The sequence below is a fragment of the Paenibacillus sp. 22594 genome, from assembly GCF_052044425.1.
Lineage (GTDB): Bacteria > Bacillota > Bacilli > Paenibacillales > Paenibacillaceae > Paenibacillus_AQ.
In genome coordinates, this window is the sequence record NZ_JBQENA010000002.1 from 115,343 (window position 1) to 230,685 (window position 115,343).

96 protein-coding genes and 3 tRNA genes (1 of these 99 cut by a window edge) are annotated in these 115,343 nt (G+C 47.6%); 78 read left to right on the plus strand and 21 right to left on the minus strand.

Translation table 11 applies throughout. The annotated features are described in order from the left end of the window. Window positions 1-216 precede the first annotated feature (216 nt). The 11 genes from pyrR (at window position 217) to ACTJKB_RS07385 (ending at window position 11,585) form a co-directional block, all read left to right on the plus strand. Window positions 217-798, plus strand: coding sequence for a bifunctional pyr operon transcriptional regulator/uracil phosphoribosyltransferase PyrR (pyrR, locus tag ACTJKB_RS07335; RefSeq protein WP_074112284.1), 582 nt, complete (start codon window positions 217-219; stop codon window positions 796-798). Window positions 799-800: 2 nt separating this feature from the next. Next, complete coding sequence (locus ACTJKB_RS07340; protein WP_440832900.1) at window positions 801-1,709, plus strand: aspartate carbamoyltransferase catalytic subunit; 909 nt, start codon at window positions 801-803, stop codon at window positions 1,707-1,709. 103 nt (window positions 1,710-1,812) lie between these two features. Further along, the gene (locus ACTJKB_RS07345; RefSeq protein ID WP_440833861.1) at window positions 1,813-3,093 is read left to right on the plus strand and encodes a dihydroorotase; all 1,281 of its coding nucleotides are present in this window, start codon (window positions 1,813-1,815) and stop codon (window positions 3,091-3,093) included. A 137-nt stretch (window positions 3,094-3,230) separates the two neighbouring features. Further along, on the plus strand, window positions 3,231-4,409 hold the full coding sequence (gene carA, locus ACTJKB_RS07350) for a glutamine-hydrolyzing carbamoyl-phosphate synthase small subunit (protein ID WP_440832902.1): 1,179 nt from the start codon (window positions 3,231-3,233) through the stop codon (window positions 4,407-4,409). A gap of 1 nt (window position 4,410) precedes the next feature. Beyond that, window positions 4,411-7,632, plus strand: coding sequence for a carbamoyl-phosphate synthase large subunit (gene carB / locus ACTJKB_RS07355; RefSeq protein WP_440832904.1), 3,222 nt, complete (start codon window positions 4,411-4,413; stop codon window positions 7,630-7,632). Between the two features lie 237 nt (window positions 7,633-7,869). Next, a complete protein-coding gene (gene pyrF / locus ACTJKB_RS07360) occupies window positions 7,870-8,586 on the plus strand; it encodes an orotidine-5'-phosphate decarboxylase (protein WP_440833862.1) in 717 nt (238 codons plus the stop codon). Then, window positions 8,583-9,224 (plus strand): orotate phosphoribosyltransferase, encoded by a 642-nt coding sequence (pyrE, locus tag ACTJKB_RS07365; RefSeq protein WP_074085628.1) that lies wholly within the window; start codon window positions 8,583-8,585, stop codon window positions 9,222-9,224. Before pyrF ends, pyrE begins: the two co-directional genes overlap by 4 nt. A gap of 298 nt (window positions 9,225-9,522) precedes the next feature. Further along, window positions 9,523-11,019, plus strand: a complete 1,497-nt coding sequence (locus ACTJKB_RS07370) for an extracellular solute-binding protein (RefSeq protein ID WP_440832906.1) — start codon at window positions 9,523-9,525, stop codon at window positions 11,017-11,019. 121 nt (window positions 11,020-11,140) lie between these two features. Continuing rightward, window positions 11,141-11,305, plus strand: a complete 165-nt coding sequence (locus ACTJKB_RS07375) for a hypothetical protein (RefSeq protein ID WP_019909365.1) — start codon at window positions 11,141-11,143, stop codon at window positions 11,303-11,305. Window positions 11,306-11,388: 83 nt separating this feature from the next. After that, a tRNA-Met gene (locus ACTJKB_RS07380) sits at window positions 11,389-11,465 on the plus strand. Window positions 11,466-11,511: 46 nt separating this feature from the next. Beyond that, window positions 11,512-11,585: transfer RNA gene (locus ACTJKB_RS07385), tRNA-Ile, on the plus strand. 324 nt (window positions 11,586-11,909) lie between these two features. Here ACTJKB_RS07385 and ACTJKB_RS07390 read toward each other — a convergent pair. Both ACTJKB_RS07390 and ACTJKB_RS07395 read right to left on the minus strand, forming a co-directional pair. Continuing rightward, complete coding sequence (locus ACTJKB_RS07390) at window positions 11,910-12,986, minus strand: type I restriction endonuclease (RefSeq protein ID WP_440832909.1); 1,077 nt, start codon at window positions 12,984-12,986, stop codon at window positions 11,910-11,912. A gap of 42 nt (window positions 12,987-13,028) precedes the next feature. Next, window positions 13,029-13,388, minus strand: a complete 360-nt coding sequence (locus ACTJKB_RS07395; protein WP_440832911.1) for a helix-turn-helix domain-containing protein — start codon at window positions 13,386-13,388, stop codon at window positions 13,029-13,031. A gap of 337 nt (window positions 13,389-13,725) precedes the next feature. Here ACTJKB_RS07395 and ACTJKB_RS07400 point away from each other — a divergent pair, with 337 nt between their 5' ends. Beyond that, window positions 13,726-14,004, plus strand: coding sequence for a hypothetical protein (locus tag ACTJKB_RS07400; protein ID WP_440832913.1), 279 nt, complete (start codon window positions 13,726-13,728; stop codon window positions 14,002-14,004). A 39-nt stretch (window positions 14,005-14,043) separates the two neighbouring features. After that, window positions 14,044-14,808, plus strand: a complete 765-nt coding sequence (locus ACTJKB_RS07405; protein ID WP_440832914.1) for a 2-phosphosulfolactate phosphatase — start codon at window positions 14,044-14,046, stop codon at window positions 14,806-14,808. A gap of 133 nt (window positions 14,809-14,941) precedes the next feature. On the opposite strand, the gene ACTJKB_RS07410 is transcribed toward ACTJKB_RS07405, so the two are convergent. Continuing rightward, entirely contained in the window at window positions 14,942-15,484 is a 543-nt protein-coding gene (locus ACTJKB_RS07410; RefSeq protein ID WP_074085625.1) for an ImmA/IrrE family metallo-endopeptidase, read from the minus strand. 111 nt (window positions 15,485-15,595) lie between these two features. Continuing rightward, complete coding sequence (locus ACTJKB_RS07415) at window positions 15,596-15,772, minus strand: YjfB family protein (protein WP_440832916.1); 177 nt, start codon at window positions 15,770-15,772, stop codon at window positions 15,596-15,598. Between the two features lie 623 nt (window positions 15,773-16,395). Between ACTJKB_RS07415 and ACTJKB_RS07420 the strand changes: the two genes are divergently transcribed. Further along, on the plus strand, window positions 16,396-16,608 hold the full coding sequence (locus tag ACTJKB_RS07420) for a hypothetical protein (protein WP_440832918.1): 213 nt from the start codon (window positions 16,396-16,398) through the stop codon (window positions 16,606-16,608). 62 nt (window positions 16,609-16,670) lie between these two features. Here the strand turns inward: ACTJKB_RS07420 and ACTJKB_RS07425 are convergent, their stop codons facing one another. Continuing rightward, window positions 16,671-17,111: a NucA/NucB deoxyribonuclease domain-containing protein gene (locus ACTJKB_RS07425; RefSeq protein ID WP_440832919.1), complete on the minus strand. Its 441-nt coding sequence runs from the start codon at window positions 17,109-17,111 to the stop codon at window positions 16,671-16,673. 184 nt (window positions 17,112-17,295) lie between these two features. Between ACTJKB_RS07425 and ACTJKB_RS07430 the strand changes: the two genes are divergently transcribed. Both ACTJKB_RS07430 and ACTJKB_RS07435 read left to right on the plus strand, forming a co-directional pair. Continuing rightward, window positions 17,296-17,712, plus strand: coding sequence for a cytidine deaminase (locus ACTJKB_RS07430; protein ID WP_440832921.1), 417 nt, complete (start codon window positions 17,296-17,298; stop codon window positions 17,710-17,712). A 142-nt stretch (window positions 17,713-17,854) separates the two neighbouring features. Then, a complete protein-coding gene (locus ACTJKB_RS07435) occupies window positions 17,855-19,330 on the plus strand; it encodes a glycosyl hydrolase (protein WP_440832923.1) in 1,476 nt (491 codons plus the stop codon). 15 nt (window positions 19,331-19,345) lie between these two features. Here the strand turns inward: ACTJKB_RS07435 and ACTJKB_RS07440 are convergent, their stop codons facing one another. Further along, entirely contained in the window at window positions 19,346-19,846 is a 501-nt protein-coding gene (locus tag ACTJKB_RS07440) for a PH domain-containing protein (RefSeq protein ID WP_440832925.1), read from the minus strand. 297 nt (window positions 19,847-20,143) lie between these two features. Here ACTJKB_RS07440 and ACTJKB_RS07445 point away from each other — a divergent pair, with 297 nt between their 5' ends. From ACTJKB_RS07445 to ACTJKB_RS07455, 3 genes are all read left to right on the plus strand, one after another. Continuing rightward, window positions 20,144-20,782 (plus strand): hypothetical protein, encoded by a 639-nt coding sequence (locus ACTJKB_RS07445; RefSeq protein ID WP_440832927.1) that lies wholly within the window; start codon window positions 20,144-20,146, stop codon window positions 20,780-20,782. A gap of 275 nt (window positions 20,783-21,057) precedes the next feature. Continuing rightward, window positions 21,058-21,258: a YolD-like family protein gene (locus ACTJKB_RS07450; protein ID WP_440832928.1), complete on the plus strand. Its 201-nt coding sequence runs from the start codon at window positions 21,058-21,060 to the stop codon at window positions 21,256-21,258. Continuing rightward, window positions 21,251-21,391 (plus strand): hypothetical protein, encoded by a 141-nt coding sequence (locus ACTJKB_RS07455; RefSeq protein ID WP_440832930.1) that lies wholly within the window; start codon window positions 21,251-21,253, stop codon window positions 21,389-21,391. The genes ACTJKB_RS07450 and ACTJKB_RS07455 overlap by 8 nt, the downstream gene beginning before the upstream one ends. Before the next feature lie 39 nt (window positions 21,392-21,430). On the opposite strand, the gene ACTJKB_RS07460 is transcribed toward ACTJKB_RS07455, so the two are convergent. Continuing rightward, window positions 21,431-21,598 (minus strand): hypothetical protein, encoded by a 168-nt coding sequence (locus ACTJKB_RS07460; RefSeq protein WP_440832931.1) that lies wholly within the window; start codon window positions 21,596-21,598, stop codon window positions 21,431-21,433. Between the two features lie 204 nt (window positions 21,599-21,802). Here ACTJKB_RS07460 and ACTJKB_RS07465 point away from each other — a divergent pair, with 204 nt between their 5' ends. The 3 genes from ACTJKB_RS07465 (at window position 21,803) to ACTJKB_RS07475 (ending at window position 23,235) form a co-directional block, all read left to right on the plus strand. Then, the gene (locus ACTJKB_RS07465; protein ID WP_440832933.1) at window positions 21,803-22,489 is read left to right on the plus strand and encodes a M15 family metallopeptidase; all 687 of its coding nucleotides are present in this window, start codon (window positions 21,803-21,805) and stop codon (window positions 22,487-22,489) included. A gap of 72 nt (window positions 22,490-22,561) precedes the next feature. After that, window positions 22,562-23,008 (plus strand): WGxxGxxG family protein, encoded by a 447-nt coding sequence (locus ACTJKB_RS07470; RefSeq protein WP_440832934.1) that lies wholly within the window; start codon window positions 22,562-22,564, stop codon window positions 23,006-23,008. Between the two features lie 141 nt (window positions 23,009-23,149). After that, window positions 23,150-23,235 (plus strand) — tRNA-Leu (locus ACTJKB_RS07475). A 162-nt stretch (window positions 23,236-23,397) separates the two neighbouring features. Here ACTJKB_RS07475 and ACTJKB_RS07480 read toward each other — a convergent pair. Together ACTJKB_RS07480 and ACTJKB_RS07485 are read right to left on the minus strand one after the other, a co-directional pair. Beyond that, the gene (locus tag ACTJKB_RS07480; protein WP_440832936.1) at window positions 23,398-23,592 is read right to left on the minus strand and encodes a hypothetical protein; all 195 of its coding nucleotides are present in this window, start codon (window positions 23,590-23,592) and stop codon (window positions 23,398-23,400) included. Further along, window positions 23,589-24,176, minus strand: a complete 588-nt coding sequence (locus tag ACTJKB_RS07485) for a site-specific integrase (protein ID WP_440832937.1) — start codon at window positions 24,174-24,176, stop codon at window positions 23,589-23,591. Before ACTJKB_RS07485 ends, ACTJKB_RS07480 begins: the two co-directional genes overlap by 4 nt. A 184-nt stretch (window positions 24,177-24,360) precedes the next feature. Here ACTJKB_RS07485 and ACTJKB_RS07490 point away from each other — a divergent pair, with 184 nt between their 5' ends. Then, window positions 24,361-24,588 carry a hypothetical protein gene (locus ACTJKB_RS07490; protein ID WP_440832939.1) on the plus strand — a complete coding sequence of 76 codons (228 nt, stop codon included), beginning with the start codon at window positions 24,361-24,363 and terminating at the stop codon, window positions 24,586-24,588. 37 nt (window positions 24,589-24,625) lie between these two features. Here ACTJKB_RS07490 and ACTJKB_RS07495 read toward each other — a convergent pair whose 3' ends face one another. The 6 genes from ACTJKB_RS07495 to radC all read right to left on the minus strand — a co-directional run bounded on the left by ACTJKB_RS07495 (window position 24,626) and on the right by radC (window position 27,220). Further along, on the minus strand, window positions 24,626-24,748 hold the full coding sequence (locus ACTJKB_RS07495) for a hypothetical protein (RefSeq protein WP_440832940.1): 123 nt from the start codon (window positions 24,746-24,748) through the stop codon (window positions 24,626-24,628). Window positions 24,749-24,777: 29 nt separating this feature from the next. Next, complete coding sequence (locus tag ACTJKB_RS07500) at window positions 24,778-24,957, minus strand: hypothetical protein (protein ID WP_440832941.1); 180 nt, start codon at window positions 24,955-24,957, stop codon at window positions 24,778-24,780. Between the two features lie 336 nt (window positions 24,958-25,293). After that, complete coding sequence (locus tag ACTJKB_RS07505) at window positions 25,294-25,872, minus strand: hypothetical protein (RefSeq protein WP_440832942.1); 579 nt, start codon at window positions 25,870-25,872, stop codon at window positions 25,294-25,296. Window positions 25,873-25,874: 2 nt separating this feature from the next. Next, window positions 25,875-26,237, minus strand: a complete 363-nt coding sequence (locus tag ACTJKB_RS07510) for a hypothetical protein (protein ID WP_440832944.1) — start codon at window positions 26,235-26,237, stop codon at window positions 25,875-25,877. 14 nt (window positions 26,238-26,251) lie between these two features. Then, window positions 26,252-26,611: a helix-turn-helix domain-containing protein gene (locus ACTJKB_RS07515; protein ID WP_440832945.1), complete on the minus strand. Its 360-nt coding sequence runs from the start codon at window positions 26,609-26,611 to the stop codon at window positions 26,252-26,254. Between the two features lie 189 nt (window positions 26,612-26,800). Further along, window positions 26,801-27,220 carry a RadC family protein gene (radC, locus tag ACTJKB_RS07520; protein WP_440832947.1) on the minus strand — a complete coding sequence of 140 codons (420 nt, stop codon included), beginning with the start codon at window positions 27,218-27,220 and terminating at the stop codon, window positions 26,801-26,803. Window positions 27,221-27,854: 634 nt separating this feature from the next. On the opposite strand from radC, the gene ACTJKB_RS07525 reads away from it, so the two are divergent. The 33 genes from ACTJKB_RS07525 (at window position 27,855) to ACTJKB_RS07685 (ending at window position 77,448) form a co-directional block, all read left to right on the plus strand. Next, entirely contained in the window at window positions 27,855-29,591 is a 1,737-nt protein-coding gene (locus ACTJKB_RS07525) for a cation diffusion facilitator family transporter (RefSeq protein ID WP_440832949.1), read from the plus strand. Continuing rightward, window positions 29,588-29,953, plus strand: a complete 366-nt coding sequence (locus tag ACTJKB_RS07530; RefSeq protein ID WP_440832951.1) for a hypothetical protein — start codon at window positions 29,588-29,590, stop codon at window positions 29,951-29,953. Before ACTJKB_RS07525 ends, ACTJKB_RS07530 begins: the two co-directional genes overlap by 4 nt. Window positions 29,954-29,955: 2 nt before the next feature. After that, the gene (locus tag ACTJKB_RS07535; RefSeq protein WP_440832953.1) at window positions 29,956-31,056 is read left to right on the plus strand and encodes a hypothetical protein; all 1,101 of its coding nucleotides are present in this window, start codon (window positions 29,956-29,958) and stop codon (window positions 31,054-31,056) included. Beyond that, entirely contained in the window at window positions 31,056-32,156 is a 1,101-nt protein-coding gene (locus tag ACTJKB_RS07540; protein WP_440832954.1) for an AAA family ATPase, read from the plus strand. The genes ACTJKB_RS07535 and ACTJKB_RS07540 overlap by 1 nt, the downstream gene beginning before the upstream one ends. Before the next feature lie 117 nt (window positions 32,157-32,273). Beyond that, a complete protein-coding gene (locus ACTJKB_RS07545) occupies window positions 32,274-33,182 on the plus strand; it encodes an HNH endonuclease (RefSeq protein ID WP_440832955.1) in 909 nt (302 codons plus the stop codon). Between the two features lie 359 nt (window positions 33,183-33,541). Further along, window positions 33,542-33,874 carry a family 1 glycosylhydrolase gene (locus ACTJKB_RS07550; RefSeq protein WP_440832956.1) on the plus strand — a complete coding sequence of 111 codons (333 nt, stop codon included), beginning with the start codon at window positions 33,542-33,544 and terminating at the stop codon, window positions 33,872-33,874. 129 nt (window positions 33,875-34,003) lie between these two features. Further along, on the plus strand, window positions 34,004-36,106 hold the full coding sequence (locus ACTJKB_RS07555; protein ID WP_440832957.1) for a serine hydrolase: 2,103 nt from the start codon (window positions 34,004-34,006) through the stop codon (window positions 36,104-36,106). 321 nt (window positions 36,107-36,427) lie between these two features. Continuing rightward, window positions 36,428-37,396, plus strand: a complete 969-nt coding sequence (locus tag ACTJKB_RS07560) for a LacI family DNA-binding transcriptional regulator (RefSeq protein ID WP_440832958.1) — start codon at window positions 36,428-36,430, stop codon at window positions 37,394-37,396. A gap of 124 nt (window positions 37,397-37,520) precedes the next feature. Beyond that, window positions 37,521-38,489, plus strand: coding sequence for an ABC transporter permease (locus ACTJKB_RS07565; protein WP_440832960.1), 969 nt, complete (start codon window positions 37,521-37,523; stop codon window positions 38,487-38,489). 13 nt (window positions 38,490-38,502) lie between these two features. Further along, window positions 38,503-39,399, plus strand: a complete 897-nt coding sequence (locus ACTJKB_RS07570) for a carbohydrate ABC transporter permease (RefSeq protein ID WP_440832961.1) — start codon at window positions 38,503-38,505, stop codon at window positions 39,397-39,399. Window positions 39,400-39,507: 108 nt separating this feature from the next. Next, entirely contained in the window at window positions 39,508-41,133 is a 1,626-nt protein-coding gene (locus ACTJKB_RS07575) for an ABC transporter substrate-binding protein (protein ID WP_440832963.1), read from the plus strand. Window positions 41,134-41,157: 24 nt separating this feature from the next. Then, a complete protein-coding gene (locus ACTJKB_RS07580; RefSeq protein ID WP_440832965.1) occupies window positions 41,158-43,605 on the plus strand; it encodes a PfkB family carbohydrate kinase in 2,448 nt (815 codons plus the stop codon). A 14-nt stretch (window positions 43,606-43,619) separates the two neighbouring features. After that, window positions 43,620-45,899, plus strand: coding sequence for a GH32 C-terminal domain-containing protein (locus tag ACTJKB_RS07585; protein ID WP_440832966.1), 2,280 nt, complete (start codon window positions 43,620-43,622; stop codon window positions 45,897-45,899). A gap of 171 nt (window positions 45,900-46,070) precedes the next feature. Further along, a complete protein-coding gene (locus ACTJKB_RS07590) occupies window positions 46,071-51,833 on the plus strand; it encodes an S-layer homology domain-containing protein (RefSeq protein ID WP_440832968.1) in 5,763 nt (1,920 codons plus the stop codon). Window positions 51,834-52,112: 279 nt separating this feature from the next. Then, window positions 52,113-53,582: a GH32 C-terminal domain-containing protein gene (locus ACTJKB_RS07595; RefSeq protein ID WP_440832969.1), complete on the plus strand. Its 1,470-nt coding sequence runs from the start codon at window positions 52,113-52,115 to the stop codon at window positions 53,580-53,582. Window positions 53,583-53,805: 223 nt separating this feature from the next. Continuing rightward, entirely contained in the window at window positions 53,806-54,795 is a 990-nt protein-coding gene (locus ACTJKB_RS07600) for a LacI family DNA-binding transcriptional regulator (protein WP_440832971.1), read from the plus strand. A gap of 61 nt (window positions 54,796-54,856) precedes the next feature. Continuing rightward, a complete protein-coding gene (locus ACTJKB_RS07605; protein ID WP_440832972.1) occupies window positions 54,857-55,792 on the plus strand; it encodes an alpha/beta hydrolase in 936 nt (311 codons plus the stop codon). 128 nt (window positions 55,793-55,920) lie between these two features. Continuing rightward, the gene (locus ACTJKB_RS07610; RefSeq protein ID WP_440832974.1) at window positions 55,921-56,877 is read left to right on the plus strand and encodes a carbohydrate kinase family protein; all 957 of its coding nucleotides are present in this window, start codon (window positions 55,921-55,923) and stop codon (window positions 56,875-56,877) included. Window positions 56,878-56,887: 10 nt separating this feature from the next. Continuing rightward, entirely contained in the window at window positions 56,888-58,357 is a 1,470-nt protein-coding gene (gene gtfA / locus ACTJKB_RS07615) for a sucrose phosphorylase (RefSeq protein ID WP_440832975.1), read from the plus strand. A 21-nt stretch (window positions 58,358-58,378) separates the two neighbouring features. Further along, window positions 58,379-59,194: an alpha/beta hydrolase gene (locus tag ACTJKB_RS07620; protein ID WP_440832977.1), complete on the plus strand. Its 816-nt coding sequence runs from the start codon at window positions 58,379-58,381 to the stop codon at window positions 59,192-59,194. A gap of 111 nt (window positions 59,195-59,305) precedes the next feature. Beyond that, window positions 59,306-61,009 (plus strand): sensor histidine kinase, encoded by a 1,704-nt coding sequence (locus tag ACTJKB_RS07625; RefSeq protein WP_440832978.1) that lies wholly within the window; start codon window positions 59,306-59,308, stop codon window positions 61,007-61,009. Between the two features lie 11 nt (window positions 61,010-61,020). After that, complete coding sequence (locus ACTJKB_RS07630) at window positions 61,021-62,616, plus strand: response regulator transcription factor (RefSeq protein WP_440832979.1); 1,596 nt, start codon at window positions 61,021-61,023, stop codon at window positions 62,614-62,616. 141 nt (window positions 62,617-62,757) lie between these two features. Continuing rightward, on the plus strand, window positions 62,758-64,299 hold the full coding sequence (locus tag ACTJKB_RS07635) for an ABC transporter substrate-binding protein (protein WP_440832981.1): 1,542 nt from the start codon (window positions 62,758-62,760) through the stop codon (window positions 64,297-64,299). Window positions 64,300-64,372: 73 nt separating this feature from the next. Then, on the plus strand, window positions 64,373-65,296 hold the full coding sequence (locus ACTJKB_RS07640; protein WP_440832982.1) for an ABC transporter permease: 924 nt from the start codon (window positions 64,373-64,375) through the stop codon (window positions 65,294-65,296). Between the two features lie 12 nt (window positions 65,297-65,308). Further along, window positions 65,309-66,202 (plus strand): carbohydrate ABC transporter permease, encoded by an 894-nt coding sequence (locus ACTJKB_RS07645; RefSeq protein ID WP_440832983.1) that lies wholly within the window; start codon window positions 65,309-65,311, stop codon window positions 66,200-66,202. A 28-nt stretch (window positions 66,203-66,230) separates the two neighbouring features. Further along, window positions 66,231-67,037, plus strand: a complete 807-nt coding sequence (locus ACTJKB_RS07650) for a Nif3-like dinuclear metal center hexameric protein (RefSeq protein WP_440832984.1) — start codon at window positions 66,231-66,233, stop codon at window positions 67,035-67,037. Between the two features lie 363 nt (window positions 67,038-67,400). After that, on the plus strand, window positions 67,401-68,726 hold the full coding sequence (locus ACTJKB_RS07655) for an ABC transporter substrate-binding protein (protein ID WP_440832986.1): 1,326 nt from the start codon (window positions 67,401-67,403) through the stop codon (window positions 68,724-68,726). A gap of 75 nt (window positions 68,727-68,801) precedes the next feature. After that, complete coding sequence (locus tag ACTJKB_RS07660) at window positions 68,802-70,874, plus strand: alpha-glucuronidase family glycosyl hydrolase (protein ID WP_440832987.1); 2,073 nt, start codon at window positions 68,802-68,804, stop codon at window positions 70,872-70,874. A 147-nt stretch (window positions 70,875-71,021) separates the two neighbouring features. Continuing rightward, on the plus strand, window positions 71,022-71,984 hold the full coding sequence (locus tag ACTJKB_RS07665) for a carbohydrate ABC transporter permease (RefSeq protein ID WP_440832988.1): 963 nt from the start codon (window positions 71,022-71,024) through the stop codon (window positions 71,982-71,984). After that, the gene (locus tag ACTJKB_RS07670) at window positions 71,981-72,826 is read left to right on the plus strand and encodes a carbohydrate ABC transporter permease (protein ID WP_440832989.1); all 846 of its coding nucleotides are present in this window, start codon (window positions 71,981-71,983) and stop codon (window positions 72,824-72,826) included. Before ACTJKB_RS07665 ends, ACTJKB_RS07670 begins: the two co-directional genes overlap by 4 nt. Window positions 72,827-72,928: 102 nt before the next feature. Next, a complete protein-coding gene (locus ACTJKB_RS07675; protein ID WP_440832991.1) occupies window positions 72,929-74,662 on the plus strand; it encodes a cache domain-containing sensor histidine kinase in 1,734 nt (577 codons plus the stop codon). Between the two features lie 49 nt (window positions 74,663-74,711). Continuing rightward, on the plus strand, window positions 74,712-76,328 hold the full coding sequence (locus ACTJKB_RS07680) for a response regulator transcription factor (protein ID WP_440832992.1): 1,617 nt from the start codon (window positions 74,712-74,714) through the stop codon (window positions 76,326-76,328). Between the two features lie 43 nt (window positions 76,329-76,371). After that, complete coding sequence (locus ACTJKB_RS07685; RefSeq protein WP_440832994.1) at window positions 76,372-77,448, plus strand: Gfo/Idh/MocA family protein; 1,077 nt, start codon at window positions 76,372-76,374, stop codon at window positions 77,446-77,448. Between the two features lie 249 nt (window positions 77,449-77,697). On the opposite strand, the gene ACTJKB_RS07690 is transcribed toward ACTJKB_RS07685, so the two are convergent. From ACTJKB_RS07690 to ACTJKB_RS07700, 3 genes are all read right to left on the minus strand, one after another. Further along, window positions 77,698-78,156 carry an N-acetyltransferase family protein gene (locus tag ACTJKB_RS07690; RefSeq protein ID WP_440833863.1) on the minus strand — a complete coding sequence of 153 codons (459 nt, stop codon included), beginning with the start codon at window positions 78,154-78,156 and terminating at the stop codon, window positions 77,698-77,700. A gap of 66 nt (window positions 78,157-78,222) precedes the next feature. Then, window positions 78,223-78,969: an amidohydrolase family protein gene (locus tag ACTJKB_RS07695; protein WP_440832995.1), complete on the minus strand. Its 747-nt coding sequence runs from the start codon at window positions 78,967-78,969 to the stop codon at window positions 78,223-78,225. A gap of 465 nt (window positions 78,970-79,434) precedes the next feature. Beyond that, the gene (locus tag ACTJKB_RS07700) at window positions 79,435-80,295 is read right to left on the minus strand and encodes a helix-turn-helix domain-containing protein (protein WP_440832997.1); all 861 of its coding nucleotides are present in this window, start codon (window positions 80,293-80,295) and stop codon (window positions 79,435-79,437) included. A gap of 148 nt (window positions 80,296-80,443) precedes the next feature. Between ACTJKB_RS07700 and ACTJKB_RS07705 the strand changes: the two genes are divergently transcribed. The 6 genes from ACTJKB_RS07705 (at window position 80,444) to ACTJKB_RS07730 (ending at window position 88,768) form a co-directional block, all read left to right on the plus strand. After that, window positions 80,444-82,420 carry a hypothetical protein gene (locus tag ACTJKB_RS07705; protein WP_440832998.1) on the plus strand — a complete coding sequence of 659 codons (1,977 nt, stop codon included), beginning with the start codon at window positions 80,444-80,446 and terminating at the stop codon, window positions 82,418-82,420. A gap of 198 nt (window positions 82,421-82,618) precedes the next feature. After that, complete coding sequence (locus tag ACTJKB_RS07710; RefSeq protein ID WP_440832999.1) at window positions 82,619-83,593, plus strand: ABC transporter permease; 975 nt, start codon at window positions 82,619-82,621, stop codon at window positions 83,591-83,593. Window positions 83,594-83,610: 17 nt separating this feature from the next. Further along, entirely contained in the window at window positions 83,611-84,492 is an 882-nt protein-coding gene (locus ACTJKB_RS07715; RefSeq protein WP_440833000.1) for a carbohydrate ABC transporter permease, read from the plus strand. Window positions 84,493-84,555: 63 nt separating this feature from the next. Beyond that, window positions 84,556-86,148: an extracellular solute-binding protein gene (locus tag ACTJKB_RS07720; protein ID WP_440833001.1), complete on the plus strand. Its 1,593-nt coding sequence runs from the start codon at window positions 84,556-84,558 to the stop codon at window positions 86,146-86,148. A gap of 104 nt (window positions 86,149-86,252) precedes the next feature. Beyond that, window positions 86,253-87,998: a sensor histidine kinase gene (locus tag ACTJKB_RS07725; protein WP_440833002.1), complete on the plus strand. Its 1,746-nt coding sequence runs from the start codon at window positions 86,253-86,255 to the stop codon at window positions 87,996-87,998. Then, window positions 87,995-88,768: a response regulator transcription factor gene (locus tag ACTJKB_RS07730; RefSeq protein WP_440833003.1), complete on the plus strand. Its 774-nt coding sequence runs from the start codon at window positions 87,995-87,997 to the stop codon at window positions 88,766-88,768. Before ACTJKB_RS07725 ends, ACTJKB_RS07730 begins: the two co-directional genes overlap by 4 nt. Window positions 88,769-89,265: 497 nt before the next feature. On the opposite strand, the gene ACTJKB_RS07735 is transcribed toward ACTJKB_RS07730, so the two are convergent. Then, entirely contained in the window at window positions 89,266-90,372 is a 1,107-nt protein-coding gene (locus ACTJKB_RS07735; protein ID WP_440833004.1) for a glycosyl hydrolase family 8, read from the minus strand. A gap of 258 nt (window positions 90,373-90,630) precedes the next feature. Between ACTJKB_RS07735 and ACTJKB_RS07740 the strand changes: the two genes are divergently transcribed. After that, window positions 90,631-92,430, plus strand: a complete 1,800-nt coding sequence (locus tag ACTJKB_RS07740) for a family 43 glycosylhydrolase (protein WP_440833006.1) — start codon at window positions 90,631-90,633, stop codon at window positions 92,428-92,430. A gap of 37 nt (window positions 92,431-92,467) precedes the next feature. Further along, window positions 92,468-93,895 carry a family 43 glycosylhydrolase gene (locus ACTJKB_RS07745; protein WP_440833007.1) on the plus strand — a complete coding sequence of 476 codons (1,428 nt, stop codon included), beginning with the start codon at window positions 92,468-92,470 and terminating at the stop codon, window positions 93,893-93,895. A 118-nt stretch (window positions 93,896-94,013) separates the two neighbouring features. Here the strand turns inward: ACTJKB_RS07745 and ACTJKB_RS07750 are convergent, their stop codons facing one another. Next, the gene (locus ACTJKB_RS07750) at window positions 94,014-94,907 is read right to left on the minus strand and encodes an AraC family transcriptional regulator (RefSeq protein ID WP_440833009.1); all 894 of its coding nucleotides are present in this window, start codon (window positions 94,905-94,907) and stop codon (window positions 94,014-94,016) included. Window positions 94,908-95,026: 119 nt separating this feature from the next. Between ACTJKB_RS07750 and ACTJKB_RS07755 the strand changes: the two genes are divergently transcribed. Beyond that, complete coding sequence (locus tag ACTJKB_RS07755) at window positions 95,027-97,453, plus strand: glycoside hydrolase family 31 protein (RefSeq protein WP_440833010.1); 2,427 nt, start codon at window positions 95,027-95,029, stop codon at window positions 97,451-97,453. Between the two features lie 19 nt (window positions 97,454-97,472). On the opposite strand, the gene ACTJKB_RS07760 is transcribed toward ACTJKB_RS07755, so the two are convergent. Next, a complete protein-coding gene (locus tag ACTJKB_RS07760; protein WP_440833012.1) occupies window positions 97,473-98,342 on the minus strand; it encodes a helix-turn-helix domain-containing protein in 870 nt (289 codons plus the stop codon). A gap of 129 nt (window positions 98,343-98,471) precedes the next feature. Between ACTJKB_RS07760 and ACTJKB_RS07765 the strand changes: the two genes are divergently transcribed. The 13 genes from ACTJKB_RS07765 to ACTJKB_RS07825 form a co-directional block, all read left to right on the plus strand. After that, entirely contained in the window at window positions 98,472-99,332 is an 861-nt protein-coding gene (locus tag ACTJKB_RS07765) for an amidohydrolase family protein (RefSeq protein WP_440833013.1), read from the plus strand. After that, complete coding sequence (locus tag ACTJKB_RS07770; RefSeq protein WP_440833015.1) at window positions 99,329-100,288, plus strand: aldo/keto reductase; 960 nt, start codon at window positions 99,329-99,331, stop codon at window positions 100,286-100,288. Before ACTJKB_RS07765 ends, ACTJKB_RS07770 begins: the two co-directional genes overlap by 4 nt. Then, window positions 100,288-101,307, plus strand: a complete 1,020-nt coding sequence (locus ACTJKB_RS07775) for a zinc-binding alcohol dehydrogenase family protein (RefSeq protein ID WP_440833016.1) — start codon at window positions 100,288-100,290, stop codon at window positions 101,305-101,307. Before ACTJKB_RS07770 ends, ACTJKB_RS07775 begins: the two co-directional genes overlap by 1 nt. A gap of 72 nt (window positions 101,308-101,379) precedes the next feature. Continuing rightward, window positions 101,380-103,626, plus strand: a complete 2,247-nt coding sequence (locus ACTJKB_RS07780; protein WP_440833017.1) for a glycoside hydrolase family 95 protein — start codon at window positions 101,380-101,382, stop codon at window positions 103,624-103,626. A 386-nt stretch (window positions 103,627-104,012) separates the two neighbouring features. Beyond that, window positions 104,013-105,704, plus strand: a complete 1,692-nt coding sequence (locus tag ACTJKB_RS07785) for a sugar ABC transporter substrate-binding protein (RefSeq protein ID WP_440833018.1) — start codon at window positions 104,013-104,015, stop codon at window positions 105,702-105,704. A gap of 99 nt (window positions 105,705-105,803) precedes the next feature. Then, window positions 105,804-106,790, plus strand: a complete 987-nt coding sequence (locus ACTJKB_RS07790) for an ABC transporter permease (protein ID WP_440833019.1) — start codon at window positions 105,804-105,806, stop codon at window positions 106,788-106,790. A gap of 14 nt (window positions 106,791-106,804) precedes the next feature. Then, a complete protein-coding gene (locus tag ACTJKB_RS07795) occupies window positions 106,805-107,716 on the plus strand; it encodes a carbohydrate ABC transporter permease (RefSeq protein ID WP_440833021.1) in 912 nt (303 codons plus the stop codon). 131 nt (window positions 107,717-107,847) lie between these two features. After that, a complete protein-coding gene (locus ACTJKB_RS07800) occupies window positions 107,848-109,374 on the plus strand; it encodes a response regulator transcription factor (RefSeq protein WP_440833022.1) in 1,527 nt (508 codons plus the stop codon). A gap of 21 nt (window positions 109,375-109,395) precedes the next feature. Further along, entirely contained in the window at window positions 109,396-111,204 is a 1,809-nt protein-coding gene (locus ACTJKB_RS07805; RefSeq protein ID WP_440833023.1) for a sensor histidine kinase, read from the plus strand. Then, the gene (locus tag ACTJKB_RS07810) at window positions 111,197-112,717 is read left to right on the plus strand and encodes a response regulator transcription factor (RefSeq protein ID WP_440833025.1); all 1,521 of its coding nucleotides are present in this window, start codon (window positions 111,197-111,199) and stop codon (window positions 112,715-112,717) included. Before ACTJKB_RS07805 ends, ACTJKB_RS07810 begins: the two co-directional genes overlap by 8 nt. Before the next feature lie 98 nt (window positions 112,718-112,815). Beyond that, on the plus strand, window positions 112,816-113,832 hold the full coding sequence (locus ACTJKB_RS07815) for an endo-1,4-beta-xylanase (RefSeq protein WP_440833026.1): 1,017 nt from the start codon (window positions 112,816-112,818) through the stop codon (window positions 113,830-113,832). 46 nt (window positions 113,833-113,878) lie between these two features. Next, window positions 113,879-115,312 carry a glycoside hydrolase family 43 protein gene (locus tag ACTJKB_RS07820; RefSeq protein WP_440833028.1) on the plus strand — a complete coding sequence of 478 codons (1,434 nt, stop codon included), beginning with the start codon at window positions 113,879-113,881 and terminating at the stop codon, window positions 115,310-115,312. Between the two features lie 27 nt (window positions 115,313-115,339). Further along, window positions 115,340-115,343 carry the start of a glycoside hydrolase family 43 protein gene (locus ACTJKB_RS07825; protein WP_440833029.1) on the plus strand. 1,508 nt of this gene lie beyond the right edge of the window, so 4 of the gene's 1,512 nt are visible here — the first part of the coding sequence; the start codon lies at window positions 115,340-115,342; its stop codon lies beyond the right edge, outside the window.

Consider the following 115,343-nt stretch of genomic DNA (forward strand, 5'->3'; position numbering starts at 1 on the left):
GCCTTTAATTCAGTCCCGTGAGGCTGGCAAGGTAACGTGAATCGAGGTTCGCGACATGTAGAGAGGAATCCGTATGTGTACGGAGGGTCTTTATATACGCGCGGACACGCCATCTTTTTGAATCTGCGGATTTCACTCCTTGCCTGCTTCGGGCAAGGAGTTTTTTGTTATCCGCGGAACTTGAACAGGCGATCAAGCAGGAGGATGGCAGGGATGATGGTTACTGAGAAAAATGTGATTATGGACGAAACGGCAATCCGCCGGGCGCTGTCACGCATTGCCCATGAGATTTTGGAGAAGAACAAGGGTATTGAAAATTGCCTGCTGGTGGGAATCCGTACCCGCGGAGTGTTTCTGGCGCAGCGGATTGCGGAACGTATTAAGGAGATTGAAGGGATCGAGATTCCTTACGGCGAGCTGGACATCACGCATTACCGCGATGACCGCGAGAGCGGCGGAGACAACCGCGAAGCCATGGACCGTACGGTGGTGAACAGCAATCTGACTTTCCCAGCCGGGTCAAGCAGCATCCATGACAAGAAAGTGATTTTGTTCGATGATGTCCTGTACACAGGCCGTACAATACGTGCTGCCATGGACGCACTGATGGATTGCGGACGGCCACGGATGATCCAACTGGCAGTGCTTGCAGACCGCGGACACCGTGAGCTTCCGATCCGGCCGGACTATATCGGCAAAAACGTACCTACCTCCAAACATGAGCAAATCGAAGTGGCGCTGACCGAGTTCGATGGCAAGGATGAAGTTTACATTATTTCCAACCGGGAGGAACGATAACAATGATGACCGCAACCAAGGTGAAGGAACGCAGTCTGCTGGGGATTAAAGAGCTGGACCGGACAGAGATTATGCAGCTTTTGAACAGAACAGCGTACTGGGACAATCAAGCCGAGAAGCTGACACCGGTGCTGAGGTCGCATTTTGTAGCCAACATGTTTTTTGAGAACAGCACGCGGACCCGGTTTTCCTTCGAAATGGCTGAGAAACGCCTGGGCGTTCAAGTTCTTAACTTTACGGCTGCGGCTTCCAGTGTAGAAAAAGGCGAATCAATCTACGACACCGTACGCACGCTGGAATCAATGGGTATAGACGCCGGAGTAGTGCGTTTGAAGCCCGCAGGGGTGCTGCAGCAGCTGGCAGAAAAGGTGTCGGTCCCGCTGATCAATGCGGGGGATGGCAATAACGAGCATCCGACACAGGCACTGCTGGATATGTACACCATGAGCAAGAATTTTGGAGAGTTAAAGGGCCTTAAAGTCTCGATTATCGGGGATATTATGCATAGCCGGGTGGCCCGCTCGAACCTCTGGGGATTGACGAAGATGGGCGCCAAGGTGCAGTTTTGTGCACCGGATAACATGAAGGCTCCCGAGCTTGCGGAGTTCGCGCCTTATGTAAGCATGGAAGAAGCACTGAAAGCAGATGTGGTCATGATGCTGCGTGTACAGCTGGAACGCCATGCTTCGGGTATCGTGCTATCGGCGGAAGAATACCGGAAACAGTTCGGACTTACGGAAGAGCGCGCTGCGAAGCTGGACAAGAGTACCATCATTATGCACCCTGCACCGGTGAACCGGAATGTCGAAATTGACGATGCCGTCGTGGAGAGCGACAAATCGCGGATTTTCCCTCAGATGGCGAATGGCGTGCCTGTGCGCATGGCAGTAATGGAAAGAGCAATCCTCTAAAAAACCTAACATAATCTCATTAATAAATATACACAAAGATGAATTTTTATTATATAATAACTACAGAGCTCGGGGCCGATCGCCTGCGGGTAGAAGGAGAATCATAACCGTGATCATCAAGAACGCCAGTGTACTGAATGAGGAAGGCGTGCTAGAGCGCAAACATATCGTAGTACAGGATGGAATCATCTCAGCGATCAAGAACGGCAACGAGGCCGTGGACGAAGCCGGGGAAATCATAGAAGCGGAAGGCAAGCTGCTGATTCCGGGGCTGATCGATATGCATGTGCATCTGCGGGAGCCGGGTTTTGAGCATAAGGAAACTATTGAGTCGGGGGCACGTTCGGCTGCCAAAGGCGGTTTTACCACCATTGCCTGTATGCCGAATACCCGTCCTGTAACGGATAGTGCTGAAGTTGTGAAATTCGTGAAGGATAAAGCGGATGAAGCCGGACTGGTGAAGGTGCTTCCTTATGCAGCGATTACGAAAAATGAGCTTGGGCGCGAACTGACTGATTTTGCCGCCTTGAAAGAGGCTGGGGCGATTGGGTTCACGGATGACGGTGTAGGCGTTCAGAACGCCCAGATGATGAAGGATGCGATGAAAATCGCGGCAGGGCTGGATATGCCGGTAATTGCCCACTGTGAGGATAATTCGCTGGTGGAAGGCTGCGCGGTAGCTGAAGGCACTTTTGCCGATAAGCACGGTTTGAAAGGAATTCCGAATGAGTCGGAGGCCATTCATGTCGGACGTGATATTCTGCTCGCTGAAGCAACAGGAGTACACTACCATGTCTGCCATGTCAGTACAGAACAATCTGTCCGGCTCATCCGCCAGGCCAAAGAAATTGGCATAAAGGTAACTGCAGAGGTATGTCCGCATCATCTGCTGCTCTCGGAAGAGGATATTCCGGGCATGGATGCCAATTGGAAAATGAACCCGCCGCTGCGCTCGCGCCGTGATGTGGAAGCCTGCATCGCCGGTCTGCTGGATGGCACGCTGGACATCATCGTCACCGACCATGCGCCGCACAGCGAAGAAGAAAAGGCTAAAGGCATGCAGCTTGCGCCTTTCGGCATCGTCGGGTTTGAGACAGCGTTCCCGCTGCTTTATACGGCTTTTGTAGCCACCGGCAAATGGGACCTGTCGCTTCTGGTACAGCGTATGACGGCTGATCCGGCCCGGGTATTCCGGCTGAATACAGGCAGTCTGACGGTGGGCTTGCCAGCGGATTTGACACTGATTGATCTAACGGAAGAAAAAGAAGTGAATCCCGCTTCATTTGCCAGCAAAGGGCGCAATACTCCTTTTGCCGGATGGAAGCTTAAAGGCTGGCCGGTTAAGACATGGGTAAACGGCACAGCCGTATGGACTGAAGAATAACGGACGGACTGGTAGAGCGAAGCGGCCGGCTGTATGGGGTTAGGCCTTAACATACGGCGGCATTTTCGCGCGCTTGCTCCGGAAATCCAGGCAAGATACAAGAACCAGACTATAGAAACAAGAAGGAGTGGAAGGAAATGCAGGCGAGATTGCTGCTTCAGGACGGAACGCTGTTCACAGGTACCGCATTTGGCGCGGAAGGTGAAAAGACGGGCGAGGTTGTTTTTAACACAGGGATTACAGGTTATCAGGAGGTGCTGTCAGACCCTTCCTACTGCGGCCAGATCGTGACCATGACTTATCCGCTGATCGGAAACTACGGCATTACCCGCGATGATTTTGAATCTGTGCGTCCATTCGTGCACGGCTTTGTCGTGCGCCGCCATGAGACGGTTCCCAGCAACTGGCGCGCCGAGTATAGCGTAGACGACTTGCTGAAGGAATATGGCATTCCCGGAATCAGCGAGATCGATACCCGGATGCTCACCCGCATAATCCGCCACCATGGCACCATGAAGGCTATCCTTACCACCTCCAATAAGCGTGTGGAAGAGCTAATGGAAATGATGGGCGACACCACTATTGAAGAACTGCGCAACCAGGTGGCACGCACTTCCACCACTAAGACCTACAGCAGCCCAGGCAACAAGGAGCGGATTGTGCTTGTTGACTACGGTGCGAAGACCGGTATTCTGCGCGAGCTGAACAGCCGCGGCTGTGATGTAGTTGTAGTGCCGCATGATGCAACCGCCGATGAGATTCGCAGACTGAACCCGGACGGTATTCAGCTGTCCAACGGCCCTGGGGATCCCAAGGATGTGCCTTACGCCGTAAAAACGATCTCTGAGCTGCTTGGCGAATATCCGATCTTCGGGATCTGCCTGGGACATCAATTATTCGCACTGGCCTGCGGCGCAGATACGGAGAAGCTTAAATTCGGCCACCGCGGAGGCAACCATCCCGTAAAAGAACTCGAAAGCGGACGCTGCTTCATCACCTCCCAGAACCATGGCTACACGGTGAACGAGGAGTCAGTGCTGAAAACCGAGCTTGAAGTGACTCACATCAACAATAATGATAAGACCGTCGAAGGACTGAGACATACCCGCTACCCCGCATTTTCGGTGCAGTATCATCCGGAAGCGGCGCCGGGACCGCATGACAGCAGCTATTTGTTCGACCGTTTCCTGCAGATGATTGCCGATCACAAGGCTAAGACACCGGCAGGCTCGCGCCAGGCGCAGCTTGCAGCCAATGCCAGAATCACGGCACCGAACATTACACCGCAGCTTGAAGCCGTGAAAGGAGCTCTATAACATGCCAAAGAACGATAAGCTTAAAAAGATTCTCGTGATCGGCTCCGGCCCGATCGTCATCGGCCAGGCCGCCGAGTTCGACTATGCCGGAACCCAGGCCTGTCAGGCCCTCAAAGAAGAAGGCGTAGAGGTTGTGCTGATCAACAGCAACCCGGCCACGATCATGACAGACACCAATATGGCTGACAAGGTATATATCGAGCCGATTACTCTTGAATTCGTTACCGCAATTATCCGCCAAGAGCGTCCGGACGGACTGCTGCCTACGCTTGGCGGACAGACCGGCCTGAATATGGCTGTAGAACTGGCACGCGCTGGCGTGCTGGAAACGGAGAACGTGAAGCTGCTGGGTACACAGCTCGAATCCATCGAGAAGGCGGAAGACCGCGACTTGTTCCGTGAACTGATGCGCGAGCTGGAGCAGCCGGTACCGGAAAGCTCCATTATTACCAGTGTGGACGAAGCCATGGACTTTGCAGCAGGCATCGGCTATCCGCTGATCGTTCGTCCAGCCTATACGCTGGGAGGAACTGGCGGCGGAATTTGTGACAACGAGGAAGAACTGCGCGAGACCGTAAAGGCAGGGATCCGCTATAGTCCGATCGGCCAATGCCTGGTGGAGAAGAGCATCGCCGGAATGAAGGAAGTAGAGTACGAGGTGATGCGCGACGCGAACGACAACTGCATCGTGGTGTGCAACATGGAGAACTTTGATCCGGTTGGCGTGCATACAGGCGACAGTATCGTCGTAGCGCCAAGCCAGACCTTGTCCGACCGTGAGTACCAGATGCTGCGCAGCGCTTCGCTAAAGATCATCCGTGCGCTGAACATCGAAGGCGGATGCAACGTGCAGTTCGCGCTCGATCCGCAGAGCTACCAGTATTACGTGATTGAAGTGAACCCGCGTGTCAGCCGTTCCTCGGCGCTGGCGTCCAAAGCGACTGGTTATCCGATCGCCAAAATGGCAGCCAAAATCGCCTTAGGCTACACGCTCGATGAAATTGTCAATCCGGTTACCGGCCAGACCTATGCCTGCTTCGAGCCAACACTCGACTACATCGTGAGCAAAATCCCACGCTGGCCGTTTGATAAGTTCATCTATGCCAACCGCAAACTGGGTACACAGATGAAGGCAACCGGTGAGGTGATGGCGATTGGCCGTACGTTTGAAGAGTCGATTCACAAGGCAATCCGTTCCCTGGAAATCGGTGTGCACCGTTTCCACCTGCCGGGTGCTGAGCTACTGGAGGACAGCGTGCTTCGCACAAGGCTCGCCAAACCGGATGATGAGCGTTTGTTCCTGATCGCTGAGGCCTTCCGCCGCGGTTATGGTTTGCAGGAGATTCAGGACATCACAAGTGTGGATTGGTGGTTCCTCTCCAAGATCGAGGGTCTCGTGAACTTTGAAGATGAGATCCGCAGCGAAGAAACGCTGTCACCGGAAACACTGTATCAAGCCAAGCGTAAAGGCTTCACGGACCGGGCCATTGCCGAGATCCGGGCGGAAGGACGTTCCGGTCTTGAACAGACCAAAGAGTCCGAAGTCCGCGTGATGCGTATTCAGCAAGGACTGGTTCCGGTATTCAAAATGGTTGATACCTGCGCTGCCGAATTTGAAGCCTCAACGCCATACTACTACTCGACTTACGAAACAGAAAATGAGGTTATTCATTCCGATAAGCAGAAGGTCATTGTGCTTGGTTCCGGTCCAATCCGGATCGGCCAGGGTATCGAATTCGATTACTCTACGGTGCATGCGGTATGGGCAATTCAAAAAGCCGGCTATGAAGCTGTAATTATCAATAACAATCCAGAAACAGTATCTACGGATTTCAATACCTCGGACCGGCTGTATTTTGAGCCATTATTCTTTGAGGATGTTATGAACGTTATTGCACAGGAAAATCCAATCGGCGTTATTGTCCAGTTCGGTGGACAGACCGCGATCAACCTGGCAGCACCGCTGGCTGCGGCGGGTGTGAATATTCTGGGTACCAGCCTGGAGAGCATCGATGAAGCCGAGAACCGCAAAAAATTTGAAGCGCTGCTGGCGCGTCTGGATATCGCCCAACCGAAGGGCAAGACCGTTATCAACATTGATGAGGCTGTCGAAACTGCTCAATCGCTCGGTTATCCGGTCCTGGTTCGTCCTTCCTATGTGCTGGGCGGCCGTGCAATGGAGATTGTCTACAACGATACAGAGCTGCTGAGCTATATGGTTGAAGCGGTGAAGGTCAACCCGGAGCATCCGGTGCTAATCGACCGTTACATGCTCGGCAAAGAGGTTGAGGTAGATGCCATCTGCGACGGTGACACGGTAGTAATTCCGGGCATTATGGAGCATGTAGAGCGCGCAGGCGTTCACTCCGGCGACTCCATCGCCGTCTATCCGCCGCAGTATCTGGATGAAGGCCTGAAGCAGAAGATTGCGGAGATTACCATTAAGATCGCCAAAGAGCTGAAGACCATCGGGCTGGTAAACATCCAGTTCGTTATCTATCAAAATGAAGTGTACGTCATCGAGGTTAACCCGCGCTCCTCGCGTACGGTTCCTTTCCTCAGCAAGGTGACCGGCATTCCGATGGCCCATCTGGCTACCAAAATCATCCTCGGCGGCAAGCTGAAAGAGGACGGTTATACAGAAGGCCTATGGCCGGAGAGCGACTATGTTTCGGTAAAAGTACCCGTGTTCTCTTTTGCCAAACTGCGCAGAGTAGAGCCTACGCTCGGTCCAGAAATGAAATCAACCGGAGAGGTTATGGGCCGCGACAAGCTGTACGCCAAAGCTCTTTATAAAGGGCTGATCGGAGCGGGCATGAAAATTCCGGCAACCGGAGCCATCATCGTTACGGTAGCGGACAAAGACAAGGCAGAAGCGGTTGAACTGATGAAGGGCTTCCACGCCATGGGCTACAAAATCATTGCCACAGGCGGCACAGCGCTTGCGCTTGAACAAGCGGGCCTGAACGTGATGAATGTCAACAAGCTGGATGAAGGAGAGCCGACCATCCTCGATTTGATCCGCGGCGGTCAAGCCAACTTCGTCTTCAATACCCTGACCAAGGGCAAAACGCCGGAGCGCGACGGCTTCCGCATCCGCCGTGAAGCGGTAGAGAATGGTGTTGTATGTATGACATCGCTTGATACGGTAACGGCGCTCCTGAGAATGCTCGAGACGATCAACTTCTCGTCGCAGTCGATGCCTGCTTTTGTCGGACAATAATCTATGAATGAACAAGGCAGCCTTTCGGGCGGGCCACAGGGACGGTTTGCGTTAGCGCAGACCGTTCCGCTGCGCCCGGGGATAAATCCTAGTAAAGTGGAGGCTGCTGCTGAGATTAATTAGCCCAAGGGCAAGGAGCGATAGACGATGACCAAAGGAGAGGATATGAAAGTGGATCAGACGGTTACACAGCAGCACAGGCATGAGAATATCGGACAAGTGGAGAAGCGGGAGGAAATGGCGGGCCGCCTCATGGTTGCCCTCGATTATCCGGATGTCGCGCAAGCGAAACTTTTGATCGAGAAGCTGGAAGGCATTCCATGCTATTTGAAGGTGGGCATGCAGCTGTTTTATGCGGCGGGTCCGGACTTCATCAGAGAGCTGAAGGCACGTGGCTATTCCGTATTCCTGGATGTCAAAATGCATGATATCCCGAATACGGTCCGTGGCGGAGCAGAGAGCTTAACCATGCTGGGGGTGGATATGTTCAACGTGCACGCAGCCGGGGGGACGGCAATGATGGCTGCTGCGCTGGAAGGCGCGGCCAAGGCGGCCAGCCTGCATCCATCGCTGCATATTCCACTTATTATCGCAGTAACACAGCTTACGAGCACCAGCCAGGAGATCATGAACACTGAGATTGGCATCTCAGGTGCGGTAACGGATACCGTTGTGCGCTATGCCAAGCTTGCAGCAGAAGCAGGCTTGCACGGCGTGGTGGCCTCACCGCAGGAAGCAGCGGTAATCGCCGCTGCCTGCGGACCAGAGTTCCGCACAGTAACGCCGGGAATTCGTCCTGCAGGGTCATCCATGGATGACCAGTCCCGTGTGATGACACCAGGACAAGCAATCCTTCAGGGAAGCCACTTCCTGGTAGTCGGACGCCCGATTACGGCTTCGGCAGACCCGCGTCAGGCCGCACTTAACATTATTGAGGAGATGAGCCAAGCATGAGCCCATTATTGAATAAAAGTGAACAAGTTGCCCGTTACCTGCTGAAGATCGGCGCGGTGGCGCTGCGTCCGCAGGACCCTTTTACCTGGACCTCCGGTATTAAATCACCCATCTATTGTGACAATCGTCTGACGCTGTCCTTCCCTGAAGTCAGGGGTTACATCGCCGATGCCTTTGTAGAAACGATTGCCAGCACTTATCCGGATGCCGAAGTGATTGCAGGTACGGCTACCGCTGGCATTCCACATGCTGCCTGGGTAGCAGACAAGCTTAACCTGCCGATGGCTTATATCCGTGACAAGGCCAAAGGGCACGGCAAGCAGAACCAGATCGAAGGGCTGATCACCCCGGGTCAAAAAGTCATCGTGATCGAGGACCTGATCTCCACCGGCGGCAGCTCCATCAAGGCGGCTCAGGCCGTTCAGGAAGCGGGAGGTATACCGCTGGTTGTACTGGCCATTTTTAGCTATGAGCTGGATCGTGCTACCGAAGCGTTCGCTGCAGCGGGTGTGCCACTGCAGACCCTGTCCAACTACACCACCCTGATTGATGTGGCTCTGGCCCAGGGAACCATTGCAGACACGGATGTGGAGCTGCTGCAATCGTGGCGCAAGGATCCGGCGTCGTTTGGCGTGTAAGATCTGAAATCATAAAGAGCTCTCTTCAAGTCCTCACCTGACGGTGAGGATTTTTTTGGAAATATAAGAATTTATATGTTTCACGCTGTAAATTATCCTTATATTTTTGGAGAAACGAATGCCGCCTCTTTCAGAGGACGGCGAAGCCGTTTCTTTTTACATCCTATGAAGAAATCGTAGTGCATCTTTAAACTGCCTGTAACTTTCCCGCCCGCGTAACTCTATATAATGCTAATTATAGGAAAGGTTCACTTCCGTTAAGGGAGAGAACGAATTTCGCCCAGGAGGGGATTTACACATGAATAGTAAGGGAATCAGTATGGCAGCCAAACGCTCGCTGTTACTTGGCATCTGTACGGCACTGGCGCTGCCGCTGATATCTGCAGGAGGGATTACCGCCGCCGAGGGTTCCAAGGTCTCTGAAGGGCAGCGGGTGCTGCGTATCGGAAACTTATGGAGCTGGGGGGATGACAATTATTTCCGCCAGCAGTTTACCGATCTCTATGAACTGACGCATCCTGAAGTGAAGCTGGAGATTGTCCCGGCCATTGATACAGAGAAGCTCCGCTTCAGCACCTCAAATCCTTTGACAAGTCCGGATAATCTGGACGATATGCGGGCTATCATGGGCGGTGCTAAACCTGTGGATGTGGTTATCGGCGATAATACGCTGCTTAAGAGAATGGTCGATCACAATTTGGTGGACCCACTGCAGCCTCTGATTGATCGTGACCATTACGACCTTAGTAATGTGGCCCCCACTGTACTGGACGGTATACGGGAGCTCGGCAAAGGGGAACTGTATGCCTTGACGCCTACATTTTCTTCAACTGCACTTTATTACAACAAAAAGATATTCGATGCTGCCGGAGTGCCCTACCCTGAAAACGGAATGACCTGGGAGAAAGCGTTCTCGGTCGCGGCAAAGGTTACCAAAGTGTCCAAACAGGACAAAGGTCGTGTCTATGGTTTAGCTTTTAACCGCTATTCGAGTGATCCTTTCTGGGATATGCAGAGCTACCTTTCTCCGCTTCAGCTAGCAATGTATGATAATAAAGGCGGGAAAATGACCGTGAACACTCCTGCTTGGAGTAAGGCTTGGACCGACTACAGCAGTCTAATGAAGAAACAGATCATTCCGGGATTAAATGAGATTAATTACTTGGAAGAGGTTGTTCCTTTAGCTGGTGACCTGTTTCTGACAGGCAAAACTGCCATGGCAGTTGGGGAATACAATTATATCAACGAACTTATGTTAGCCAACAGGAATGCATCCCTCATTAAAAATTTCAAGCCTGTAGATTGGGGCATCGTTTCAGTACCTACTTTTGCAGAAAAGCCAGGGGTAGCGATGGGAACCACACTTGGCAGCTTGATGGCGATCAATAGCCTCGCACAGAATAAAGAGGATGCCTGGGATCTGATCCAATTCGTCAACAGCAATGAGGTTGCCAAAATCAAAGCCCATAACCGTTACGAGTTAACCGCACGCAAAGATTATAATGGATTCCCGGAAAAGGCGCTGGATCTTACCCCATTCTACATCCAGAAGCCTCTACCGGCGAGTGACCCGGTCATGGACAGTCTGAAGGCGCGTCTTCCTGGAATAACCCAGATTAATGATGCCGGGCAGATACTATTCACAGAGGTGTATCGAGGCAAACGAACGGTTGCCAGTGCACTTCAAGCTTGGGAGAAACAGGGTAATTTCATGTTGAAGGCACTGCAGAAAGAACCTGATAAGTATTTTGATCTTCAGAATGGCTGGCCTGATAAAAGTGTTACGAAAAAATAAAACGTATCCAAAAATTACACAGCCGCCGCCGGAAACCGGCGGCTTATTTTTTGGGATATGGGCATGATATCTTTAGAAACAAAAGAGACCTTAATTTTGCGGAGAAGGAGCAGAAGGCATCATGAATTGGATATACTTCGCGAAGCTGTTCAGGACAAGATTTCAAGCCGGATGTCTGGCCAAAAGGCTCGAACAGGACGGCTGGATTTATGGCTATCATGACCCGCGTTTTGTGGAAATATACCGTTCACGCAAGGGCCGTTATGGGGTTCGTTTTCTTCCTTGAGCTCATTAACCAAAATCATCCTTGACTTTTGACCCGGATATGATGTATATTATCTATTGTCGCTGTTTGAATATGTTTACTGACGCGGGGTGGAGCAGCCCGGTAGCTCGTCGGGCTCATAACCCGAAGGCCGCAGGTTCAAATCCTGCCCCCGCAACCAATTTTATTTTCTCAGACAGCCATTGTATATACGGAATCCTAGATCCGGGCCCTTAGCTCAGTTGGTTAGAGCGGTCGGCTCATAACCGATTGGTCACAGGTTCGAGTCCTGTAGGGCCCACTTCTTAAAACCCCTTGCCTAGCAAGGGGTTTTTGCTATGTTGGGGTTTCAAACAATTAGAAAAGGTCTTCTTGGAATTGTCGGGAAGGAATTAAGAACAGTTGTCCAGATTCGATGGAGTCAAGATTTCGTTCGCTTGATACTGGTCTTCTATTATTTTTTCGAACGTTATTTCTAAATATAGGTAAAAGTTATGCTGATCATCTTTAATGAGCGCATATGTTCTATTTTGTTCTGAAAAGAAAAGCCATTACTGGCTGATCTTTTTTTCACTCCATCATTTGACTTAATTGATATGATGGACTGTGTACTTATGTAAATATTCTAAATAAACCTATTAACGGTTTGGACAAACTTTTCTTTATAAGAAATCAGTTCAGAAACATCTTTAATACCTATCATTGTTTTATCGTCATCATTGAACTGAATATACTTGTTTGCACCGTTAAAGTGTAATCGGCAAATCCATTTACGAATGCTATTGTCTACAAGAATATTGAAATAGCTTAGATTATCGCGGTAATTTATACGCTCTGGTGCAATAATATCTTTTAAAAGAATTCTTGCAGTTATGTAACCTTCCAGTTCTTCCTCAGTTGTAACAATTTCAGTAAGATTTTCTTTATTATTTTCGATATCTGTCACTATTTCATGAGTAACAGCTACTTCATTATTAAGCTGATCTGAATTTGTATTTGCAAGAGCGGTTTGCAGTTTATCGTTTAAAATATCATTTACAAATTCTTTGAATGAACGTTTTACAATGCCACTAAATTTTTCAATAACTTGTCTTGTTTTCTTTCCTGGGTATACATCAGATAAAATTGCTGAAACAAAGTCATCAGTTGGGCTTTCCCATTGTTCCTTCAAGAATCGCTTGATTTCAATTGTATACTTTAATTCAGATGCAGTCGTATTGATACTTTCTACATCAAATATGTCTTTTTTAAATTTAATTAATTCAGCTATTTGATGTTCTCTTATGTCGAAAAGATTGAATTCAAAGAATGGAGTAGCATCCATTTTATTCTGCTCTTCAAGGTCAGTATAAAATCTATAGATAATTCCATTTGTTAAAATTGCAAATTTGGCTACAGTTGTTCCAAAATATCTGAATAACTGAGAATCATGCTTTGTGAGTATTTCTGTTATTGATTTTGCCTCAATTAATATCATAGGTTTTTTATTTTGCATTATTGCATAGTCAACTTTTTCACCTTTTTTAATCCCAACATCAGCTGTGAATTCTGGAAGGAATTCTTCAGGATTAAACACATCATAATTTAATGCTTGGAAGAAAGGCATAATCACAGAAGTTTTGGTAGCTTCCTCTGTCAAAATGCTATCCTTCATTTTTTGAACTCGTTTAGCCAATGCTCTAATCTGATCCGCAAATTCCATCCTTGATATCCCCTAATATTCCTCATCGGCTGAGGGAATTGCTCATTTCATGGTCTTCTCTGCTTCATTCGTTACACGCTTCTTCATTTCACGGTACTTCAATAATGCTGCTTCCATCTCTTCAATTTCGTCCTTTGAGTACTTGTCTGGCTCACCAAAAAAGGACATATTCATTTCTCTTTGATTAAGTGGTTTCGGATCATTAGTTCGTCCTAGTAAATAATCGCCACTTGTGTCAAGTACGTCGGCTAATCTTCTCAGAGATTCAGGGTCTGGTTTCCTGTCGTTAGTCTCATACCGTGATAGCTGCACAATAGTCAAGCCACTCGTTGCAGCTAAATCCTTTTGGATGATGTTCTTTTTTTCTCTGAGGTACTTTATTCGATCACCGAGAGTCCTCATCTCGACTCCTCTCTATAAGCTGAAAATAAGTAGATACAAATTATATTAGCATTACCATATTGGTAAATAAACAATATTGCCAAAAAGGTAATTAATTTAGTTAAAATTACTGAATTGGTAGCTTATATTCAAAAAAATAAGCTGTTAAAATGGTAATTATGAGGTTGTGAAATAGCAAGGAGTAAGAGTTATCCTGAACCCTTTGAGGTTATATTTGGTGAGGTGCAAACTAACAAACAACTTAAGGATGCAATAGCGTGATGATTTCGATTCCCAAGAATTGCGCGGACTTGCATACCTAAGAGATAATCAAATACATATTTTCAGGAGGTATGATTTGAAGAATTTAGGGGCTATTTTGCCATTGCTGTTGTTCATCCTTACGGGTTTGTTTACGGTCTACAGTTTTGTATTTCCCTTTGAGGCTGGAGAGAAGCTGCAAGGTGTTTGGTTTGGGATGATCATCTTTTTGTGCCCGCTTGGGCTGCTAATGGCAATTACCAACAGGGTTAATACACAGCCTAAGCTCAAAAAGGTGGCAATTGGCGGGAATGTAGCATTGATGCTGTTTCTTTTTTTGTATATGACGCTAGGTGTTATCGTTCTAGGGGTTTAACGTTTGGTATAGACTATCTGTCATTAAGGAGGAGATTTCTTGTTTTATGACCAAATGGATTATGAAATCAAGCTGGAGTGGGGGGCAAGAGGGACTCGTTCAGCTTCGCAACGTGGGGATATTGTGATTATCGTGGATGTGCTTAGTTTTTCTTCCACGGTGGTGACTGCGGTGCAGCATCAGGCAATCATATACCCGTACCCGCCACCCCTAAATGAGCAAGCCAAGGCTTACGCCCAAGCTAAGAATGCAGAAATGGTGTGGGGAAGAGCAGAAGCCCTTAGAGAGGGCGGGCATTCGCTGTCTCCTTTGTCTTTTGGAGCGGGGGATCGGGCACGTAATTATGTCATGTGCTCATTGAACGGGGCATTATGTACATCCGCTGCCTCACAGATTACCGCTCTGCTCATTGGCTGTCTATTGAACGCCTCGGCTGTGGCGGAGTCTGCCATTCGATTCGCACAGAAGCTGAACAGAGATATCACCGTCCTTGCCTGCGGGGAGAAATGGTCCGATGCGGTCAATCAGGAAAATAACCTGCGTCCCGGCATTGAAGACTACTTGGCTGCAGGAGCAATCATTTCACAGCTTCAAGGAAGCCTGTCGCCGGAAGCGGAGGTCTGTGCCGGAGCTTATGAATACTCGAAGCATAAGATAGAGAGGCTGATCTGGGAGTCGGCAAGCGCACGTGAACTGCGTGAGCGGGGGTATGAAGCAGATGTGATGTACTGCTGCCAACTTGACAAGTGTGCTGTGGTGCCGATGCTGCATGAGGGGTATTTTATAGAGGCAGAGGACAGATGATTATGGGTAAAAGAAGGTGGGGCCCCCAATTTAGATATTTGGACCCTACCGGATGCCGGCGGGGTCAGCTCATTGATACCTATAGGCTCTGATCTCGGATAAATGCATGTCTGCATTATTATCTCCTCTGCATTTACCGAATATGTCTGTGGCTTAATTTTCTGTCCTCGTTTCGCTCCATCACAGCAATCAACTGGCCCTGGAACACACGCCGCTGAATTTGATCGATCCGCTGCAGAGCCAGCTCGCAGGGAACCTGAAAAGCAGCAGCAAGCTCCTGAATCGCATCTTCACGGAGTTCAGGCAGAGTCATCTTCGAAATCATGGAGTAAGGCATTGCCGCATACAGAATAAAGCGTTCCGATTCATCCCTCTCCGCTTGACTAAATTGCTCAGGCATCAGCGTATGGCTGCCGGCATGACGGAGCAGATGGCAGAGCTCATGCAGAAATTCCAGGCGCTGAAGTTCATCCGGAAGCCGGTTATCGATAAACATGCTGTACATACCGGCAGAGGCCTCAATCCCTTTGCTCCTCACATCCAAATAATGGACCCAAATATTCAGGCGCTCGGCAATATATGCAATCGAAATTTGTGCCGGCTTACGGATATCCAGCCGTTCATATAAATCTTCCGTCCACTTCTCCAGAGCAGTCATTTGATAGTAAGAATGCATTTGATCACCTCAGATACAAGATCGTATGTTCGTATTCACGGCCAAAAGAAAAGCCCAAAGGGCTTAAGGGTGACGCGAACCTGTGTTCTTATGTATCTAAGCATAAAGCAATCAAACTCTAATATCAAGTGTTTTTCCCAAGTTGGGGTGTACGCTCTGTCCAAGCATTTGAGCCATATTCTGTCCCTGAATCTCTGCCTGATCTTTGGCAATGCTGAGCACCTGCAGACCTACAGCCTGTTGTAGACTGGCCTGACCCAATGATACTGATAAAGCGGCGATATCCATTTGACACCTCCTAAAAGTTTTGTGAGCATGGCTTCCTGTCCTTCTTCGTACAAAACTCACTCCGGAAGCATAGTCTTAAGTTTTGTGAGCATGGTTTCCTGTCTTTCTTCGTACAAAACTCACTCCGGAAGCATAGTCTTAAGTTTTGTGAGCATGGCTTAAAAGGAGCTCTCCTAATTGTATATCGACTTTCTTCACACAATTGATTAGGTGTATGGGATTTCTTTGCCAATTGGCCCATGCAGCACATTAGCCTGCAACATATTCTGTGCTGTAGTCAATATTTAAGAGGAGGAATTAACTATGGGAGCAGATTATGGTTGCGGTTGTGGTAATAATGTCGGTGGAGTAAATCAAGGTCCTCCAGTAGTGCCGGTTTGTAGCCCTTTTACTTCGACAGGTGCGATTCTGGTACTGTTCATTCTGCTGGTTATTATCACTAGAGCTTGTATATTCTAGAACATATTCTAGAACTTCAATCTGCAAATGTTGCCCTGTCTGGCGAATGCCAGATAGGGCTATTTCTTTAATAATGCATCTTTCTCGCAGATTATTGCATACGGAACACTCGTTCGCATATAATACATACAAATGTTCTGTTTCTTTGAAGGGAGGGGCTTCAATTGAGCCCGAAGGATATGGAAAAGCTGATCGGTCAGGTGGTTGAGATTATATACGAGGATAAGGCAGGCAAAATGACACAGCGGAGAATAGAAGTGCATGGACACAAAGGCGGACTTCTCCGGGCTACTTGTTTGACTACTGGCGGACCACGTGTGTTTCAGGTGGAACGGATTCTGGCCTGGCGGCGGGTCAAGGTTAACCATGCTGGATGATATAGCGTGTAAGCTGCTGCGGATCATGTATCAATCCGGGAATCACCATAGCGGAAGCTGGGCTATTTGAACATGAATTCTACCCGCGTTCCGTCAGGCAGCTCCTCCAGTTGATTGCCCACCCAGCTGCCGGCACCGCGGTTGTCCTTAGGCGTTATGTATTCAATGTCAGCACCTCTGCCGCCTTCCTCACACATGGCCATCGGCCATTCGTCGCGGTCATATCCTTTTTTGGTCGGGATCCCCTTTAGTGATTCTTTGCGGTTCTCTTCGGCTTCCTGCCGGTCGATAGTGCAAATGGGAGACTCTCCGCTTCGGATGGCATCCTGAATGTGCCTGGCTGTCTCCGGGTAACGGTCACTGGGGAACACCAGCTGGACAACATCAGTGTCTCCTGTAGTAGAATGACTGCCAGGAAGCTGGTCGTTCTCCTCAAACCAATAAGCGGTGGCCAAGAGCAGCAGGGTGATGATGAGACTTGAGATGAATTTCTTGGACTTCACTTTGCTGCCCCCTAAAAGTTTTGTGAGCCTATGCTTCTGAATGTACAGCTTCGAACAAAACTGCTTCGAAAGCATAAGCTTAAGTTTTGTGAGCCTATGCTTTTGCCAAACGTAGGCTTAACCAGTATATCTTAAATACCGTCCCATTTAGTATACTGAAAATAGTAAAAAGGAGGTACAGATCATGGATTACGAGATTACTGCCGGGGATCAGACACTGATTGCCTGCGCACAGGAAATCATCAAGAAGCGTTATGAATGGGAGAGACATCATGTAGGAGCGGCTCTCCGGACCAAGACGGGTGAGATCTTCACCGCAGTTCATGTGGAGGCCAGCCTATCCAGAGTTACCGTATGCGCGGAAGCGATGGTGATCGGAAAGGCAATATCCGAGGGATACAAGGAGTTTGATACGATAGTTGCGGTAAGACATCCCGATCCCGATAGTGCTGAACGTGAGATCCAAGTCGTCTCGCCATGCGGCATGTGCAGAGAGCTGATTGCCGATTACGGCAAGGATTGCAAGGTGATTGTACCTGTCGAGGGAAGTCTGGCCAAGGTGAATGCAGTCGGATTACTGCCAATGAGGTATTCCAGATAGCTGAAAAAGAAATATACATAGCTTGAATCATGGTTTTTGGATTCCGTGTGGGATAGGTATGCCGATTTCATGTCGATTCGCCGTGCACTTGTCCGACAAGTCCCCATATGATGTAGAAAAAAGGGATAGGATGGTGGAAAAGATGGAATCGCGTATACTTCGGGATTTACTGGATTCCGCCTCACGGCTGGTGGGTGATGTGCAGTGGCAGGCAGCCTTTCGGAATGTGCTGATGGCTCCTGCAGATGCTTCGCTCTCCCTCCCGGCAGTGAAGCTGCTGAAAACGTTGTACCGGCTGCAGGGGCAAGGAATGCTCAGTGGGCAACATGATTATCTGGAGAGCCCCGATGAATACAGCAGCAAGCTGAAGTTGCTAAGCGGTCAATATGCGGCTATCCACGGCTATGAGCTGGGAGCTATTGAGAACCAGACGGCACAGCAAATCGACAGCCAGCGGCAGGCGGTGGTTGACAGCGCGATCAAGTGGCATAAAGCGGGCGGAATCGTGACGCTGACTTATCATGCCCACTTGCCTGGGACAGCTCCGGCGTGGTCGAATGTCCAAATGAGTCTCAGTGAAGCGGATTTTGCCAAATATATTACGCCGGGTACTGTCCAGTACAACACGCTGATTGCGGATCTGGACAAGACAGCGCAGTCGTTAAAAAAACTGAATGATGCAGGTGTGCCGGTGCTCTGGCGTCCATATCATGAGATGAACGGCGATTGGTTCTGGTGGGGGCGGAAAAGCTCGTTCAGCCAGTTGTGGGACATCATGTTCGAACGGTATACGGCGTATCATAAACTTCATAATTTGTTGTGGGTGTGGTGCCCCAATGCCAAGAACCAATGGTCAGATGAACCGGCCATTTATTATCCGGGCAGCAGCAGAGTGGATGTACTGGCAATGGATATCTATGATGCGGATTTCAAGGTTAGCCATCAAGATACTCTATGGGAGCTGGGACGCGGCAAACTGATTGCGATTGGTGAAAATGGGGAGCTTCCGTCTCCGGCTGTGCTGGCCAAGTCCCAGAATAAATGGTCTTACCAGATGAACTGGGGCAAGCTGCTGTTGGAGAAGAACAGTGATGTGGCGATCAAGTCTTTCATGAAGGATTCCTTTGTGTTTACCCTGGATGAATATACGGCGAAGGCGGCAATATATGCCTCAATGCCCGAAGCTGCCCCTTTGCCGGGACTGTATGGGCAATATTACAGCAATGCAACCCTCAGCGGAACACCCGCGGTTACCCGGACCGATGCAGATATTAACTTTGTCTGGCGGCAGTCCGCTCCCGATCCGGCGCTTCCAGCCGATGTATTCTCTGTGCGCTGGAGCGGCTGGCTGAGTCCGGCCTACACGGAGAGCTATACGATATATTCCTCTTCAGACGATGGCATCCGGGTGTGGATAGATGGGGTGCTGGTCATTGACAGTTGGGTGAAGCAGAGCGGGCAGGAACGGCAGGGTATAGTGAATCTGATTGCCGGCAAGCTGCATGAATTGAAGGTGGAGTATTATGAAAACCAGGGTGATGCGCGGGCGGTTCTGATGTGGGAAAGCCCCAGACAGGTCAAAGGCGTTATTCCGGCCGGGGCATTCTATCTTCCTTAAAAAGCAGGGCGGTGTTTAGATCTGTTCGCGGTAGCTGATATTATTGGCGATTTTTTCATCACGCACAGCTTTGCGGAGCACATCCTTTACGGTTTGGGGATGGCGGATTCTGCGCAATATCAGCTGCGGCGATGAAGCGTCATCCGAAAATACCGTAAGGCTCCCGATGCCGAGAATACGCTGCATGATGGACTGGTCCACAGAGAAGTCATTCACCCGCAGCAATTCGATTTCTTCAACGTCTTTGCCAATCAGTCCGGTTTTGACCATAATACGCTGGCTGGTGATCGTATATGTAGTTGTGTTCAGGCGTATAATGCCTTTGAGGCGGTCGGAAATACCGGCTGGTTTACCCTGCCACAGTTCGATTTCAGGTCCTGAACCCGATCCGGGTGCCGCTCCAGCAGATGGACGGCGTATAGGCGCAGCTGAATCTCCCTCAGTACTTGCTCCACATTCTCCGCAAAATTTGGCACCTTGCTTGTATTCTGCGCCACAGCTAGTGCAATAAGGCATCGGCTATCTTCCTCTCTATCAATCATGTTGCAATCATTATAGTATAAACAGAGATTTCCAGACACTGCTGGGGGTCTTTTTTTTTGAAAATTATATACTCAACGCTATACATTATCCTTCTATTTCTCGCTGAAACGGTAGTTACCTTTAAAAGGACGCATTACCGTTTCTGCTTGTTTTGCACTGAATGGAAACGCTTCAATTCCGCCAAATATTTCATTCTTGCTATTTTTACATAATTTTCAGTTGCACTTTACAATACTCGATATTATTCTGTTAATTGGAGGGATTTTTAATATGAGACAAGCCTTACTGGCAGTGTTACTAATGGTAGTTGTGGTTCTAAGCGCCTGCAGCAACAATAACTCGGCACCAGCTTCCCACGAAGAAGTGCAGGAGAAGGTACAAAGCTTTTATAATGAAATGTCAAAATTTGATGAAAAGGGCAAGTCCTCATTGGACGCGTTCAACACTACCTTAACCTCATTTTCGACAGGAAAAGCAACGGACAAGGAATTGGAGAAGGCAATGGATCAATTTCAGGACACGGCTTCGGATATCGCCGATGAAGTCAAGGATGTGAAAATTTCCAAAAACCTGCCAGAGAATATTCAAAAGCTGCTGAAAGACTCGATGATTGCGTTCCAGAGTGCATACTCCATCAAGGAGCAGGCCTCGAAGAGTGCGGCTTCCCCGGACGTTACAGCGGATGAGTTCAAGGATATGAACCAGCAGGCGGATGTGGCGATGCTGTACGGCATATCCAAGCTGAATGAAGCCAGAGTAGCCGCAGGGCTGATCGAGAAGGGGAGTGCGGCGGAAGGAACATTGTCTGGTACAGATACCAGCACCGCTGCAGACACACAAGCAAATACAGACAATACAGACAAGGATACACAGTCCGGTTCAGGAACTTCGGTAACTGACGTTAAGTAAAAAGGAACGCCTCCATAAAGGCGACTTCCTTTCATTGGGCATAACAAAGGCGCTGCACAGAAAAACTGTGAGCGCCTTTTTGTTAGCTATTGGGAACGTACCAGACAGAAATTGAAGCGCCTGGATTTCACTTTAGTCATTCTATTGCGGCTGCATATATTTTTTTCTGATTGATTAATAAGCGGAGAAGGGCGTATAATACAAACATACGTTCGTGTCTGGCGAGAGTGCAATCAGTGAAACGATTTAAGATCACCCTGGAAGGAGGAACGGCAATGGGAGAAAAGCTGGAAGGGAACAGCCTTTGGGAGAGCAGCCGGATGATGCTGACGGAGCACAAGAGCCTGATTCGGAATGATAAGCGGGAAATGCTTCGCCGTATGAAGCCGGTTCTGAATGAGCAGAAGCTGGAGGAGATCGAGTTCACGCTGGCGCTGTCGCTGCGGAGTCATGTCCGGGTAACGGTGGTTGTTTGATGCTTTTGAGAATAAGCTGCTGAACGGCTTTGTGACCTCCATTCACACCCACTCGCGCGAGATCAAGCTGCAGTGGGCGGATGAATGGAAGTGGATTGATATCGATGATATTGTGGAGGCATATATCGTCTGAGGGTCAGCGAGAACCCATTTGATGAAGAGCCCCTGTTCTTTATTTAAAAGCGCGGAATGGGGCTTCTGTTCTCTCATAAGCGATCAGAGTCACGGGTTTATTGCCGTTCATTTGAGCAATTGCCGCTTCGGCCTGGCGGATGATCTCCACCGCATCCTCCTGTTCACTCAATGCCGCGACTTTGTAGCTGTCACTGTGGATGTCCATGCTGTTATCCCACCTTTCGCTTTTATCTTAGCCTGTTTGGGCAGAAATCATCCGGAAAACGGTCGGCAGATGGTGGTAAACGTACACCCATATAGGCAAGATGCTCAGGCCCCGCATAGTTCGGGGTTTTTTCTTTTACAGTGAAGTGAGAAGGTACAAGCAACAGTGGAATATAGGGCATTTACTATATCAGGAGGGGATTCGATGCTGACTATAGATGAGTTGAAAAGTAAATCGGCAGCCCGGCTCGGCGGTCTTCATCCTGTCCTGCTGGCAGCTGCAAATGTCTTGATACAGCGATGTTATGCCAGAGGTATCCCAATTGTCATTACTCAGGGCATGCGCACTATAGCCGAACAGAATGCGCTTTACGCACTGGGGAGAACCAAGAAGGGCAGTATAGTAACCAATGCCAAGGGTGGCAATAGCTATCATAATTATGGTCTGGCGATGGACTTCGCGCTGCTGCTGCCGGATGGGCAGAACGTCTCTTGGGACATGAACCGGGATGGGAATGGAGATAAGCTGGCTGACTGGCAGGAGGTCGTGCAGGAAGCGAAAAAGCTGGGACTCGAATGGGGTGGGGACTGGACTTCTTTTAAGGATTATTCGCATTTGCAGATGGCTTTTGGCTTGACTATTGCACAGCTTAAGGAAGGTCAGCGTCCGACCACCCAGCAGGTTAAGGAAACCTTAAGCCGGATCACCGGAGGTGAGGCTGAAGTGAACAAGGATGTAGAAATTACCATCAATCTGAATGGGATTAAGCTAACGGTTGGGGTACTGGATAATGGAACCACCTATGTTCCCGTGCGGGCATTGGCTGAAGCGCTCGGGGCCAAGGTGACTTATGATCCTGCCAGCAAGACAGTTAATGTGGTGACTGTGTAAAAATGACTTGCATAGTTTAGGCGCCGAAGGGGGAAATTATCAGCGACAAATCACACAAGGGGGTATCACATCTTGAACAAGCTGATAACAAGTCTTGCCTGCGGCACTGTATTGTCCATGAGTCTGCTGGGTGTAGGATATGCATCCAGTGCTTCCGGTACTACCGGTATGGGTGGAACGGCACCGGTATATAACGGTTCTTCCACCAATGACCGTATGAATAACACGGGTACCGGTACCCGTATGATGAATGAGCAGGGCAACACCATGATGAATAACACAACAGGCACCCTGCGCAACAATGATACGATCATGAGAGACAAGATCCGCACCGGTGATAACAGCACTGTCTCTCCACTGTCCAATACCACGCCAACCGGCAGATACCGGGCCACAAGTACGACCACCAACGCAACAGACAACGACGACAACGGCTCCAACTGGGGTTGGCTCGGATTGGTCGGCCTACTCGGTCTGGCTGGCATGAGAAGCAAAAGCGGCGAACGCGAACGCCGCTAATTCTTGCAGTACCAGAGGCCCGCAGCAGCTCCGGCTGAGCGGGTCTTTTTGGTACCTGAAAACTAAAAGGAAATTTTGATTGCGTATTCACAGAATACGTGATATCATATTTCTTGTCGCGTTAAACAACGCACTAACCATGCCGGGGTGGCGGAACAGGCAGACGCACAGGACTTAAAATCCTGCGGTACGTGAGTACCGTACGGGTTCGACCCCCGTCCTCGGCACTAGAAGAACAAGGGTTTCAGCTCATTAGAGCTGGAACCCTTGTTTGTTTTGGATCAGGTTTGCTAACATTTTGCTAACGGTGCCTCTTTTTCGTGTGGATTCGAGGTTTCCGATGCGCTCGGAATGATGCTTGAACCGACTTCACGGCGAATAGTTCTAGCTCATGCTTTGCGTTCGAGAATTCGGTCACGCTCCATTCTTAGTCTCTGGATTTCTGCTCTAATGACTTCTTTACGACAAGGTAAAGAAGTCATGTTGCTATGCTCCAATGCAAGCTTTACGTGGAGTATGGCAATACTCAGCAGCGTAGACTGGATTGCCGCATCATCTAATGCTCCCCAAGCGATATGCTTCATTGAGCGGCTCCTTTTGATTTCTTAGAAAATATATCGTTGATCTTTTGTGCGGTATCCTTTTTTGTCTCCATGTCGATGTGCGTATAAGTATTGGCTGTAATGCTGATGGTTGAATGTCCCAGCCAGACCTGAATCTCTTTCAGACTTACGCCATTTTTAATCAAGTAGCTGGCTGTCGAGTGCCTGAGATCATGGAACCTAATATGCGGCAATTCGTTCTTTGCGAGTATATCCTTGAATTTATGATTTAAGTATTCAGTCTTTATGGGATTGCCATCAGGCAAGCAGCACACAAGACCGCAATCGACGTATTCTTTCCCAAACAGCAGCTTGTTTTTCTTTTGCTGTGTCTTTAGATGTAATAAGTAATCTGCGATATCATCCATCAAAGGCAGAATGCGCTGGCTGCTTTCACTCTTAGGTTTCTTTATGACAACTTCTTTACCGTACTTTACGCGAACCTCTCTAATTGATATAGTCTTTTCTTTGAAATTGATGCAATCCCACTTTAGCCCAAGTACCTCGGAACGCCGAAGCCCATAATGAGCCGCGAGATATACAGCCGATTCGATCAGTGTACCCAAACTTACCTCAAATAACTTCTCAATGGAATACATCAATAGAAATCAATATGAATCTAAATACTCGGATTAAGTTAAAAATGGATGAAAAACCGGGATATATCTGCTGAAGTACTGGATACTTACAACAAAAAGACTATTGGTTACGGTTGATTACTATACATTTTCGAAAGCAAAAGAGCTTATCATGAATTCAAAATTAAAAATTCATACTAAGTATAATCTGGTTGATACCCTGAAAATTGTAAATGATAAGAGGGGGATATGGAAAGCAAGGGAAACTGTAGATAATAAGAAAGGATTTGATAACCATATCAAAAAGCTTCATGATATTGGGATTAATCCTGTTACTATTCCAATAGCTGAAAGAATAGATTATCTGCCTTGTCTCTTTGACATTACCAATCAAATTTGAAGTATAGGGAAGACTCTTATGGAGCCTTCCCTATTTTCTATTCTTCTCTATACTTATCGTACAAATCTTGTGCAGTTTCTACCACATCAAATTTGTTTTCAATTGTTTGACTTACTGCATCTACAGCAGACTCTACTACACGTTCCCAAAAATTACTCATCGTTTTATTCCTCCAATAATTTATTTTGATTAATGTTCCCAAGCTTTAAGGCCGCTGAGTGTTCCGTATCCAATACCAAATAAATAACCAACGGCTGTTCCTGCACCGGGGAGTATTGCTGTGCCAAGTGCAGCTCCTGCTCCTCCTCCGATTAGTGCGCCCGCTGCGGTCAGCGCTGTCTTCCCGGCAGTTTTAATTACTTTATCCATAATTCTCACCTCCTCTCAAGGATTAACGCAAAATAAACGGGAAGAGCGCTGCTCTCCCCGTTGCGTAGATGATTCTATTTTGTTTGCTGTTTAGTACTTGAGGGTGGATTAAACACTCGAATTAACTTAAAGAGATACCCGATTAAGTAAAACGGCGTTACAGCCCAGCCAACAAATACGGATAAGATGACTTTGTAAACGATATAATTAGAGATTGTAGGAAAACGGAGACGTTACGTTGCAGCTTGCTAATGAATCTCCAACCAAATGGAATAGATAGTAGAACATAAAGTTCTATCATTTTGGCTTCCCCCTATAACAATTATGCGCTAACCCTTATTCTTCTGTAACATTGACTTGAATGTAACCGATCATATTGCCGCTATCGACGCTCAAAACAACGGTTGTCGGGAATGCACCGCCATTATAGTTATAAGAATATTGAGTGGTATCTTGCACCCCAGCAGATGTACTTATAGGCTCACCAAACACTTTATTTGCTTTATCCAAGCTGTCAGAGGCTCGGATACCATGGATGTTGAAAACAGAATTTGTAGAAATTATGAGTTGTTTCACCAAATTATTTTCATCAACAAGTATTTCAAAGCCTTCTTCCAAGGCATACATTGTTTCTCCCTTAGAACTACTCTTATCCTTAATTGTATAGAGTGACTTTAATTCGTCTTCAGTGGCCGATAATCCAAGAAGACTTGAGAGATCGAGTGAAAGAGACTCCATACTTGAATCATAAGCAGAATACTGAATGGTGCTGATCTTGTCGGTATCTGGTCTTGTGGAGAATACAAGCAGATAATTTTCTTCAGTCAGGTACATGACGCTTTTCTTGCCGTCCTTTTCTTGAGTAAGATTTGGTTTACCCAAACGTGCAACATTATCAGCAAAGGACGAACCCAACGTTACATCGAAAATTTTGTATGTATTCTTCGAGCTTTCTTTAACCGCATCCTCTTGTAATGTAATTTCGCTTGCGCCTTGATTGTCACCGCTACCATAAACCCAATATTATAAGCGATGGAATAGCCGTCTGAATCATCACGAATAACCTCATTTGGTTCGCCAAACTTCGTAATAATTTCTTCCTTAGTCATCGTTTGCATTTTTGATAGCTCGTAAGCCGTTGATTCTCCTCCTGAAGAAAATATGCTAACAGCAATGATTACAACAAATAGAGCAAGAATCCAGAACCACCAACGCTTAAGAAGAGGCTTCTTCTTTGATTTCTTGATCTTGTCAGATTGGATAACTTCAGTTGTAGACATGATTAATTGCTCCCTTATTCTTCTTTTATATTCAGTGACTTTTGCTTATCGACAATCATATTAGTATTGTCAATCAAGACTTCCAGCAAGCATTGCTTGATCTGCTCAGGGGTAAGAACCGCAGACGATTGAATGCAAAACGTTTTTGACCCTCCTCCCCTGGAATCCACCAGAAATAACAAGTCAATCAGAGCAATTCCCAAAGCCTTGGATATTTTCTCCAAAGTTTTTATAGTAGGGTTCTTTTCTCCTCGTTCAATCTGACCGATGTAGGATGTGTTAACGCCTGCATTTAGTGCAAGCTGCTCCTGACTGAAACCATTTTTTAACCGTAAAATCCTGATATTTTCCCCAATAGATTCGATGCTGTTCATTTCCCTTCACCCCTAATCAAACGATAGAATTTTTTGGTAGGAGGCTCAACAGGATATAGTGCGGATTTCAATGCCTATAGTAGAGGATTGATACGGGGTGTGGTTAAACCGTGGATAAAAGCATTTAAGAGGAGGCTTTTTACATCTCATTATCTGAGGGACATACAAGTAAAAGCTGTTTAATGAAATTTAGAAATGACCATGCTCTTTCAAACTGTAGAAGCGATTGCCGCCAATGATTACATGATCAAGGATTTCTATTCCTATGATCTCACCAGCGGCTATGAGTCGTTTTGTCAGATTAACGTCTTCAATTGATGGTTCCGGGTCACCGCTCGGGTGGTTGTGAGCGCAAATGAGAGAGGCGCTACAGCGTCTGATTGCTGCATTGAATACTTCCCTTGGATAGACGATTGCAGCGTTCAGAGAGCCTATGGAGATGACTTCTTTGAAGATGAGACGGTTTTTGGTATTGAGGAATAGGCAGATGAAATGTTCTTTCTGCTGGTAACGCAAGTCTGATTCGAGCAAATGGAAAACATCTTTAGGACTACGAATGACATATTGATTCTCAATGGGTAAATCCAACACCTTCGCAAGTTTTAACATGGCGGTGATTTGCCGAGCTTTGCCTTTGCCGATTCCTTTAATAGAGACTACTGTTGCTCGGATACATCCATTAGTTCTGAAACCGTTGGGAAGCGCTCGAAAAGCTCTTGAATTGTGTAGCTGTCATTGCTTTCCCTTAACGATTCAGACACTAATTGTCTCAGCTCATTCTCCTTAACCTGTCGCATAATGTTTATCCTCCCAAGTAATTTCTGATTATCGTATATATAATATAGATTTCAAATTTTCAAATTTACGACATATTTACATGAATCCCTTAAATAGAAAACGTGTTTTGGAGGAGATGGCAGATTATTGGCGAATTATGTATTTTGATTTAGTTCAAAAGTCTATCCTTGGTTCTTTAGGAGGTGGCTAATCTGTCAACAAGTATTCACTCTGCTCATGCCCCCCAATCGATGTGGCGAAGGGCAGTCAAAATTTAAAGTTAAAGCATAGGTATGGTCAATCGTTTGGAAATGAAATACACCTTTGATTGTAGCCCATTTAGCGATTGTTTTCCTTTCTGGTGTGAGAACTAAAAGGAAACCATACTCTCACCCAGTTGGGTTATTTTTCTATGAGTTTATTTATCGATAAGAACTTTTCACCGTCCAGAAAGGATAGATGTATTATGGCAAAGGAAAATGCTTTCCTTGATGAATACCAAGGGCTTAGTGAGGATGTAGCGGACTCTTTTGACTTTGATGAGTTGGAAGAGAAACTCCAAAGCCAATTAGAAGAAGAAATTGTTGATTTGGAATTTTTGGCAGATGAAAAAGAGAAAATAGGAAATCCAGATAACCTTGGGAATGTCATTATGGATGTTGTTTGGGAGCAGTTTATGAATCAAATTGCTGTCATCGCTGGGGAGGATTTTATTAAAGAGAATAATGGCCTCAAACTTGATTTACGAGATGAAGCTCATATTCAAACAACAGGAAATTTTGAACATGGGAAGATTGCAACACATAATACTAAGATTGATTATCAAGAGCGATACGATAGTTGGCAAGGTAATTTTCAGAAGGATCGTAACACCGAGCATAAGACTAGCAATTATAGATACAATGAAGAACAACAGGTGTGGGAACAAAACGACTTAAGAAGCGGACAATGGAAAAAAACGTTAAATAAAAAGGCGCGTAATGATTTTGATAAAAGTCGTCCTGCTGGTAAAAAAACAAATAATACGAATATGGATCACACTGTTTCGGCAGCAGAAATTATTCGAGATCCTGCTGCTAATGCACACATGACAAGAAAAGAACAGGTTGCTTTTGCAAATAGCGAGAAAAACCTTAATCTAATGGATTCTGCAGCAAACCAGTCTAAGAACGATTCAACTATGTCGGAATGGCTAGAGAGCGAAAGAGACGGAATAAAAGCAGCAGAACGATTTAATGTAGATGATGAAGCTCTGCTTAAAAAAGACAAAGAGGCTCGTGAAGAATACGAAAGGCAGAAAAAAGAAGCTGAGAAGAAATCTATTGAGGCAGGAAAACAGTCTCAAAAGGAAGAAGCATTTCGACTTGGCGGAAAAGCACTTAGATCGGTACTCATGCAGTTGCTTGCCGATTTGGTTAAGGAAATTATCGTTAAGTTAGTTAAGTGGTTTAAGTCTGCTAAAAAGGGCCTAGATACTCTTCTAGACAGCTTAAAAGAAGCTATTCATTCCTTCGTTAGTAAAATGAGAACACACCTGATTAATGCAAAAAATACTGTGTTTAGCACTGTTGCAACAGCGATTTTTGGTCCTATTTTTGGAACTGTGAAAAAAGTATGGATGTTGTTAAAGCAAGGTTGGAAATCGCTTAAAGATGCTGTCAATTATATAAAGAGCCCTGAGAACAAAGGCAAACCTATTGGTAATCTCCTTCTCGAAACAGGTAAAATAATTATTGCAGGATTAACTGGAGTGGGAGCATTAGCGCTTGGAGAAGTTATCGAAAAAGGACTGATGACAATTCCTATATTTGCTGTTTTTATACCTTTAATTGGTAGCCTTGCGAATATTATGGGTATTTTTTTCGGTGCTGTAGTTGCAGGGATTATAGGTGCTATTGCAATAAATCTTATTGAAAAAAGAATTAAAAAAATTCAGAAAGCAGATGTTGTTCAGGCTCAAGTTAAGAAGAGCAACGAGGTTTTAAATCTTCAGCATCAAGTTCGTATTGTAAGTGAGGCAAAGCTTGAACATACTAGCGCAAGTGCGGCGAATGAGATAAAAGAGCGTCATGTTGCTGCAGCAAATATGATGATTGAATCTCTAAAAAATATTGCTACAAACTGCGAGGATGATAAATCTATACAGAACACATTTGATGATATCGATAATCTATTTGATGAACTGGAAGGAGACCCGTTGTGAAAAAAGTGTTAGGAATAATTGGAATTGGATTGATTGCTGGCGCAGCTATTTATGCGCTGCTTAATAAAACGGAAAAGACAAAAAACAATATTAACACCCACCCTGGGAAGATCCCGGAAGACTTTTCATCAGATAACACTGTGTCAATAATCAACCGAAATGATATTCATGGCGAGAATGTTTCGTTTGAAGATGTTAAAGCTTCAGCTGTAGGGACCATTTATACCAGACACGAAGAGGCTTCAAACATTATGAAGGAAGCGGTTGATATCATTTATAGCAGATCGGAAATCTCTGCGAATGTGAATCGTGATATAGACAAAATTTCTGATGAAATAGATAAATTACTAAGTGAGGAATAAAGATGAATGAATTAGTTATAAAAACCCACGACTTCGAACTAGCAAAAAGAGGATTAAAAGAATTCTCGAAAAAGAAGACAGAGGAGTTAGAGATTGATACTGTTAGAACAGACGGGGGATTTCTAGGATTTGGTGATCATAAGGTTACAGGATACGAATTAAATAGCAGACTCAGTACTATTCAGCAGCATTTAATCGATTTAAATACTACGAATAATAGAACTATCAAAGAGTTTGGTCAGGTATATAGTGCATTAGAAGCGTTGGATAAGGACTATATTCAAGCTATTTTGATATCTATCAAAGCCGCTGAAAAAACCAGTGAACGTATTCAATCAACGCAAGTTCAAATAAAAAAGATTGTTGATGATCAGAAGAAAACACTTGAGGTCCTTAAAAAGTTTAAGCAAAAACTAGATGGAAATATACATCTTGAAGATATTGATAAAATTTGGATTGAATGTAAGGACAGGTATAATGAAATTACTGCATTATCAAATTCAATTAGTAGTGCGACGGCCATCAGTAAAGCAAATGCACAGACGATGGAAGATTTAAAAACAGTATTAAAGGCTACGGAAAAAAAGTTAAATGATCTGTCAAGGCAGGCAAATCAACAGATTGTAGAACTTGAAGCCGTTATCGCTTTTACTAGTGAATTAGAGAAAATTGTCCATTTACAAGATATCGACGAAATGTGGGATTCTTTGTCAAGTGCGCATAATTCATTAACGAATATCAGCAATGACTTGAGTTCCTTTAAGAATACCGTATCTAAACAACAATCTGATATGGAAACATTTCTATCCTTTATAGAAAATTTGTCTAGTTATGAGCATTTGAACGATGTGGATGATATATGGGATTCCAGCGAGTTGCATTCTAGTCAATTGGCTGAATTGGAAAAGCAGAGCAATGAAATAAAGAGAATTGTTCAAACGAATAAGAAAAACACTGATGCTGCAATTGCAAGTCTTGTTGAAAATAATGATGCAGTTGTCCAGAGGTTAACTAAAAAAATCAAATATGCGTATCTACTTGCTGGTGGATCATTGGGGCTTGTAATTATTGTGTTGATTGTGATTCTCTTGAAGGTGATATGATGAATAAATATAAGAGTGCGTTAATCAATAACGCATCAAAATTAGACGCTATTACAGATGCCTGTGGTGAGATTACAAAACTTGCATCGTCTATAATTGAGAATAACAGTAGGGCGGCTACGATTTCACTTCTTAAAAAAATATCAGAGGTAGTAGATAATCCTAACTACCAGATTGAAGTAAAGCGTGTAGCCCAGTTGTTGAACTCGAATTTAATTGAACACTATGGTTATACAACATTACAAAGCATTTGCAAACCAGATACAGAGATAGCAGAGGATACAAGATCTTTGCAAGAACTGTTGGATGAGCTAAACGCCCTTGTTGGATTGAAGACAGTTAAAGCTAAGGTTAATGATTTAATTGTTTATCAAAAAGTTCAAAAGCTACGTAGAGAGAATAATCTTCACTCCTCAAAAAACACTTTGCATCTAGCCTTCACAGGGAATCCGGGAACGGGAAAAACAACGGTTGCCAGAATTGTTGGTAGAATCTACAAACAGATAGGGTTGCTATCAAAAGGACATTTTATTGAAGTGTCTAGAACAGATCTTATAGCAGGATACCAGGGCCAAACAGCACTTAAAGTTAAGAAAATAATAGAACGTGCAAAAGGCGGAGTATTATTTATTGACGAGGCGTATAGTATTACTGAAAATGATCACAGTGATTCTTATGGAAGAGAGTGCCTAACTGAACTCACTAAAGCATTAGAAGATTATAGAGATGATTTAGTTGTTATTGTTGCTGGTTATACAGAACCAATGAATAAATTTTTTGAATCGAATCCGGGATTAAAATCAAGATTTAACACATTCATTGAATTTGAAGATTATCAGGCTGAAGAACTAGAAGAAATCTTGGTAAGTATGTGTGAAAAGAACGACTATCGTTTAAGTGAAGAAGTTAGGAGAAGTGTAAAAGCCTTTTTTGAAAACGAGATAAGTAAAAAAAATGAAAACTTTGCAAATGGTCGTTTGGCGCGTAATATATACGATGATTTAATTATGAATCATGCTAGAAGAGTAATAAACATAGCTAATGTGTCGAGAGATGATTTGTCTGTAATTACAGCTAGCGATTTTGAAGTTTTGAATTAGGGGTATCTATCTATGTTTGTTATTCGATAGAAAAATTATGATTTTGTGATTCCAGAAAAAACTTATTCTTCTATTTCAATTGAAATAATAGCCTAATTGTGCTCAGGGGTGAATATAATGAATTCTCGTTTCGTTCAAGGAAATGTATATTTTGAAATTACAAAGAGCAGTCATAAGCACGGGGGATTGGGTTGGGAATTTGGTACTTGTTTATGGAGCCCTACCCAAAATAGAGCAGGCATTGATCGTTATGCTTTAATGAGAGAGCCACGTAAAGGTGATTTAATACTTCATTTTTATAACCATAATTGGAATAACAATGTTTATGAGACCAAATTGTGCGGAACATCAATAGTTAAAAAAAGCTACTATGAAACAAACGATCAGCCAGAAATTATTGATGAGGAAAATAGATTCGATAAGTATTATCGAATTGATTTATATAATTACGAAGAGTTTGAGTCGCCTTTGACCTTCAATAGTATAAAAGAAAATTACGGTGATGAGATAAGAAAGGAAATCGTTTCGAGAAAACCTAAGTATTACCCTTTTAATACATATGGTGACTCAATAAGAACCGTTCAAGGCATTTATCTAGCTCAATGTACTTCTAACCTTTATCTAATTTTAAAAGAAGCTCTGGAAGTTCAAGAAGGTCAAGGCAAGTTTCAGACTAGTGACCTGCAAAATAAATTTGCTGAGGGTTTACGAAGTAAGAGAGAGAGCTATTTTTTTGCGAGAAATAAGGCTCTTGCAAAAGCTGCAAAAGAGTATTATGGATATACTTGTTGTATCTGTGATTTTAACTTTGAGAAAGTATATGGAGAATTAGGTGTAGGATATATTGAGTGTCATCATCTAAGTCCATTGTCTGAACGACCACAAGAAGAGTGGTCAGAACTTTTAGAAACAAAAATAGATGATGTTCGAGTGGTTTGCTCAAATTGTCACCGTGTTATTCATTCGAAGAAACCAGCATTAACCATTGAACAGGTTAAGATGGCCTATGAAAAAAACAGAACTTAATATTGACTACACTTTTTACGAAATATGGAGTTTCAACATAGATACACAAAACTCAAGGAGGTCTTATTTCATAAGGCTTTCATCCGTACTTTCCTTAACGCAAAGCCCCCATAAAAAAGAAAGAAATATAACGAATCTGCCCTTCATTTTGCTAACATCTTTGCTAACATGGCTGCATATCCAAATCTCTGAACGCAGAGGGTCTGGAACACAAATAAGTGCCTTAAACCCGCATGGTTAAAGGCTTTATACTCGATCTTTTCGTAACGTAGAAAAGGTTCTAAAAGGACTACTTCAAGACTTAAAATCCTGCGGTACGTGAGTACCGTACGGGTTCGACCCCCGTCCTCGGCAGTACAATGGAAACCTTGAGAAATCAAGGTTTTTTTTGTTTCGTTCACCTATTACTCTTCCCGAGTGGTTGCCACCGACTATCTCAGCGAATTTTATATGAACGTTATCAGGAACCCTTATTTATTGTGGAATATGGGCTTGGCGCGGTGGATACGCCAGTTGATAAAGGCTACGTAAAAGATGACTATCGAATCGAATATCTCCGGGAGCAGATTAAGGCGTTTAAAGAGTCGGTTCTGGGATTTGGAATTAATTATAACCGGCTGAAGGCGATTTCCCGGAGGGAGCGTCCGATGCGACCAGGAGCCGCTGCGCTTAACGGATACGTGTGCCGTTAACGCAGCGGCTTTTTAGGATGGCTCTGTGAGCTCGATGAGGCGGTATTAATAAATCAATTGAATCCATATCCATAAAACTGCCGTAATAACAACTATACTTACTACTTTAATGGAAATGGAGTGAAGTGAATGAATAGGTCAATGTTGCGTAGTGGGTCCGCCTTCTGGGTAAGGACTGTGCTTGCTGCCGCCTTGATTCTGACGCTGGTAGCCCCGGCGGTGCACGCGGCGGCTGCTCCCCCCGCGTCTGTTGCCGGGCAAGCCAAGCCGCTGACGACGGAGAATGCCGCGGCATTTCTGAAGCAATTCTTCAGCAAGGAGGAGGTAAAGGCGCAGCTTGCAGGTGCGGTTGTGATTGTGGTCAAGGACGGCAAGACGGTAGTTAAAGAAGGCTTCGGTTATGCGGACAAGGCCGATAAAACGAAGGTAGACCCTGATGAGACGGTCTTCCGCATGGCTTCGGTGTCCAAGACCTTCACTGCTGTTGCGGCTATGCAGCTGGTTGAGCAAGGGAAAATCGATTTGAAGGCGGATTTTCAAACGTATACAGGACGGATTGAATTCGATAATCCCTTTGGGGTTCCTGTAACGGTGGAGGATCTGCTGACCCATACCACAGGGTTCCGGATTCAGGACCCCCAGCCGGAGGATATCAATACTAATTTCGGGGCTAAGGTATCGATTGAGGATTATGTGCGGCAGCATATGCCGCCGGTAGTCCGTGAGCCAGGCACTTCTTACATGTATGATAACTTCGCATCGCTGCTGCTCGGTCTGGTGGTAGAGAAGGCCAGCGGCCAGCCCTATGAGCAATATATGGAGAAGCATGTGTTTGCACCGCTGAATATGGATTCAAGCGGCTTTCTGCTGGAAGGCAAGCTGAAGGAAGACCTCGCTACGGCCTATGATGCCGCAGGCAAGGCCCTTGATCTGTATACAGTAACTCCAACTGTACTGCCGAATGGAGGGATGCTATCCACCGCCGAGGATATCGGCAAATTCATGACTGCTTTTCTGAATGGAGGCTTGGCGGGAGATCACCACATTCTGACTGAAGGTACAGTAGATGCCATGAAGGAATACCGCTCCTCCATCCACCCTTTGCTGCCTAATACTACTTACGGCTTCGAAGCACCCATTCAGCTTCCCGGTGCCGGCAGCAGCTCCAAGATTATCACCAAGGCAGGCGATTTAATCGGCTTCAGCACTTATATGTTCCTGATTCCGGAGCAGAATACCGGCGTTTTCATAGCCTATAATCAGCAAAGCGCGCTGCGGGAGCTGTTTTACCCGGCGTTTATCCAGACGTTTTTCCCGCAATATGCCGCACCAGCGAAGCTGGGAACCTTCCAACCGCTGAGCGCCGAAGCCCTGGATGCGTTCACCGGCTATTATGCGGATCTCCGTCTCAAGAGCCTGGTCTCCACGGTTACTGTAAAAGATGGTGCGCTTAACATCAGCGATGCGTTTCTGGGTACACGCAAGCTGCGTCAGGTGGACGAAAATTTGTTCATGGATGAGCTTACCAAGAAATTTACCGGCTTTGAATTGACTCCGGGCGGACAGGGCGCCTATCTGAAAGAACCGTACCTCAACCCTTTCGGCTATGAGCAAAAAGGGCCGGATGGCGTCGGGTATGCCGATGTCCCTGCAAGCCATCCGTATGCAACCCCGGTTAAGATGCTGCAGTCGCTGGGCTATCTGCCGAATGATGCGACGCTCAGCTTTCAGCCTGAGGCAGGAATGACCCGTGCCGAGTATGTGCGGCTGATGCTGGAGAGCAGCAATATCAAAGAGAGCAAGACAGAGAAGCTGGCATTCTCTGATCTGCAGGGTCATCCTGATGCCGGGTATGTACAGACTGCTGTCCAGCTCGGAATGGTCAAGGGAACGGCAGGCGGAGAGTTCCAGCCGGACCGGGTCATTACCCGCCAGGAGGCGGCGGTAATGGTGTGGAGGCTGCTCAGCGCACAGTACCCGGATAAGCTGTTCACAGATGTGAAGCTGGCTGGCAACACGGATAAGTGGGCGGTTCCGGCAGTGAAGATGGCTGTTGCTCTGGGACTGTACGGACCTGACATTACACCGGATGCCAAGGGGGCTGTAGATTTCAAGTCCCGAGAAGCGCTGAGCAAAAAGGAGAATGCTGCAATTCTGTATGCTCTGTTCACCAATCCGATCAATCAGATCGTAGCCGGACTGACGGAGAAGTCTATGAAAGCAGGGAACTGAGCATGCGGGCAGCGAAAGAGTTGCAGGAACAGGGTAGATAGAGCTTTTAAAGAAGCTGTCTACTGATAGTCACGAGCATACAGAATGCTAACAGGACCGGCCAGTAGGGCCGGTCCTGTTATTTGTTGCACGCTTGGAGCGCACCGGCTAAGGCGTGAAAATCTCCAGCATACCGGGAGGTGGCAGAAGTGCATAGCTGAAGCATAATGCATCGTCCATGAGAGGCATTATTTTAGATATTGAAACGTTTCCAAATTAACTATTGAAACGTTTCCACTTTGGTGATATTATAATTTCCATAAGAGAGTTCGGGGGTGTTCAATGACAAGCATTAAAGATGTAGCCAACTTAGCCGGTGTTGCTGTAGGAACCGTGTCCAGGGTCATTAACAACTCTGGCGCTGTAAAACCCAATACACGCCGAAAAGTCGAGGAAGCGATACAAGAACTGAATTATTTCCCTAATGAAGTCGCCCGGAACTTTAAGATGCAGAAATCCAAGATGGTAGCTTTGTTGCTTCCAAGTATCTGGAATCCGTTCTTTTCTGAATTGGCTTATTACATTGAGGATGAATTGGATCGGGAAGGCTTTAAGCTTATGCTGTGTAACAGCGGCGGAAAACCCGAAAAGGAATTATACTATCTGGATATGCTCCGGCAAAATAAAGTGGCTGGTATTGTGGGCATAACTTACAACGATATCGAGAATAATATTAGCAACGACATTCCGATTGTAAGTATCGACAGACACTTCAACAAGAAAATCACCTGCGTCACTTCGGATAATTACGAGGGAGGACGATTAGCTTTAAGGGAACTGGTGAATGCAGGGTCCCGGAAACCAGCTTTTATTGGAAGTGTTACTTCTGTTTTCAGTGAAACCATGAACCGGAAAAAAGGATTCATTCATGAGGCACAAGCCTTGGGAGTCGATTATGTGATCTATGAGAAGCCGGACCCCATTGTGGACGACAATGCCTATTTTAATGAGTTCTTAGATAAGCATTCTGATGTGGATGGTATTTTCGCTATTACCGATATGTTAGCCGCCAACTATATAGAAAGAGCACGCAGGCAGGGTATACGTGTTCCTGAGGATGTAAAGGTCATCGGTTACGACGGGATTCAGGATAATCCTTATTTTCATCCTATATTATCAACGATCAGACAGCCAGTGGAAGAAATGGCACGCATGACTATCAGACTACTCTTTAACAAGATTGAAAATATAACCTTAGATCAGCAAGTGTATCGTATCCCCGTTATATTCAAGAAAGGTGAAACTACCTGATTCTTCTTGGATCGGAAAAACATCAGCTCATCGATATGGATGTACAAACTGACGTTTTTCTTTTCTAAATTGGAAACGTTTCAATATTTTATGGAAACGTTTCAAAATGAATGATTACTTTTATATGAAAGGGAGTTTAAGAGTGAATTCAAGAACCAGCGGGACGGATCATTCCATGATCAAACCAAATCGTAATCGATGGAGTCGGGTTAAACGCGACTACGAACTGTATCTGTTTTTGCTGCCGATCATTATTCTTTATCTCGTATTTAAGTATTATCCAATGTACGGTGTGCAAATTGCTTTTAAGGACTTTTCACCAAGCCAGGGGATCTGGGGGAGTGAATGGGTAGGTTTCCAGCACTTTGTTGATTTTTTTAATTCCTATAACTTCTGGACGATCATCACGAACACGCTTACACTCAGTTTTCTGTCGCTGTTGTTTGGCTTCCCGGCTCCAATCATCATCGCAATTATGCTGAACCAAATGCTGGGCAAGACCTACAAAAAATTTGTGCAGACCGTGATCTATGCACCGCACTTTATCTCTACCGTTGTACTCGTCGGCATGCTTAATGTTTTTTTGTCTCCAAACAGCGGAATCGTGAATCACGTCATCACCTTGTTCGGAGGAGATCCCATTCTGTTTCTGGCCGATGCAGGCTGGTTCCGTCCTCTGTATATATTGTCAGGGATTTGGCAGGAGACAGGATTTGCCACCATTATCTACCTTGCTGCTCTTGCGGGGGTCAATCCCGAACTGCATGAAGCTGCAATTATGGATGGGGCGAGTAAATGGAAGCGTGTATGGTTTGTGGATATTCCAAGCATCTTGCCGACGATCGTTATCCTGCTGATTCTGGCACTCGGCAACATTATGAGCATCGGCTTTGAAAAGGCGTTCCTTATGCAGAGCGATTTAAATTATGCCACCTCCAATATTATTCCAACTTATGTGTATGAAATGGGGATTCAGAAGGCCCAATACAGCTTTTCCACGGCAGTTGGCCTGTTTAATTCACTTATTAATATTATCCTGATTTTTACCGTAAACCGGATCGCCAAAAAGATGACAGAAACCAGTCTTTGGTAAGGAGGAGTTCATATTGAATCAATTATTGAAGAGAAAGAGCAGAGGAGACGCATGGTTTGACATCATCAACTATCTTTTGTTGACCGTAATTATGCTGCTCGTATTATTCCCGTTGTACTTTGTACTGATTGCATCATTCAGTGATCCTAATTATATCTACTCAGGTGAAGTTTGGTTGTTTCCTAAAGGCTTCACGCTGGATGGGTATGAGCGGATTTTCAGTGATTCGTCCATATGGATAGGTTATGCCAATTCAATTTTATACGCGACTCTGGGAACGTTAGTTGGAGTTGCTGTGACAGTATTTGCGGCCTACCCGTTAGCTCGTAAAGATCTGGCAGGGAAATCTGTGATTATGTGGTTTCTGCTGATTACCATGTTTTTTAGCGGAGGGCTGATTCCAACCTATTTACTGATTAAGGATCTTCATATGCTGAATACGATCTGGGCACTCGTGATTCCCGGAGCAGGCGGTGTATTCAATGTGATTATCGTCAGGACCTTTTTTCAGTCGTCTATACCGGATGAAATGTGGGAAGCGGCATCTATAGATGGATGTTCCAATACAAGATTCTTTTGGAGCATCGTCCTGCCTTTATCCAAGTCCATCCTGGCTGTAATGGTGCTGTATCATGTTGTTGGTTTCTGGAATGGTTTCTTCGACGCTCTGATCTATCTGAATGATGAAAGTAAATATCCGCTGCAACTGGTACTTCGCAACATTCTTGTTCAGAATCAGGTCAACTCTGGCATGATGCTTGATGTAGAATCCTATGCAGCGAAGATGCGCGTTACCGAACTGATCAAATACGGTGTCATCATGGTATCCAGTCTGCCGCTGCTCATATTGTATCCTTTCCTTCAGAAGTACTTTGTTAAAGGCGTGATGATTGGCTCGATCAAGGGTTGATTCTGACATGGTGCTTGAAGGGGGGGATGTCCAGCAGCATTCAGACAAATGCAAAGACAGAGCAATGTTAATTATCTTGTGGAATGAACTCAAGGGAGGTTATTTACAATGAAATCTTTATTCAAGGGTGCGGGGATTCTAGTGCTGGCCGGAGCATTTGCGTTAAGTGGATGTTCAGGAAACGGTAACGGCTCAAAGAATCAGGCTAAAAGTCCGGATCAAGAAGCGAATTTCAACAAAACCGGTCTTCCGATTGTTAAAGAAGCAGTGTCGTTAAGAATGGTATCTCCGAAGGCTGCCTTGGCACCGGAATATTCGGAAATGGAAATTTTCAAGCGACTAGAAGCGCAAACAAACGTTAAGATCAACTGGGAGAACATCCCAGATACCGATTATACAGAAAAGAAAAACTTGTTACTCGCTAGTGGAGATTTGCCGGATGCCTTTTACGGAGCTGGATTTACCGATTATGAGCTAATTAATTACGGTAAAGACGGAACCATTATTCCTCTGGAAGATTTAATTAATCAATATGCGCCTAACTTGAAAGCGCTTCTGGACCGCCGGCCTGACCTCAAATCATCAATTACAGCGCCAGATGGGCACATCTACGGACTGCCGTCATGGGAAGAGAACAACCTCGGAACCAATCCCTTCTTTCACGTTATCAATAAAGCCTGGTTAGATAAGCTGGGGCTGAAAGTACCGCAAACACTGGATGAATACACGGAGGCTCTGCTTGCCTTTAAAACAAAGGATCCGAACGGCAATGGTAAGCAGGATGAAATCCCATTAAGCTTTATGCACATGCAGTGGTGTATGGATATTGCCGGGATTTTCGGGGCATTCGGACTTCCGGATAACCTGGAGCACCGGGTCGTCCGCGACGGGAAAGTTATTTTTACCGCAACTCAGCCCGAATATAAGGAAGCTCTTAATTATTTCCATGAAAAATGGTATAAGCAGGGCTTGATTGATCCGGAATCCTTCACCCAGGATGCAGCACAGTATCTGGCAAAAGGTAAAACAACGGATGAGACGCTTGGATCTTATATCTGGTGGGAAGTTGAAGAGGTAGTCGGAACTGAACGCAGTAAGGATTATGTTCTGCTGTCTCCGCTGAAAGGACCGAAGGGGGATCAAATCATTGGACGTGCTAATGGCGGTGGTCCGGGCCGCGGGGCTTTTGTGATTACAAAAGAAAACAGCAATCCGGAAATCACCATGCGTTGGATCGATCAGCAGTACGAACCTTACATGGCTGCCCAAATCCACTGGGGTCCGTTGGATGTCGTATTCAAGAAAGACGAAAACGGAAAATTGGTGAATCTGCCGCTTCCTGAGGGAGCCTCTGCAGGTGAATTCCGTCAAAAAGTTGCACCAGGCGCAGGTGGACCTGGCGTTATTACCATCCAAGATCTGGGGAAGGTTGTAGATCTGGAGCCACGTGCCCAGCAGCGTGCTAAAGATCTAGAGCAATATTACGATCCTTACATGGAAAAGGAAAACTATCCAAGTATTTTCTTTGAGCCAGAGGAATTGGACAAAATCAATAAGATTGAGCCGGAACTGATTAAATATGTAAATACCCAAAGAGGTAGATTTATTGTTGATGGCGGTGCGGATGAAGGGTGGAACAACTATCTGAAGACTCTGGATAAGATGGGTCTGAACGAATTGATGGAGATCTATCAGACCGGACTGGATCGCTATAACGCAAATCTAAAAAAATAAATAGATGATAGGTGGGGAGAAGCTGTGCTTGATGTTATCGCTATCGGAGAAGTCTTAATAGACTTTACTCCAGCAGGTCGTACAGCAGGGGGGAACGAGCAATTTGAATGTAATCCAGGAGGGGCTCCGGCTAACGTGGCCGCCGCGCTATCCCGGTTAGGAGCCAAATCTGCACTCATTAGCAAGGTAGGGGAGGATCAATTCGGTTCCTTGCTGCACAATACCCTGTTAGGCAGCGGTGTGGATGTGTCTGAAGTTTCTTTTACAAATGAAGCGAGTACAACGCTGGCCTTTGTCCATCTGGATGACAAAGGAGACCGGTCATTCAGTTTCTTCCGAAAGCCAGGAGCAGATACTTTCTTAGACTCGAAGGATGTCCCGCTTGAGCGGATTGAAAGCTGCAAGGCTCTACATTTTGGCTCATTGTCCATGACCCATGAACCTGCCCGTACGGCAACAAGGACGGCAGTGCTTAAGGCCAAGGAAACAGGGGTTTTGCTCTCATTCGATCCTAATATCCGGTTTGCGTTATGGGACAGCAAGGATGAAGCCAGACAGAATATTATTTGGGGCATGAAATATGCCGATATCTTGAAAATATCGGAAGAGGAGCTTTCCTTTATAACCGGTATCAGCGATGTTGAACAAGCTTCACTAGAAATCCAGCAACAATTTGATATTACATTAATCGTCGTCACTTTAGCGGAAAAAGGCTGCTATTACCGTTTAGCTGGTCAGGATGGATATGTGCCGGGTTTTCAAGTCAAGGCCATTGACACGACAGGGGCAGGCGATGCTTTTCTGGGCTGCCTGTTATACAAAATTCTAGAAGCCGGAAGTGCCTTGCATGATCTGACCAACCAGCAAATTCTAAGCATGCTGACTTTTGCCAACGCAGGCGGAGCGTTAGTTACCACTCGAAAGGGGGCTCTTGGGTCCATGCCGACAACAGATGAGATTAACCGGATGATAGAGTCCACTAAAAAGTATGATGAGCGCTTCAGACCGGGGTTTCATTTCTCACCACCCTCGAGCTGGGCGAATGATCCCAATGGATTAGTCTATTATGAGGGCAGCTATCATCTCTTTTATCAATATCATCCTTATAGCAATAAATGGGGTCCTATGCATTGGGGCCATGCCATAAGTGAAGATCTGGTTCACTGGCAGCATGCACCTATTGCTTTGTTCCCGGATGAGCACGGAGCTATTTTCTCCGGTTGCTGTGTAGTGGACTGGAATAATAGCAGCGGCTTGTTCGAAGATTCTCATGGATTGATAGCGATCTTTACCCATGCGGATACAAGTCCAGTCACTGGCCAGCCGCGCCAGCGGCAGAGCTTGGCTTACAGCAGCGATAAAGGACACACCTGGCAAAAATATGCGGGGAATCCTGTACTTGCTGAGGAGGGTATAGTGGACTTCCGGGATCCGAAGGTGTTCTGGCATCCGCAAAGTAAACGGTGGGTTATGGTACTTGTTGCGGGAGACCATGCCAAATTTTATGGATCTGAAAATCTGCGTGAATGGTCGCTGACAGGGGAATTCGGCAAGGAAGAAGGCTCGCATGACGGCGTTTGGGAATGCCCCGATCTGTTTGAATTGCAGATTGATGACACCGGCCTTTCCAAGTGGGTACTCATCATAAGCATCGGAGATCATCCAAGCTGTCCGGAAGGATCACGTACGCAATACTTTATCGGGGAGTTCGACGGAAATACGTTCATTAATGACAATCCGGCCGATCATATCATGTGGCTGGATTATGGCAGAGACAATTATGCGGGAGTTACCTGGTCGGATATCCCTGAGCAAGACGGACGCCGTGTGATTATCGGGTGGATGAGCAACTGGAAATATGCCAACGAGACACCTACCGGTTCCTGGAGAGGTGCCATGACTCTGCCTCGCGTCTTGTCACTGACGAAGCAGGGCGAGGATGTGACTTTGACCCAAATGCCTGTCGGGGACATAGAGAAGCTACGCAAAGAATCAATGGGCTGGAAGGGAATCACAGTTACTTCAGCATCCCCTTTTATGCAGAAAATGAATGAAGATCTGCTGGAAATTGAAGCGGATATCGATATCCGGTCCGGTGAAGAGGTTCATATTGGGCTGAAATCCTCTGGGCTGAGTGAGATTGTTATCGGATATGATCCTGTTCAGCAATGGCTGTTCATCGACCGCTCCAACTCAGGTGTGACTGATTTCCACCCTTCGTTCTCATGCAAGCACGGTGCCAGAATGGTTTCGAAGAATGGAAAGATCAAGCTGCAGATCTGGTTAGACCGTAATGCGGTTGAAGTGTATGCAGATCATGGCTTGGTTACATTAACGGATCAAATTTTCCCTGACGCACCAATTGATAAAGTCGAAGTAAGTACGCAATCAGGGAAAGTTGTATTGGATTCGCTTCAGATCCATACTCTTAAATCCATTCATCTTCGGGATGGTGTCTCAGAACAGAAATAAGGGAGGAATGATGTATGAGTCATATAAACGGTGATCAGGGATTGGTGATGTATTGGGCCTTTGATGAAGGCACCGGAGCAAGCGCTCTGGAGAGCGTATCTGAGGTCCGGGACGATATTCAATACGTATTTAATCAAGCGGAGTTTGCCGAACAGTCCGGTCCGCAGTGGAGACCGGGAGTAACGGGAAACGGACTCCTGTTCGACGGTTACTCTACTTCTATTGTCCATTCTGTCAATGAAGAAGATACACACGATGAGCAGGAATCCATATCAGCATTAAGTATCGGAGTATGGGTAGCGCCGCGCTCCTATGATTGGGGATATGAAGGTAAGTTGACTGCCATTGTGAACCGTCACCATATGGATCGAAAGCAAGGCTATCTGCTAGGCATGTTCCGGCACGGGTCTTGGTCCTTCCAGGTTGGGCTGGAAGGAGGAGACTGGAGGGAACTTTGGTCACCAGACGGCCATGAATTGCCCAAGAACGAATGGTCATACGTGAACGCTGTATTTGATGGAACCCTTGGCACTATCAAACTGTATCTGAACGGCAGTGAAATCGCTTCGACGGATTTACCGAGCGGTTCCCGTCTTGCTGAAGCATTTGGCACGGATCTGCTCATCGGCAAGAATAATCACAGCAGCCTGCTGGCTGGAGTCTTCAGCCTTCAGATGTTCAGCGGGATCATCGATGAGCTTAAGATTTATAACCGGGCCTTAAGTGCAGAGGAAGTGGCCGCTTCCTATCAGCATGTGCTGGACTCTGCACATGGAGGCGTCCATCCGCACGTGCAATATGACGAGATCAAGCTGGACCGCACACCTCTGCTGACGGATCGGCACAGACCGCAGTACCATGTCAGCCCGCCTGCTCATTGGATGAACGAACCTCATGCGCCGATCTATTTTGACGGGCAATATCATTTGTTCTATCAGCATAATCCATTGGGGCCGTTCTTTTATCATATCCATTGGGGACATTGGGTAAGTAAAGATCTGGTACATTGGCGTGATCTTCCTGTAGCCCTGGCACCCGCTAAGGATCAGCTGGCACCGGACGGTATTTGGTCGGGAAGCGCGACTTATGATGCAGACGGCTTGCCTGTCTTGTTCTTTACGGCGGGAAATGACAGTGCTTCACCGAATCAGAGTGTTGCGCTTGCGCGGAGCACTTATTCTCAGGACGGAGACCCGGATCTGGTTAATTGGGTGAAACATCCTGAGCCGCTCATCGTACAGAAGCAGGGAATAGGCGCATTCGGAGATTTCCGTGATCCTTTTGTCTGGAAGGACGATGACGGCTGGTTTGCGCTGGTCGGATCGGGGATCGAAGGTGAAGGTGGAGCTGCGCTTGGGTTTGCCTCTCAGGATATGCTGAATTGGACGTACAAAGGGCCATTTTATCAAGCAGATATTCAGAAGTACCCTTATCTTGGGCCTATCTGGGAACTTCCTGTGCTTCTTCCCCTGGGTACCGACAAACAGGGTCAACATAAACATCTTCTATTGGTCAGTCCAGTGGGAAAGGGAGCCGATGTCGAGGTATTCTATTGGATTGGACAGCTTGATACACACAAGCTTTCATTTATTCCAGATCAAGTAGAGCCGGAATTGATAGACGTTGGAGATTTCCATTTTACCGGACCGAGCGGAATGGTGGATCCGAAGACCGGTAGAAAGATCATATTTACGATAGCTCAAGGTGACCGGACGTCCGAGCTTGAATATCAATCGGGCTGGGCTCATAATGGCGGCTTGCCGTTAAGTGTCTTTCTGAGGGAAGACGGACGGCTGGGAATCGAGCCGATTCAGGAACTCCAGTCTCTGCGCGGCTCTAAACTGCTATCGGTTCGTAACAAGTCCTTGGCTGAGGCTAATCTGTCGCTAAAAGATATTCGAGGTGACATGCTTGAGATTCAAGTGGAACTGGAGCCCTGCAATACTACACAACTAGGAATTAAAGTCCGGTGTACACCGGATGGAGAAGAAGAAACGCTGCTGTATTATGATTTTAACGAAGCTAAGCTCCTGGTCGACCGAACGAAAACGACACGGCATCCGGGTGAAAAGTGCAGTGGGGTTCAAGGCGGCAAGCTGGAACTGCTCGGGGAGAATTTGAATCTTCACATTTATTTGGACCGCTCCATGGTCGAAGCCTATGCCAATGGTCTGAAAAGCCTGACGACAAGGGTATATCCGAGCCGTAAGGATGCCTTGGGGCTGGAGATCTGGGGAGATGGAGTACCGCTTATTAAATCTATGGAAATATGGAATATGCAGTCCATTTGGTAACAGAAGCGCTATGGCGCTTCTTGCCATTTGGTTCAGGGAATAAAAGATCAAGAAGATTTACATCCCTTCGATTTGGAAGCGCTTTATTTGTTATCTCTCCTTTCATAATCTTAACTATTCGTCCTTGTACAAGGAGAGCATCTCGAAATTAGGTTTGAAGGAGGCTCTTGAATGAGAAAAGTTAAAGACAGAAAACCTTGGATCTCCAGAATGGTTATAGGGGTGATGCTTCTTCAGCTTGTAGCTCCCGGAATTCCGGCCGCAGCCGAAGCTGGAGCTCGGGAAGCTACTGTTCCAAAGGCGGATATAGGCTCGTCAGTCTCGGATACAGTCTATCAAACGCCAAGGGATGGTTTGGAATTATCAGCTACAGATGCGGTCTATCAAATTCAGAATCCAGGCTTCGAAACTGGGGATATGTCAGGTTGGACGGTTGTCAAAGGTCAAGCGTTCGGTCCAGACAGTGTATCGGACGAAACTACTTGGTGGGCAGAACAAATCCCGTACAATCAAGAAGGTACTTATCATCTAAACGGCTGGAAACATGACGAGGCTGCGACCGGCGTGCTTCGTTCCAGCACCTTCGAGCTGGGCGGCAGCGGCTGGATCAGCTTCAAGCTTGGCGGTGCGAAAAATCCTAACAAAGTATACGTGAATATCGTGGAAGCCCAGACGGGACAAGTCGTTGCCCGGTATGGCAATAGTGCTTTTGCCGACGTCGGCTTTCCGAACCCCGCTCAGGGTCTACGGCTTGCCAATATGGAGCAGTATAAGGCGGATCTCTCCGGATATTTGGGCAAGAAGCTGTATGTGGAGATCGTCGATAATGCAACCTCAGATTGGGGATTGATTTTTGCGGACGCATTCTTGATGTACCATGAATCCGAGCCAGCCGAGGGCATTGTTGCCAAGGATATTAAGCCGGATTTCAAACGCTATCAAGTCCAGAATCCAAGCTTTGAAACCGGAGATTTGACAGGCTGGACCGTTGTGGAAGGTGATGCGTTTGGTCCAGACAGTGTATCGGACGAAACCACCTGGTGGGCAGAACAAATCCCGTACAACCAGGAAGGTTCATACCATTTAAACGGCTGGAAATATGCCGAAGCTGCAACAGGTGTACTTCGTTCCAGCACCTTCGAGCTGGGCGGAACAGGCTGGATTACCTTCAGACTGGGCGGAGGCAAGCATACGGAGCAGGCCTATGTAAGTGTTGTCGATGCAGATACCGGAGATTTGATAGCAAGGTACGGAAATACCGGATTTAACGAGTCCGGGTTCCCGGATCCGGCACAGGGCCTCAGACTCGCGAATATGGAGCAATATAAGGCCGATCTCTCGAAGTATATCGGAAAGAAGCTGTATCTAGAAATCGTGGATCACGCAGCCTCGGATTGGGGACTGGTCTTTGCGGACGCCTTCAATACCTTCAATGAACTTGTACCCGAGGAAGGAGTTATGGCGGATAATATTGTGCCAACGGAAATCCGGAATCCTAGTTTTGAAACCGGGAATTTAGAGAACTGGACCGTTGAAGGTAATGCTTTTCAAGTCACTAATGAAGCTGGGACCGGCAAAGAGGGTAGCTTCTATGCCAAGTCTACCTTGGAAGGTCAGGGTTCTATTACTTCGAATACCTTTAAGCTTCAGGGAACCGGAACGATCACCTTCGCTATTGTAGGCATCAACAATCCGCAGGACGCCTACGTCGCATTATATGATGCCAGCACGAACACGTTGCTTGAGAAGACCGGGGATGTCAGTGCGAATGAGAAGATTTCCTGGGAAATGCAGGGGCACTACAATAAGAGGCTCTATGTTAAGGTTGTCGATCAATCCAATCAAGCCAGTATTGCTGTTGATGCTTTTCAAGCTCATAGTACGGGTAACATTTTTTACATGAACTTTGATGAAGTCACAGGAAAGAAGGCGCTGGAGGAAGTAAGCAATCTTGAACATGACGTGAACTATGTGTTTAACAACGCCAGATATATGGCCTCGAAGGATCCGAGATGGACCTCGCGTGGAGTAAAAGGCGGTGCCTTGCTATTCGATGGATACTCGAATGATGTTGAGGTCAATGCAAAGGATACCATTCCTGTAAGCGACGCGTTAACGCTTGAAGCTTGGGTCGCCCCGCGCAGCTACGAATGGGGAGACGGAAACAAGCTGTCCGGAATTGTGAGTCAGTCCGATCAGGACAAAGCAGAAGGATTCGCACTTGGCATGTACCGGCACGGCACATGGTCGATGCAGGTCGGGATTGGCGGCCAGTGGATTCAGGTATGGGTCAAAGACCATCCACTCGAAAAATACAAATGGAATTACATTGCAGCTACGTTCGACAAAAAGGACGGAATCATTAAATTATATTTAAATGGTCAGGAAGTAGCTTCTGAGGCGACCCCTGTCAACGTTCCAATTACACCTTCTACGGAAAACCTGATGATCGGAAAAAACAATAGATCTGCAGAGTTTGCGGGCTTGTTTTCCTACAATATGTTCAGCGGACTTATCGATGAAGTGAAACTGCAGAACAAAGCGCTCACGGGTCAGGAGATCCTTGCTGAATATGAGAGTGTGAAGACACTTCATGGCGGCGAGGTTCCACAAATTCCAAATGGCGACATTGATGAGGATCCTACTGTGTTTGATGGTGATCAGCACCGGCCTCAGTACCATGCTATGCCTCCTCAAAACTGGATGAATGAAGCACATGCACCCATTTATTATAACGGCAAATACCATTTATTTTATCAGCATAACCCGCAAGGTCCATACTGGCATCAGATCCACTGGGGACATTGGGTGAGCGATGATATGGTACATTGGGAAAATGTGAGGCCGGCTCTTGCCCCCGAAGCGGGCACGCTTGATCCGGACGGTACATGGTCAGGCAGCGCAGCCTATGATCGAAACGGGAATCCCGTTCTGTTCTACACCGCCGGCAATGACTCTTTGTCGCCGAACCAAAGAACAGGGCTGGCGACTCCGTCCGATTTGTCGGACCCTAACTTAGAGCAATGGGAGAAATATCCTGAACCGGTTACAGAGCAGAATGGAAACGGCATTCATAACGAATTCAGGGACCCGTTTGTATGGTATGACAAAGAGACAGACAAGTGGTATCAGTTAGTGACTTCCGGTCTTCAAGACTTCAGCAGCGGTACAGCTCTGGTGTACGTGTCTGACGATATGTACAACTGGGACTATAAGGGGCCTCTATACGTTAGTGACAGAAGCCTGTATCCGGAGCTCGGTACGGTATGGGAACTGCCGGTATTACTACCGTTAGGTAAGGATAGTACGGGCAAGCAAAAGTATATTTTCATGGTTAACCCCCATGAGAAACCGGAGCAAGTGCCTCCGGCAAACGATGTGCAAAGAGATGTTGAGGTTTTTTACTGGATTGGCACTTGGGACCGGGATCATTTCAAGTTTATTCCCGATCAGGATGCGCCTTCTAAAATGGATGTGGGCGACGGCTATTTAACGGCAGAGAGCGGTATGGTTACACCTGACGGTAGAACAGTCGTATACTCCATGGTGCAGAATGTAAGAACACCGCAAGCCGAATATCAAGCCGGTTGGGCTCATAATCTGGCACTGCCAGTTTCCCTAAGCCTGGATGAGCATGATCAATTGCGTATTGAACCGATTCAAGAATTGCAGAGTCTCCGGGGAGATAAGGTGGTTGATTTCTCGGACAAAAATTTGGCCGCCGCCAATCAGTTGATCCGGAGTGTCAAAGGCGACATGTTGGAGATCGTGATGGAAATTGATCCGGGTGAAGCCCAGAAATTCGGTCTTAAGGTGCGGCGCTCCGATAACGGCCAGGAGGAAACGCTGATTTACTATGACAAGACAAATGGGACGTTCAATGTGGACCGGACCAAGAGCAGCATTGATCCGGATGTGCGCGTGGACGGCATTCAAGGCGGATACGTGGATCTGGACGGAGAGAACTTGAAGCTGCATATTTTCCTGGACCGCTCGGTTGTCGAAGCCTTTGCCAATGATAAGAAAAAACTGACAACCCGCGTCTTCGTGGGAAGATACGATTCCTTGGGCTTGCAGGTTTGGGCCGACAACGATATAACGGTCAAGTCGATGGAAGTATGGAATATGAATGCTTTGACGGGTGAAGCGGCTGCTCCGGTCGACGTGCCTGACAATTGGGATAACTCGGTGTATACCGATATTACAGATCTGACCAATCATGATTTTGCCACAGGAGACTTAACCGGTTGGATTACAGAAGGAGATGCTTTTCAGGATATCCATGTGACCGATGCGCAGTTTTTCTGGGATACGATCTACTTCAATCCTTCGCATAAAATTCCAGGTGGCTATCATTTGTGGGGCTTCAACGAGGAAGCCGGCGGAGACAGCTTAACGGGAACACTGAAATCGCAGAATTTCGTCCTTGGCGGGAACGGTAAAATCAACTTCCTGGTCAGCGGCGGGCGTGATATCGCTAAGCTGTATGTTGCGCTGGTCCGGGCATCGGACGGCAAAGAACTATTTAAAGAAACAGCCACTAACTATGAGGAGTATCAACGGAAGATTTGGAATGCATCACAGTATATTGGCCAGGAGCTTTACATTAAGGTGGTTGACCAATCCACAGGCGGTTTCGGACATATTAATGTCGATGATTTCAATGTACCGGTAAAGGTGCAGAATCCGACGAATCCGAATGAACCTACCGACCCAACTGGCCCAACTGACCCAACTGATCCAAGTGGACCTGCCAGTCCAGCTGACCCAACCCACCCGACCGGTCCGATTGATCCAACCGATACAGCTGTCACAACCAGTCCTCCGAATCAGCCTGTGATTCCGGCAAGCAAACCTGAGAGTCAAAGCAGTTTGTCATTCGAGATGGCAAAGGGAGAGCGGCAAGTGATGTTTCCGGTGTCCATCGCGGCAAATGACGGCAAGAATGCCCTGAAAGTAAAAAAAACAGATGTGGAGATTGAAGTTCCCGCAGAAGTATTGAAGGATTTACAGGCAATGGTTACGGGCAGTGAGCTTGGGCAGGCGAAGATCTCTTTTGAAATGGGTACTTTAAATTCAGAGCAGAACAAAGAATTACTTTCGCGGGCCGGACAGAAGAATCATGCGGATATCTCTATAAATGGGGAGGTCTACGACTTCAAATTGTCAATCGTGAAGGCCGATGGAACGGCGCTTACGCTTGAAAAATTCTCCAAACCCGTCACAATCAGATTGGCTTCACAGGAGAATTCCCGCCAAGATTTAACGGGCATTTATTACATCTCAGATGACGGCAGACTGGAATATATGGGTGGAACCTATGCGGACGGTAAATGGACGGCAAAGGTGAGTCATTTCAGCAAGTATGCCGTCCTTACTTATGATAAATCATTTGAAGATGTGAATGCCTCCTATTGGGCCCATGATGTTATAAAAAGGATGGCAGCGGAACAAATTGTCCTGGGTGTGAGTGAAACTGCATTTGCACCAAAACAAAACGTGACAAGGGCTGAGTTTGCTTCCTTAATCACCCGTGTACTTGGAATCCATGCTGCAAACCCGGCTGCATTCAAGGATGTAGCACCCACGAAGTGGTATGCTTCTTCTATTGCAGCAGCATACGAAGCGGGAATTGTCACCGGAAGAAACAAGGATACCTTTGCGCCGGAGGACACCATAAGTCGTGAAGAAATGACGTCTATGATTTACAAAGCGTATCTGTTTCATACAGGAAAGAAGGCTGCTGTTAATCGTCAAAGCAATTTCAAGGATGACGTTTCGATAAGTAGTTGGGCTGCAGATGCAGTGGCTGCCTTACAGGAGCTTGGATTAGTTACCGGGCGTGGCAACCAGTTATTCATGCCACATGAAGCGGTAAACCGTGCAGAAAGCGCGCAAATCATCTCGCTGCTGCTGGATGAAGTCAATAAATAATGGCTAAGGGAAAGCCGGGGAAGTCAAGGAGCAAGAACAGACCGTTTATACGAATAGAGACCTTGTGAGAAAACTATATGATCTTGAAGCACGCTAACGATGATGGGCGGAGGTTTCCTCCGCCGGGAAGGTGAGGGTATTGTGGCCTTGGAATTGGATGGCCCCGGTGTAATCTGCCGCCACCGTCTACTGGTATCAGGAACAAGGTACAAATGATGCGTATATGCCGGTTTCGCTGGATGAACGCTTAGCCAATCACCATAAGGGGATGAACGATTAATGAAAGAATTTTTTTATCGTCCGGAGAACGCCTGGGTGGGGGATGTAATCCCCTACTATGAAGATGGAGAGTTTAAACTTTTTTATCTCCATGGCTGGAGAGGAAATTATCGTGAAGGCCTTGAGCAAGGCTGGCATTTGCTCGGAACGAAGGATTTTGTGAATTTCAGGGAAGATGGAGCTTGTAAAATCGAAGGTGGGACTGGCCACATCCTCAAGGTTGATGATATCTATCATATGTTCTATTGTATTTTTCCTGATGGAAAACAGTTTGCCTGTCATGCCGTCAGTAAGGATCTGCAAACATGGGAGCCTATTCCTGAAGACACTTTTGGTCCGGATGGCGAAATTTATGAGCTGGCGGACTGGCGTGATCCTTTTGTTTTCTGGAATGAAGAAGAAGGGCAATACTGGATGCTGATCGCAGCTCTAGCCAAAGGACCGACGAACCGGAAAGGCTGTACAGGCTTACTATCCTCTAAGGATCTCAAACATTGGGAATACCGGGAGCCACTGTATGCGCCGAACCTGCATGTGGGAGCGCATGAATGCCCAGACCTATTCCGGATGGGGGACTGGTGGTACCTCATCTATTCTTCTTATACAGGGCGTTTCGGTACCTTTTACCGGATGAGTCGTTCCTTGAACGGACCATGGATTACACCTCTTGAGGAAGCCTTTGATGGACGGGCTTATTATGCGGCGAAGTCAGTATCCGATGGACAAAAGCGATATTTGTTCGGCTGGAATCCGACAAAAAATGACGATCTGTTTGGCTGGAATCCTCCTAAAGCTTCTGGCAAAGATTATGACACATGGGATTGGGGGGGCAATATGGTTGTGCATGAAATCAATCAGCGCCCGGACGGGACACTAGGTGTAAAAGTTCCAGATACCATTGACTCGGCTTTCACCCACCAGTTACCTGCTCATTTTTATGGAGTTGCTGGAGAGTGGGCGATTACAGAAGCTTCGATCCGATGCGATTCCCCGTATTCCTTTGCTGGCTGCATCACAGAGGAAGAATTGCCGGAATTGTGCAAAATCTCAGCCGACGTTACTTTCTCCGGTTCTACCCAAGGTTTGGGGATCATGCTCAGGGCAGATGAGGGTCTGGATATTGCCTACTATATCACGCTGGAACCAGAACGAAGCCGGATTACCTTCCGTGGACCGATTATGCAAACGGAAGAGGGGGGCAAAACCTTTCCTTACGATGTGGAACTGGAACGTCCGCTCAAGCTGCTGCCAGATCAGAAGTATGAGCTGAAGGTATTTGTGGACGGAACGATCTGTGAGATTTATGTTGGAAGGGAAGTGGCTTTGAGTGCCAGAATATATGATATTCAGCACGGAAAGCTTGCACTATTCGTCAGTCAAGGTACAGCGGAATTTCATGGGGTGAAGATTGATACTTTGGGAACCGATCCGGCCCTGCAATTAAAACAGAATATACATGCATCCGGTTAACTTCATACTTTTCAGGTTGAATTTAAGAACAGCCATTTGATTAGAATGGTTGTTCTTTTTACTAGCCTTAGACCCTTTGGCTTTTCTTTATGATAACCGGTTGACATGAAAATGTTAACCGGTTATCATAAAGGGACAATAGAAATGAATGCGCATTCAAATGAACTGCTGAAATACGCGCAGAATTCAAATGTGAATTGGAATTAAAAACAAGGTGGTATATATGCCGAATCTTAAAGATGTCGCGAAAAATGCGGGGCTTTCTATTAATACCGTTTCTAGAGTACTTAATAATAGAGGTTATATCAGTGAAAAGACAAAGGAAAAGGTCTACCGGGTGATGAAGGAGATGAATTATCAGCCGAACGAAATGGCCCGGGCCTTGTTCAGAAAAAGATCGAATATGATCGGTCTGATCATACCGACGATCTCGCATCCTTTTTTTGCTGAACTCACTTACCATCTTGAATATTACGCGCATCATAAGGGCTACAAACTATTGTTATGTAATTCCAACCGCAATGTCTCCAAAGAAATGGAATACATTGAGATGCTGAAAAAGAATCAAGTGGATGCCATCATCATGGGCAGTGCAGTGCTGGATGTCCAGCATTATCTACATTTGGCCCTGCCTATTGTTTCGTTCGATCGCGTTATTTCGGAGGATATTCCTGTTGTCACTTCGAACAATTTAGAAGGCGGTAAACTCGCCGCGAGATTATTAATCGACAAGGGCTGCCTTCATCCGGTCTTCATTGATCGTGGAATAGACGGTCCGCAGCATCACTCGATGCTCGCTGCCCAGAGAAGGCAGGGATATGAAGCTGAGGTAGAGAGCGCAGGCATTGAGCCGCTGCAATTGCAATTGGATGCTGAAGGGAGCAAGCACACCCGGAACTCCGCTGCAATGATCGCATACTTTCAAGAGCATCCGGAAATAGACGGAGTATTCGCGAGCAGTGACGTGATTGCAGCGGAGGTCATTCAAGCTTGTCACCTGATGAAGAAGGATATTCCTTCAGAGATCAAAATTGTAGGTTATGATGACGTTCAGATCGCTTCGCTGATCTCACCGCGACTTAGCACAGTCAGACAGCCGATTCAGGAGATGAGCGATTCTATCATTCAGTTGGTTGTTCAGCAAATCGAAGGCAAAGAAATTCCTATGGTTAACACGTTCCCGGTGACTCTTATCGAACGTGATACGACATAAAACAATTTCTGAAAAACGAACGACTTGATTCCACTAAGAAATCATAATGGAGGAAACCCAGATGGATTTTATAAACCGAGTAGCTCCAGAATTAAGACAAGGGGTAGCAGAATTGCCGCCGTTTCATTTGCCGGGTGATCTGGATTCTGCCAGAGGAAATATTCAATACCCTGCGGAAAAGTCGGAGCTCGTTCGCATTACGGAACGATATCTGTCCGTAGCTGACGGTTCATACCAAATGTTGGTTAGAATTTACGAACCGGCTCAGAGAAATGAAAATACACTACCAGCTCTTCTTTGGACCCATGGTGGAGGCTATGTGCTTGGCCATCCCAGTGGAGATGATGCGTTATGTGAAAGCTTTGTATTAGCAGCCAACTGTGTTGTCGTTTCGCCCGACTACCGTCTTGCACCTGAGCATCCGTTCCCGGCAGCAATTGAGGACAGTTACGCGGCGTTAGTGTGGCTAGCCGGTATCAACAATGATCTCAATATCGATTTGGCCCGGATAGCAGTCGGCGGAGCGAGCGCAGGTGGAGGACTGGCTGCAGCCCTGGCACTAATGGCCAGGGATAAAGGAGGTCCGTTACTCTGCTTCCAACTGCCGCTGTATCCGATGATTGACGATCGCAATGATACGCCCTCCAGCCATGAGATTACACATTCTTCGGTCTGGAACCGGGAGAATAACCTGGCTGCATGGGAAATGTATCTTGGGGGACCTTCCGGAGGAGATACCTCTCCTTACGCTGCACCCAGCCGCGCAGATAATCTGGCTGATCTGCCTCCCGCATATACCTGTGTCGGACAGCTTGATCCGTTCCGCGACGAAACGATCGAATATGTCACCCGATTGGCTCAGGCCGGCGTCGATGTGGAATTTCATCTCTATCCCGGCGGCTATCATGGCTTTGAACACGCCGTTCCAACAGCCGGGATTAGCCGGCGTGCCAGAGAGGACTATATCAACGCTATGGCAAGAGCTTTGAATCCGTAAGCACTGGCTCTGATCCCGTGTTCTGTCTTTGAATTGAAAGAAACGAACGTTTTTTTTGAAGTATTGCGTAAACAGAAGCAATAGAATGTATATATCGAAAGGATATTGGAGTTTTAGGGGGAGAACGGGTGTTTAATCTCGGTGAGGCAATACCATTTGAAGATAAAGCGAACGATGTGTTAACGGTTGGAGAGCTTCTGGTTGACATGATTTCCAATGACTATGGCGATGCTTTTGAATGCGACGGATATACCAGATATTTTGGAGGGTCACCTTCCAATATTGCCATCAATGTCCATAAGCTTGGCATCCGGTCTCAAGTTGCTTCGGCGGTGGGCCGGGATGGTCTTGGAGCTTTTCTGGTAAAAGGATTGAAAAGGGCAGGAATAGATACCAGCGGAGTCCAGCGGGTGGATGAATCTACCAGCATGGTGGTGATCACGAAGAGTCAGGAAACGCCTATTCCGATCTTTTACCGCGGAGCGGATAGCGAATTGGTGTACAATGATGCTTTGGAACAAGCCTTGATCCATTCCAAAATTGTCCACTTTTCGTGCTGGCCGATCTCGAGAGTTCCATCGCGTTATACGGTTGAACGGGTTATCGAGATAGCAAGAAAACATAAGCTGCTGATTGGCTTCGATCCGAACTATCATCCCTTGATTTGGCAGAAAGGTGAAGATGGCGTCTCCTATGTCAAATCTATCATACCCAAAGTTGATATTATCAAGCCTTCGGAAGATGATGCAGAGCGTCTGTTTGGGCCAGGCACGCCGACTGAGCAAGTCGAGAGGTTTTTGGAGCTTGGCGCCAAGTTGATTGTGATGACCTTGGGTAAAGAAGGAGCGATAGTTTCGAATGGTATAGAAACGTTGACGTTCGATACTAAAGCTACCAAAATCGAAGATACGACCGGTGCAGGAGATGCCTTTTGGTCCGGATTCTATGCGGCTGTCGTCAAGGGGTATACCCTCAATGAGGCGCTGGAGCTCGGCTTTGCCGTAAGCGCGTACAAACTAAGATTCATGGGTGCGGTAGTGAATCTGCCAACTCTGGAAGAAATTAAACAACAATTTAACCTGTAGGAGGTTTCAGATGACACTGAAGAATCAAGTACAGTTGATTACGTATCCCGATTCGCTGGGCGGGGACCTGAAGAAGCTTCATCAGGTGCTGCGCAAACAATTTGCCGGCCTCTTCGAAGGCGGAATTCACATCCTCCCGCCATTTCCTTCCTCCGGAGACCGCGGATTTGCTCCTCTGACCTATCTGGAAATTGATCCGGGCTTCGGGTCATGGGAGGATATCCGGGAGATAGGGAAAGAATTCGATGTGCTGGTGGACTTGATGGTGAATCACATATCCAGGCAATCTCCTTATTTTCAGGATTTCCTGATGAAAGGCCGCGCTTCTGAATATGCTGATTTGTTTATAACCCTGGACAAAATCTGGGAAAATGGAGAGCCTGTTCAAGCGGATATAGAAAAAATGTTTTTGCGCAGACCCCTGCCTTATTCAAGCTTTTCTATCAGCGGGAGCGGTGAGGAAGAGAAGGTCTGGACAACCTTTGGCAAAACGGATCCTTCGGAGCAAATTGATCTGGATGTCCATTCCTCGTTGACCCGCCAGCTCCTGCAGTCATTTTTTGAAAACTTCAAGAAAAATAACGTCAAAATTGTAAGACTCGATGCTGTAGGATACGTAATTAAGAAGCTGGGAACCAGTTGTTTTTTTGTGGAGCCTGACATTTATGAATTTCTCGACTGGATCAAAGAATTGGCGGATTCACTGGAGCTTGAGCTGCTGCCCGAGGTGCATGCTCACTATAGCATCCAATACAAATTGTCGGAATACGGGTGCTGGATATATGACTTCATTCTGCCGTACCGGGTACTTGAGGCGCTCACCGGCAGATCCAATACGGAGTTGTATTCCTATCTGAAGACCCGCCCGCATAAGCAGTTCACCATGCTCGATTGCCACGACGGTATTCCTGTTAAGCCGGATCTTGATGAGCTGATCGACACGAATGAAGCTCGGGAGCTGGTCAATCTCTGTGTGGATAGAGGGGCTAATCTGAGCCTCATCTTGTCGGAGGAGCATAAGGGCGAGGACGGATTCGATGTCCATCAGATACGCTGCACGTATTATAGCGCGCTAAATGAAGATGACGATGCTTATCTCGCTGCAAGAGCGATTCAATTCTTCACACCAGGTATTCCGCAGGTGTACTATGTAGGCTTATTAGCTGGAATAAATGATGTGGAGCAGGTAAGAGCAACGGGGGAAGGACGCGAAATTAACCGCCATAATTATACCCTGGAGGAAATTGAGGAGGGGCTTGAACGGGATGTTGTGAAGCGGCTAATGAAGCTGATTCGCTTCCGGAATACTTACAGTGCCTTCGGAGGAACGTTCCAGGTGCTTGAGACGGTAACGGATGAGATCCGGTTGTTATGGGAACAAGGTGAGAAGTATTGTAAGTTGTTCATCAACCTGCAGACCTATCAAACCGTTATTGAATATGTGGATGAGCAAGGCATTGCTGTTACTTATTTGGTTTAATGCGAATTCCGTTTTTAAGGAGTGGTTATTTTGGCTACGCTACAAATAAGCTTTCATTCGAAATGTCTGAAAAGAGAAGTAACGTTAAATGCATTAATGCCGGTTGATCTGCCTGAAGGATTAGGACTGCCGGTATGGTCGGGAGAACCTTTGAGGGCGCTGTATCTGCTGCACGGCTTTTCCGGGAGCCATAACGATTGGATGAACTTCTCACGGATCCGGGAGCTGTCGGACAGATATCAGGTTGCGGTTTTTATGCCCGCAGGAGAAAATCACTTCTATTTGGACGATGAGAATAGGGGAGAATACTACGGGGAATATATCGGCAGGGAACTGGTGGATTTCACACGCAAGCTATTCCCGCTGTCTGCGGCACGCGAGGATACATGGATAGGCGGTTTATCCATGGGCGGCTATGGAGCAATTCGCAACGGTCTGAAATATGCAGACCAATTCGGCCGTATTATAGCCTTGTCTTCAGCACTGGTGTCTTATAAAGTTGCCAATGTGTCCCCGGATTACAATGACGGTATCGCCAGTTATAGTTACTACACCAGCACCTTTGGTGATCTGAGCCAGCTGCTTGGCAGTGATAAAGACCCGGAAAGGCTTGTCCTGGATCTCAAGGCGAAGGGACTTGATCTGCCCAAGCTGTATATGGTCTGCGGGACTGAGGATTTCCTGCTGGATGTAAACCGCCGGTTCCATGATTTTCTTGAAGGGGAACAGGCCGGACATGCTTATCATGAAAGTGAAGGCGATCATAACTGGAATTTCTGGGATAAGTCCATTGAGTCGGCACTGCAGTGGGCTGGGGAAGACAGTAACTCTATATAAAAGCTTCAAGTCTTAAATAACTGAAAGTCTAATATAAGTACGCCCCTGGGTCCGATCGAGAATATATCGGCTCAGGGGCTTGCTGGATTCCGGGGAGGAAGAAATGGTGGTATGATTCGAACAAACAGTATCGTGTTCAAGTTTTCGTTGCAGATGACAGTTATTCTTGCGATCCTGTTGTCCATCCTTGTTCTGAGTAATATTTACTCCCTGGAAGTTGTACGAAGCAATGCACTAACCAGCTCGCGGAATACGCTTGCCCTCTATCAGGCTAACATTCATAATAACTTCAACAATTTCTCCAAAGATTTAATTGAGGTGTTCGATCATAACATTGATGCTGCAGTGAATGTAGCCAACCTGGATGAGAGCAGCGGATATTTCAAAGTGCAGCAGCTCAAAAATAACCTGCTGGCAAAAATGGCGAACGATTATTCCAGTGACGGCATGTTTATCAGACTTTCCGGAGAGCTCGTGCTGGAACAATTCAGCAGCCGGATTCCATCCGGTGATAAGCTCGCTCTGGTCGATTTTCTCAATACACACAAGTTCAGCTCCAGTCCAGCTGATGAAAGTGATGAATGGAAGGTGTTCCAGGTCCAGGGTGATTATTATTTGTTCAAATATATCACCTATTCCCAAGTCAGCTTTGGAACGTTAGTCAAAGCGGATACCCTATTATCCATGGTAGACAGGGGGAGCAACGATCATAACCGTTATGTATTGAGTAATACAGAGGGGAAAATTTTATCTGCGAATAATATCGTCCTGAAAGAGGCAGATTCGACCTTGGGCAGCTTAACCAAAGAGTATCAGCGCAGCTTTCTGATTATATCCGAACCGATTGAAGAGTTTGGCCAGATCACAAATATGGTTGCCAAGGGAGGCTTGTTCTCGGGATTGAAGCTTATTCAGTGGGGCATCGCCTTATTGGCTGTTCTTTCGGTTATCATTGTACCGCTCGTACTGAGGTTCTTAACAAGGGATGTGTTGAAGCCGATCCTCGAGTTGGTGAAGGCGGCCAAAGTGGTTGAGCAGGGGCAGCTGGAGTACCAGGTTCCTCAGGGTGTACCGTACTCCCTGGAGTTTATGAAGCTGTTTCATGCGCTCGAATCCATGGTTAGTGAAATCAAGGATCTGAAGATCCAATCCTATGAAGAACAGATCGAAATCAGCCGCGCAGAAATCAAATATCTGCAGATGCAAATCAGACCCCATTTTTTTCTGAATGCGATCTCGACGATAACCAGCTTGACGTATCACAATAAGAATGAAGAAATACGGCGGATGATCCACTGCCTTTCGGAACATCTAAGATATATGTTTAAGGGAGGACTTGTGGAAGTCTCAATGGAGGAAGAGATCAAGCACGCCGAAAACTATATCCGGATGCAAGAGATCCGGTATCCGGACCAAGTATTTTTCATGATAGAGATCGATGATAAAGTCCGCCAAGTGCCCATCCCGCAATTTATGATCCAGACTTTTGTTGAAAATACATTCAAGCACGCGATGTTCTATAAAGAAATGCTATCGATCTTCATACGTGTGCGGTCAGAGACAAGAGACGGAAAGCCATTTGTCAGTATTGTGATTGAGGATAATGGAGGAGGCTTCTCTTCCGAATGGCTAAGCCAGTCTGTAACAGAAGAGGTGACGGAGGATGGGGGCAGGGTCGGGATAGCCAATATCCGCAAAACCCTCCAGCTGCTCTACAAACGTGATGATCTGCTTAAGCTGTCCAATGCAGAGACGTCAGGCGCAAGAGTGGAAATGTGGATACCTGTAAAAAAATCCGATCAGCCCATGTTGTAGGGGGAGATAATATGCGTTGTATGTTGATTGATGATGATATACCTACGGTTGAAGCCCTGCTCGGTATTGTGAATTGGGATGAATTTGGAATAACCGAATTGCAGACCGCTCATAACATACAGGATGCGAAACAAATATTCGATAAGAGCGAGCCTGATTTAATCATTTGCGATATCGAAATGCCGAGAGGCTCCGGTATTGATATGATCAAGTGGACTAGAGACCGCCAATATGAAGGAGGTTTTATATTTTTAACCTGTCATGAGAGCTTCAGCTTCGCTTCCAAGGCGATCTCATACGACGCCGACTCTTATCTGGTCAAGCCGTTGGATAAGCAGGAGCTGGAAGCGGCGCTGCGGAAGTCCATAGATACATTGAAGAAAAAGATGATGATGGGTGAATACAGCAAGATGGGGCTTGCGTGGCTGAAGAATAAAGATGTGGTCGAAAGAGGATTCTGGAGTGATGTGCTGACAGCCACTCTGTCTCCCCGTATCCATCTCATTCAGAGTGAAGTGCAGAAACGTGAGTTATCATTGTCTGTCCAAACGGAATATATTCTCTTTCTCATAAGTGTTCCGCGTTCCCAGATCGAGAAAGAATGGGACGAAAGCGTCTTCCAATATGCACTCTCTAATCTGATTTCTGAAATTCTCATTACTGAGGTGAGCTTAGGCCGGATCATTGCCTATCAAGTCGATAAAGTGTTCTACAATGCAATCCTTATTGAGAGCCGACCCGATATGAAGTGGCTGCAGGACAGCGCAGAGAATATTATTCTGATGTGCAGGCAATATTTGAAGTGTACGGCTACCTGCTATTTCAGTGAGAAGACTGCAGTCTCAGGACTCTCACAGGTCAAAACAGAGCTGGAGCAGCTGGATGAGTCCAATATCATTTTCAGAGGGAAAGTACATTTGCAGAATGAACCCTTTCACTATGATATTACGGACCGCTTTACCCTTGACATTGAGCTGTTCACCATGTTGTTTGTCCAGAAGGAGAAGGTCCAGATTGTTAACCGGCTGAAGAAAGAACTGGAATTGCTGACAAGTATGAATAAGCTGGATTCAACGACACTTCATTCGATCCGGGAGGACTTCCTGCAAGTGGTCTATTCCCTTCTTTCGCGGCAGCATATTCAGGCGCATCGGCTATTTGCCGACGATGTGACTCAAAGCTTGGCCCAGAATGCCGACAGCAGTGTGTTTGACTTCATGAAGTGGGCTCAGGCGCTTACGGACAAAACGGTGGATTCTATCAAAGAAGTACTGCAGTCCGAAGGAGTTGTCGAGAGAGCGAAGCGATTTATCCAAGAAAATTACAGGCAGGACCTCAGTCGTGAGGATGTCGCCGCAAGTGTATATCTGACAGCGGATTATCTGGCGAAGGTGTTCAAGAACGAGACCGGCCAGACGGTCAAGGAGTACCTGAACGACTTTCGCATCAGGGCGGCGAAGCAAATGCTCATTGAGAGCACGGCGAGCATTAGCGAGATTGCTATGGACGCCGGATTTGATACGATTTCTTATTTCTCGACGGTATTCAAAAAGCTGACAGGAGAAACACCGATAGCCTATCGTTCAAAGCATAAAACCGGTAGATAGCAGAAAGCTCCGCTTTTCTATAGAGAAGCGGAGCTTCTTTCTGCAGTACGGTTTTTCGAAAAAACAGACCGTCTTTTTGAAAGTTCGCTATCCTCTAAAGCAGTACAATGAAAGTGTAAATACAGAACAGGAGGCATCATCATGAAAAGTAAAAAGGGGTTAGGTTCACTGTTGTTGTCCATGGTAGTATGCGGTTCACTGCTCTCGGCCTGCGGCAGCAATTCGAATACATCGGCCAATGATTCCGAGAATGCGGAAGCTAGTGCAAAGGTTGCTGAAATCGTATTTGCCCTGCCGTCGTTCAATCGGATTCCCGATGATATGAGCAAGGTGACGAACGCAATCAATGCAATCACAACCAAAAAGATCGGGGTTAAAGTGGATTTCCGCCTTTATGGTCCAGCCGATTATGCCCAGAAAGTCAATTTGGCGCTCCAGAGCGGAGAGAAAATGGATATCTTTACTACGCTCGGACAATTCTCCAACTATGTGTCCAAAAGTCAGGTGGCTCCGCTTGAAGAACTTCTTCCCGAATATGGTAAAGAAATGACTGCTATTCTTGAGAAGGATTTCGGACCGGACATCCTCAAAACCACAACAATGGATGGTCATATCTATGGTATTCCGGTAAATAAAGGGATGGCTTTGCCTACGAATATTATCTACAACGCTGATATGCTGGCAGATGCAGGTGTTTCGGCTGACACTATTCAATCAGTGGAGGATCTGCCTGCCGCCTTCGCTGCCGTTAAGAAGAAGTCACCGGATGTGGTTCCGTTTGGCCCGATTAATGTGAATCCAACAGATACGGGACTTGTTAATCTGATGAAAGGTGCAAGCAAGGTAGATTACCTGACAGATACAACCGGAGTTGGTGTCGTAATCGGCGACAACGGAAAGGTCGTTAATTTCTATGAATCCGATGTTTTCAAAAAAGGGATTCAGATGATGAGAGACTGGTACAATGCGGGTTATTTACAGAAGGATACCGCAACAACTACGGTTAACGCCATGGAGATGGTATCTTCCGGACGCGGCTTCTCCTTCCTTGGCGGCTACAGCGGCATGGAGGTGGGCAAAACCCTGAGTGCACAAGCCGGGAAAAATATGGAAACCAAACGAATTGCCCCCTTCTATTTCGATACAAGTGCTGTCAATTCCGTAACCTGGATGGTCTCCAGCACCTCTAAAGAAACGGAAGCCTCTGTTAAATTCCTGAACCTGCTGTATACCGACACAGATCTGATCAATACCATTCTCTATGGGGTTGAAGGGGAGGATTACCTGAAGGTTGATGAGCATCATGTGAAATTCCCGGAAGGCAAGGACGCTAATACGGTACCTTACACTGCGATGCTGAGTTCGGGAATCGTAGGTTCCGAGTCTCTTCAGTACCAGCTCGAGGGAATCAACTGGTCTGATATTGAACTGAAGCTGAAGGAAAACAAGGATACAGAAAGATCACCTTATTTCGGATTTATCTTTGATCAAAGCCAAGTGAAGACGCAGATGAGTGCGGTGAACAACGTAGTGAGTCAATATTTGCCTGCACTTGTCAGCGGATCGGTGGACCCGGAGACGATTATTCCGAAATTCATTAGTGCCCTGAAAGATGCGGGCGCTGGGGCGATCATTGACAGCAAGCAGGAACAGCTGGATAAATGGCTTGCAGCGCAAAAATAATAATTCAAAAAAGCTTGCTGAAGGTAGAGCCGCAAATAGAGGCTCTGCTTTCAGCAATGGAGGTGAATCCAACATGATAGCCAAAGCTAAATCAAAGCCTCTCAAAAAAACACTTCCTCTATTGATTCTAGCTGCTCCAGGTTTGCTTTACTTTATCATTAACAGCTACTTTCCCATGTTCGGGGTGTTTATCGCTTTCAAGGATGTCAATTACGCAAAAGGCATTTTCGGCAGTGACTGGATCGGTTTGAAGAACTTTACCTTTCTGTTCCAGACCAGCGATGCCTGGATTATGACCAGAAATACCCTTCTCTACAACCTGGTCTTTATCGCGCTCGGGACGATTGTTTCGATTATCATTGCCATCCTCATGTCCGAGCTGCTGAATAAAATGTACTCGAAGTTATTTATGACAGGCTTAATTCTTCCAAATCTGATTTCGATGGTTGTCCTTTCTTTGCTCGTCTTTGCTTTTCTGAATGCAGATAGCGGTTTTGTGAATCATTCCATTCTTCGTCCGCTCGGTATTCCAGAGATCAACTGGTATTCGGAGCCGAAATATTGGCCTTATCTGCTGGTTTTGATTCAGATCTGGAAAACGGCAGGCTACGGTTCTATTGTCTATTTCGCTTCCATTGCCGGAATCGACAAGAGCATCTATGAGTCTGCCAAAATTGATGGCGCCGGCAAGCTGAAGCAGATCCGTATGATTACTTTACCGCTGCTGAAGCCGACAATCATTGTACTGGTACTGATGTCCATGGGACGGATTTTCAACTCTGACTTCGGTCTGTTCTATCAGGTTCCTATGAACTCTGGAGCGTTGTTCAGCACCACGCAAACGATTGATACGTATGTCTACCGCGCCTTAATGCAGCTGAATGATATCGGAATGTCGGCCGCAGCCGGATTGTATCAATCGCTGGTCGGATTTGCGCTTGTGCTTACGGTCAATACCATCGTCAAGAAGGTTAATCCAGAAAACGCATTGTTCTAGGAGGAAATACTTATGATACAAACAAGAGGAGAACGAACGTTTGCTGTTTTTTCTGCGATCGTGATGATCTTGCTGACGGTTTTTGCTTTTTTACCTTTCCTTCTGATTGTGATTGCATCGTTCACCGATGAAACGACTTTGATCCGAAACGGATACAGCTTTTTCCCGGAGCATACAAGTCTTGAAGCGTACCTGTATATCAAATCCGCAGCATACACTTTCGTCAGAGCATATGGGGTCTCATTTGCTGTCACGATACTGGGAACCGGGTTCGGACTGCTGATAACAAGCATGCTTGCTTATCCCATGTCCCGAAGAGATTTCAAATACCACAATGTGCTGGCGTTTATCGTGTTCTTCACCATGCTGTTCAGCGGAGGAATCGTTCCTTCATATATTATGTGGACGCAATATTTCCATATTAAAAATACTCTGCTCGCGCTGATCATTCCCAACCTGCTGTCCAATGGCTTCAATGTACTGCTGGTGCGAAATTATTTCAAAAACAATGTACCGCTGGAAATTATTGAAGCTGCCCAGATCGATGGCGCGTCAGAGCTGCGGACCTTCTTCCGGATCATGCTTCCCTTGTCCATGCCGGTTATGGCAACCGTGGGTATGTTTATGGGACTCGCCTATTGGAACGACTGGATCAACGCGCTGTATTTTGTATCCAAACCGCAATTTTATGGGATTCAAAATCTGCTGATGCAGCTAATGAGCAACATTCAATTCCTTAATTCCGGTCAGGCCAGCAGTGTGCTCGGGTCACAGGCAGTCCAGCTGCCAAGCACAGCCGTGCGGATGGCAATGGCGGTTCTGGGCATTGTGCCGGTACTGTTCGTACTGCCCTTTATGCAGAAATACTTAACCCGTGGCGTTGTGATTGGTGCAGTCAAAGGCTAACAACAGAAATGAAAAGGAGAACAAGCTTATGAAAGTACAGGAGGTTATCGACCGGATTTTGCTTGATTGTTGCGGTGGCCGTAAGCTGGAGCAGACCTGCGATGTGCTCGCAAGTGGCCATGAGGACATGGAAGTAACAGGAATCGTTACTACGTTTATGGCGACTGTTGATGTCATCCGGGAAGCTATTGCCATCAACGCAAACTTGATTATTACCCATGAGCCAACCTATTTTACCGGAATGGATACACTGGACTGGCTTCAGGAGGACCCCGTGTATCTGGCCAAGCGAAAGTTGATCGAGGAGCACGGGATTGTGATCTGGAGATTCCATGACCACATGCATTTAGCAGATACAGACAGGATTTATGACGGTCTTCTCAAAGAGCTGGAATGGGAGGACAAGAAACTAGACGGGAACGATTCCTGGGGGTATCAGATCGAAGAGACTACGGTTGGAGCGCTGGCAGGCTTCCTGAAACAGAGACTGGGTATGAAGGTCATTCAGATCGTCGGGAATCCGGAGGCTGCTTGCGCCCGCATAGGGGTATTGGTTGGAGGCGGAAGCCTCGGGCTGGGCAGGGAACAAATGCCAATGGAGCTTATGCAGGAAAAGGATCTGGATGTGATGATTTGCGGTGATATCACGGAGTGGACGTTATGCGCTTATGTTAATGATGCTTCTATGCTCGGCATGAATAAAGCAATGATTGTGATTGGCCATGAAAGGTCCGAGGAATGGGGTATGAAGTATATGGCTGAATGGCTGAAACCACTGGTCGGCAGCCTCCCGGTTACCTTTGTAGATGCGAAGGAGCCATTTATATATTTGTAATATTTGAAACGGGGCTATCCCAAAAATGGGTTTCTATTACGGGGGACAGTTCTCTTCATTCTTAAGACCACAATAAGTGAGCAAAGCAGCTATTCTCCTGTTATTGGAGGATCGCTGCTTTGCGTTTTATGAGAACGGAAAGACCCGCGGAAAAGCGATAGCGTTCGCCTTTGTGTCCGGATTTTTACCGCTAAGGAGAATGGAGATGGGACAACCCTGTTTCTGACTCCTCCGGTATTCTATCAAATCTTATTTCCGTGAGATTTTAAAATAAATCGTGCATCGCTCTCATATGAACTTCAATTCATAATTGTTACTATAACGGTGTAGCAAGACAATACAGATTAAATTGGAGGGTTAAAGATGTTGAAATGGAAGCGTTCTCTTACAGTCTTGGCCATGACAGCCTTGCTGGGGACGATGGCAGCATGCGGCGGCGGGACAAAAAACAATGCGGAACCTACTACTGAGCCTGCCGGTACTAATACAGCTGCAACGGCTGCACCAAGCAATGAACCTGTCAAGCTGCGTATAATGTGGTGGGGATCCCAGCCGCGCCACGAGGCTACTCTGGCAGCACTGGACTTGTACACAAAGAACAACCCGAATGTTACGTTTGAACCGGAGTATTCCGGTATGGATGGATACTTAGACAAATTATCTACTCAAGCTGCAGCTAATAATGCACCGGACATCATTCAGCTTGATCCGGGCTGGATGCCGGACTGGATGTCACGCAATCAATTAGCAGAGCTGGCACCTGAAGTTGATGTAAGTAAATTCGATGGAAAATTACTGGCCGGTGGCCAACGTGACGGCAAGCAATATGCTGTTCCTCTGGGTTCAGTAGCGTTCGGTATGGTGTATGACAAAGCCGCTATGGATAAGCTCGGGATTGCGAATCCGGCTAATGGATGGACATGGGATGATTTCTTCGCCTTAGCCAAGGAATCCAAATCCAAACTGCCAAGAGGACAATATTTTACCTTGGACTATGCAGGCAACTATTTTATGTATTCGGCCTACCAATATGCCAAAGGTAAAGGTCAGGTTATAACTGACGAGGGTCACTTTAACGTAGATCAAGCTACCTTCTTGGAATGGACCAAGAAATTTGAAGAGCTGCGCAAGGATGGACTGGTTCCTCCGGCGGACGTAAACGCATCCGACAAGGAAAATGATCCGCAAATGGACTTAATGGCCGCAGGCAAAGTATTATTCCGGTATAGCTTCTCCAATAACCTCGGGACTTGGGACAGTATTAAGCCAGGCGCTTACGCGCTTGTAACTATGCCGCGTGCAGAACAAGCCGGTGGTTGGTTGAAACCATCGATGTACCTGTCCGTTTCCAAAAACTCCAAGCATGCTGAAGAAGCTAAAAAATTCATCAATTGGTTTGTGAATGATCAGGAGGCAGGTAACATTCTGCAAACATTCCGCGGCCTGCCGGCGAATAAGGAAATTTCTGCTGCCCTGGAAGCAAGCATGAGTGATCTGGATAAGGTTGGATTAGAACTCCTTCGGGCTACTGAAAAGGATGGCCAGACCTGGTCGGCTGGAGCAGGCGGCTGGACGAACTTTATTGACAAAGATTGGGTGCTTGTCCGGGATCAGCTCAGCTTTGGAAAAGTCACACCAGAGAAAGCCTTTGAACAGTTGAAAGAAGCATCGCAATCTTACGAAAAATAATTCTGCAAGCAAGGCCCGGAACATCCTTGTTCCGGGTCTTGAATTTATTTTGGGTAGGGATAGGGAGGATTATAGATGAGTAATTCTGTGTTATATCACCCGGGAGACGGATATCTGGCCTGGCTACAGTACCGCCGGATCACAACTGGGGTAAATGCTGATCAATATGCGGGATATAATCATATTGTTGTGGCTGAGCGGGATGATGTTGTTATTCGTTCTGCAGTGAACGAGTTGACTCAAGGCATGGAGGAGATCACAGGAAGAAAAGTTAACGTCTCGGGGAAAATAGAGAGAACTCCTAGTGTCATACTGGGAACTTTCGGGACTGGATCAGGAATAGATGAAGTATTCAGTGAAGAAGTAAGCAGTGCGATTCAAGCGGAGGGCTATGCGATTCAGACGGACAGTCTTACTGGTAACATTACCATCGGAGCTGCTACATCCACGGGGATATTATATGGTGTATTCCATCTGCTGCGAATCATGGGTACAGGGGGCTCTGTCCAGCATTTGAATATTCTCGAGAACCCTGTAAATCAGCTGCGTATGATCAACCAGTGGGACAATATGGACGGTAGTGTGGAGCGGGGATATGCCGGGGAATCGATATTTTATGAGAATAACAAGATAACGGGTAATCTTCAGCGTATCCAGGATTATGCCCGCCTGCTGGCCTCCAGTGGAATCAATGCCATCTCGATTAACAATGTAAATGTTCACCGGGTGGAGAGCCGGCTGTTAACGGAATTCCTGCCAGATGTGGCGAAACTGGCCGCTATCTTTCGCGCTTATGCCATCAAGCTGTTCCTGAGTATTAATTATGCCAGCACCATTGAGATCGGCGGCCTGTCATCGGCAGATCCGCTGGATTCCGGCGTGCGTGAATGGTGGACCACTGCGGCCTCGGAAGTATATGCAGCCATTCCTGATTTCGGAGGATTTCTGGTAAAAGCCGATTCGGAGAACCGTCCGGGACCGTTCACCTACGGAAGAGATCACGCCGACGGCGCCAATATGCTGGCTGAAGCGCTGAAGCCGCATGGCGGCATCGTAATCTGGCGCTGCTTCGTGTATAACTGCAAGCAAGACTGGCGCGACCGTACAACAGACCGGGCGCGGGCTGCCTATGATCATTTCCAGCCGCTGGATGGCCGCTTCATGGACAATGTCATTCTGCAGGTGAAGAATGGACCGATTGACTTTCAGGTTAGAGAGCCGGTCTCTCCGCTGCTGGGAGCCATGCCGCACACGAATCAAGTGATTGAATTTCAGATTGCCCAGGAATATACCGGACAGCAACGCCATGTGTGCTATCTGGTGCCCCAGTGGAAAGAGATTCTGAACTTTGATACGCATCTTCATGGCGAAGGAACTACGGTCAAGCGCATTGTGGATGGAAAGGTTCACGGCAATGCCTACAGTGGCTTTGCTGCTGTCTCCAATATTGGAAATGACACCAATTGGACGGGCCATCTGCTGGCACAGGCAAATCTGTTCGGTTATGGCCGTCTGGCCTGGAATCCGGAGATGTCTGCTGAGAAAATTGCTGTGGAATGGATTACGCTCACCTTTGGCACCAATGAGCTGCTGGTTCAGACCATACTGGACATCCTTATGAACTCCTGGGAGATTTATGAATCGTATACAGCCCCGCTGGGCGTCGGGTTTATGGTCAATCCTGACCATCACTACGGTCCTAATGTGGATGGATATGAATATTCAATGTGGGGTACTTATCACTTCGCAGACTGTTATGGTATTGGTGTTGACCGCACCTTAGCAACCGGGACCGGGTACACCTCCCAATATGCCCGTATGAACATGGAATGCTACGAGTCGCTTGAAAGTTGTCCGGATGAGCTGCTGTTGTTCTTTCACCATGTCCCTTATACTCATGTGCTTCATTCCGGCAAAACGGTGATTCAGCATATTTATGATACACATTTTGAAGGCGCGGAACGGGCAGCTGGGTTGGCAGCATCCTGGAAGCTTATGAAGGAACATGTGGATGAACAGGTGTATAGACATGTAGCAGACCGTCTTGGGGAGCAGGCCGATCATGCTAAAGAGTGGCGGGATAGAATCAATACGTACTTTCTCCGGAAAAGCGGAATTGCCGATCAATGGGGAAGAACCATCTATTAATCAATCTAAGCAGGGAGCGGTGAAGGATACCGCTTCTTCTTTTTTGTCGTTATATTTTGAAAGAATTCGAGCATTCCCCTCCTTTAGCAGGCGATGGGCGGATTATATACTTAAAGTATAAAAATTGACCACAAGAGGTGACCACAGATGAACCGTTCCACAGCCACTGTAGCCCAACCTGCTGTAAAGACGAAAAAAAGCTCCTATTTTCGAAGCAGATGGAACGCTCCGCTTGCAGGCTATATGTTTATTTCGCCCTGGCTGATCGGGTTTCTAGCGCTTACGGCGTATCCGTTATTCTTATCACTGTACTATTCGTTTACCGACTACACATTAATGCAGCCGATGAAGTGGATCGGGACCCGCAATTATGAGCGCATCTTTACAGCGGACCCCAAATTCATTCAATCCGCTAAGGTAACCTTCACTTATGTGCTAGCTTCCGTACCTCTAAAGCTTATTGCGGCTCTCTTTGTTGCAATGATCCTGAGTAAGGCGGTCAAAGGAATAAGCTTTTACCGCACTGCGATTTATTTTCCTTCACTTATCGGAGGGAGTATTGGGGTATCGCTGCTCTGGCGCAACATTTTCGGTGTTGACGGAGTCTTTAACAAACTGATTGGCGTCTTTGGTTTTGAAGGGAAGGGTTGGATTACAAGCCCCGATACAGCGCTTGGCACGCTGATTCTGCTGACGGTCTGGCAATTCGGGTCCACCATGGTTATTTTTCTGGCAGGCCTGAAGCAGATTCCAAACGATCTGTACGAAGCGTCTTCTGTGGATGGGGCTAACAAGGTAACTCAATTCTTCAAAATCACACTGCCGATGCTGTCGCCGATTCTCTATTTTAACCTGATTATGTCCGTCATCGGCGCCTTCCAAATGTTCACTTCCGCATTTGTAATTACGAACGGTGGTCCGATGAACTCCACTTATGTGTATGCAATGTACTTATACGAACGGGCGTTCAGCCGTTACGAACTGGGTTATGCTTCGGCCCTGGCCTGGATTATGCTGGTTGCAATTATTGCAGCAACTGTTCTGATCTCTTATACCTCGAAGTATTGGGTATTCTATGAAACAGACACTGGAGGGAAAAAACGTAAATGACAACACTAAAATTCAAGCCAGCTTTCCGTCATCTGTTCATGATTCTCTTCAGCCTCATTATGGTCTATCCGGTTCTTTGGTGGGTCGGTGCTTCCCTGAAAAACAGCACAGAGCTTAGCTCAGCGTCTATTTTCCCGTCAACCCTGCAATGGAGCAATTTCACCAAAGGCTGGAATTCGGTTCCCGGTCATACGTTTACGGATTTCTATCTCAATACCTTTGGGCTTGAATTTGCCGTAATCATTGCAACGCTGCTATCCTGCACATTGGTTGCCTTTGGTTTTGCCAGATTGGATTTTCCGCTCAAGAACTTCTGGTTCTCCATCTTGATGCTGACTTTAATGATGCCTGGACAAGTACTGATAATCCCTCAATACGCACTGTTTTACCAATTGGGCTGGGTGAATACGTATCTCCCGTTTATCATTCCCCATCTGCTTGCCGGTGGGGCAGGCGGCAGCTTCTTCGTCTTCCTGCTGATTCAATTTATTCGCGGTGTTCCAAGAGAATTAGACGAATCGGCTAAAATTGACGGGTGCTCCTGGTTCGGTATCTTTTGGAGAGTCGTTATGCCGCTTGCCTTTCCGGCAATCGTTACCGTGACGATTTTCTGTTTCCTGTGGAATTGGGATGATTTCCTGGGTCATCTCCTGTACATCAATACGGTTGACAAGTATACTGTCGGACTGGCGCTTCGGATGATTAATGACTCTCAATCCGCTCAGGAGTGGGGGCAACTGCTTGCCATGTCTCTGGTATCTATTCTTCCGGCAACCATCGTCTTCATGTTCCTTCAGAAGTATTTCGTGGAAGGGATTGCGACAACAGGAATTAAAGGATAAGATGTAAAAAAACATCCGTCCGTTAACGGTAAAGCGTCGAATGCCCTTCGCAGCTTTACCGTTTGCTGTGTCTGAATGGGAGCCCGAAGGAAGGTAGAGCATGTGATCAACCCTTTTAAAAAATATAGAATTGACCGTCTGTTTTTTCATAGCTTCGCTATAGTACTTATTGCGGTTATCGTTATTACTGCATGGACGAGCTACAGCAATTCCTCCAAGGCGCTCGTACAGACCACCTCCCATTACCAGCAGCAGCTGCTGGATGAGCTGAATAATGAAATTACGACCCGGCTGGTTATGATTGAGCAGATTTCACTGTCCAGCTCCCGCGACAGCGAGCTGATTAATTTTCTCCTGAACAGGCAAGATGAATTTGAGAGATACCGTAGCCGGGCAGGTGTAGAAAGCGCGCTCGCGAATTTGACCTATGCGATTCCGCTGATTCAAGGGATTGACCTGTATATGGATAATCCAATTCAAAGTGAACGGCAAAGCTACATCCAGTTCCGGAACCTTGCGGATCTGAACGAGCAGGTAGGGGCCGGTTGTCTGGCGAAAAGCGATTTTTGCTGGTCCAAAGAGTATAAATTCCCCAGCGCTCAAGGTGACGTTCCGGTGCTCAGCTTTTCCAGAAAAATAATAGATGAGAATGACTATTTAGGTGTCCTTGTCGTCCACATCAAGGCCAACGAGATCAGGAAGCTGCTAACCGGCAATTCTGACGGATCTAACCGGATCATGGCGGATAGTGAAGGACAGCAAATTATGAAAATAGGCGATACGCTGGACCAGAATAACTGGTCCCGGTGGATTGATCTAAAAAGCAATAAATCGGGATATGTCCATATCCCGGCAACCGGTGGATCCCGCGACACACTGCTCGTCTATTCCAGAATGGATAATTCCATCTGGACCCTAATCGAATTCACGTCATGGAATCAGATTACAGCAAGCAGCCTGAAGCTGGCGGAGTGGATTGGTCTGATCGGTATCGCTGCAGTGCTACTGGTATTGCTCCTGACCCATTTTTTAAGCAAGCAGTTTACAAAGCCGATCAAGAATCTGGTAACTGCGATGCGTATGTATTCCGTAGGAGGCGATAATGTCGAACTTCCGGTGGATTATGAGAATGAATTCGGTTATTTATTCTCCGGCTACCGCAAGCAGAACGAACGGATTGAAGAACTGTATCTCTCACTTGAACGCCGTTACGAACAGCAGCGGAAAGCCGAAATTGAGGCGCTTCAGGCCAATATCAATCCGCATTTTCTGTATAATATGTTAGATCAACTCAACTGGATGGCCATTGAGGCCGGACAGAATGAGCTTAGCCGTATTCTGGAGCTGATGGGCCGTATGTTTCGGATCGGTTTGTCCAACGGTAACAGCTTTATCAAGATAGCAGATGAACTGCATCATATAGAGTGTTATCTCGAAATCCAGCAGCTGCGCTGGGGAGATGGACTGGAGTACCGGATTATGGCGGAGTCCGAACTGCAGCAGCTATACATCCCGAAGCTTACGCTGCAGCCGTTCGTGGAGAATTCCATCGTTCATGGATTCAACAAGCAACGCAGCGGCTGTGTATCTATCGTAATGGAAAGAACCGGGGATGCTCTGCACATTGTCATTGAGGATAACGGGTCCGGACTGAAGCAGACCGATCACACTCATAAACGTCATACAGGCGGCTACGGTATACGCAATGTGAGAGAGAGGGTCGCCGGGTATTTCGGAGAAAGTTATGGTATAACGCTTAGTGAACGTGAAGAGGGTGGAACAAAGGTGGAAATGTTTCTGCCGCTGCTGACTGAACCTCCTAGCAAGAAAGATTAATTCTCTAAATTCAGATTTAAATCTTACCGAGTTCAAGGAGGTAGGGGTAATGTGGAAGATTGCAATTATTGATGACGAGCGCCAAGTCCTGAAGGGGATGAAACGGGCGATTCCTTGGGATGATCTGGGAGCTGAATGGGTTGGGGAGGCTTTGAACGGGGAGGACGGGTTGGAAATGATCCGCAATGCCCGTCCGGATATTGTGATCACTGATCTTTATATGCCGGTAATGAGCGGCCTGGACATGATGGAGCAGCTAAGGCAGGAAGGTTTTCAAGGGAAAATCATCATCTTTAGCGGTTATTCAGACTTTGAGCATGCAAGACAGGCGCTACGGTTTCAGGTGAGCGACTACGTCTCTAAGCCGATCAGTCTGCCAACGCTAAAGACGATCTTAAACAAAGTCATCCAGGAGCTTGAGGAGGAGGAGGAGAAGCGGGTCAGGCAGTGGGAGCTCGAGTGTAAAATGACGCTGTATGAGCCTTTTGTTGAAAAGGAGTGGGTTCGTTCGGCAGCTGTCGGTACCCTGGACCATGCTTACAAAGACAGTACGCATCTTCCGCCGTCATACCTTTTTTGGCAGGAACGCAAGCATGTCACGGTCGGTATCGACTTGATCCGTGATGAACGGGCCAGATGTTTATCCGTCTCCGATTGGAACTTGTTCCGGTTTGCAGTAAGCAATATTGCCTGTGAAGTAGCACGCAAGCTGTTCCCGGAGCTGGAATACACAGAACTGCATAGTACCCGATCCTTATTGATTATTCATCCGGGTCCAGAGCATCTCGAACAGTTAGAGAATAAACTGGAGGAACTGGGGATCAGGCTGAATGACAGTATCGGCGGTTATCTTAAGCTGGTGACACGGATAGGGATCGGTGGAGTGAAGGATACTTGGACGAAGCTCTCCGACTCGACGGAGGAAGCCTTCCGCGCGATGGACCAAAGAACATTACGGGTCGCTTCCGCACATGAAGTGTATAGATACCGGGAGAACAGCGGCGAACCGGGGGGTGTCTCCCTCTTTCCGGTCAAGTTCTCCTATAAACTGGCAACAGCAATGAAGGCATCGCAGGAAACGGAAGCCCATGAGCTTGTACTGGAATATATAACGGAAATGAAAAGACAAGAGGGGATGTCACAGGGATACGTACAGATGCTTGGAAGTGAGCTGTGGGGAATTATTACCTACTCGTTATATGAATCCGGGTTTGTACTGGATGACCTATTCACCAATGACCAGATTGCCAAGGAGATCAGCAGCCTGATCGTACCGGATCAGCTGGCTAACTGGCTTATGGACAAAATCACCAGGATCTGCAGCAGCAGGCAGTGGAAAGGGAGCAGCAAGCATAGACAGGTTGTCGACTTTATGACCAGTTACATTCATGAACACTATGCGGAGGAGCTGACACTCGCCGAGCTTTCAGATAAGGTATTCATTTCGCGGAACCATTTGTCCATTATTTTCAAAAATATTACCGGTGAGACCTTCAATAACTACCTGACCCGGGTTCGGATCGAGAAAGCACGGGAGCTGCTCATGGAGCGGAAAATGCTGGTCTATGAAGTGGCAGAACGGGTCGGCTATAAGAACATTCCATACTTTAGCACACTGTTCAAAAAAATAACCGGCATGAACCCTACAGAGCTTATAAAAAACTAGACACGCGATTTCACGGGGCCGGTTGATAAGGGGAAAGATAGGCATGACAGTGAGATTTAGTATTATCGGAGGAGCGGGGTTTCGCGCACAGTATTTTCTCCGGATCGCCCGTGCTTTGCCGCACCGTTTTCAGATTAGCGGAGTTGTGGTCAGAGACGAGGCCCAAGGAAGAATTGTGGAAAGTGAGTGGGGAGTACGTACTTACCGCTCGCTTGAAAGGTTGCTGAAAGACGAAGTTCCGGATTTCGTGGTCGTCTCGGTCAGTGGTGCGGCCGGCCTGGATTATTTGTACCGCTTGGCGGAGCGGGGGATTCCGGCACTGGCTGAGACACCGCCGGCTTCAGATCTGAAGGGGCTTGAGCAGCTTCACCGGGAACTCACAGTACATGGTGCCAGGATTCAAGTCGCTGAGCAGTACCCGTATCATCCATTCCAGGAGGCACGTCTGTCACTGATCCGCTCGGGCAGACTCGGGAGAATCACCGAAACGACAGTCTCCGTCTCGCATTTGTATCATGGAGCAGGCTTGATCCGCAAAATGCTGGGAATCCGTTTCGAGGAAGCAAGCATAAGGGCGATGCGATTTGAATCCCATTGGGTTAATGGCCCTACACGTAGTGGTCCTCCTAAGGAAGATAAGCTAATTCCATTGCAAAGGGACATGGCCTGGCTGGATTTCGGGGACCGTCTCGGGATCTATGACTTCACTAAGGACCAGCACCGCTCCTGGATTCGTTCGAATCATCTCTCCGTGCGCGGAGAGAGGGGAGAGATATTCGATCATCGTGTATCCATTCAGCAGGAAAGTACTGTGCCGCTTCAGCTTCAGATTAAACGTATTAACAAAGGTGAAGAGGAGAACGCGGAGGGTTACTATCTGCAAGGAATCATTTGTGGAGAACATTGGCTGTATGAGAACCCGTTCATTCCGGCCAGGTTGTTCGATGATGAGATCGCCATTGCTTCCTGTCTCTGGAGAATGGCTGATTATGCAGGGGGCGGCCCCGGATTTTACGGTCTTGAGGAGGCTTCTCAAGACACCTATCTGGGGATGATGATAGAGCAGGCGATTCAAAGCGGAGAGACTGTAATAGCGGAGCAGCGGTGCTGGGCCGAATGATAACGGATCAATTGATCTTTATAAACCAGCTAATCCCATAAGTGGAGGAGCTGTTTGTTGAAAATAAAGTATTAGACTGGAGTCATTGATTTTACGCGGTTTTCGAATTGAAGAAACTTCAGCTTTTGAAATATAAGTTTTAGACTAATCCATTAAAAAGAAACAGCGGCAGACCAAGACTTGAAAAATAAAGTCTTAGACTGCCGCTGTTATCATTCAACTAACGTTCCCGTTAGGGTTCAATTCCATCTAAAGGTGTAACTTCATTCCCTCATGCGATGCCTTAAAACCTAATTTTTCATAGAAATGAAGTGCTTCGGGTCTCTTTTTATCTGTTGTTAGTTGCACCATACGACATCCACGCTCTTTAGCACGTTGAATTGCCCATCGAATTAACATAGATCCTACACCTTTTCCACGTTCTGAAGATGCGATACGAACACCTTCAATTGTAGCCCTCCATCCTCCTTGATGAGAAATGTATGGAGTAAATGTAATCTGTTGTACACCCACAATCTCTTCACCAAAACAAACCACGACCAATTCATTGTTTGGGTCTGAGTCAATTGATTGAAAAGCTTTAACGTAACTTTCCGGCAAAGGGTGTGTATAAAGTTCTCTTGTTTTTCCCAAAACGTCATCTGAAATCATATACACAATCCTGTCGAGATCTTGTACTGTTGCCTCTCTAAATGTAAGTTGGTTCATATTCATAAAATTCCTCCTTCACCGATTTTCTTGCGAGACTCACTCATTCATTAGCTCAATGGTTATTTATTTCAAATACCATTTAATCGCATTTTTATATAAAACTTTTTCAACTTGATCTTCATTAAGAATGTTGTAAATAAGTTCAATATCAGAATGATCATAAGGTCTCTTAGCTCTCGTTGATGGTAAGTCCGTCCCAAACATTAAAGCATCTGGATTCACCGAATAAATTGAACGGATAGCCTGTGCTACATCAAGCTCACCCCTGCCAAAGCCAGTTGCTTTCACTCTAACTCCCTTATCGACTAATGATAGAAGGTTATTAAATCCTTCTTTTGATAAACCTAAATGATCTACCGATGCAGCAGGAAGATTTTTCAATGTGGTTGTAATTTCAGGTAAGGAAGTAGAATCAATATATAATTCTGAGTGCCATCCTACTAACTCATGAACTCTTCTTGCGAAGTAGTCTAGTCGAGAGATATCTTCTGATCCTCCACGCTTGACGTTAAAACGAATGGCTCTCACACCGTAGCCATGTAGCCTTATAATTTCTTCATCTGAAGTATCATGTGGCAATTGAGTTACTCCAACAAAATTTTCACCGAGCTTTTGCAATGAATCAATCAAATAAGTTTGATCGAATCCTTGAAATGAACCGGATACAACGGTACCACCTTTGATATTTAATTCCTTAACTTTATCTAAATAGTCTTTACAGGTAAAAGGTTCTGGCAAAAATCCTTGATTCTCAATTAAAGGAAAACGTGGGTCAATGATGTGCAAATGAGTATCAAAAATGGTTCGCATAAAAATCCCCTCTCCCATGTGTTGTTTCTATCTGTGAAACTAGGATCCAATTGCCAGATTAACTTAAATGTCGAATAAAACGTGGGAGCAGAACCACGTTTCCCCATTGTTTTTTTCATTATTCCCCAGCTATGAAATATTGGAACTATTCATTTTAATGCTATTCATTAATGCACATAGTATACTTTAAGCTTTGGCGATTGCCGAGAGGAATAAATACGCTGGGTGTAGGCGTTGTTGTTTTTTAGAAGATAGTAGAAACAATTCCCGCTTAAACAGCGGAGAGAACGGAATGATTGTGGAAAAGTGAAGCGTTCGCCTTGGTCTCCGGATTTTCACCGCTAAGGGGAATGAAAAAAATCTGGAGACCACAGCGATTGGAACAACGTTTCGTTCGCGGAGCGTCCTCACTAAGCGCAATCGTTAATCCAACTCTAAAAACAAGGGCTGTCCCAAGCTGCCATTTCATGGCTTTTGGGACAGCCCCATTTTTTTAGCGAATCTGCCGGGTGATATTCCAACGGTCTTAGTGAAACTACGGATAAAGTTCGCATAGTCGCTGAAACCGGACTGATAGCAGGCTTCGGTAATACTGAGGCCTTCGTGGAGATAGGATTTGGCGAGTGCGATACGGCGGTCTACGATATAGGAACGGAGCGTTAAGCCTGTATGTTTTTTGAATTGGCGGCTGATATAAGTGCTGTTCAAATGAAAAGTGCTGGCAAGCTGTTCAAGGTTGATGTCCTGAGCAAGGTGCGCTTCGATATAATTCATCGTTTTGCGGACCAGATCCGGCATGATATCCGTAGGAATAAAGCTGGCATTTTGAAAAACCGTATTGGTTAGAACTAATAGTTGAGCGATGCAGCAATTGGCCTGAATATCCGTTCCATACGCATCAGAAGCCAGTGCTTTCTCCAGATCACTTGTAAACTGTAGAAATTGCTTCAGCTGAGCGTCCTCCAAATGCACGATATTTCCTTTTCCCATAGGTCTGTAGTCGAAGCATCCGGATAAATGGGTTACCGGAGTAGAGATGCGATGCAAATAAGATTTCTGGAGATTAATGGTAATCCGCTCATATTCAGTTTCATCGAGGCTAAAGGAACGGTGCATTTCTTCCGGGTTAATCACAAGCAAATCGCCAGGCTCCAGACGGTAACAGCTATTTTCAATATAGAAATTGACATTGCCGCGTAGAAACAAGTACAGCTCATAGGCTTCGTGCCGGTGATAGAAGGTCCCCATATTATAAGTAGTAATCCTGTGCAGATAGAGGAAATCTTTCTGAATGGGATCATAACGAAGCTCAAAAGGTTCGTTCATCTGTAACCTCCTGATCTGTTGGCGCAATAAATATAGCGGAACATGCAATGATTATTCTCTGAAACTACTTTAAAATGTCATTATCCTAGCATGAAGAGATGAACATTGCAAGTGTTTGACTGTATATAGCAGACGGGAGGATCTTATTATGGAGCTGATTGTAACTGCAAGAAGCAAATATCAAAAAGATATTGAATATACCGGACTAGACAGGCATGGACTAAGTTCATCTGTAGAGATCACAGGCGGTAATGGTAGCGCCAAACAGCCATTTAAGGCAGTGGTACGGGTAAGAAATCTAGGGAGCTCAACGTGGGCAGGAGTCATTCATGTGGAGCTGCCATTTGCCAAGGTTCATCCGCGATTTTTTCTGCCGGCATTTATGTATGGCCGAAACCGCGGGGAAGCTCCACAGAATGTTCCGAATGAGTTCCCAAGATTGAGAGAAGGCAATCCCTCACGGCCGTCTTCCCCTTGGTGGATGGTACGCAGTGACCGCTTGTCTCATCCCGCAGCCCTTGTATATGACAACGGCACCATTTACGGCCTCTGTGCCAGCCCATATTTCATAAGTAAGGATGGAGTCAAAATCCAGTGGAAACCGGACCTGCCGGGTGAGTTCTACCAATATGGCGGCTATACCTGCTCACTTGCCAAGGGAACGGTCGGGTATACGCTTGGTTATGAGAATGCCCCGCTATTATTCATTAAATCGCGTCTGGTCAAGGAACGGGCTCCTCTGGATGAGAACTGCTTTGAATTGGCTCCTGCTGAGCCGGTAGAGTTCACATTGGATTTGTATGAGTATGAAGCGGAGTCTGAGCTGGGTATCAATGCTGTACTGGAAGACATCTATTTCCGTTATCATCAGCCTCCAAGACAGGGCAGTGATATTCAGACGGCCGCAGCCGACTTGTCGAAGGCTATTTATCAATATGCGTGGCTGCCTGAGGACCGGAGCTATTCCACATTTGTCTATGAAGATAAGGAGACGGGCGGTTACCGCTATAATAAAATCATCTCGATCAGCTGGACGAACGGCTTGACTGTAGCCACTCCGGTTCTGATGGCTGCACTGAGGCTTGGGGAGGAGTCCATGCGCGGGCAGGCGCTTTCCTGTATTGAGAATATCATCGAGAATTCCTTGAACCCTGCTTCCGGGCTTCCTTATGAGGCATACCAGGACGGGAAATGGAGTATAGCCGGCTGGTGGTTTGACGGGATGCGCACTCCGGGACATTCTGCCTATCTGTGCGCGCAGGCTATGTTTTATATTATGAAGGCGTATGAATTTGAAAAAAGGATCAAAAATGGCTATCACGAGGATTGGATGGTCTTCGTAAAAAAGGTTCTTCTCGTACTAGAGAAAAGCAAAAATTCGGATGATGAATATCCGACCATTCTATCCGAGCGAACGGGTGCCGGGCTCGAATATGATTCCTTCAGCGGAACATGGTGCATGGCTGCTATGGCATACTACGGCTGGCTCACCGGGGACAGAACGCATCTGGAGGGCCTGAAGCGCAGCGAGAAACATTACTATGAAACCTATGTGAAACGAATGGAATGCTACGGTGCTCCGCTTGATGCGGATAAAGCGGTAGACTCCGAAGGAATTCTGGCATACATCAAGGCTGTCAGATATCTGCACGCCCTCACTGGCGATGATCTGTATCTCGATCATATGAGGGATGCAATCCATTACGAGTTTACCTTTAAATTCGTTTACAACTCACCGGTTAAGGTACCTCCGCTAAGCACCATCGGCTGGTCCAGCTGTGGGGGAAGCGTTACTTCTGTCGCCAATCCGCATATTCATCCGATGTCCAGCAATCTTGTGGATGAGCTGCACTACTTCGTACAACAGCGTGAAGATTCCTACGTCCGGCAGCGGATGCTGGATACAGTGGGGTGGGGATGTCAGACCTACAACCGCTATGATAAGGAATTCGACCACGGCCTAACGGGCTGGATGTCTGAGAGATTTTGTCATTCGGAAGGGCTCGTAACGGAGACCTATAGCGACGGTTCTCCTGCAAGCACATGGTTCTGTCTAATGCCTTGGGCCAGCGGCAGTGTAATAGAAGGATTGGTTGGCGACTACTGGGAATCGAATGTCAATTAGTCGAAGCCGCAGCGCACCAGAAACAGATTCAAAAACAACAAGCAGCGCTTTTCCGTTAACTGGAGAATCGCTGCTTTTTGGATTGAACGCGTTGTCCTGTAGCATGCGTATATTAAAAAATGACAACGCTTTCTTAAGAATGTTGGCTTACGCTGCCATTATCCGGGAGAGTACACTAAATATAAAGGAGGGGCGCATATGCAACTGGAGACACAGCCTATTAGCCCGCAGGCCGACAGCGGCCGATTATGGAAGCGGTTCAAAAGACAAAAGATGCTTCATGTATTTGTTGGACTTGGTATGGTGTTCTTGTTGGTATTTTCGTACACGCCAATGTTCGGGATCTTGATGGCGTTTAAAGACTACAGCATTTCAAGCGGCATTAAGGGGATTTTTACAAGTGATTGGGTGGGACTGAAGTATTTTGATGAATTTATACACGACTATCAGTTCGGCAAGATTGTCCGTAATACACTGGTACTGAGCTTTCTGAAGGTCATCTTCGCTTTTCCGGCGCCGATTCTGCTCGCCATTATGCTCAATGAAGTGAAGAACATGGCCTTCAAGCGGTTCGTTCAGACGGTCAGCTATCTACCGCATTTTATCTCTTGGGTCGTGGTGGTCGGTGTTTCCTATGCCTTTCTGTCCGCAGACGTAGGTATAGTCAACAAAGCTTTGATGAGCCTCGGCTTCATCCACGAGCCGCTCAATATTTTGACAAGCCCGAACTATTTCTGGGGACTTGCAGTCGGAAGCGCTGTCTGGAAGGAAATGGGTTGGTGGACGATCATTTTCCTGGCAGCCATTACCGGAATCAATCCGGCGCTATACGAAGCGGCCGAGATCGACGGGGCAGGAAGACTTGCCCGCATCCGTCATATCACGCTGCCGGGGATGAAGGGAACCATCGTGGTGGTGCTGGTGTTGACGATCGGCAGTATTCTTGGAGGAGGACTGGTGGGCTCCAATTTCGAGCAGGCGTACCTGTTCGGCAACAGCATCAATAATCCGACTTCTGAGATTGTGCAGACCTATGCGTTCAAGGTGGGGCTGAAGGACGGCCGGTTCTCTTACGCAGCGGCTATTGATTTAATACAGTCGGTCATCTCGGTAATGTTAATATTTTCCAGTAATTCTATCGCAAAACGGATGTCAGGCTCAAGTTTATTCTAGGGAAAGGAGGAAGAGTCGTGCTCAAGAGTCAAAGACAAAAGGATCTGCTTTTTGACGGCTTTATTTATACCGTCCTTTTCATTATCATGCTCGTCATGCTGTACCCGTTCTATTATGTTCTGATCGCCTCATTCAACAAAGGCTCGGATTCTCTTCTGGGGGGCGTCTATCTCTGGCCGCGAAGCTTTACTCTGGAGAATTATAGAATGTTTTTGGACGATCCTAAGTGGTACCGTGCCTTCATGGTCACGGTTGTCCGGACGGTTTCGGGTACAGCATTGGGGCTGCTGCTGACAAGTCTGGTAGCTTACGGACTTTCGCACCGCGATCTGATGTTCAGCAAATTTTATTTTGCAATCATCATTTTTGCGATGTATTTCTCCGGCGGCCTGATCCCTTACTACGTAGTGCTGCGCTCGATCGGTCTGCTTAATTCATTTGGTGTCTATATCATACCGTCGATGCTCAACACGTTCTTCCTGCTCATTGCCATCTCGTTCTTCCGGGAAATTCCCGGCGAGCTGAAGGAATCAGCACACATTGACGGCGCGGGCGAATTCGTTATTTTCTTCCGGATTATCCTGCCGGTCTCGATGCCGCTTCTTGCCACAATGGCACTGTTCATGGGTGTAGGCCAATGGAATTCCTGGCTGGACTCTGCCTATTTCGTCCAGTCGGAGAACCTGCGGACGCTTGCCTTCCGCATGATGGAGGTCATTAGCAAGAGCAATGCTCCTATGGATGCGATTGCCGCTGCCAACAGTGCTTCGGCAGGCGTGACTAGCTTCTCCTTGCAGGTAACAGCGATGGTAGTCTCGATAGTGCCAATTATCTGTGTGTATCCATTCCTGCAGAAGTATTTCGTGCATGGTATTATGCTTGGTTCTGTAAAGGGCTGAAACAGCAGTTTCAATATTAAAGCGCTTGCTTTAATATATTAATTAACAAATGGGGGAGTTAGCTTGAAAAAAATCAGAAGCTACAAAATGCTTACGGCCTTATTGGCGGCCATCATGATGATTTCGCTCTTATCCGCTTGTGGCAACGGCGGCGGGAACGAAGGCCAGGGCAGCAAAACGAACAATGCAACTCAGGGAGACAAAGCCGGCACGGGCAATTCGGGCAGTGGCGAAGTGAAGGAATTATCGCTGTTCATCGACGCTCCCTGGTATCCGGTGAAAGAATGGAAAGGACCCGTTGCAGATAAAATCACGGAGAAAACAGGTGTGAAGTTGAAGGTTACCGTCGCTACGGATGACAAGCAGCTTCCGCTTATGATCGCTTCCGGCGACCTCCCGGACCTTGTTTTCACCTATTCGAATATAGACCGGCTGTCGGATTCGAAGCTGTCCTATCCATGGAATGAGCTGATCGAGAAATATGCGCCGGATTTCAAGATCGACAAGACGAGAATTGCGATCCATACTATGGACGACGGCAACTTCTACACGATTCGAAATTCCTTCGCCACTCAGGAGGAAATGGCGAAGAACAAATTTTCGATCGGCAGCGACGGCCATCCGGGGATTGCTGTGCGGGAAGATATCCTGAAAGAGCTGGGCAATCCACCGATCAACTCGCTGGATGATTTTGTGAAAGTGCTGGGTATGGTCAAGAAGAAATACCCGGATATGGTGCCGCTCATCATGGACAAAGACTGGCTGGAGCAATATTTCCTCCAACAGTTCGGCACAGGCGTTCTCCTGGATGGCTGGTATGAAGAGAATGGAAAAGTCGACTATTCCATTAGACAACCCAAAATGCTGGAGTTCTTCAAGTTTATGAATAGCCTGTACCGCAACGGATACATTCTGGCAGAAAATTTCGCGTTGGCGAACGATCAGATTGATGACCAGTATGCGACCAACGGAAAAGCGTTTGCCCACAGCCATACGGTTGCCACAGCCGATACGGACAACATAAAAATCAAAAGCAGTGGAAGCGGCTCATTCACGTTCAAAATGCTGCCTAGCGCCTTGTCGAAAGATGCAAAGGTTGTAAGTTCGGGGCTTGGATTTGCGGGAACGTTCATCACCAAGAAAAATAAAGACCCGGAAGCCTCAATCAAATTTCTTCAATATCTGGCAAGCGATGAGGGCAAGAAGTTGACAATGTTCGGCGTCGAAGGGGAGCATTGGACCTGGAACAATGAAGGGCATCCGGATCTGAAATACAACCCTTCTGATGCGGATTTCGTTAACAGCAACGGCATCAAGTGGTGGTACCTGTACAACGACGGGGTTACGGAAGGCATGCTGTCCTATGTTCCCGGCTTACAGAAGACAAAGGCCTTGATCGAAACAAAAGCCATCACTGTTTATAAGCCGCAAATCGGCTTAATCCAGGCACAGCCCGATTCTGAGGAGAAGACGATTAAGACCAAGATTGACGAGATGGTCAAAAACGAGAAGGTGAAAATTTACCTTGCGAACTCTGAAGAGGAAGCCGTGGCGAATTACAACAGTATGGTTAAGAACGCAGAGGATATGGGGCTGCAGAAGCTGGTAAATTGGGCCAACACAGTCTATGAGAAAAAGAAGGATTTGTTCAAGTAAGCAAACCAAGGACAACCGGTAGAGGCGCCATGCCTCTACCGGATTTTGCTTGTTCATGGTACGTTTAGAAGTAATCAATCCGGGATTCAGGAGGATTCGTCACCTTGAGCATTGTTCGTAAGATCACTTTGGGATATGTCATCCTGATTTTTATTCCAGTTGTCATATTCGGTTACTACTATTATTCACAAATCTACGGCAACCTGACCAATCAATTCGTCCAAAGCCGTCAGAAAATACTGGAGCAGGCACAGGCCAATATGAAGATGGATCTGACCCGAATCGACTCTATCCAGCGTATGCTGCAATATAACCCGTATGTCACGGATTATCTGGACGGAGTGTATGAATCCGATTCGTACAGCATTTACACCTATAACCGTTATATCAGTCCGGTTATCACTCAATCGCTGTTTATTAATCCGGAAATTGAAAGCTTTCGGATTTATAAAACCAAACAGCGGGTGCTTCCGATTACTGACCGGTTTCTGGATATCTCAGCTTTGGATTCGCGGGGCAAGGAGGTCGCGCGTACGCTGAAGCCCGGTCAAGGAATATGGAGGATGGCCGATCCGGGGGCGGCTGTGCCTTCGCTTATGTTCTATCAGAACATTTACAACTCTAACTTTACCGAGAAAATTGGACTTCTTGAGCTGCACATCGGTAGCGGGTTAATCCGGAAATTGTACGAGGCGGCTGGGGGGAGAGACAATTGGCAAGCCTTCCTGCTTCCCGAGCAGGGGGTGCCTGCGTCTGCGGAAGGCGCCCCCGCAGGCATTGACAAGGCAACCTGGAAGCTGCTTGGTTCAAATGATACCCGGCCCTATTTCATCAACAATAAAACCATTGTGAACCAGTTGTATATTGAGGAATTGGACGCCCGGGTTGTCGTGACCGGTAAGGTTGACACTGTGTTTCGCACAATCAAGCGCAAGGAGATTATCCTGGTCTTTACCATCATCGCACTTCTGACGGCTTTGTCATTTGTTTATTATGCGCTCGCATCTACGATTACCAAACGCATTCTGCTCCTTGCAAGGCACATGCGAAATCTGGACGATGACAATATGAAGCAGTTTATCAGCAAGCACGACAAGCCGAACCACCAGGACGAAATCGGATTTCTGACCTCGACCTACAATTCGATGATCCAGCGCATGGACGAGCTGATCAACAACGTTCACCGCTCCGAGCTGCGGAATAAAGAAGCGGCATATAAAGTGCTTCAGGCCCAGATCAAGCCGCACTTTCTCTACAACACCCTTGAGACGATCCGGATGCTGGCTGAGTCTAATAATGACAAGGAGGTAGCGGATATTTCGTTCTGGTTCGGCAAGCTGATGCGTTATAGCCTGTCCTCGGAAGGGGACCGGACCGTTCTGGCCAGGGAAATCGAAACGGTTATCTTCTATTTGAATATTCACAAGATGCGGCTCCAGGATAGACTGACCTACGAGGTCGATGTCTCCATGGATGCGGAACGGCTTGTCTGTCCAAGATTCATGCTCCAGCCTCTGGTCGAGAACAGCATCGTTCATGGAGCATCTACCATCCTTCGGCCCGTCCATATTAAGCTCCAAGTCCGGGAATCTGGAGACGAAATCATTATCTCCATTACAGACAACGGAACAGGCATTCCGGAGGACAAGCTGGCGGCAATTCGCTCCCGGTTGGCAAGGGGCGGCGGCAGAGACGTCGCGGAGAACATGGGAGGCGTGGGTCTGTTCAATGTCAGCGAACGGATCAAATCGTTCTACGGCGGTTCCTCGCAACTGGTCATTGACAGCGGACCGGACCGTGGAACATGCCTGACTATCATCATCACAACAGGAGGGACAGGCCGGATATGAGAGTATTGATTGTAGACGATGAGCCGCTGATCCTTAACGGACTGGTCAAGATTATCGGTGAAGCGGCTCCGCTCGGGACAGAGGTATTCAAGGCGAACAACGCTTTTGAGGCACTGGATCTCATGAAAGAATACATGCCGGATGTGACGGTTACGGATCTTCATATGCCGGAGAAAAATGGATTCGAGCTGATCGACGCTGCCAGGGAGAGTGGGCTGTGTGACCGCTTTATTATCCTGACGGGCTATGATGAATTCGAATATGTAAGGAAAGCGCTCCGCACAGGAGTCGTGGATTATCTGCTGAAGCCGATTGACAAGAATGAGATTGCCGCTCTGCTGGCGCATGTTGAACAGGAGCTTCCCTCCGAAGCCGATTCGGAGTGCTCAGGGCATGCCAAACGCATTCTGGCTTATACCAAAACCCATTATATGAACGATCTGTCACTGGACCATCTTGCCGAGTTGATGAAACTTCATCCGAACTACATCAGCAGTCTGTTCAAGAAAGTGACGGGCGACACGTTTGTCAGTTATTTGAACGCATTCCGCATCAAGGAAGCGCAGAAGCTGCTCAGGTCGCAGCGCCAGCTATCCGTGAACGCCATCGGAAAGAAGGTCGGTTTCGAAAATAAGCATTATTTTGCCAAGGTGTTCAAAAAGTATACTGGCATTACGCCGGGCTCCTACCGAGATGAGGATGAAGCGGAAGGAAATGCCGATGATGACGGCGCAGCCGGCGGGCCGGACTTGCCGGAGATGCGTGAGTGAAGCGTGGTCCCCGTTTGTGTCAATACGGGAGAAGTGAAGTAAAAATGTGAGCGTTATCAATACATATTGGCTTGAATTGCAAAAGGTGCTGTTGGCGGAGGCCTTGATGCCTGACTCCGTCCGTGACCGGTCTTTTCGCGACAAGTCCGAGACGTTGACCGCTCATTTGGAGGCGGGAAGAAAAAATGAGTTTTTTAGGCTTTTTAAAGAGAGGGTCGAGCCTGCAGGTCATGCATCGGATAGGGGCAGTCCTTACCTCACGGAGCTATATTTCACCATTGCACTCATACTCCTGTCTTAATCCACTTCAACCCCTCCTATTTGTCACGTCTGTTCAAGCAGGAAAGGGAAAGGGGCATCAACCTGTCAGGGTATATCGAAGAAATACGAATCCGCCAAGCTACTTGCTGTTGCAGGAGATCATGCAAAAAAAGAAATCGCTCCTTTGGAGATGGAAAGTGGTGCTTCCATGATATCCAAGGGCGATTTCTTTTTAATTATGAATAGATACGGTAATTTCCGCTTAGGGCCAGCAAGCTGAAGAAGTATAGGCAGTTGTCGTAATAACGGCGGTCACCGGTGCGTAGTGGAGTATTCCAGAACAGCTTGACGTAATGTCCGGCATCCGGTCCATCGGCAGCGAGCGAGGCCATGGCCAGCGTTGACAGAAGGCCGATCGGGTGCAGGGATGGCTCCTCAAAAGGTTGGCCGTCAATGGTGTAGCGCCGGTAATCGGCTACTTCAATGTCCCGGAAAAAGGCCTGAATCCGGTTGGATTGGCCCACCTGCCAAGGGTCATTGCGGAACCATTCATAATCAAGCCCGATGTTGGCCGCCACCCGGTAAGAATCACTGAAGAAGTGGCGGAAGTCTCCATGCGGCTGGGGTTCAGCCGGAGTTCCGTCATAGTTCGCATATTCGGGGGAAAGACCGGTAACCGGATGACATGCCTTTTGTAAATAGGCTCTGCTCCTGGATGCGGCTTCTTTCCAAAAAGCTCTGTCCTGCTCATCCGCCTGCAGAGCAAATAATTCATAGAAATGCGGCAGATGATAGGAGGGATCGCTGAAAGGGGTTTCAGGAATAAACTTGATCAGCTTGGTCTCCGGGTCCCACATCGGATCGCCTTCCCCGTCTTCCCCTTTATGAACACAAGCTCGGAGAATAATTCTTGCCTGCTCGGAATAGTTGAACGGTTCGGCGCCATCCCCCCAGCGACTTCCTGCAAAGAACAGCGCCATGGCGAAAAATTCTTCTCCGTCCGGCGCCGGACCGGGTGACAGCCGTGTTCCGTCCAGTTTACAGTGCCAGGCAAAATAATCCTTGTAACGGCCTTCTGTATGCTGCATATAGACCTTGGCAAATTTCCACAGCCGGTCGAACTCTTCCTTCTTGTCCAACTGAACAGCCATCATCATTCCATAGGACATGCCCTCTGTCCGCACATCTGTATTGCCGGTATCCACGATATATCCCTTATCGTCACCCATTGGATGGTAGATTCGGACATCGGGCGCGCCGTAGAACAATTCGTTCCAGGTGTCGTCAAGTCTTTGCCGGATGGCCTCTTCCGGCACTCCGTTCTCTTTGAACAGGTTTCTCATAACAATCCTCCATTGAATATGATTTTTTCAAAGCATACCATAACCGGAGGTATAGAAACTAAAGCGTTTTCCTTAAAATTTATAGACGATTCGGCCCTGGTTTTCCGCTCCGCAAATCATTTTGGGAACATCTAAGAATAGATCAATGTTAAGTGGCTATATGTCATGGACTTCGGTCAAGGCGCTTCACTATACTGTAAGGGACAAACCGTGAAGCCCAAAAAAGATAAAGGTGATGGTTATAGGGTGCAAAATCATATGAAGCTTACAGTCTATACACGCAAAGCGAACCAGGATTACACCGAGTCTCTCAGCAACAGCGTTCATTTTGCCTGCACGGATGATCATAACGAATTTCAAGCATTGAACCGGAACTACGGCATACTATTCGCTTTGGCAACCGTCGATGAGAACAGCGTGATTCATGAAAAAGGACTTAAAAACCCCTATTTGTTCCGTACATCAGACGGCTCTTTCGGCATTGTCGCGGTAAGAGTGGATGCACTCGGAAATGATGACGAAGAAAGCAGAGGGCATATTCTTCTGTGGACATCCCCGGATCTGGTTACCTTTCATCATCATGGTTTGGTTCAGCTGCACAGTGAGGTGTTCGTCAAAGAAGCCGTTTGTGGACTTAGCGGATCGGGTGAAGAATATGAAATTCGCTGGCAGGACAACGGAGGGAACTTTTATTTGAGCCGGTTGTCTGACCTGATGAAACCGGACCGTATTTCACTACCTGAACCAGCGGAAGCCTACATGGTAGACCGGCCCGGCAAGCCGCTGCCCGGAACGAATCCGGGAAATGCAATCTCGGTAGACAGCCGCATCGGCCGCTCGGTGCAGGCTTCATGGACACCGGTACATAACATTGGAATCCGCGTGCCGGAGAGTGTCAGTGTCACATCCGCAGACGAATTGAAAGTGGTAAAAGCCACGGCGGTTTATTCCGATGGCTCTACCGCAGACAAGCGGGTAATGTGGGACAGTGAAGGCATTGATTTTGCCGCGCCTGGAACGTATTCTGTGCAAGGCAAGGTGGTCACGCATGAGTTAACATTCCCCTTGGCAAGCGGCTATGCCGACCCGGTTGTTCTACCATGGCACAGCAAATATTATTTTTTGGCGACCAATGACAATGCAAATGATATTGGCATCTATGTCCGCGAGGCGGACACGTTAAGCGGTTTATTCGCTCCAGGTTATAAGGAGGCCGTCATTCTTGATCTGAATGAGGAGCAAAACTTCATCCAGACATTCTGGGCTCCTGAATTTCATGTCATCGGCGGGGATTTATATATTTTGTTCGCTGTAGGCGGCACAGTATGGGGTCCGCAGTGCCACATGATGAAGCTGAACACGGGCGGTGACATCCTGAAGGCAGCGGATTGGAGTACGCCGGTCCGTGTGAAGCGGGCGGATGGAGCCTATTTGGCAAAGGAAGGCATCACGCTGGATATGACTTACTTCAAGGCAGACGGTACTTCATGTCTGGTCTGGTCCTACCGTAAGGGAATCGGAACGCCGCTTGACACCGGCTCCATGTTGTATATCGCAACGGTAAATGAAGATAACCCCACGGTATTGACCAGCGAACCGGTGCTCCTCTCGCGTCCGCTGTTCGGCTGGGAGAATATTCAGGGGACTATCAACAATGAGGGCCCGTACCCGCTTATTACGAAGGACATGGTGTATATCGCCTACTCCGGCGGGGCCGCGACGGGTTACACCTATGCGGTGGGGCTTTTAAGCATTCCGCAGGGAAGTAATTATTTGGACATCAACGCCTGGACCAAGGCCAGCACGCCTGCATTGTCTTATTATTCGACTGAAGGCATATATGGGCCGGGCCACAATTCTTTTTTTAGAGATTATGATGGCAACGTACTGATGCTGTACCACGGAGAAGAGCAACTGGTGAAGCATGGCACGAGATGCTCCGCTATGCACAGAGTCCATTTTAACCGCCAGGGCGTACCGGTATTGGATGTGGCTAAAGAAAGAGATGTGCACCCGGACTATGCCGGTTGCTCCATGCAAGTGATTGTGCACGCATAAACAGACTTCATTATTAAATGACAAGGGTGAGATTACAATGGCAAAAAAACAAGGATTCAATCCGTACCTCCCGTCTTGGGAATATATCCCTGACGGCGAGCCGTATGTTTTTGAAGGCAGAGTATATGTGTATGGCTCGCATGACCGTTTTAACGGACACGCTTTTTGCTTGAACGACTATACCTGTTGGTCGGCACCGGAGGACAATCTGGCCGATTGGCGGTATGACGGCGTTATCTACCGGACTACGGATGACCCGTTAAATCCTGAAGGCAGCATGTGCCTGTATGCTCCCGATGTCACCGTGGGGCCGGACGGTCGGTATTATCTCTACTATGTGCTGGACAAGGTTCCCGTTGTTTCGGTGGCTGTCTGCGACAAGCCGGGCGGCAAGTATGAGTTCTACGGCTATGTCAGATATGCAGATGGAACACGCCTTGGAGAGCGGGAAGGCGACGAGCCGCAGTTTGACCCCGGCGTACTTACCGAAGGAGAGAACACCTACCTGTACACCGGATTCTGCGGGTATGGAGACCGATCCAGACATGGCGCAATGGCAACGGTGCTTGGCCCGGATATGCTCACGATTGTCGAAGAGCCTGTATTTGTTGCGCCGAGCCAGCCATATAGCAAGGGGAGCGGATTCGAAGGTTACGAGTTCTTTGAAGCACCTTCCATCCGCAAAAGGGGAGATACCTACTACCTTATCTATTCCTCGATCTCCATGCATGAGCTGTGCTATGCGACCAGCAAGCATCCGACCAAGGACTTCAAGTACCAGGGGGTCATTGTAAGCAATTGCGATCTTCATATCGATACGTACAAGCCGGCCGGCAAGCCGATGTATTATGGCGGCAATAACCACGGCAGCATCGCCCAAATTAACGGGGAATGGTACATTTTTTATCATCGGCACACTAACGGGACTGCGTTCAGCCGGCAGGGCTGTATCGAGAGGATAGAATTCCGCCCGGATGGCACCATTCCGCAGGTGGAAATTACATCCTGCGGCCCGAACGGAGGGCCGCTTGAAGGCCGGGGGGAATATCCGGCATATCTGGCCTGCCATTTATTCTGTAAAGATGAGGAAATGTACACCGGAGGCTTCGGCCGTATGGGAGCATGGATGGACAGCCGGTTTCCGAAGATTACCCAGGATGGCAGAGATGGTGACGAGGAAATCGGCTATATTGCCAATATGACGGATTCGGCTACCGCCGGATTTAAATATTTCGCGTGCGAGGGAGTCAACCGGGTCAAAATCATGGTGCGCGGGTATTGCCAGGGCGAGTTTGAAGTGAAGACGTCATGGGACGGACCGGCACTGGGACGGATACCGGTAGGTTTTACGAATGTCTGGAAGGAATACACAGCGGAAGTGGCCATTCCCGACGGTGTACAAGCACTGTATTTGACGTATACCGGCAATGGAGGCGCCAGTCTGGCTTCATTTACTTTGGAATAACCGGGAGTGAAATCTGAATACGCATGGAACAAGAAAGCAGCAACCGGGGATCTCTGGTGCTGCTTTCTTGTTGATGATGCGCCCGGAAGTCAGTGCATAGGCATAGTATATGCCATGGCTAAATACCGGTAGAATAACGGGTCTTATAGTCCGAAGGCGTCATATTCATATAAAATTTGAAGCATTTAGAAAAGTAGCTGACATGCTGATAGCCTGACTCCAGTGCGGCTTCCAATACATTGTACGATCCGCTGCGGAGTAGACTGGCCGCTTTGTTGATGCGGATATAGTTCAAATATTCCATCGGCCGCATTCCAGTCAGCGTTTTGAAAAAAGTACAGAAATGGGAGCGGCTAAGCGACACAACGGAAGCAAGCTGATCCAGCTCCAGCTTCTCGCTTGAATGTGTGTCCATATAAGACAGTACTTGCTTGATCTGCCGGTTGTATTCTCGTCCGTGAAGGCTTCCTGACTCATTGCTGCTCTCTATCAGGCCGTACTGGTAAACATCTGCAATGAACTGCAGAAGGAGACCCTTCAAGCTCATTTCATAAGCGGTGGATTGGCGCTCATAGCGGCTCAGAAGCTCCCGTATGACAACGAGCAATTTAGAGTGGATTTCGTCTGCAGCAGATAACAGGGCAGGCAGCCTGGCAGTTCCCTGCAGGATGGGTTCAAAGAATAATTCCTGAACCCGGTCCGATTGCGGGGAAGACAGCCAAGATAATCTGAACACGATAGAATAATAACAAGTGCCGTCAGAGGCAGTGCCAATCCCCGAATGGAGTTCTCCAGGATGAACGATCAGGCACTCTCCCTTCTGAATGGCAAACTCCCGGTTTTCGATATGAAAGGTAGCCATACCTTTTGCCAAATAGATTAATTCTATCTCATTATGCCAATGCACAGGAAGGATGGAATGAACGCTGGCAGAATGCTCCACTTGGTAGATATGAATCGGAAATTCGGGCTGGCCGTGCAGCTTGACCTCCCGGTAACGGTGCTCGTACATAATGCCTCCCCAAATCGCAATATTGTGTCAATATTTCGCAAATATATGTTAGATATCCGGTTATCAACAATAATATCATTATACTATAGCAAAATCATGAGGAAGGGTAGGGATACACTGTGAAACTGAAGCATGTAGATTCCGGTTCGGATGGGGTCAGGTTGGAGACTACAGAAGGAATCATGCATATCTCCTTTTGTACTCCGGGCATAGCCAGAATTCGTTATACCCTGGATTCGGAATTAAGCGGGAAACAGAGTCTTGTAGTAGTGAGCCGCCCAGAGGCGGAGGGCGTTCTATGGACGGTTGCGGACCACCCCGGCCATTTGGAAATTTCGACAGCGCTCCTTGCAATACAGGTGGACAAGTTAACCTGCGCATTCAGTTATTGGGATGCAAATGGCAAGCTGCTGACAAAAGAACCGGTAAGAGGCGGCAAAACGCTGGTGCGAACGGAGGTATACCATACGGTCTTCGATGATTCGGCCGATAAGGTTGAAACCGATCAAGGGGCGGATGGCCTGCGTGCAAGAGCGGAAGGGATAAACCGCAGGCTCGACAGACAAGCCTATCATACGAAGCTGGAATTCGAATGGCAGGAGGGCGAGGCCCTGTATGGACTTGGCTCACATGAAGAGGGAATGATGAATCTTCGGGGCCAGCATCAGTATTTGTATCAGCAAAATATGAAAGCGGTTGTTCCGGTGCTTGTATCCACTCGCGGTTACGGGATTCTGGTAGACTCCTATTCGTACATGACATTTCATGATGATGCTTTCGGTTCATATCTCTGGACGGATGTGGATGAGGAAATGGATTATTATGTGATTTACGGCCCGGAGTTCGATCAGATCATTGGCGGAATTCGGCATTTGACGGGGGAAGCGCCAATGCTTCCGAAGTGGTCTTACGGGTATGTGCAGTCCAAGGAACGGTACATTTCCCAGGAGGAATTGATTGCCACAGTACAGGAGTACCGTGACCGCTCGCTTCCCCTCGATTGCATCGTTCTGGATTGGCAGTCGTGGACGGGCAATTTGTGGGGACAAAAGACGTTTGATCCCGAACGGTTTCCTGACCCTTCGGAAATGATGCACAGCTTACATGCAATGAATGCAAAGCTAATGGTATCTATATGGCCGATTATGGGAGCCGGCGGCGATAATCACCAGGAAATGAGCGAACACGGCTTCCTGCTCGGCAATCAGGCCACATATGACGCTTTCCGGGAGGAAGCGCGAGAGTTGTACTGGAAGCAAGCCGATACCGGACTGTTCTCCCATGGGATTGACGCCTGGTGGTGCGACTGCACCGAGCCGTTCGAGGGCGACTGGAAAGGAGCAGTGAAGCCGGAGCCCGAGCAGCGCATGCTCATTAACACGGCCGAATCCAAGCGTTATCTCGATCCGGGGTTTATCAATGCCTATTCGCTGCAGCATTCCAAGGGCATCTATGAAGGTCAGCGTGCGGCGGACACAGGCAAACGGGTCGTGAATCTGACGCGTTCCGCTTTTGCCGGGCAGCATCGTTATGGCACGATTACTTGGTCGGGAGATATAGCGGCCAACTGGGAGACGCTGAGGAAGCAGATTGCAGACGGCCTTAATTTTTGCGTAACGGGTTCCCCTTACTGGACACTGGATATCGGCGCTTTCTTCGTGCGTAATCACAAAGAGCAATGGTTCTGGAACGGGGATTATGACGAAGGGGTTGCCGATTTCGGGTATCGTGAGCTGTATGTACGCTGGTTCCAACTTGGGGCCTTTCTGCCCATGTTCCGTTCCCATGGAACAGATACGCCAAGAGAGTTGTGGCGATTCGGCGAAGAGGGCGAGCTGATGTACGATACGCTGGTGAAGTATCTGAAGCTCCGCTACAAGCTGATGCCATATATCTATTCTATGGCAGGGGCCGTCGCACATCGCAAATATACGATGTTGCGTGCGCTGGCTTTCGATTACCGGGAAGATGTGCGGGTCCATGATATTGATGATCAGTTCATGTTCGGCCCGGCTTTCCTGGTTGCACCCGTCACAACTGCAATGTATTATGGTCCCGGCTCCCGGGAGCTTCACGGGGTCGGCAAGCTGCGCAGTATCTACCTGCCAGACGGAGAATGGTACGATTACTGGAGCGACGAACGGATCAAGGGCGGCTTGACGATTGAAGCGACAGCCGATTTGGAGACGCTTCCTCTCTTTGTCCGTGCCGGGTCCATTGTTCCGGTTGGCCCGGATGTTCAATATGCGGATGAACAGCCGGAAGCAATGATTGGCTTAAAGGTATATTCTGGCCTGGATGCTTCATTCACACTGTATGAAGATGAAGGGGATAACTATAATTACGAGAACGGTTCGTACGCCACGATTGAGATGAAGTGGAGCGAAGCGGACCGTACCCTAACAATCGGGAAGCGCAGCGGAAGCTATGCCGGTATGCCGGCGGTCAGACAATTTGCGGTAGAGATCACCGGGAATGCCGGAAGGTGCATCGTTACTTATCATGGTGAACCTATAGCTGTCAGGGAAGAAGATCTGAAGCGGTGAATAAAGAACAATGAGTGCCTCAGTGTGGCCTGCTGCCTTTCCGGTAAGCGGCGGGAGTCATGTTCGTATATTTTTTAAACGTACGGTAAAAATGGGGCATGCTCTCAAAGCCGCAGGCCATGGCAATCTGCTCAATTTTGTCGTTGGACTGGAGCAAGCCATCCTTGGCCGCAAAAATCCGTTTGGTTGAAATATAATCAGTCGCATTCATACCCAGCCTCTGTTTGAAGACACGGCTGAAATGGGCCGGGGATACGGCCGCCCGTTTCGCCAGCGCGCTAAGCTCCAGCGGCCGGTCCAGATGGTCATTGATATAGGCGAGCGCATCTCGGAACCAATCCGGGACCAATGCGTTCGTGGGACCAAGCTCGGCGGCCTGCGGCAAGCAGTACCGGTTTAAGTGAAGCAGCGCGAGATGGAGCAGCAGCGCCATAGCATGGCCGCCGTCCGGACGTCTTTGGTCCCATTCATCATGGATAGCATCGATATCTCTTTCTACGATTTGGGCATGTTCAGGAGGCAGGGTATATTTGTACTGCTTGTTCTTCTTGGCTGCGTCAAAAAGCTTCAGATAGGCATATGTTTCGCTGAATGTGTTGTTATTCACAAGGTAGGGGCTGAAAAAAACGGCGGAGGACGTTACCGGCTCCTCTTTGTCGGGAAATCCCCGGTGTACCGTATTTCCCGGAACGACGATGACGTCACCCTGGCGCATCTCGTAAAACGTCTGATCGATAAAAAAAGTCCCTTTTCCCCGGTAGACGTATACGAACTCATACCAGTGATGCTGATGGTCCGGGAGCTCGCGCTGCGGGCTTTTCGTTTCCTTGTAGTCCAGAAGCAGAGAAAACGGCAACTCGTTGTCAAAAATCTTGCGGATCGGTTTCATTGCACTGCCTCCTTTGTTGAACTATAGATTCTTACAGCCATCATATCAAAATAAGGTATAAATTTGTTTGTTTAGGCTATTTTTATTCTTTTATCGGATGCTAAAATAAGATGAAATGGAGGTGGAATGATGCGTATTGATGCTCATCAGCATTTTTGGAAGATAGACAGGGACGATTACGGATGGATTACACCCGAAATTCCGGTGCTTTTCCGGGATTATCAGCCCTCCGATCTTGAACCGCATTTGCAAAAACACGGGATCAGCCGCACGATAGTGGTACAGGCTGCGCCTACGGTGGAGGAGACCGAATATATTCTTGGATTAAGCGAAAAAACCGACTCCATAGCTGGTGTGATCGGTTGGCTGGACCTTGAGAACCCGTCATTCAAAGCGCAATACCGGCGGTTCTGCGAGCACCCGAAATTCACCGGAATTCGCGTGATGATACAGGAGATGGATGATCCCGGCATTCTTTTATCTACCCCTTATGTAGAAGCGCTTTCATACTTTGCGGAAGAGGACCTTCCCGTCGACCTGCTTGTTCTGGCTGATCAGCTTCCGCAGCTTATAGAGCTGTTGGAACGGGTTCCCGGACTGAGAGGCGTGATCGACCATTTGGCGAAACCGCCGATTGCTTCGGGCAGCTTAGAGCCGTGGAGAAGCCATATGGCGGAAATTGCGCAGCATCCTGGCATTTACTGCAAGCTTTCCGGGATGGTGACGGAGGCTGATCCCCAGGGCTGGACGCAAGAGGATTTCACTGCCTATGTTCATGGGGCGCTGGACCTCTTTGGACCCGAAAGGCTAATGTTCGGCAGCGATTGGCCCGTGTGCCTCATGGCTGCAACCTATGATGAAGTCATGGGCGTATTGCGGCTAGCGTTGCAGGGTCGGTTGTCACTGCAAGAGATGGAGCCAATCTTTGGAGCGAATGCGGCGAGGTTTTACAAGTTAAATTCACAATATATTGGAGGTTCAACGCGATGAAATACAGAAAGCTGGGAAATACGGGATTGGACGTATCCGTGTTAAGTTTCGGGGCGTCTTCGCTTGGAAGCGTATTTCGGGAGGTTCCGAAGGAAGAGGGAATCCGCACGGTTCATACCGCAATCGACATGGGGATTAATCTGATTGACGTCTCTCCGTATTACGGTTTGATGAAAGCGGAGACGGTGCTGGGAGAGGCGCTACAGACGGTTCCGCGGGATAGATACATTATTAGTACGAAGGCAGGACGTTACGGTCAGGATGAATTTGATTTCTCCAAGGAAAGGGTAATCCGCAGCGCGGAAGAAAGCATGCGCCGGCTGGGAACGGACTATCTGGATATTTTGCTGCTGCACGACATCGAATTCGGTTCGATAGAGCAGGTAATGGAAGAAGGGATCCCGGCTCTGGAGGAATTGAAGCAATCGGGGAAGATCCGTTTCTATGGCGTGACCGGCCTGCCCTTGAATATCTTCGAAACGGTTTTGTCTCGTACAACTCTGGATGTGATCCTGTCGTATTGCCATTATTCCCTGAACGATACCACGCTGCTTCGCCTTCTTCCATTACTGGAGCGGCAGGGAACCGGACTGATGAATGCATCGCCTATTTCCATGGGCCTGCTGAGTAGCCGCAAGGTGCCTGACTGGCATCCGGCGAGCGGGGACATCCAGGCTGCTTGTAAGCGCGCTGCCGAATATTGCCGGGACAAGGGAGAGGACATTGCGAAGCTGGCTGTCCAGTTCTCTACAGCCAATGAACAGATTCCGACAACATTGGTAAGCACGGCGACACCGGCCAATATAAGCAACAATATTTTGTGGACGGAAGAGCCGATGAACGAACAATTGCTGGAGGAAGTGCTGGAAATTCTGAAGCCGATTGATGGGGCAACATGGCCGAGCGGCCGGCCGGAGTGGAACGAAGGACCAGACCAGAACGGGGAGCGGTTATAATGAAGGGAATTATCTGCGAGGAAATCGGAAAATTCGTGTATAGGGATGATCTGCCGGAGCCGGAGCTTCAGGCCGGCGAAGCGATTGTAAGGATCCGCCGAATCGGCATTTGCGGAACCGATCTGCATGCATATCGGGGCAATCAGCCTTATTTCACCTACCCGCGCGTGCTTGGGCATGAGCTGTCTGGAACGATTGAGCAAATCGGCGACAACCCGGAAGGGCTGCGGGTCGGCGATCAGGTCAGTGTCATTCCATATCTTCATTGCGGCGAGTGCCGGTCCTGCCTGAGCGGCAAAACCAACTGCTGTCAGAAAATGAGGGTGTTCGGCGTTCATTTGGACGGAGGAATGCGGGAGCGGGTGGCCTTGCCTGCACACAACCTATTGAAAACGGAAGGACTGACGCTGGATCAGGCGGCGATGCTGGAGCCGTTGGCAATCGGTGCGCATGCCGTCCGCCGCTCGGGTGTTGGCGCTGGCGATCAAGTCCTGGTTATCGGTGCCGGTCCGATCGGTCTAGGAGTGATGGCGATGGCCAGATACGCCGGTGCGAAGGTGATAGGTATGGATGTAAACGACGAACGTTTGGACTTTTGCAGAGAATGGGCGCAGGTTGAGCATACGGTGAGCGCACTACGGGAGCCGAAGGAGCAGTTGTCCAAGCTTACTGATGGCAACTTCCTGCCTTATACCATTGATTCCACCGGCAACATCTCATCCATGGAAAGTGCGTTTGGGTTTGTAGCCCATGGGGGAACCTTGACCTATGTTGGCTTGGTGAAAGGTATGATTACCTTTAATGATCCCGATTTTCATGCGCGCGAAATGACGGTGCAGGGCAGCAGAAATGCCACTCGGGAGGACTTTGAGCGCGTGCTAGATGCCATCAAGGAAGGTTACATTGATGTTGATAGTTACATTACCCACCGCAGTGCGTTTGTGGACATGATCGGCCAGTTCGAGAACTGGCTGAGGCCTGAATCGAAGGTAATTAAGGCGCTGGTTGAATTGGACTAATTATTAACTGTACGAAACACGATATCGTATCGCTATGTTCACTATTAGGCGAATTGAAGGAGCGTAACCATCATGACAAGCTTGGAACATAAGCAGCGGTTGTGGTACAGCCAACCGGCGCTGGAATGGAATGAGGCTTTGCCGATTGGAAACGGGCGGCTCGGTGCTATGATTTTTGGCGGCACAGCCGAGGAGAAGCTGCAGCTTAATGAGGATTCCGTATGGTACGGCGGTCCGCGAGACCGCAATAACGAAGATGCCCTGCCTCATTTACCCGAAGTCCGCAGGCTGATTCTGGAAGGAAGGCTTCGGGAGGCGGAGGAATTGGCTGCGATGTCGATGGCGGGTCTTCCCGAAGCCCAGCGGCATTATTTGCCGCTGGGAGAACTGCTGCTGTCATTTGGCGGTCACGGACAGCCGGCTGAAGACTACAGAAGAGAGCTTGATTTGGAGAATGGCATATCCCGGATCAGTTACCGGATCGGTGAGGCTAGGTACACCCGCGAGATGTTTGCTAGCTATCCTGATCAGGCTATTGCCATCCGAATTTCTACCGACCATACGGACGGGATTTTCTTAAAGGCGAGGTTTAACCGCCGTGACTGGAGATATCTGGAGAAAATAGAGAAATGGCAGAACAGCGGGTTGGCGATGCGCGGAGATTGCGGCGGTGAGGGAGGCAGCTCTTTTGCTGCTGCCTTGAAGGCAGTCACGGAAGATGGCATCTGCCGGACCATTGGCGAGTATTTGCTTGTGGAGGGTGCAAACTCGGTTACGCTGCTGCTTGCCGCAGGAACTACGTTCCGGCACCCCGATCCGCAGCTTTACGCCAAAAGACAGCTGGACGAGCTGAGCCAGCTTCCTTATGAAGAGCTGAAGGCGCGGCATATCTCGGATTACCGTGGGTTGTACGGGCGGGTCGAGCTGGTGCTGCCGGAGCACTCACATAAACGTGCGCTGCCGACCGACGAGCGGCTGAAGCGGTTTCAGAAGGGAGAAGAGGACAATGGGCTGATAGCGACCTATTTCCAGTATGGCCGCTATTTGCTTATTTCCTCCAGCCGCCAAGGCTCTTTGCCCGCGAATCTGCAGGGGATCTGGAATGACAGCTTCACCCCCGCCTGGGACAGCAAATTCACGATCAATATCAATGCGCAAATGAATTACTGGCCTGTGGAAATCTGCAACCTGGCTGAATGCCATGAGCCGCTGTTTGATCTGATCGAGCGGATGCGGGAGCCAGGGAAGGTCACGGCCAGGGTCATGTACGGCTGCCGGGGGTTCACGGCACATCACAATACGGATATCTGGGCAGACACGGCCCCGCAGGATACCTATCTGCCCGCTTCCTTCTGGCCGCTTGGCGCCGCTTGGCTGTGCCTGCATCTTTGGGAGCATTATCAGTTCAGCCAGGATCGTTATTTTCTGGCGCAGGCGTATGAGACGATGAAGGAGGCAGCCCAGTTCCTGCTTGATTATTTGATGGAAGACGCCGAAGGCCGGCTGATTACCTGCCCGTCCGTCTCCCCTGAGAACACCTATATACTGCCAAGCGGTGAGTCAGGAGTGCTCTGCGCCGGGGCATCGATGGATTTTCAGATTATAGATGCGCTGTTTGGAGCCTGCATCCGAAGTGCGGAGATTATAGGCAGGGATGAGGCATTCCGCGAGGAGCTCTCCGCCGCTCTGAACCGTCTTCCCAAACCGCAAATCGGGAAATATGGCCAGATTCAGGAGTGGATGGAGGATTATGAAGAGGTGGAGCCGGGGCACCGGCACATCTCCCACTTATTTGCACTTTATCCCGGCGACGCCTTCACCGTGGAGCATACGCCGGAGCTGGCTGAAGCTGCCCGGACGACACTGGAACGCAGGCTTGCCAGCGGCGGCGGCCATACCGGCTGGAGCCGGGCCTGGATCATTAACTTTTGGGCCAGATTGAAGGATGAGGGCAAAGCCTACGCTAACGTCCGCGCTCTTTTGGAGCATTCTACGTTGCCCAACCTGTTTGACAACCATCCTCCATTCCAGATTGACGGCAATTTTGGAGGAGCGGCGGGCATTGCCGAGATGCTGCTGCAAAGCCATACTGAGAGAATCGAGTTGCTGCCCGCTTTGCCGCAAAGCTGGAGCGAAGGAAGCGTCAAGGGTCTGCGGGCCCGGGGCGGATATACCCTCGATATTGCCTGGGTGGAGGGTCTTGTTACGGAAGTTGTTGTGACTTGCACGGTTTCCGGTCCTTGCTGCCTGGAAGCTCCAGGTCTTGACCGTATTTCGTTCACCGGAGAAGCCGGAAGCACCTATACGTTCACCCGGTAAGAAAACAGGAAGACGTTTATTATGTCTGTATAATAGAACTGTTATTTTATTTGTATAATAGAACTGTGCTGGCAGGGGTTGGCGTATTAACGCCAGCCCTATTCGGCTTGGCAGGGGCTTCGCCCCGGACAAATCCATTTCAGCTATACAATCAACAGTTTCTTGAAGCATTCACCTTCATCCATTTTCTGTAATCTGATATGGATGTCCTTTAGCAAGTCTAAGATGCATATCAACAGCAAACGTTTTCATTTTATCGTATTTTTAGGGGGGAAGAACTATAGTTTATGAATTGGAAGCGCATTCTTGAAAGGTATAATTAAGTTGTCACCAGGTGATTGATAGCAAACAAAAAGTAACTAGCCAAAAAGGGGAGGCATAACAAAATGCATAAAACGGCAAAACGTTCCGCCCGGGCATTAGCAGCTGGTACATTCGCGCTTGCACTTGCACTGGCAGGCTGTAGCTCGAACAACGCGAACAACAGCGCGGCCAATGTTAACAGCAACACGGCCAAGGGGGGAACAACAGCAAGCCCAGCGGCAAATGGAGACGACAATGCTCCGGCAACATTCTCGGTATTTTTGGCCAGTCCCGGGCAGACGCCTACGGAGGACAACAAGATTCTCAAACTGATTAAAGAAAAAACCGGCGTCAGCTTCAAAACGGAGCTTCTGGTGGGCGACCTGCAGCAGAAGCTGGGGGTTATGATTGCCGGAGGAGACTACCCGGACCTTATGTCGGGCGATGACAAATTACTCAATGCCAAGGCGTACATTCCGCTTGAAGATTTGATTGAAAAGTACGCTCCCAACCTGAAAAAACATTATGCCGCGGTCTGGAATCAGATCAAGGATGAGACCGACGGACATATCTACGTTTTGCCAAGCTATGGTGTATATCAAGGTAAAATTACCGAACCGACTTACCAGGGACCAGGCTTCTGGCTTCAAAAGTCTGTGCTTGAGGAGATGGGATATCCGACTCCCAAGACTCTGGATGAGTATTTCGATATCATTGCCAAATATAAAGAAAAGCACCCGGATATGATCGGATTTGAATCGCTCAACTTCGACTGGCGTGTATTCCCGCTTCAGAACCCTCCTGAGCACTTGGCGGGCCATCCGAATGACGGGGGCGTTATTGTAGACAACAACAAAGCGCAGATTTTTGCCGATAAGGATATTTCCAAGACCTATTATAAGAAGCTTAATGAAATTAACGCTCAAGGTTTGATGGATAAAGAAGCTTTCGTACAAAACTACGACCAGTACCTGGCCAAAATCGCAAGCGGCAAGGTCATCGGTATGTTTGACCAGCACTGGAACTTCCAGGATGGAGAAACCTCTTTGATCTCTCAAGGCAAAAGAGAAAATACGTATATCGGCTTCCCTCTGCTCTATCCGGGCGCTGAGGAATGGTATCGTGACCGCGGAGCGGTCGGCACCAACCGCGGATTAGGTATTTCGATCAATGCCAAGGACCCTGTCCGGATTATCAAATTCTTGGATCAGATGATTACAGAAGATTGGCAGAAAACTCTCCAATGGGGAATCAAAGGCGAAGACTATGAAGTGAAGGAAGACGGCACGTTCTACCGGACGCCGGAAGAGCGGACGAACGCAGATCAAACAAGCTGGCAGTTGGCTAACAAAATCACGACTATGTTTGGTTATATGCCGAAAATTCAAGGTACCTACAGCGACGGGAATGCAGCTGATGCCGGAACTCAGCCGCAGGAATTCTTCGACAGTCTGAAACCTTCTGATCAGAAAATCCTGAAAGCATATAACAAGAAAACATGGTCCGAATTCTTCAAGGAACCAAAAGAAAATAATATCTACTTCCCTGCTTACTCCATCGTTCTTAAGGACGGTTCGGCAGCCAAGCTTGCGCAGTCCAAGCTGAATGACCTTCAAATCAAATATTTGCCAAAGGCCATTATGGCCAGTCCGGCTGAATTTGATGGGGTCTGGCAAGATTATGTCGACCACATTCATAAGCTGGACATCAAGGCTTATGAAGACCGCATAAATGAAGGAATCCAGTCGCGTATTCAAAACTGGAGTGTGAAGTAGTCGATTTCAAGACAAAGAATAGAGCGGGAAATCGTATTTCCCGCTCTTCATTAATACGGATAGTATGGAGAGAATGATCTTACAGGAGGGGAACACTACATGTCTGATACCGTACTGGACAAACCGGTCAAAACCCAGAAGACCAGACAACGCAGAGTCGATCCGGAAATCGGTGTGAGTCTTAGCTGGAAGACGCTAAAAACGCAGAAGCAGCTTATTTTCATGTCAGTACCGATTGCCATTTATTTAATTATCTTTAACTATGCTCCCATTTGGGGCTGGATAATGGCCTTTCAGAACTACCGCCCGGCGCTATCCTTCGGCAAGCAAGAGTGGGTAGGCTTGCAGCAGTTCAAATTTCTATTTTCAGATGAGACCTTTATGATGGTGCTGCGCAACACGATCGCCATGAGCTTTATTAACCTTGTGCTTGGTACTGTTACAGCAATCGGCTTGGCTTTACTGCTAAATGAGATCAAAGTCAAGTTTTTCAAGCGTATCGTTCAGTCTATTTCGTATTTGCCGCACTTCTTGTCCTGGGTTATCGCAGCGGGCATCGTTGCCACTTCGCTGTCGATTGATGACGGAATTGTCAATATAATCTTAATGAAGCTTCACTTCATTAAAGAACCGATTATGTGGCTCAGTGAAGGAAAATATTTCTGGGGCATTGTCGGGGCTTCGAACGTGTGGAAAGAGGTGGGCTGGGGTACCATCATTTATCTGGCAGCCATTACCTCGATCGATCCTTCTCTGTATGAGGCAGCGTCCATAGACGGCGCCAAGCGTTTTCAGAAGATGCGCTATGTCACTCTTCCTGGGATTAAAGCCACATTCGTTATCTTGCTCATTATGAACATCGGACATATTCTGGATGCCGGCTTTGAACTCCAATATTTGCTTGGTAACGGGCTTACTGTGGACTGGTCGCAAACCATTGATATCTTTGTAGTGAAGTATGGTATCTCTATGGGGAATTATTCTCTGGCTACGGCGGCAGGGATCTTCAAAACCATCGTCAGTGTCATTCTCGTATTCATCGCAAATTATATCGCAAAACGCCTCGGCGAAGAGCGATTAGTATAGAGGAGGAAGCCCATATGAAAGCTGTGACGAAAAGTTCAGGACGCATTGAGCCGATTGTCTTTCATACAATCAACACGATATTTATGCTCTTTGTGGTTGCCATCACGCTCTATCCATTCCTCCACACGCTGGCAGTTTCTTTAAATGACGGCAGTGACACTCTTGCCGGGGGAGTATATTTCTGGCCCCGTGCCTGGACCTTGGAGAACTACAGAGCCGTCTTTATCACAGGGACGATCTATCATGCCGCTTTTATCTCCGTGTCCCGCACGGTGCTCTCGACAGTATTAGGCGTTTTTCTGACTACGATGCTAGCGTATACACTGGCGCAGAAGCAATACATTTTCCGTAAAAAAATAAGTATGCTGTTCATCCTGACCATGTATTTCAATGCTGGACTGATTCCGAATTACTTCCTTATTAAAGATTTAGGCCTGCTTCATAGCTTTATGGTCTATATCCTTCCAAGCATGGTCAGCGCGTTCAACCTGATTATCCTCCGGACGTATATCCGGTCCCTTCCAGGCAGCCTCACAGAGTCGGCAAAAATCGACGGGGCGGGAGAATTCAGAATCTTCTGGAAAATCATCTTCCCGCTGTGTACTCCCGTGCTGGCAACCGTAGCTTTATTCATCGCCGTAGGCGCATGGAACTCATGGTTTGACACGTTCCTGTACGCATCATCGGATATCAATCTGAGCACACTGCAATATGAAATGATGAAGCTGCTCGGTTCCACCATGAGCACGAACAACGATCCTTCTGCGCTGGCAGGCAATCAGCACAATCAGATGCAGGCCCTGGTGACACCGGCTTCCATCCGTGCAGCCATCACTATCGTTACCGCAGTGCCGATTTTGTTCGTATACCCTTTCTTGCAGAAGTATTTCGTGGTAGGATTGAACTTGGGAAGTGTTAAAGAATAATTGTAATTTAGATTTATATAAGGAAAATATGTATACTAAAACCGTTTCGGATACAGCCGAAGCGGTTTCTCACTGTTGAGCAAGACTTTGTTTTCCGTAATCAAAATTTAGAAATAAAGAGGGTGATGCCAATGCTTAAGGTACTGTTTGCCGACGATGAACCGCTGATGCTTGAAGGGCTTCGATTCCTGGTGGACTGGGAGGGACTGGACTTTGAAGTGTGTGGCGAGGCCTTGGATGGTGAAGATGCGCTGCAGCTTATTCATAGCATAAGGCCTGATTTGGTCATAACCGATGTACGTATGCCTGTGATCGATGGCCTTGAACTCATTAGGATATTTGCGGAGAGCGATTTCCAACCGAAGTTCATCATCTTTAGCGGTTACGCTGACTTTGAGTATGCCAAGGAAGCCCTTAAATACGGCGTATCCAATTATTTGACCAAACCCTTAGATGAAAGAGAATTGACAGAGGCCCTGCAGACTGTAGCCGAACAAATACGCGCTGAGCGCAAGCTTGCTTCACGGCATGAATTAATTTCCGCCTTTATACAGGCGGAAACCGTATCCCGCCTTCTCATGCGAGAGAATACTGCAGAAGAAGCAGAAGAGGCACTTAAGGCGCTGGATATACACCCCGGCTCCCGGATATGCTGTGTATTGGCCCAGGGTGATTCGCTCGACAGCTCACACTTGCGAAGACAAGTCTACTCCATGAGCAACAAGGAAACGTTCCGCAATATAACCGCGTATCCTTTTATGGCTGGAAGCCATAAACATGGCTATTTACTGGTTGCCCCGCCGCAAGGCCCGGAGCTGGACCCGGTGATGCTGGCAAGCTGGATTAATGAAATGCGGACTGAGTATAGCGGTCTGGTTCTTTTCTCGGCAAGCCTTGAGCATCAGGGTACCTCATTTCTGAATGCTGCCTATCATGAAGCGCTCGCGGCTGAACTATGCCGGTCGGATTTGAACATCCGCGGGATTAGTTTCTTCCAGCAGCAGGACAAGGATGTATTGGCGCTGCTTCCGGCAGGGCTGAAGAAATCGCTGCTCCAATCGGTTACCGAAGGGCAGTTTGACCAATTAAGCTCCCAGCTGACCAATGTATTTAAAATTTTCTCGGCGGATAGTACTTCAAGTGCATGGATCGATGCCTTCTTGAGCAACATCAAAGCTGAATTACTACGCGAAATCGACGCCAGAGGCGGAGAATCGGCGTTATGGGCGGATAAATGGTTTCCACCCCAGGTAACGGCTTGCTGCTTGCCGCTGCTTGAGCGGCAGACGAAGGAGGATCTGCACGAAGTGGCTGAATGGTTCGCTTCAGCGGACAACAATCAGGAGGACCTGCTCGTTACGGCGGCGATCGACTATGTCCAGGCGCATTATCAGGAGAAGCTGAAGCTGCAGGACATCGCGAAGCATTTACATGTGAATTCTGCCTATCTGGGACAACGGATCAAGAAACGTTACGGCATCTCTTTTAATGAATTTCTTCATGAATTCCGAATTGAAAAAGCCAAGAAACTGCTGCGACAGACGAATATGTGCATTTCGGATATCTCGGGGCGTGTTGGATATTCGGATGCGGATTTGTTCGCGGCCAAGTTTAAAGCGCTGAATGGCGTCTCGCCTTCGGTGTACAAGAAGGGCTAATTCAGGGGGGAGGGGAGCAGCATGAAAGGCACAAGGAAACCATCCGCCTTCGTCAATGATATCCCGCTCAAATACAAATTTTTGTTTATTTATTTGCTATGCGTTCTTGTTCCGATACTCAGCATTAATGCCCTTTTTTATGTTCAGATCAGCCGTAATGTGGATGCCCGTGAAAGAGAGAATCTTGAGATTTCTGTAGACCGGGTGGTCTATGATCTTATGCAAATCGTGAATGAATGTGTGGCGATAAGCAATACGGTAGCTGCGGACCGGGCTTATAATGAAATCATGGATTCTACCTATCCGGATAACGAGTCTTATTATGATGCCTACAACAGTGTTCTGAGGGATAAGATGTGGCAATATAACAACCTGCATTCCTATATTTATTGGATGGGCGTCTATACTACAAATCCGACGATTCAGAACGGCGGCAGTTACTTTATTCTGTCAGACAACGATAAGAAGAGTGAATGGTACAGTAAAATAACCAGTGGCTCGGACAAGGTGCTATTAACCTCTTATCAGGGGACTAACCCGCTCAATCCGCCTCAGCAGGAAGTGTTTGTCAGCCTTATCCGCAAGTTGGATAACTTTACCGGACAGCCCTACCGTAAGTATTTGCGAATCGATCTGAGGTTGAACAATGTGCAAGAGCTGTTCAAGAAGGAACACGACTATTTGCAGTTCAAGCTCCTGGATGAGAAGAACCGTGTGGTGCTGGAATCGGATCATTCCTATTATTCAATGGATAAAAACGTTTTATTAAACACGGACACGGATGACAGTCAATCGTCCAAGCAGATTGTCCGTACTTTGGGCAATGCGGGATATACGAAAGGCTGGAGGCTGATCGGAACTCCGGAAGGCAGAGTGGTCAATCATGAGATGAGCCGTGCGCTACGGCTATCGCTGATTTTTGCTGGGCTGACCATAATTATACCTACTCTGCTGATCATTGTGATTATACGATCCTATAATCTGAGGGTGAGATTGCTCTACAGACATATGAAGCTTGTGAAATATGAACAGTTCGAGAGCATCGACATGTATGAGGGGAAGGACGAAATCGGCGGCCTCATCCGCAGCTTTAATCTGATGACTGAAAAAATCCGCAATCTGATTAATGATGTGTACAAGCTGGAAATTCAGAAAAAGGACCTCGAGCTTGAGCAGGTAAGAGCTGAGTTGAACTATCTGGAAAGTCAGGTGGACCCGCATTTCCTTTTTAATACGCTGAACGCCATACTGGTCATTTGCAAGAAATACAAGTATGAAGAGGTCACCGATGTGATCCGGAATCTGGCCCTTATTATGCGCAGGCTGCTAAGCTGGAAGGACGATCTGATTACCGTCGGGGAAGAAATATCTTTTATTGAAATGTATCTGCAGATTGAAAAATTCCGCTTTCAGAGCCGGTTCACGTACGACATTGATATCGACCCTTCCGTACTGAATTTCCGGATTCCAAAAATGAGCGTCCAGGCACTGGTGGAGAATTCCTGCAAGCATGGTCTGCAATCGGTCAAAGGTGCAAGGAAGATTCACGTGTCTGCTTCCATGAACGACGCATCTTTAATCATTGTTGTGACTGACAACGGAAAGGGAATCGGGAACGAGAAGCTGGAATGGATCAAGTCCCACCTGCAATCAGACCAGGACTCCGGACAAAATATCGGGCTCCGAAATGTCTATAGACGCCTGATGATGTATTATGACAGCCGCGCAGGCTTTACCATTGAGAGTACCGAGTATGAACAGACGTCTATCACAATTCAAATCCCCATAGACTTGGCATTAGACCCAAAAGTGGAGGAATCCCATGTTTAAAGTGGTTTTAGCGGATGATGAAACGATTGCATTAGAGGGATTAAGAACGTTGACCGATTGGGAGGAGCTGGGCTTCGAAATCTGCGGCGCATGTGAGAACGGGGAAGAAGCGTTAAGCACGGTGGAGGAGTGTTCACCAGATCTTGTAATTACAGATATCCGCATGCCCGGCATCGATGGATTAGAGCTAATCAAGCAAGTACGCAACTTGGACATAGAGCAGCCTATCTTTATCGTCCTCAGCGGTTACGGCGAGTTTGAATACGCACGGACAGCACTCCGTTATGGTGTGAGACACTATTTGCTGAAGCCTGTCATTGAAGCAGAATGGGATAAGACGATTGCTGACATTACGGACGAGCTGGAAATGCGGCTCAAGCACAAGATGCAGCAGAACATGCTGGCGAGCCGGCTTCTTCCCGTTGCGATCGCCCGTATGCTTGAAGGGCAATGGGCGGAGCCGGAAGAGGAGATTGCCGAACTAATGGATCGTCTGGACGAGGCGGTTTCGGGGTGGACTTATATACATGTGAATGGTCCCAAAAGCAATATCACGGAAATCTGCAGGAAGCTCTCTGGGGCGGTGGGCGCCTTGTTCATTGGCTTGTCCGGCGATCAGGCGGGGCTTGTCGTGGAGAGCTCAGCACAGGCAGCGGAGCTGGCTGGGCGGGTGTATTCCGAGTTGTCACGTAATAGCAGCGTGAAGGGGTCTGTGAGTATCGGGCCGAGTGTGCAGTCTCTACGGGAGCTGCCCGTATCCTATATGGTGGCTGCAAGGGCTGCCGCCCGCCATCTTTTTTATTCGGAAGCAAGCGGCCCCATTGATACAACCATGGATGCCCAGAGCCAGCTTGGCTATCATCTTCCTTCCCCAGATCTGACAGAGGAACTGATGGTCGCAGTTGAAAGATTGCAGGAGCAGAAAGCTTGGGACAAATTGAAGGAAATGTTCAGAATGTTTGAACGGAATAGAACTGCGCCTGAGGTTGTACAGATGACCAGCATCGATATCATGCTGAAAAGTATGGAGCTGGTGAAGGAGTTCGGCGGGAAGGTTGAGCAGTGGAGTGATTCTTTCGAATTTTTAAGAACCGAGCCCAAGTCGCTCGCAGCGCTGGAAGACATCCTTAGGGATATGTTGAATTCGTGTATGGAATATATCAAGCAGCATAAGGAACGCGGATCCGAGCATCCGCTGATACAGGTGGAATACTATTTGAAGGACAATTATTCCAAGCCTTTGACCGTAAAAGAGATCGCGGGGCACTTTTATATCAATCCGGTCTACCTGGGCCAGGCTTTTATTAAGAAGAATAGTGTCAGCATACTAGAATATATTCATAATTTGCGCATCGAACAAGCCAAGAAGCGGTTAATTGAAACGGGGGAGACCGTCAGGAAGATTGCAGAGAATGTGGGTTATGTTCATTACCATCATTTTTTAAGAGAGTTTGAAAAGCGGACCGCACTAAAACCAGTCGCTTACCGCAACCAGGCTGGAGCTGAAAAATGATGAGTATGCTTCTTTAATTTGGTAATGGTAAACGCATACAAAAGCTATATTATAGACTTAACTGTCTGTTCTACATTCTAATTAGGAGGTTATACAAGATGACACAGGCAAATGGCGGGTTACCCGCATTGCATGAAGTGTTCCGGGACGCGTTCAAAATGGGCGCTGCGGTCAGCATGGACGTATTATCTGCTCAAGCTCCTTTCATTGCTAAGCATTTCAACAGCATTACAGCCGAAAACGTGATGAAGCCTGAGGAAGTCCAGCCGCAAGAAGGGATTTTTACCTTTGATGCAGCCGACCGGATTTTTGAGTTCGCTAAGGCCAATCAAATCGCAGTCCGGGGCCATACACTTCTCTGGCATAACCAGACAGGAGATTGGATGTTCCGCAATTCAGAGGGGGAGCCGTGCACCAGAGAGCAGCTGCTCGGCCGTCTGCAAACCCATATCAACGCTGTTATGGGCCGGTACCGCGGGCAGGCTTATGCCTGGGATGTAGTAAATGAAGCCATTGAGGATAAGTCGGACCAATACTTGAGGGAAACGAAATGGCTCGAAATCCTCGGAGAGGACTATCTCCGTGAGGCTTTTGAAATAGCCCATCAGGCAGACCCGGGCGCCTTGTTGTTCTACAACGACTATAATGAGACCGATCCTGTCAAACGCGACAAGATCTTCAAGCTGGTCCGCAGTTTGCTTGACCAGAATACACCTATTCACGGGATAGGCATGCAGGCACACTGGAACATCTATGGCCCAACCATTGACGAAATCCGCAGTGCGCTTGAGCTATATGCTTCTCTTGGCCTTAGAATCCACATTACCGAGCTTGATCTCTCCATGTTCCGGTTTGAAGATCAACGGGCTGATTTGAAAGCGCCAACAGTTGAGATGCTGAAGCTTCAGGAAGAACGTTATGCGGAGATTTTTGCCGTTCTGCTGGAATACAGAAAGGCCATTGATTCTGTTACGTTCTGGGGTGTAGCTGATGACTATACCTGGCTGGATGGTTTCCCGGTTCGCGGGCGTAAAAACTGGCCATTTCTGTTTGACGAACACCAGCAGCCCAAAGCTTCGTTCGGACGGCTTGCCGATCTGGCTGCTTCGTTATGATAATACTTGATGAAGTTCGGGAAATTCAAAAAATGGAGGATATCTAATGGCATTTCAACTCAATCAAGCCATAGGAAAGGTTCCGCCTAACGGGAATCCTGTGGTTGCGAACCGATATGGGGCCGATCCGTATGCCCTGGTATTTGGAGACCGGGTTTATTTGTACATGACCCACGATGCACTGGAGTATGACGGGAACGGTACGATAAAAGAAAATACTTATAGCAGTATCCGTAAGATTGCGGTAATCTCCTCCAGTGATCTAGTCAATTGGACTGATCACGGCGAAATTGCAGTAGCAGGGCCGGACGGAGCGGCCAAGTGGGCTACCCAGTCCTGGGCGCCTGCAGCGGTCCATAAGGTGATCGGAGGCATGGATAAATTCTTCCTGTACTTTGCCAACAATGCCAGCGGTATCGGCGTTCTGACGAGTGACAGTCCGGTGGGACCATGGGTTGACCCTATTGGTGAGGCGCTTATTTTGCGGTCCACTCCTGGAGTTGAAGAGGTTACCTGGCTGTTCGACCCGGCAGTACTGGTGGATGATGACGGCAAGGGCTACATCTATTTCGGAGGCGGAGTCCCGGAAGGACAGTTCGCCGAGCCTGGCACAGCACGGGTCATGATGCTAGGGGATGACATGACCAGCGTAGTGGGCAGAGCTGAGGTTATTCCTGCCCCGTTCATGTTCGAGGATGCCGGGATACATAAGCGGAACGGAGTCTACTACTATACCTACTGTTCGAATTTCTATGACGGGGAACGTCCGGAAGGCAGTCCTCCTGCGGGTGAGATTGCCTATATGACGAGCGACAACCCAATGGGTCCCTGGACATACCGTGAGACGATATTAAAGAACCCGGGGCATTTTTTCGGAGTGTCTGGAAATAACCATCATGCGGTATTCCAATTTCATGAAGAATGGTACATCGCCTATCACGCCCAAACCTTATCCAAAGCACAGGGAATTGCGAACGGCTACCGTTCGACGCATCTCAATCGCCTTTTCCATAACGAGGATGGTTCCATTCAGGATGTAGAAGCAGACTATAAAGGTGTGCAGCAAATCAAACCTTTAAGCCCGTATCAACGTGTACAGGCGGTGACGATCGGATGGAGTGCGGGCGTAATGACGGAATTCGAGGCGGCAGTGGGAGACCGGATTGTAACGGATATTGGCAATGGCGACTGGATCGGATTATCCGGGGTCGATTTCGGAAGTAAAGGTGCCGGAGCATTCAGTGCTTCTGTCATAAGCCTAGAGGGCAGCGGTATGATTGAGCTGCATCTGGATGACCCGGCAGGTCTATTCATTGGGGAACTGCCTGTTCCTGTTCCCGTTACGGATGGGCCGGAGAATCAGATAGAGTTAAAGACGGAGGTTAACGGAGCGGAAGGAATCCACGATCTGTATCTGGTGTTCACCGGAAAAACTGGGGTTCCATTATTTAAGCTTGTATCATGGCAGTTCACGCAGTAGAAGAGTTCATACAGGGAGGGCTGTACAGTGA

What these genes read in the sequence shown, in the direction of transcription:
- ACTJKB_RS07750 (WP_440833009.1), bottom strand. Translation starts at nt 94,907, where the DNA reads ATGTACGAGCACCGTTACCGGGAGGTCAAGCTGCACGGCCAGCCCGAA.
- ACTJKB_RS07605 (WP_440832972.1), top strand. Translation starts at nt 54,857, where the DNA reads ATGGATTTTATAAACCGAGTAGCTCCAGAATTAAGACAAGGGGTAGCA.
- ACTJKB_RS07480 (WP_440832936.1), bottom strand. Translation starts at nt 23,592, where the DNA reads ATGAAGCATATCGCTTGGGGAGCATTAGATGATGCGGCAATCCAGTCT.
- ACTJKB_RS07805 (WP_440833023.1), top strand. Translation starts at nt 109,396, where the DNA reads ATGAAAGGCACAAGGAAACCATCCGCCTTCGTCAATGATATCCCGCTC.
- ACTJKB_RS07540 (WP_440832954.1), top strand. Translation starts at nt 31,056, where the DNA reads ATGAATAAATATAAGAGTGCGTTAATCAATAACGCATCAAAATTAGAC.
- ACTJKB_RS07555 (WP_440832957.1), top strand. Translation starts at nt 34,004, where the DNA reads ATGAATAGGTCAATGTTGCGTAGTGGGTCCGCCTTCTGGGTAAGGACT.
- ACTJKB_RS07340 (WP_440832900.1), top strand. Translation starts at nt 801, where the DNA reads ATGATGACCGCAACCAAGGTGAAGGAACGCAGTCTGCTGGGGATTAAA.
- ACTJKB_RS07695 (WP_440832995.1), bottom strand. Translation starts at nt 78,969, where the DNA reads ATGCGAACCATTTTTGATACTCATTTGCACATCATTGACCCACGTTTT.
- ACTJKB_RS07815 (WP_440833026.1), top strand. Translation starts at nt 112,816, where the DNA reads ATGACACAGGCAAATGGCGGGTTACCCGCATTGCATGAAGTGTTCCGG.
- ACTJKB_RS07435 (WP_440832923.1), top strand. Translation starts at nt 17,855, where the DNA reads ATGGAATCGCGTATACTTCGGGATTTACTGGATTCCGCCTCACGGCTG.
- carA (WP_440832902.1), top strand. Translation starts at nt 3,231, where the DNA reads ATGCAGGCGAGATTGCTGCTTCAGGACGGAACGCTGTTCACAGGTACC.
- ACTJKB_RS07760 (WP_440833012.1), bottom strand. Translation starts at nt 98,342, where the DNA reads ATGAAACCGATCCGCAAGATTTTTGACAACGAGTTGCCGTTTTCTCTG.
- ACTJKB_RS07500 (WP_440832941.1), bottom strand. Translation starts at nt 24,957, where the DNA reads ATGGATAAAGTAATTAAAACTGCCGGGAAGACAGCGCTGACCGCAGCG.
- ACTJKB_RS07635 (WP_440832981.1), top strand. Translation starts at nt 62,758, where the DNA reads ATGAAAAGTAAAAAGGGGTTAGGTTCACTGTTGTTGTCCATGGTAGTA.
- ACTJKB_RS07655 (WP_440832986.1), top strand. Translation starts at nt 67,401, where the DNA reads ATGTTGAAATGGAAGCGTTCTCTTACAGTCTTGGCCATGACAGCCTTG.
- ACTJKB_RS07820 (WP_440833028.1), top strand. Translation starts at nt 113,879, where the DNA reads ATGGCATTTCAACTCAATCAAGCCATAGGAAAGGTTCCGCCTAACGGG.
- ACTJKB_RS07785 (WP_440833018.1), top strand. Translation starts at nt 104,013, where the DNA reads ATGCATAAAACGGCAAAACGTTCCGCCCGGGCATTAGCAGCTGGTACA.
- ACTJKB_RS07450 (WP_440832928.1), top strand. Translation starts at nt 21,058, where the DNA reads ATGGGAGAAAAGCTGGAAGGGAACAGCCTTTGGGAGAGCAGCCGGATG.
- ACTJKB_RS07690 (WP_440833863.1), bottom strand. Translation starts at nt 78,156, where the DNA reads ATGAACCAACTTACATTTAGAGAGGCAACAGTACAAGATCTCGACAGG.
- ACTJKB_RS07535 (WP_440832953.1), top strand. Translation starts at nt 29,956, where the DNA reads ATGAATGAATTAGTTATAAAAACCCACGACTTCGAACTAGCAAAAAGA.
- ACTJKB_RS07765 (WP_440833013.1), top strand. Translation starts at nt 98,472, where the DNA reads ATGCGTATTGATGCTCATCAGCATTTTTGGAAGATAGACAGGGACGAT.
- pyrE (WP_074085628.1), top strand. Translation starts at nt 8,583, where the DNA reads ATGAGCCCATTATTGAATAAAAGTGAACAAGTTGCCCGTTACCTGCTG.
- ACTJKB_RS07575 (WP_440832963.1), top strand. Translation starts at nt 39,508, where the DNA reads ATGAAATCTTTATTCAAGGGTGCGGGGATTCTAGTGCTGGCCGGAGCA.
- ACTJKB_RS07370 (WP_440832906.1), top strand. Translation starts at nt 9,523, where the DNA reads ATGAATAGTAAGGGAATCAGTATGGCAGCCAAACGCTCGCTGTTACTT.
- ACTJKB_RS07565 (WP_440832960.1), top strand. Translation starts at nt 37,521, where the DNA reads ATGAAAGGGAGTTTAAGAGTGAATTCAAGAACCAGCGGGACGGATCAT.
- ACTJKB_RS07735 (WP_440833004.1), bottom strand. Translation starts at nt 90,372, where the DNA reads ATGAGAAACCTGTTCAAAGAGAACGGAGTGCCGGAAGAGGCCATCCGG.
- ACTJKB_RS07700 (WP_440832997.1), bottom strand. Translation starts at nt 80,295, where the DNA reads ATGAACGAACCTTTTGAGCTTCGTTATGATCCCATTCAGAAAGATTTC.
- ACTJKB_RS07590 (WP_440832968.1), top strand. Translation starts at nt 46,071, where the DNA reads ATGAGAAAAGTTAAAGACAGAAAACCTTGGATCTCCAGAATGGTTATA.
- ACTJKB_RS07510 (WP_440832944.1), bottom strand. Translation starts at nt 26,237, where the DNA reads ATGTCTACAACTGAAGTTATCCAATCTGACAAGATCAAGAAATCAAAG.
- ACTJKB_RS07650 (WP_440832984.1), top strand. Translation starts at nt 66,231, where the DNA reads ATGAAAGTACAGGAGGTTATCGACCGGATTTTGCTTGATTGTTGCGGT.
- ACTJKB_RS07705 (WP_440832998.1), top strand. Translation starts at nt 80,444, where the DNA reads ATGGAGCTGATTGTAACTGCAAGAAGCAAATATCAAAAAGATATTGAA.
- ACTJKB_RS07685 (WP_440832994.1), top strand. Translation starts at nt 76,372, where the DNA reads ATGACAGTGAGATTTAGTATTATCGGAGGAGCGGGGTTTCGCGCACAG.
- ACTJKB_RS07780 (WP_440833017.1), top strand. Translation starts at nt 101,380, where the DNA reads ATGACAAGCTTGGAACATAAGCAGCGGTTGTGGTACAGCCAACCGGCG.
- ACTJKB_RS07660 (WP_440832987.1), top strand. Translation starts at nt 68,802, where the DNA reads ATGAGTAATTCTGTGTTATATCACCCGGGAGACGGATATCTGGCCTGG.
- ACTJKB_RS07390 (WP_440832909.1), bottom strand. Translation starts at nt 12,986, where the DNA reads ATGGAATTTGCGGATCAGATTAGAGCATTGGCTAAACGAGTTCAAAAA.
- ACTJKB_RS07630 (WP_440832979.1), top strand. Translation starts at nt 61,021, where the DNA reads ATGCGTTGTATGTTGATTGATGATGATATACCTACGGTTGAAGCCCTG.
- ACTJKB_RS07645 (WP_440832983.1), top strand. Translation starts at nt 65,309, where the DNA reads ATGATACAAACAAGAGGAGAACGAACGTTTGCTGTTTTTTCTGCGATC.
- ACTJKB_RS07585 (WP_440832966.1), top strand. Translation starts at nt 43,620, where the DNA reads ATGAGTCATATAAACGGTGATCAGGGATTGGTGATGTATTGGGCCTTT.
- ACTJKB_RS07600 (WP_440832971.1), top strand. Translation starts at nt 53,806, where the DNA reads ATGCCGAATCTTAAAGATGTCGCGAAAAATGCGGGGCTTTCTATTAAT.
- ACTJKB_RS07395 (WP_440832911.1), bottom strand. Translation starts at nt 13,388, where the DNA reads ATGAGGACTCTCGGTGATCGAATAAAGTACCTCAGAGAAAAAAAGAAC.
- ACTJKB_RS07640 (WP_440832982.1), top strand. Translation starts at nt 64,373, where the DNA reads ATGATAGCCAAAGCTAAATCAAAGCCTCTCAAAAAAACACTTCCTCTA.
- ACTJKB_RS07790 (WP_440833019.1), top strand. Translation starts at nt 105,804, where the DNA reads ATGTCTGATACCGTACTGGACAAACCGGTCAAAACCCAGAAGACCAGA.
- ACTJKB_RS07415 (WP_440832916.1), bottom strand. Translation starts at nt 15,772, where the DNA reads ATGGATATCGCCGCTTTATCAGTATCATTGGGTCAGGCCAGTCTACAA.
- ACTJKB_RS07795 (WP_440833021.1), top strand. Translation starts at nt 106,805, where the DNA reads ATGAAAGCTGTGACGAAAAGTTCAGGACGCATTGAGCCGATTGTCTTT.
- ACTJKB_RS07375 (WP_019909365.1), top strand. Translation starts at nt 11,141, where the DNA reads ATGAATTGGATATACTTCGCGAAGCTGTTCAGGACAAGATTTCAAGCC.
- ACTJKB_RS07440 (WP_440832925.1), bottom strand. Translation starts at nt 19,846, where the DNA reads ATGCCTTATTGCACTAGCTGTGGCGCAGAATACAAGCAAGGTGCCAAA.
- carB (WP_440832904.1), top strand. Translation starts at nt 4,411, where the DNA reads ATGCCAAAGAACGATAAGCTTAAAAAGATTCTCGTGATCGGCTCCGGC.
- ACTJKB_RS07410 (WP_074085625.1), bottom strand. Translation starts at nt 15,484, where the DNA reads ATGCATTCTTACTATCAAATGACTGCTCTGGAGAAGTGGACGGAAGAT.
- radC (WP_440832947.1), bottom strand. Translation starts at nt 27,220, where the DNA reads ATGTTAAAACTTGCGAAGGTGTTGGATTTACCCATTGAGAATCAATAT.
- ACTJKB_RS07515 (WP_440832945.1), bottom strand. Translation starts at nt 26,611, where the DNA reads ATGAACAGCATCGAATCTATTGGGGAAAATATCAGGATTTTACGGTTA.
- ACTJKB_RS07665 (WP_440832988.1), top strand. Translation starts at nt 71,022, where the DNA reads ATGAACCGTTCCACAGCCACTGTAGCCCAACCTGCTGTAAAGACGAAA.
- gtfA (WP_440832975.1), top strand. Translation starts at nt 56,888, where the DNA reads ATGACACTGAAGAATCAAGTACAGTTGATTACGTATCCCGATTCGCTG.
- ACTJKB_RS07810 (WP_440833025.1), top strand. Translation starts at nt 111,197, where the DNA reads ATGTTTAAAGTGGTTTTAGCGGATGATGAAACGATTGCATTAGAGGGA.
- ACTJKB_RS07775 (WP_440833016.1), top strand. Translation starts at nt 100,288, where the DNA reads ATGAAGGGAATTATCTGCGAGGAAATCGGAAAATTCGTGTATAGGGAT.
- ACTJKB_RS07560 (WP_440832958.1), top strand. Translation starts at nt 36,428, where the DNA reads ATGACAAGCATTAAAGATGTAGCCAACTTAGCCGGTGTTGCTGTAGGA.
- ACTJKB_RS07545 (WP_440832955.1), top strand. Translation starts at nt 32,274, where the DNA reads ATGAATTCTCGTTTCGTTCAAGGAAATGTATATTTTGAAATTACAAAG.
- ACTJKB_RS07740 (WP_440833006.1), top strand. Translation starts at nt 90,631, where the DNA reads ATGAAGCTTACAGTCTATACACGCAAAGCGAACCAGGATTACACCGAG.
- ACTJKB_RS07495 (WP_440832940.1), bottom strand. Translation starts at nt 24,748, where the DNA reads ATGAGTAATTTTTGGGAACGTGTAGTAGAGTCTGCTGTAGATGCAGTA.
- ACTJKB_RS07730 (WP_440833003.1), top strand. Translation starts at nt 87,995, where the DNA reads ATGAGAGTATTGATTGTAGACGATGAGCCGCTGATCCTTAACGGACTG.
- ACTJKB_RS07490 (WP_440832939.1), top strand. Translation starts at nt 24,361, where the DNA reads ATGAATTCAAAATTAAAAATTCATACTAAGTATAATCTGGTTGATACC.
- ACTJKB_RS07460 (WP_440832931.1), bottom strand. Translation starts at nt 21,598, where the DNA reads ATGGACATCCACAGTGACAGCTACAAAGTCGCGGCATTGAGTGAACAG.
- ACTJKB_RS07710 (WP_440832999.1), top strand. Translation starts at nt 82,619, where the DNA reads ATGCAACTGGAGACACAGCCTATTAGCCCGCAGGCCGACAGCGGCCGA.
- ACTJKB_RS07745 (WP_440833007.1), top strand. Translation starts at nt 92,468, where the DNA reads ATGGCAAAAAAACAAGGATTCAATCCGTACCTCCCGTCTTGGGAATAT.
- ACTJKB_RS07430 (WP_440832921.1), top strand. Translation starts at nt 17,296, where the DNA reads ATGGATTACGAGATTACTGCCGGGGATCAGACACTGATTGCCTGCGCA.
- ACTJKB_RS07670 (WP_440832989.1), top strand. Translation starts at nt 71,981, where the DNA reads ATGACAACACTAAAATTCAAGCCAGCTTTCCGTCATCTGTTCATGATT.
- ACTJKB_RS07680 (WP_440832992.1), top strand. Translation starts at nt 74,712, where the DNA reads ATGTGGAAGATTGCAATTATTGATGACGAGCGCCAAGTCCTGAAGGGG.
- ACTJKB_RS07550 (WP_440832956.1), top strand. Translation starts at nt 33,542, where the DNA reads ATGGAAACCTTGAGAAATCAAGGTTTTTTTTGTTTCGTTCACCTATTA.
- ACTJKB_RS07770 (WP_440833015.1), top strand. Translation starts at nt 99,329, where the DNA reads ATGAAATACAGAAAGCTGGGAAATACGGGATTGGACGTATCCGTGTTA.
- ACTJKB_RS07465 (WP_440832933.1), top strand. Translation starts at nt 21,803, where the DNA reads ATGCTGACTATAGATGAGTTGAAAAGTAAATCGGCAGCCCGGCTCGGC.
- ACTJKB_RS07525 (WP_440832949.1), top strand. Translation starts at nt 27,855, where the DNA reads ATGGCAAAGGAAAATGCTTTCCTTGATGAATACCAAGGGCTTAGTGAG.
- ACTJKB_RS07445 (WP_440832927.1), top strand. Translation starts at nt 20,144, where the DNA reads ATGAGACAAGCCTTACTGGCAGTGTTACTAATGGTAGTTGTGGTTCTA.
- ACTJKB_RS07595 (WP_440832969.1), top strand. Translation starts at nt 52,113, where the DNA reads ATGAAAGAATTTTTTTATCGTCCGGAGAACGCCTGGGTGGGGGATGTA.
- ACTJKB_RS07800 (WP_440833022.1), top strand. Translation starts at nt 107,848, where the DNA reads ATGCTTAAGGTACTGTTTGCCGACGATGAACCGCTGATGCTTGAAGGG.
- pyrF (WP_440833862.1), top strand. Translation starts at nt 7,870, where the DNA reads ATGGCGGGCCGCCTCATGGTTGCCCTCGATTATCCGGATGTCGCGCAA.
- pyrR (WP_074112284.1), top strand. Translation starts at nt 217, where the DNA reads ATGGTTACTGAGAAAAATGTGATTATGGACGAAACGGCAATCCGCCGG.
- ACTJKB_RS07625 (WP_440832978.1), top strand. Translation starts at nt 59,306, where the DNA reads ATGATTCGAACAAACAGTATCGTGTTCAAGTTTTCGTTGCAGATGACA.